The 113558-nt window shown below is 69.1% G+C and carries 97 protein-coding genes and 1 tRNA gene (2 of these 98 cut by a window edge); 45 read left to right on the top strand and 53 right to left on the bottom strand.

Annotated features, from left to right (window positions below; genetic code table 11):
- From RAH40_RS03270 to RAH40_RS03225, 10 genes are all read right to left on the bottom strand, one after another.
- Positions 1–946 carry the 5' portion of a GGDEF domain-containing protein gene (locus RAH40_RS03270; protein ID WP_306600647.1) on the bottom strand. It extends 920 nt beyond the left edge of the window, so 946 of the gene's 1866 nt are visible here — the first part of the coding sequence; the start codon lies at positions 944–946; its stop codon lies off the left edge, out of view.
- A gap of 76 nt (positions 947–1022) precedes the next feature.
- Positions 1023–1433, bottom strand: coding sequence for a hypothetical protein (locus tag RAH40_RS03265; RefSeq protein WP_306600646.1), 411 nt, complete (start codon positions 1431–1433; stop codon positions 1023–1025).
- Positions 1434–1507: 74 nt separating this feature from the next.
- Positions 1508–2512 (bottom strand): inorganic phosphate transporter, encoded by a 1005-nt coding sequence (locus RAH40_RS03260; protein WP_306600645.1) that lies wholly within the window; start codon positions 2510–2512, stop codon positions 1508–1510.
- A 7-nt stretch (positions 2513–2519) separates the two neighbouring features.
- Positions 2520–3170, bottom strand: coding sequence for a DUF47 domain-containing protein (locus RAH40_RS03255; RefSeq protein ID WP_306600644.1), 651 nt, complete (start codon positions 3168–3170; stop codon positions 2520–2522).
- A 288-nt stretch (positions 3171–3458) separates the two neighbouring features.
- Positions 3459–4169 carry a response regulator transcription factor gene (locus tag RAH40_RS03250; RefSeq protein WP_306600643.1) on the bottom strand — a complete coding sequence of 237 codons (711 nt, stop codon included), beginning with the start codon at positions 4167–4169 and terminating at the stop codon, positions 3459–3461.
- 11 nt (positions 4170–4180) lie between these two features.
- Positions 4181–4855, bottom strand: coding sequence for a phosphate signaling complex protein PhoU (gene phoU / locus RAH40_RS03245; RefSeq protein ID WP_306600642.1), 675 nt, complete (start codon positions 4853–4855; stop codon positions 4181–4183).
- A complete protein-coding gene (gene pstB, locus RAH40_RS03240) occupies positions 4855–5757 on the bottom strand; it encodes a phosphate ABC transporter ATP-binding protein PstB (protein ID WP_306600641.1) in 903 nt (300 codons plus the stop codon). The genes phoU and pstB overlap by 1 nt, the downstream gene beginning before the upstream one ends.
- On the bottom strand, positions 5757–7304 hold the full coding sequence (gene pstA, locus RAH40_RS03235; RefSeq protein ID WP_306600640.1) for a phosphate ABC transporter permease PstA: 1548 nt from the start codon (positions 7302–7304) through the stop codon (positions 5757–5759). The genes pstB and pstA overlap by 1 nt, the downstream gene beginning before the upstream one ends.
- Entirely contained in the window at positions 7304–9463 is a 2160-nt protein-coding gene (locus RAH40_RS03230; RefSeq protein WP_306600639.1) for an ABC transporter permease subunit, read from the bottom strand. The genes pstA and RAH40_RS03230 overlap by 1 nt, the downstream gene beginning before the upstream one ends.
- A 19-nt stretch (positions 9464–9482) precedes the next feature.
- A complete protein-coding gene (locus RAH40_RS03225; RefSeq protein ID WP_306600638.1) occupies positions 9483–10475 on the bottom strand; it encodes a PstS family phosphate ABC transporter substrate-binding protein in 993 nt (330 codons plus the stop codon).
- Between the two features lie 383 nt (positions 10476–10858).
- On the opposite strand from RAH40_RS03225, the gene RAH40_RS03220 reads away from it, so the two are divergent.
- From RAH40_RS03220 to RAH40_RS03210, 3 genes are all read left to right on the top strand, one after another.
- Positions 10859–13027 (top strand): Rne/Rng family ribonuclease, encoded by a 2169-nt coding sequence (locus RAH40_RS03220; protein ID WP_306600637.1) that lies wholly within the window; start codon positions 10859–10861, stop codon positions 13025–13027.
- Between the two features lie 87 nt (positions 13028–13114).
- Positions 13115–13786, top strand: a complete 672-nt coding sequence (locus tag RAH40_RS03215) for a ZIP family metal transporter (RefSeq protein WP_306600636.1) — start codon at positions 13115–13117, stop codon at positions 13784–13786.
- The gene (locus tag RAH40_RS03210; protein WP_306600635.1) at positions 13776–16091 is read left to right on the top strand and encodes an LPS-assembly protein LptD; all 2316 of its coding nucleotides are present in this window, start codon (positions 13776–13778) and stop codon (positions 16089–16091) included. The genes RAH40_RS03215 and RAH40_RS03210 overlap by 11 nt, the downstream gene beginning before the upstream one ends.
- A 148-nt stretch (positions 16092–16239) precedes the next feature.
- Here the strand turns inward: RAH40_RS03210 and RAH40_RS03205 are convergent, their stop codons facing one another.
- The 5 genes from RAH40_RS03205 to mnmA all read right to left on the bottom strand — a co-directional run bounded on the left by RAH40_RS03205 (position 16240) and on the right by mnmA (position 22774).
- Entirely contained in the window at positions 16240–16695 is a 456-nt protein-coding gene (locus tag RAH40_RS03205) for a cache domain-containing protein (RefSeq protein ID WP_306600634.1), read from the bottom strand.
- A gap of 66 nt (positions 16696–16761) precedes the next feature.
- Positions 16762–18105 carry a diguanylate cyclase gene (locus tag RAH40_RS03200; protein WP_306600633.1) on the bottom strand — a complete coding sequence of 448 codons (1344 nt, stop codon included), beginning with the start codon at positions 18103–18105 and terminating at the stop codon, positions 16762–16764.
- Between the two features lie 22 nt (positions 18106–18127).
- Positions 18128–19102, bottom strand: coding sequence for a thioredoxin-disulfide reductase (gene trxB, locus RAH40_RS03195; protein ID WP_373432561.1), 975 nt, complete (start codon positions 19100–19102; stop codon positions 18128–18130).
- 31 nt (positions 19103–19133) lie between these two features.
- The gene (locus tag RAH40_RS03190) at positions 19134–21620 is read right to left on the bottom strand and encodes a two-component regulator propeller domain-containing protein (protein WP_306600631.1); all 2487 of its coding nucleotides are present in this window, start codon (positions 21618–21620) and stop codon (positions 19134–19136) included.
- A gap of 62 nt (positions 21621–21682) precedes the next feature.
- Positions 21683–22774 (bottom strand): tRNA 2-thiouridine(34) synthase MnmA, encoded by a 1092-nt coding sequence (gene mnmA / locus RAH40_RS03185; protein WP_373432560.1) that lies wholly within the window; start codon positions 22772–22774, stop codon positions 21683–21685.
- 199 nt (positions 22775–22973) lie between these two features.
- Here mnmA and RAH40_RS03180 point away from each other — a divergent pair, with 199 nt between their 5' ends.
- Together RAH40_RS03180 and RAH40_RS03175 are read left to right on the top strand one after the other, a co-directional pair.
- A complete protein-coding gene (locus tag RAH40_RS03180; RefSeq protein WP_306600629.1) occupies positions 22974–25187 on the top strand; it encodes an LptF/LptG family permease in 2214 nt (737 codons plus the stop codon).
- A 42-nt stretch (positions 25188–25229) separates the two neighbouring features.
- Positions 25230–27167: an LTA synthase family protein gene (locus RAH40_RS03175; RefSeq protein ID WP_306600628.1), complete on the top strand. Its 1938-nt coding sequence runs from the start codon at positions 25230–25232 to the stop codon at positions 27165–27167.
- Positions 27168–27277: 110 nt separating this feature from the next.
- Here the strand turns inward: RAH40_RS03175 and tnpA are convergent, their stop codons facing one another.
- Positions 27278–27709 (bottom strand): IS200/IS605 family transposase, encoded by a 432-nt coding sequence (gene tnpA / locus RAH40_RS03170; RefSeq protein WP_306600627.1) that lies wholly within the window; start codon positions 27707–27709, stop codon positions 27278–27280.
- Positions 27710–28070: 361 nt separating this feature from the next.
- Positions 28071–29285, bottom strand: coding sequence for an ornithine--oxo-acid transaminase (gene rocD, locus RAH40_RS03165; RefSeq protein ID WP_306600626.1), 1215 nt, complete (start codon positions 29283–29285; stop codon positions 28071–28073).
- Between the two features lie 162 nt (positions 29286–29447).
- Between rocD and RAH40_RS03160 the strand changes: the two genes are divergently transcribed.
- Genes RAH40_RS03160 through RAH40_RS03150 form a run of 3 tightly spaced genes read left to right on the top strand, consistent with a single transcriptional unit; the run spans position 29448 to position 36944 of the window.
- The gene (locus RAH40_RS03160; protein ID WP_306600625.1) at positions 29448–31568 is read left to right on the top strand and encodes a protein kinase; all 2121 of its coding nucleotides are present in this window, start codon (positions 29448–29450) and stop codon (positions 31566–31568) included.
- Between the two features lie 7 nt (positions 31569–31575).
- Entirely contained in the window at positions 31576–34230 is a 2655-nt protein-coding gene (locus tag RAH40_RS03155; protein ID WP_306600624.1) for a serine/threonine-protein kinase, read from the top strand.
- Positions 34230–36944, top strand: a complete 2715-nt coding sequence (locus RAH40_RS03150; protein WP_306600623.1) for a serine/threonine-protein kinase — start codon at positions 34230–34232, stop codon at positions 36942–36944. Before RAH40_RS03155 ends, RAH40_RS03150 begins: the two co-directional genes overlap by 1 nt.
- 77 nt (positions 36945–37021) lie before the next feature.
- Here RAH40_RS03150 and RAH40_RS03145 read toward each other — a convergent pair whose 3' ends face one another.
- Entirely contained in the window at positions 37022–37315 is a 294-nt protein-coding gene (locus tag RAH40_RS03145; RefSeq protein ID WP_306600622.1) for an Ada metal-binding domain-containing protein, read from the bottom strand.
- Between the two features lie 78 nt (positions 37316–37393).
- On the opposite strand from RAH40_RS03145, the gene RAH40_RS03140 reads away from it, so the two are divergent.
- Positions 37394–38533: an aldo/keto reductase gene (locus RAH40_RS03140; protein WP_306600621.1), complete on the top strand. Its 1140-nt coding sequence runs from the start codon at positions 37394–37396 to the stop codon at positions 38531–38533.
- Between the two features lie 9 nt (positions 38534–38542).
- Here the strand turns inward: RAH40_RS03140 and RAH40_RS03135 are convergent, their stop codons facing one another.
- The 4 genes from RAH40_RS03135 to RAH40_RS03120 form a co-directional block, all read right to left on the bottom strand.
- Entirely contained in the window at positions 38543–38926 is a 384-nt protein-coding gene (locus tag RAH40_RS03135; protein ID WP_306600620.1) for a YciI family protein, read from the bottom strand.
- 86 nt (positions 38927–39012) lie between these two features.
- Positions 39013–40257: an RNA polymerase sigma factor gene (locus RAH40_RS03130; RefSeq protein WP_306600619.1), complete on the bottom strand. Its 1245-nt coding sequence runs from the start codon at positions 40255–40257 to the stop codon at positions 39013–39015.
- A 42-nt stretch (positions 40258–40299) separates the two neighbouring features.
- Positions 40300–40971: a hemerythrin domain-containing protein gene (locus RAH40_RS03125; protein ID WP_306600617.1), complete on the bottom strand. Its 672-nt coding sequence runs from the start codon at positions 40969–40971 to the stop codon at positions 40300–40302.
- A gap of 98 nt (positions 40972–41069) precedes the next feature.
- Positions 41070–41660 carry a methyltransferase domain-containing protein gene (locus tag RAH40_RS03120; protein ID WP_306600616.1) on the bottom strand — a complete coding sequence of 197 codons (591 nt, stop codon included), beginning with the start codon at positions 41658–41660 and terminating at the stop codon, positions 41070–41072.
- Positions 41661–41722: 62 nt separating this feature from the next.
- On the opposite strand from RAH40_RS03120, the gene RAH40_RS03115 reads away from it, so the two are divergent.
- The 5 genes from RAH40_RS03115 to RAH40_RS03095 all read left to right on the top strand — a co-directional run bounded on the left by RAH40_RS03115 (position 41723) and on the right by RAH40_RS03095 (position 46810).
- Positions 41723–43891: a hybrid sensor histidine kinase/response regulator gene (locus tag RAH40_RS03115; protein WP_306600615.1), complete on the top strand. Its 2169-nt coding sequence runs from the start codon at positions 41723–41725 to the stop codon at positions 43889–43891.
- Positions 43892–43994: 103 nt separating this feature from the next.
- Positions 43995–44756: an SPOR domain-containing protein gene (locus RAH40_RS03110; protein WP_306600614.1), complete on the top strand. Its 762-nt coding sequence runs from the start codon at positions 43995–43997 to the stop codon at positions 44754–44756.
- A 196-nt stretch (positions 44757–44952) separates the two neighbouring features.
- On the top strand, positions 44953–45426 hold the full coding sequence (locus tag RAH40_RS03105; RefSeq protein ID WP_306600613.1) for a VOC family protein: 474 nt from the start codon (positions 44953–44955) through the stop codon (positions 45424–45426).
- Positions 45427–45432: 6 nt separating this feature from the next.
- Complete coding sequence (locus RAH40_RS03100) at positions 45433–45702, top strand: MoaD/ThiS family protein (RefSeq protein ID WP_306600612.1); 270 nt, start codon at positions 45433–45435, stop codon at positions 45700–45702.
- 1 nt (position 45703) lies between these two features.
- A complete protein-coding gene (locus RAH40_RS03095; RefSeq protein WP_306600611.1) occupies positions 45704–46810 on the top strand; it encodes a sialidase family protein in 1107 nt (368 codons plus the stop codon).
- Positions 46811–46850: 40 nt separating this feature from the next.
- Here the strand turns inward: RAH40_RS03095 and RAH40_RS03090 are convergent, their stop codons facing one another.
- The 3 genes from RAH40_RS03090 to RAH40_RS03080 all read right to left on the bottom strand — a co-directional run bounded on the left by RAH40_RS03090 (position 46851) and on the right by RAH40_RS03080 (position 51040).
- Entirely contained in the window at positions 46851–47747 is an 897-nt protein-coding gene (locus RAH40_RS03090) for a 4Fe-4S binding protein (protein WP_306600610.1), read from the bottom strand.
- Entirely contained in the window at positions 47744–49966 is a 2223-nt protein-coding gene (locus tag RAH40_RS03085; RefSeq protein WP_306600609.1) for an LptF/LptG family permease, read from the bottom strand. The genes RAH40_RS03090 and RAH40_RS03085 overlap by 4 nt, the downstream gene beginning before the upstream one ends.
- Before the next feature lie 72 nt (positions 49967–50038).
- Positions 50039–51040 (bottom strand): SIS domain-containing protein, encoded by a 1002-nt coding sequence (locus tag RAH40_RS03080; protein ID WP_306600608.1) that lies wholly within the window; start codon positions 51038–51040, stop codon positions 50039–50041.
- A gap of 108 nt (positions 51041–51148) precedes the next feature.
- Here RAH40_RS03080 and RAH40_RS03075 point away from each other — a divergent pair, with 108 nt between their 5' ends.
- From RAH40_RS03075 to RAH40_RS03060, 4 genes are all read left to right on the top strand, one after another.
- On the top strand, positions 51149–51508 hold the full coding sequence (locus tag RAH40_RS03075; protein ID WP_306600607.1) for a SpoVG family protein: 360 nt from the start codon (positions 51149–51151) through the stop codon (positions 51506–51508).
- Positions 51509–51548: 40 nt separating this feature from the next.
- A tRNA-Gln gene (locus RAH40_RS03070) sits at positions 51549–51623 on the top strand.
- A 1026-nt stretch (positions 51624–52649) separates the two neighbouring features.
- Positions 52650–55127, top strand: a complete 2478-nt coding sequence (locus tag RAH40_RS03065) for a putative Ig domain-containing protein (protein ID WP_306600606.1) — start codon at positions 52650–52652, stop codon at positions 55125–55127.
- A gap of 53 nt (positions 55128–55180) precedes the next feature.
- Complete coding sequence (locus RAH40_RS03060; protein WP_306600605.1) at positions 55181–56257, top strand: hypothetical protein; 1077 nt, start codon at positions 55181–55183, stop codon at positions 56255–56257.
- A gap of 41 nt (positions 56258–56298) precedes the next feature.
- On the opposite strand, the gene RAH40_RS03055 is transcribed toward RAH40_RS03060, so the two are convergent.
- Complete coding sequence (locus tag RAH40_RS03055) at positions 56299–57159, bottom strand: aminotransferase class IV (RefSeq protein ID WP_306600604.1); 861 nt, start codon at positions 57157–57159, stop codon at positions 56299–56301.
- Between the two features lie 224 nt (positions 57160–57383).
- Here RAH40_RS03055 and RAH40_RS03050 point away from each other — a divergent pair, with 224 nt between their 5' ends.
- Positions 57384–58196 (top strand): substrate-binding domain-containing protein, encoded by an 813-nt coding sequence (locus RAH40_RS03050; RefSeq protein WP_306600603.1) that lies wholly within the window; start codon positions 57384–57386, stop codon positions 58194–58196.
- Entirely contained in the window at positions 58193–60154 is a 1962-nt protein-coding gene (locus tag RAH40_RS03045) for an ATP-binding protein (RefSeq protein ID WP_306600602.1), read from the top strand. Before RAH40_RS03050 ends, RAH40_RS03045 begins: the two co-directional genes overlap by 4 nt.
- Here RAH40_RS03045 and RAH40_RS03040 read toward each other — a convergent pair.
- Positions 60147–60500 (bottom strand): PilZ domain-containing protein, encoded by a 354-nt coding sequence (locus RAH40_RS03040; RefSeq protein WP_306600601.1) that lies wholly within the window; start codon positions 60498–60500, stop codon positions 60147–60149. The two genes, RAH40_RS03045 and RAH40_RS03040, sit on opposite strands and share 8 nt — an antisense overlap.
- 138 nt (positions 60501–60638) lie before the next feature.
- Positions 60639–61406 carry an FKBP-type peptidyl-prolyl cis-trans isomerase gene (locus RAH40_RS03035; protein ID WP_306600600.1) on the bottom strand — a complete coding sequence of 256 codons (768 nt, stop codon included), beginning with the start codon at positions 61404–61406 and terminating at the stop codon, positions 60639–60641.
- 119 nt (positions 61407–61525) lie between these two features.
- Here RAH40_RS03035 and RAH40_RS03030 point away from each other — a divergent pair, with 119 nt between their 5' ends.
- From RAH40_RS03030 to RAH40_RS03020, 3 genes are read left to right on the top strand one after another with little or no spacing between them, the layout of a single operon-like run.
- Positions 61526–62434, top strand: coding sequence for an FAD:protein FMN transferase (locus tag RAH40_RS03030; RefSeq protein ID WP_306600599.1), 909 nt, complete (start codon positions 61526–61528; stop codon positions 62432–62434).
- Positions 62435–62438: 4 nt separating this feature from the next.
- Positions 62439–62879 (top strand): FMN-binding protein, encoded by a 441-nt coding sequence (locus tag RAH40_RS03025; protein ID WP_306600598.1) that lies wholly within the window; start codon positions 62439–62441, stop codon positions 62877–62879.
- On the top strand, positions 62876–63385 hold the full coding sequence (locus RAH40_RS03020; RefSeq protein WP_306600597.1) for a hypothetical protein: 510 nt from the start codon (positions 62876–62878) through the stop codon (positions 63383–63385). The genes RAH40_RS03025 and RAH40_RS03020 overlap by 4 nt, the downstream gene beginning before the upstream one ends.
- 53 nt (positions 63386–63438) lie before the next feature.
- Here the strand turns inward: RAH40_RS03020 and udk are convergent, their stop codons facing one another.
- Genes udk through RAH40_RS03000 form a run of 4 tightly spaced genes read right to left on the bottom strand, consistent with a single transcriptional unit; the run spans position 63439 to position 66897 of the window.
- Entirely contained in the window at positions 63439–64077 is a 639-nt protein-coding gene (udk, locus tag RAH40_RS03015) for a uridine kinase (RefSeq protein WP_306600596.1), read from the bottom strand.
- A gap of 5 nt (positions 64078–64082) precedes the next feature.
- Entirely contained in the window at positions 64083–65630 is a 1548-nt protein-coding gene (locus RAH40_RS03010) for a kelch repeat-containing protein (protein WP_306600595.1), read from the bottom strand.
- Between the two features lie 2 nt (positions 65631–65632).
- Complete coding sequence (locus RAH40_RS03005; protein ID WP_306600594.1) at positions 65633–66718, bottom strand: CofH family radical SAM protein; 1086 nt, start codon at positions 66716–66718, stop codon at positions 65633–65635.
- Between the two features lie 11 nt (positions 66719–66729).
- Complete coding sequence (locus tag RAH40_RS03000) at positions 66730–66897, bottom strand: hypothetical protein (protein WP_306600593.1); 168 nt, start codon at positions 66895–66897, stop codon at positions 66730–66732.
- A 127-nt stretch (positions 66898–67024) separates the two neighbouring features.
- Here RAH40_RS03000 and RAH40_RS02995 point away from each other — a divergent pair, with 127 nt between their 5' ends.
- The 6 genes from RAH40_RS02995 (at position 67025) to tatC (ending at position 72471) form a co-directional block, all read left to right on the top strand.
- The gene (locus RAH40_RS02995) at positions 67025–67885 is read left to right on the top strand and encodes an AraC family transcriptional regulator (protein ID WP_306600592.1); all 861 of its coding nucleotides are present in this window, start codon (positions 67025–67027) and stop codon (positions 67883–67885) included.
- A gap of 247 nt (positions 67886–68132) precedes the next feature.
- Entirely contained in the window at positions 68133–69389 is a 1257-nt protein-coding gene (locus RAH40_RS02990) for a porin (RefSeq protein WP_306600591.1), read from the top strand.
- Positions 69390–69429: 40 nt separating this feature from the next.
- Positions 69430–71013 (top strand): flavocytochrome c, encoded by a 1584-nt coding sequence (locus RAH40_RS02985; RefSeq protein ID WP_306600590.1) that lies wholly within the window; start codon positions 69430–69432, stop codon positions 71011–71013.
- Positions 71014–71015: 2 nt separating this feature from the next.
- The gene (locus RAH40_RS02980) at positions 71016–71492 is read left to right on the top strand and encodes a cytochrome c3 family protein (RefSeq protein ID WP_306600589.1); all 477 of its coding nucleotides are present in this window, start codon (positions 71016–71018) and stop codon (positions 71490–71492) included.
- Between the two features lie 28 nt (positions 71493–71520).
- Positions 71521–71688 (top strand): twin-arginine translocase TatA/TatE family subunit, encoded by a 168-nt coding sequence (locus RAH40_RS02975; protein ID WP_306600588.1) that lies wholly within the window; start codon positions 71521–71523, stop codon positions 71686–71688.
- A gap of 3 nt (positions 71689–71691) precedes the next feature.
- A complete protein-coding gene (gene tatC / locus RAH40_RS02970) occupies positions 71692–72471 on the top strand; it encodes a twin-arginine translocase subunit TatC (RefSeq protein WP_306600587.1) in 780 nt (259 codons plus the stop codon).
- 52 nt (positions 72472–72523) lie between these two features.
- On the opposite strand, the gene RAH40_RS02965 is transcribed toward tatC, so the two are convergent.
- A complete protein-coding gene (locus RAH40_RS02965; protein WP_306600586.1) occupies positions 72524–73234 on the bottom strand; it encodes a hypothetical protein in 711 nt (236 codons plus the stop codon).
- A 111-nt stretch (positions 73235–73345) separates the two neighbouring features.
- Between RAH40_RS02965 and RAH40_RS02960 the strand changes: the two genes are divergently transcribed.
- From RAH40_RS02960 to RAH40_RS02945, 4 genes are all read left to right on the top strand, one after another.
- Positions 73346–73696, top strand: a complete 351-nt coding sequence (locus RAH40_RS02960) for a hypothetical protein (RefSeq protein ID WP_306600585.1) — start codon at positions 73346–73348, stop codon at positions 73694–73696.
- 75 nt (positions 73697–73771) lie between these two features.
- Positions 73772–76903, top strand: coding sequence for a serine/threonine-protein kinase (locus RAH40_RS02955; protein ID WP_306600584.1), 3132 nt, complete (start codon positions 73772–73774; stop codon positions 76901–76903).
- A gap of 488 nt (positions 76904–77391) precedes the next feature.
- Complete coding sequence (locus RAH40_RS02950; protein ID WP_306600583.1) at positions 77392–77688, top strand: YciI-like protein; 297 nt, start codon at positions 77392–77394, stop codon at positions 77686–77688.
- A 2-nt stretch (positions 77689–77690) separates the two neighbouring features.
- Positions 77691–78617: a PLP-dependent cysteine synthase family protein gene (locus tag RAH40_RS02945; protein WP_306600582.1), complete on the top strand. Its 927-nt coding sequence runs from the start codon at positions 77691–77693 to the stop codon at positions 78615–78617.
- Here the strand turns inward: RAH40_RS02945 and RAH40_RS02940 are convergent.
- The 7 genes from RAH40_RS02940 to RAH40_RS02910 form a co-directional block, all read right to left on the bottom strand.
- Entirely contained in the window at positions 78589–79515 is a 927-nt protein-coding gene (locus RAH40_RS02940; protein ID WP_306600581.1) for a diiron oxygenase, read from the bottom strand. The two genes, RAH40_RS02945 and RAH40_RS02940, sit on opposite strands and share 29 nt — an antisense overlap.
- A 238-nt stretch (positions 79516–79753) precedes the next feature.
- Complete coding sequence (hpf, locus tag RAH40_RS02935) at positions 79754–80086, bottom strand: ribosome hibernation-promoting factor, HPF/YfiA family (RefSeq protein WP_306600580.1); 333 nt, start codon at positions 80084–80086, stop codon at positions 79754–79756.
- 82 nt (positions 80087–80168) lie between these two features.
- Positions 80169–81731, bottom strand: a complete 1563-nt coding sequence (gene rpoN / locus RAH40_RS02930) for an RNA polymerase factor sigma-54 (RefSeq protein WP_306600579.1) — start codon at positions 81729–81731, stop codon at positions 80169–80171.
- On the bottom strand, positions 81731–82465 hold the full coding sequence (lptB, locus tag RAH40_RS02925; protein WP_306600578.1) for an LPS export ABC transporter ATP-binding protein: 735 nt from the start codon (positions 82463–82465) through the stop codon (positions 81731–81733). The genes rpoN and lptB overlap by 1 nt, the downstream gene beginning before the upstream one ends.
- A complete protein-coding gene (locus RAH40_RS02920; RefSeq protein ID WP_306600577.1) occupies positions 82462–84180 on the bottom strand; it encodes a hypothetical protein in 1719 nt (572 codons plus the stop codon). Before RAH40_RS02920 ends, lptB begins: the two co-directional genes overlap by 4 nt.
- Positions 84177–85835 (bottom strand): DHH family phosphoesterase, encoded by a 1659-nt coding sequence (locus RAH40_RS02915; protein ID WP_306600576.1) that lies wholly within the window; start codon positions 85833–85835, stop codon positions 84177–84179. Before RAH40_RS02915 ends, RAH40_RS02920 begins: the two co-directional genes overlap by 4 nt.
- Positions 85832–86782 (bottom strand): acetyl-CoA carboxylase carboxyltransferase subunit alpha, encoded by a 951-nt coding sequence (locus RAH40_RS02910; protein ID WP_306600575.1) that lies wholly within the window; start codon positions 86780–86782, stop codon positions 85832–85834. The genes RAH40_RS02915 and RAH40_RS02910 overlap by 4 nt, the downstream gene beginning before the upstream one ends.
- A 114-nt stretch (positions 86783–86896) precedes the next feature.
- Here RAH40_RS02910 and RAH40_RS02905 point away from each other — a divergent pair, with 114 nt between their 5' ends.
- From RAH40_RS02905 to RAH40_RS02885, 5 genes are all read left to right on the top strand, one after another.
- On the top strand, positions 86897–87451 hold the full coding sequence (locus tag RAH40_RS02905; RefSeq protein ID WP_306600574.1) for a hypothetical protein: 555 nt from the start codon (positions 86897–86899) through the stop codon (positions 87449–87451).
- A gap of 319 nt (positions 87452–87770) precedes the next feature.
- Positions 87771–88670 (top strand): hypothetical protein, encoded by a 900-nt coding sequence (locus tag RAH40_RS02900; RefSeq protein ID WP_306600573.1) that lies wholly within the window; start codon positions 87771–87773, stop codon positions 88668–88670.
- Positions 88671–88717: 47 nt separating this feature from the next.
- The gene (locus RAH40_RS02895) at positions 88718–89410 is read left to right on the top strand and encodes a nitroreductase (protein ID WP_306600572.1); all 693 of its coding nucleotides are present in this window, start codon (positions 88718–88720) and stop codon (positions 89408–89410) included.
- Positions 89355–89849 (top strand): DUF3788 family protein, encoded by a 495-nt coding sequence (locus RAH40_RS02890; protein WP_306600571.1) that lies wholly within the window; start codon positions 89355–89357, stop codon positions 89847–89849. Before RAH40_RS02895 ends, RAH40_RS02890 begins: the two co-directional genes overlap by 56 nt.
- A 48-nt stretch (positions 89850–89897) precedes the next feature.
- On the top strand, positions 89898–90980 hold the full coding sequence (locus RAH40_RS02885) for a hypothetical protein (RefSeq protein ID WP_306600570.1): 1083 nt from the start codon (positions 89898–89900) through the stop codon (positions 90978–90980).
- A gap of 269 nt (positions 90981–91249) precedes the next feature.
- On the opposite strand, the gene RAH40_RS02880 is transcribed toward RAH40_RS02885, so the two are convergent.
- The 7 genes from RAH40_RS02880 to RAH40_RS02850 form a co-directional block, all read right to left on the bottom strand.
- Positions 91250–91828, bottom strand: coding sequence for a molybdenum cofactor guanylyltransferase (locus RAH40_RS02880; RefSeq protein ID WP_306600569.1), 579 nt, complete (start codon positions 91826–91828; stop codon positions 91250–91252).
- Complete coding sequence (locus tag RAH40_RS02875) at positions 91825–92124, bottom strand: carboxymuconolactone decarboxylase family protein (RefSeq protein ID WP_306600568.1); 300 nt, start codon at positions 92122–92124, stop codon at positions 91825–91827. Before RAH40_RS02875 ends, RAH40_RS02880 begins: the two co-directional genes overlap by 4 nt.
- A 32-nt stretch (positions 92125–92156) precedes the next feature.
- On the bottom strand, positions 92157–94154 hold the full coding sequence (locus RAH40_RS02870; protein ID WP_306600567.1) for a M13 family metallopeptidase: 1998 nt from the start codon (positions 94152–94154) through the stop codon (positions 92157–92159).
- A 111-nt stretch (positions 94155–94265) separates the two neighbouring features.
- Positions 94266–95180 carry a GTPase Era gene (gene era, locus RAH40_RS02865; protein WP_306600566.1) on the bottom strand — a complete coding sequence of 305 codons (915 nt, stop codon included), beginning with the start codon at positions 95178–95180 and terminating at the stop codon, positions 94266–94268.
- The gene (gene lpxA, locus RAH40_RS02860) at positions 95173–95958 is read right to left on the bottom strand and encodes an acyl-ACP--UDP-N-acetylglucosamine O-acyltransferase (protein WP_306600564.1); all 786 of its coding nucleotides are present in this window, start codon (positions 95956–95958) and stop codon (positions 95173–95175) included. The genes era and lpxA overlap by 8 nt, the downstream gene beginning before the upstream one ends.
- A complete protein-coding gene (fabZ, locus tag RAH40_RS02855) occupies positions 95955–96434 on the bottom strand; it encodes a 3-hydroxyacyl-ACP dehydratase FabZ (RefSeq protein ID WP_306600563.1) in 480 nt (159 codons plus the stop codon). The genes lpxA and fabZ overlap by 4 nt, the downstream gene beginning before the upstream one ends.
- A gap of 58 nt (positions 96435–96492) precedes the next feature.
- Positions 96493–98166 carry an HD domain-containing phosphohydrolase gene (locus tag RAH40_RS02850; protein ID WP_306600562.1) on the bottom strand — a complete coding sequence of 558 codons (1674 nt, stop codon included), beginning with the start codon at positions 98164–98166 and terminating at the stop codon, positions 96493–96495.
- Positions 98167–98257: 91 nt separating this feature from the next.
- On the opposite strand from RAH40_RS02850, the gene RAH40_RS02845 reads away from it, so the two are divergent.
- Positions 98258–99433 (top strand): class I SAM-dependent RNA methyltransferase, encoded by a 1176-nt coding sequence (locus RAH40_RS02845; protein WP_306600561.1) that lies wholly within the window; start codon positions 98258–98260, stop codon positions 99431–99433.
- Positions 99434–99609: 176 nt separating this feature from the next.
- Here RAH40_RS02845 and RAH40_RS02840 read toward each other — a convergent pair whose 3' ends face one another.
- Complete coding sequence (locus RAH40_RS02840) at positions 99610–100092, bottom strand: methylated-DNA--[protein]-cysteine S-methyltransferase (RefSeq protein WP_306600560.1); 483 nt, start codon at positions 100090–100092, stop codon at positions 99610–99612.
- Positions 100089–101339 (bottom strand): DNA-3-methyladenine glycosylase 2, encoded by a 1251-nt coding sequence (locus tag RAH40_RS02835; protein ID WP_306600559.1) that lies wholly within the window; start codon positions 101337–101339, stop codon positions 100089–100091. The genes RAH40_RS02840 and RAH40_RS02835 overlap by 4 nt, the downstream gene beginning before the upstream one ends.
- Before the next feature lie 26 nt (positions 101340–101365).
- Here RAH40_RS02835 and RAH40_RS02830 point away from each other — a divergent pair, with 26 nt between their 5' ends.
- On the top strand, positions 101366–102178 hold the full coding sequence (locus RAH40_RS02830; RefSeq protein WP_306600558.1) for a menaquinone biosynthetic enzyme MqnA/MqnD family protein: 813 nt from the start codon (positions 101366–101368) through the stop codon (positions 102176–102178).
- Between the two features lie 26 nt (positions 102179–102204).
- On the opposite strand, the gene RAH40_RS02825 is transcribed toward RAH40_RS02830, so the two are convergent.
- Positions 102205–102624 carry a hypothetical protein gene (locus RAH40_RS02825; RefSeq protein ID WP_306600557.1) on the bottom strand — a complete coding sequence of 140 codons (420 nt, stop codon included), beginning with the start codon at positions 102622–102624 and terminating at the stop codon, positions 102205–102207.
- A 117-nt stretch (positions 102625–102741) separates the two neighbouring features.
- On the opposite strand from RAH40_RS02825, the gene pepQ reads away from it, so the two are divergent.
- Positions 102742–104049: a Xaa-Pro dipeptidase gene (pepQ, locus tag RAH40_RS02820; RefSeq protein ID WP_306600556.1), complete on the top strand. Its 1308-nt coding sequence runs from the start codon at positions 102742–102744 to the stop codon at positions 104047–104049.
- A 192-nt stretch (positions 104050–104241) separates the two neighbouring features.
- Positions 104242–104421, top strand: coding sequence for a hypothetical protein (locus RAH40_RS02815; RefSeq protein ID WP_306600555.1), 180 nt, complete (start codon positions 104242–104244; stop codon positions 104419–104421).
- A 99-nt stretch (positions 104422–104520) separates the two neighbouring features.
- On the opposite strand, the gene RAH40_RS02810 is transcribed toward RAH40_RS02815, so the two are convergent.
- Together RAH40_RS02810 and RAH40_RS02805 are read right to left on the bottom strand one after the other, a co-directional pair.
- Entirely contained in the window at positions 104521–105666 is a 1146-nt protein-coding gene (locus tag RAH40_RS02810; RefSeq protein ID WP_306600554.1) for a hypothetical protein, read from the bottom strand.
- 136 nt (positions 105667–105802) lie between these two features.
- Positions 105803–106801, bottom strand: coding sequence for a C1 family peptidase (locus RAH40_RS02805; RefSeq protein ID WP_306600553.1), 999 nt, complete (start codon positions 106799–106801; stop codon positions 105803–105805).
- A 311-nt stretch (positions 106802–107112) separates the two neighbouring features.
- Here RAH40_RS02805 and RAH40_RS02800 point away from each other — a divergent pair, with 311 nt between their 5' ends.
- Entirely contained in the window at positions 107113–109263 is a 2151-nt protein-coding gene (locus RAH40_RS02800) for a DPP IV N-terminal domain-containing protein (protein WP_306600552.1), read from the top strand.
- Positions 109264–109554: 291 nt separating this feature from the next.
- On the opposite strand, the gene RAH40_RS02795 is transcribed toward RAH40_RS02800, so the two are convergent.
- Complete coding sequence (locus tag RAH40_RS02795; RefSeq protein WP_306600551.1) at positions 109555–109950, bottom strand: YchJ family protein; 396 nt, start codon at positions 109948–109950, stop codon at positions 109555–109557.
- Between the two features lie 216 nt (positions 109951–110166).
- Between RAH40_RS02795 and RAH40_RS02790 the strand changes: the two genes are divergently transcribed.
- Together RAH40_RS02790 and RAH40_RS02785 are read left to right on the top strand one after the other, a co-directional pair.
- Complete coding sequence (locus tag RAH40_RS02790) at positions 110167–112716, top strand: sodium-translocating pyrophosphatase (protein ID WP_306600550.1); 2550 nt, start codon at positions 110167–110169, stop codon at positions 112714–112716.
- Positions 112717–113057: 341 nt separating this feature from the next.
- Positions 113058–113558: the 5' portion of a succinate dehydrogenase cytochrome b subunit gene (locus RAH40_RS02785; protein ID WP_306600549.1), read on the top strand. The gene runs 198 nt beyond the window's last position; 501 of the gene's 699 nt are visible here — the first part of the coding sequence; it begins with the start codon at positions 113058–113060; its stop codon lies off the right edge, out of view.

Below are 113558 nucleotides of genomic sequence, written 5' to 3'. Positions count from 1 at the left end.
TGGGGGTGTCCGGGGCCAGGGCGGGCACCTCGACCATGAGCCGGGCCGCCGTGGAGCGCCCGTCCCGGATCCAGCCGGAGCCGTCGGGGTCCCGGCGCCGGAACAGGCCCGGGGCCGCGGCGGCCTGGGGCAGGGGCGCGGGGCGGCCCAGGAGGTAGCCCTGGCCGAAGTGCAGGCCCAGGTCCCGCACCACGGCGAGGTCCGCCTCCAGCTCGATGCCCTCGCCCACGACCTTGGCGCCCGTCTTGGAGGCGATGTCGCACAGGGACTTCAGGAACTGGAGCTTGACCGGGTCCCGGCTCACGCCCTGGATGAAGTGCATGTCGACCTTCACGAACTCCGGGCGCAGCTCCGACCACAGGCGCAGGCTGGAGAAGCCCTCCCCCAGGTCGTCCAGGGCGATGGCGAAGCCCAGCTTCCGGAACAGGGCGATGGCCTTCACCAGGATGCCGAGGTCGTGGATGGGCAGGGCCTCGGTGAGCTCGATGACGATCCGGCCCGGGGGCACCCCCAGCTCCTCCAGCCCCTGGATGGGCAGGAGGGAGCTCTGGGCCGCCGTGGCCAGGCTCCCGGGGCTCATGTTCAGGAACAGCTTCTGGGCGGCCCCGCTGGCCGCATAGGCCCGCACCAGGGTCCTGCAGCAGGCGCACTCCAGGTCGTAGAGCTGGTTCGTGAGGCCGGCCACCTTGAACAGGCTGGCCGGAGCGTGGAGGAGTGTGTCCGAGGGACCCCGGATCAGCCCCTCGAAGGCCAGCACCGCCCCGGTCTCCAGGTCCACGATGGGCTGGAAGTGGGGCTTGAGGCGGTCTTCCGCGAGGATGGCCCTGAGCTGGTCGCCCAGACCGATCATCCCGTCCGCGGTGCCGGCCGGATGGCTGCGGGCGCCCGCATGGAGGGCCAGTCGGGCCCTGCTGGTGGCCAGGGAGAGGGAGGCGAGGGGGACCATGCCTCCAGTTTCACGCCCCGCCGTCCCGGGCGTGGGGCGGCGGTGGAACTTGGGTGTTAATACGGCGGGCATGGGGCTACCGGACCCGGGAGATCTTCAGGAGGGCGTCCGACAGGGTGACGCCGGAGGCCTGGACGTTCTTGAGGCTGACGAGGATGACGGGCCTGCCCTTCTCGAGGACGATGGCGATCCCCGCCCCATCCTTGAGCATGGCGGCGTCGCCGGCCACCACCAGCTTGCCGTCGGCCAGGTAGTCCTTGAGCTGCTCGCCGTTGGCCGCCCAGGCCACCGGGGCCTTGGCGTCCGGAGACACGCCCCCCTTCTTGAGCTGCATGGACAGGTCCATGTCGCGGCAGGCGATGCGCCCGGGCGCCCCGGCGCTGGTCGTGACGACCTTGAGAAAGGGCATGAGCTCGGCGGGGGCCACCTGGGGCGGTGCGGCCAGGGCCACGGTGACGAAGAGCAGGGCGGCGGGAAAAAGGGTCATGGCTCCATCCTTGGAACCAGTGTTCCCGACCCGTGTCTCCGCTTTAGATTGGAACCGTTAATTCCCTGTGATTTCTACCTTACGAACAGGGGGTGGATCAGCCGGAGGGTCCCGTAGGCGATGCCGAAGCTGCAGGGGATCGTCAGCACCCAGGCCACGAAGATGTTCCCGGCCACGCCCCAGCGCACCACATTGGCGTTCATGGTGGCCCCGACGCCCATGATGGCCCCGGTGATGGAGTGGGTGGTGGAGACGGGGATCCCGAAGTGGGCGGTGGTGAACAGCACCATGGCCGCGGCGGTCTCGGCGGCGAACCCGTGGATGGGCCGCAGCTTGACGATGCGGCTGCCCATGGTCTTGATGATGCGAAGGCCGCCGCTGGCGGTGCCCGCGGCCATCATGCCCGCGCACCCCAGCTTGACCCACATGGGCACGGCCACCTGGTGCCCGGGGAGGACGGTCATCTTCCCGTAGATGATGAGGGCGAGGCAGATGACGCCCATGGCCTTCTGGGCGTCGTTCTGGCCATGGGTGAAGGCCATGGCGCTGGCCGAGACCAGCTGCAGCTTCCGGAAGGCGTTGTTGATCTTCCTGCCCGAGGTGTGCCTGCAGATCCATTGGATGAGCAGGATCAGGATGGCCCCCATGAGGAAGCCCAGCATCGGGGACACGAAGATGAAGAGGGTGATCTCCTCCAGCTTGGTCATGTGGAGCGCCCGGAAGCCCGCGTGGGCCACCACGGCCCCGGCCAGGCCGCCCATGAGGGTGTGGCTGGTGCTGGAGGGGATGCCGAAGTACCAGGTGCCGAGGTCCCACAGGATCGCGGCCGTGAGGGCCGCGATGAGCACTTCGGGCACCACGAACTGGGAGTCCGCGATCCCCTTGGCGATGGTGGTGGCCACGTGGGTGCCCAGCAGGGCCCCGCCGAAATTGAGGCAGGCCGCCATGACGATGGCGTTGCGGGCGGACATGACCCCCGTGGAGACCACGGTGGCGATGGCGTTGGCGGTGTCGTGGAAGCCGTTGATGTAGTCGATGGCCCAGGCCATCACGACGATGAGGATGAGCGTCGGGATCATGGCGCGCTCAGGCGTTGCGCATGACGGTTGAGCTCACGACCTTCGAGACGAGCTCGATGCGGTCGGTGGCGTCCTCCAGGAGGCTGAGGATCTCCTTCCACTTGATGAGCTCGATGGGATCCTTGGGGTTCTCGAAGATTTCGGCCAGGGCGGCGTGGTAGACGGCGTCGGCCTGGTTCTCCAGCTCGTTGCAGTACTGGATGCGCTTGTTGATGTCCTTGCCGTTGGACATGTTCCGGAGGTGGCCGATGAGGGGCTTGATCTCCTCGGCGCCGGCGACGATGAGCCGCCCCAGCTCCACGGCCGTGGGCATCACGGCGGTGATCTTGTAGAGCACCAGCCGCTCGCAGACCCCGTCCAGGCAGTCCACGACGTCGTCGAGGCAGTGGGCCAGGTGGAGGATGTCCTCGCGTTCGATGGGGGTCATGAAGGTTCGGTTCAGGCGGTCCACGATCTCGTGGGTGATCTCGTCGCCCACGTGCTCGAGGTCCTTCATCTTGCGGCGCATCCCGGCCCACTCGCCGGGGGTCTGGCGGGACTTGAACTCGGCCTCGAAATGCTTGGCGGAATCCACGAGGTTGGAGGCGGAGGCTTCGAGCAGGTCGAAAAACACCATTTCGTGGGGTTTCAACCAGCTGATGAGTGAGTTCAAGGACATCGGGACTCCTGAAAGACCAATGTCTCCATTGTGCCTTGGGAAGCCCCGGTACCCTAGCCGGAATGGCCGGCAGTGGGGCGCATTGCCGGTTTTTCCACACGGCAGGCCAGATTCCTGATCTGTTTCCCCCAGCGCCTCAGCGAAACCTCCGCGCCTCTGCGTTTGATTCCCTTCTGTGCGATTCCGGACGATCGGGGCTCACCCAAGCAGTCAGTGATTCATGGAAAAGAACTAAACGCTGGGGCGCAGAGGGTTCACAGAGGCGCTGGGGAAAAATGCGGCAGGAGATCAGGCGTCCACGCTTCCCAGCCGGTAGCCCACGCCGACCACCGTCTCGATGAGGCCCGCGGCCTCCCCCAGCTTCGACCGCACCCGCCGCACGTGCGCGTCGATCGTCCGGCTCTCACCCAAGTATTCCAAACTCCATACTTGCTGCAAAATCTTTTCCCGGCTCAGGACCCGCCGAGGGTTCTGGAGGAAATACGCCAGCAGCTCGAACTCCCGGCGGGTCAGTTCCATGGCCTCCCCGTTCACCCGGGCGATGTGCATGTCCAGGTCCACGCTGATCGGGCCGAAGGTCATCTGCTGGACCTTGCTGGGGGCGTCGATGAAGGCGGCCCGGCGGAGGATGGCCCGGATGCGGGCGACCAGCTCCCGGCTGGAGAAGGGCTTGGAGATGTAGTCGTCGGCCCCCAGCTCCAGGCCGAGCACCCGGTCGATCTCCTCGTTGCGGGCGGTGACCAGCACCACCGGCAGGGCGCGGTAGCTGGCGTCGGCGCGGATGGCCCGCAGGACGTCCAGGCCGTCCACGTCGGGCAGGGTCAGGTCCAGCAGGGCCACGTCCAGGCGGGAGGCCTGGCCGGAGGAGGACTGGGCGATGAACCGGAGGGCCTCGCGGCCGGTGCCGAAGGCGCTCAGGGAGAAGCCCTCCCGCTTGAGATGCTGTTCCAGCCCCAGCCGGATGTCGGCATCGTCTTCGAGGAGGAGGAGGTGGGGCATCGGGACTCCGGTCAGCCTTCGGGGGGGGTCTGCAGGTAGGGGTGCTTCACGCTGACGCCGCCGATGATGAAGAGGACCTCCTCGGCGATGTTGGTGGCCTGGTCGGCGATGCGTTCCCAGTTCTTGATGACGATGATGAGGTGGCTGGCCCGCTCGATGGTCAGGGGATCGGCCAGCATGAGGCGCAGCAGCTCCCGGTTGATCTGCACGTAGAGCGCGTCCACGGAATCGTCCGAGGCGATGACGGCCCTGGCCAGCTCCGCGTCGCCGTTCACGAAGGCGTCCACGGCCCGGCGGACCATGGAGAGGGTCTCCTCCCCGAGCCGGCGCAGCGAGTCGCCCAGGTCCAGGGGGAGCAGGGGGTTCAGGATGAGGGCCCGCCTGGCGATGTTGGTGCAGTGGTCGCCGATGCGCTCCAGCTCCGGCACGATCTTGAGCGTGGAGGCGATGAGCCGCAGGTCCGAGGCGAAGGGCGCCCTCAGGGCCAGCAGGTCGATGCAGGCCTGGTCCAGGCGCAGCTCCAGCTCGTCGACGCCCTTGTCCAGGTCGTTGACCCGGCGGGCGTCGCCGTCGTTGCGCTCCATGAGCGAATTATGGGTCAGGAGGATCATCTCCTCCACCTGCCCGGCCATGGCCAGGAGGCTGAACTTGAGATCCCTGAGCTCGTTGTCGAAGTGGCGCGCCATTAACCGAATCTCCCGCTGATGTAATCCTCGGTCATCCGCACCCTCGGATTGGTGAACAGCATTTCCGTAAGCCCGGTCTCGATGAGCTTACCCATCCAGAAGAACGCCGTAAAGTCGCTTACGCGGGCGGCCTGCTGCATGTTGTGGGTCACGATGACGATGGTGTAGTCCCGCTTGAGCTCGAAGATCAGTTCCTCGATGCGGCTGGTGGCCAGGGGATCGAGCGCCGAGCAGGGTTCGTCCATGAGGAGCACCTCGGGCTGGACGGCCATGGCCCGGGCGATGCACAGGCGCTGCTGCTGGCCGCCGGAAAGCCCCAGGCCGCTCTCCTTGAGCCGGTCCTTCACTTCGTCCCAGAGCCCGGAGGCGATGAGGCTGCGCTCCACCGCCTCGTCCAGGACGGTCCGGTCCTTGACCCCCTGGATGCGCAGCCCGTAGGCCACGTTTTCGTAGATGCTCTTGGGGAAGGGGTTGGACTTCTGGAACACCATGCCCATGCGCTTTCGCAGGCTGATGACGTCCACGCCCGGGGCGTAGATGTCGTCCTCGCCCACCTTGACGCTGCCCTGGATGCGCACGTTGCCGATGAGGTCGTTCATGCGGTTGATGCACCGCAGGAGGGTGCTCTTGCCGCAGCCCGAAGGCCCGATGAGGCTCATGACCGAGTGCTCGCGCACCTCCAGGTCGATGTTGAACAGGGCCTGCTTGGGGCCGTAGAAGAGGCTCACGTCCTCGATGTGAAGCAGGGCCTTGGCGTCCAGGACCGCTGAGTCCGTGAGGGGGACGTCGGTCTTGCGGGCCGTGACCGGGGGAGCCGGCGGCTGGGTTTCCGGGCGGGCGGGCACGGGCTCCGGCACGGCTGGGTGGGAATCGAATTCCGTCATGGCTTCTCCGGCGGGCATCAGAAGGCTCCTCCGCCCATTCTCGCCCGCAGTCGGCTGCGCAGGCGAAGGGCGAACAGGTTGAGTACCACCACCACCAGGAGCAGCAGCAGTGCGGTCATGAACACCATGGGCTTGGCGGCCTCGCTGTTGGGGCTCTGGAAGCCCACATCGTAGATGTGGAAGCCCAGGTGCATGAACTTGCGGTCCAGGTGCAGGAAGGGGAAGGTGCCGTCCAGGGGCATGGAGGGGGCCAGCTTCACCACGCCCGTGAGCATGAGCGGCGCCACTTCGCCGGCGCCCCGCGCCATGGCCAGGATCAGGCCCGTGAGGATCCCCGGCATGGCCCCCGGGATGACCACGTTCCAGAGGGTCTGCCAGCGGGTCGCCCCCAGGGCGAGGCTCGCCTCCCGCTGGCTGCGGGGAACGGCCGCCAGGGCCTCCTCGGTGGCCACGATCACCACCGGCACCGTCAGGAGGGCCAGGGTGAGGGCGGCCCAGAGGATGCCGCCGGTGCCGAAGGTGGGCGTGGGCAGCTTCTCGGCGAAGAACAGCCGGTCGATGCCGCCGCCCACGAAGTAGACGAAGAACCCCAGCCCGAACACGCCGAAGACGATGGAGGGCACGCCGGCCAGGTTGTTCACGGCGATGCGCAGGGTCCGCAGGACCCAGCCCTGCGATGCGTACTCCCGCATGTAGAGGGCCGCCATCACGCCCAGGGGGACCACGAGGATGGACATGAGGAGCACCATCATCACGGTGCCGAAGATGGCCGGGAAGATGCCCCCCTCGGTGTTGGACTCCCGGGGATCGTCGGCCACGAACTCCCAGAGGCGGGACAGGTAGGCGCCGGTCTTGCCCAGCACGCCCAGGGCGTTGGAGGGCACGACCCGCACCACGGAGGCCAGGGGGAGGGTCTTGGTCTGGCCGTCCACGGCCTCCAGGGTCACGGTGACGGCGGCGGCCTGGGCGCGCAGGAGGTCGAGGCGGGCCTCGGCGGCGTCGTACTGGGCCTGGAGGGCCTGCATGCGGGCCTCCAGGCCCGGCTTGCGCTTCATCTCCAGGCGCAGGTCCTCCATCCGGCGGTTGAGGCCGCCGATCTCGGACTTGTCCAGGCTCCGGATGTGCCGGCTCAGGGCCAGGGCCGCGGGCCGGAGGCGGTCGAGGTTCTGCATGGGGTCGCCGGGCAGGGCCTGCCCGTCCTTCTCGAGGCTCCTGACCCGGCCGTAGAAGGGGCCGTATTCCAGCCGCTCCACCACCACGGCGTCGGCGGGGGCCGTCAAGGGGCCCAGCTCGGCGCGGGGCACCCAGCGGTAGTCCTGGCCGAACAGGTCCCGGTTGCCCACGTGGAACTGGACCTTGTCGGGCTCCTGGCCGGTGATCTCGCCCAGGATCGGGCCCTGGGCGGTCGCCGCCGCCACGATGGGCCCGGGCCAGAAGAACCCCAGGCCCTTGGCCCCGATGTAGCCCACCAGCCCGAAGATCATCAGCAGGGAGAAGGCCAGGGTGGCCCCGGAGAACCAGATCAGGGCGCTGCCCCGGCGCCACCATTCGCGAAGGTTCGTCATCAGAATGACTCGTAGCGCTTGCGCAGATGCTGGCGGACCAGCTCGGCGGCGGTGTTGAGGAGGAAGGTCAGGCAGAACAGGAGGGCGGCGGTGAAGAAGAGGAGCCGGTAGAGGCTGCCGTGCACCGGGGCCTCGGGCGTCTCAACCGCGATGTTGGCCGCCAGGGTGCGCATGCCGTTGAAGGGGCTCCACTCCATCACCGGGGTGTTGCCCGTGGCCATGAGCACGATCATGGTCTCGCCGATGGCCCGGCCCAGGCCCACCATGACCGCGGAGAAGATCCCGGGGCTGGCGGTGGGCAGGACCACGCGCCACGCGGTCTGCCAGGGGCTGGCGCCGCAGGCGAGGCTTGCCGAGGTGAGGGACTTGGGCACGGCGCTGAGCGCGTCCTCGCTGATGGTGAAGATGATGGGGATCACGGCGAACCCCATGGCGAAGCCCACCACGAGGCTGTTGCGCACGTCGTAGGTGACGCCGTGGGCCGCCAGCAGCCAGTTGCGGTAGTCGCCCCCCATGAAGATCCGCTCGAAGCGCGGCCCCAGCCAGGTGGCCAGGGCGAGGCCCGTCAGCAGGAGGGGGATGACCCAGAGCACTTCCCACCCCGTGCCCCAGCCCAGGCGGATGCGCCGGGGCAGGCGGCTCCAGGCCGGGAAGACGGCCAGGGCCAGCAGCAGCGTGACCCCCGGCAGGATCAGGACCATGACCGCCGAGCGCTCGAAGAGGGGCGCCAGCACCAGCCCGGCCAGGAAGCCCAGCACCACGGAGGGCAGGGCGGCCATGATCTCGATGAGGGGCTTGATGGTGTCCCTGAGCCTGGGCGAGGCGAACTGGCTGGTGTAGAGGGCCCCCAGGATGGCCAGGGGCAGGGCGAAGATCATGGCGTAGAGCGTGCCCTTGAGGGTGCCGAAGAGCAGCGGCATCAGGCTGAGCTTGGGTTCGGAGTCGTCGGACCCGCCGCTGCTCTGCCAGACGTACTCGGCCTTCGGGTAGCTCTCGTAGTGCACCTTGCCCCAGAGGGTGCGCATGCTGATCTCCGGGTGCGGGGCGTCCAGGGTCCAGGAGCGCAGGCCCCCGGCGGCGTCCGCGGCGAGGATCAGGTCGCCCCGGGCCGTGAGGGCGCCGGACCGGATTTCGCCGCCCCGGGCCTCGAAGAGCCTGTTCTCCGTGGTGAGGTGGTCCACGGCCACCATGCCCGCGGACCACGCCAGGAACCGCTTGTCCCGCTGCCCCGCCATGAACCCCTTCACGGCCCCCGCCATGGGCTTGAACCGGTGGAATTCCTGAAGGGTGGTGGAACCGTCCCGGTTGAGCACCTGGAACGCGGCCAGGGAGCCCTTCTCCCCGCCCACCAGCAGGGCGGCCCGCCCCAGGTCGAAGCCCAGGGCCGTGACCGGCTCCCCGAGGGAGCCCGAGGCCGCCAGGGCCGTCTCGTCCCCGACGCTGAAAGCGAGAACCCCGCCCTGCGGGGTTCCGGCGAAGAGCATGGCGCCGTCGGCGCTCCACTTCGCGCAGGTCGCCGGGCCCTCCAGGGGCACCGGCTTCCAGGCGGCCGGCGCGGCCGCGTCCCCGGAAACCTCGGCCCACACGAGCCGGCCCTGGCCGTCCCGGGCCGCGATGCGCCAGGTGGCCGCAGGCGCGATTCCCGAGGCCGGCATCTCGCGGGTGTGCAGCAGGGCCGTGATTCCGCGGGCGGGCTGGAGCCCCTTCCACTCCACGGCCGGGCTCCAGCTGGCGGGGTCCCTGTCCTCGGCTGGCTTGACCCAGCCGAGCGCGCCGAAGGCGATGCGGCCGTCGGAACCCAGGGCGGCCAGGGCCCCCTGGGCGTTGATGGGGGTGTGGGAAAGCCAGGGCAGGGCGGGGCCCCCGGAGGGGACCGGCACTTCCCGTCCCTTGGCGAAGGCGCGGATCCCGGCGGCGGGATCCGCGGTCAGGATCCCCTCGCCGCTTTCGTCCGCGAACAGGGACGCGGACGCGGGCAGGCGCCCCGGGGCATGTTCCTGGACCCGGGGCGCGCGGAAGATGGGGTAGGCCTCCTTGCCGATGAAGACGAGGATGCCCAGCACGGCGGCGATGATGGTCATCCCCCCCAGGGTGATGACCCAGTCCATGACCCGGTCCAGGCGCTTGGCCCTGTTCAGGATGGAGGAAGCGCTGCGCATGCTGGGCTGTTCCCTTCGGCTACTTGAGGTTCTTGAGCTGCTCGTCGACCATCTTCTTGGGGAGGGGGTAGTAGCCGTCCTTGATGACCACGCCCTGGCCTTCCTTGCTGAGGATGAAGGTGATGAACTGCTTGACCAGCGGATCCAGGCCCTTCCTGGGATCCATGTTCACATAGATGTAGAGGGCGCGGGCCAGGGGGTAGTTGCCGTTGAGCGCGTTCTCGTAGGTGGCCTCGAAGGCCTTGCCGCCGTTCTTGGCGGGGTTGGAAAGGGGCACGGCGCGCACCTCGGAGGTCTTGTAGCCGATGCCCGAGTAGCCGATGGCGAACTTGTCGGTGCCCACGCTCTGCACCACGGAGCTGGAGCCGGGCTGCTCCTTGACGGTGTCCTTGTAGTCGCCGTTGCCCAGCACGTGCTCCTTGAAGAAGCCGTAGGTGCCCGAGGCGCTGTTGCGGCCGTAGATGGAGATGGGCTTGGAGGCCCACTCGCCCTTCAGTCCGAGCTTGGACCAGGCGGAGATGTCCTCCACGCCGGACTTGCGGGTCTTGGAGAAGATGCCGTCCAGCTCCTTGACGGACAGGGACTTGATCTTGTTGTCCTTGTGGACGAAGACCCCGAGGGTGTCCAGGGCCACGGAGATGCGGGTGGGCTTGTAGCCGAACTTCTTTTCGAACTGGTCGATCTCGCCGGCCTTCATCTCACGGCTCATGGGGCCGATCTGGGAGGTGCCGGAGATGAGGGCCGGAGGGGCGGTGCCCGAGCCCTTGCCTTCCACCTGGATCTTCACGCCGGGGTAGCTGCCCTTGAAGGCCTCGACCCAGTAGGTCATGCAGTTGTTCAGGCTGTCGCTGCCGACCGAGTTGAGGGTGCCGGTCACGCCCGCGACCTTCTTGTAGGCCTGCAGCTTGGGGTCCACCTTCACGACCGCCTGGGCGGAAAGGGTCCCCCCCATCGCGAGGACGACGGCCAGACTCAGGATGTTCTTCATGGGATGCTCCTTGGGCAACGTCATTCAGCATCCTCCGCGGGTTCAACCATGTTGAGACACGCATGTTACTTCCGTGTAACCGGCCACAATTTTTAACTTCGGCCTCCAAAGCGAATATTTTGGGGAATTTACCTGATGTCCTCTTGCCCTTGGGCCCCGGCGATGGGACAATGCCCCTAGCCAAAGCGGGCCGGAGCCAGCGCGTCACTTTGGTAAATCCCTATCCGGGACGGTCTTAAGGAATCGAGACCCCCCAATCCCATCCCAATCGAACCATTCTCAGAACCCCATCCACAACCCAATCGTGAAGACCTCCTGCCCCTGAACGGCCGAGGGTCTATTCCAAGGAGATCGTTTTGCCCAGAAAAACAATGCTTATCAATGCCACGGACTCGGAGGAGATCCGTGTGGCCACCCTCGTGGACGGCGTGCTGTCGGACTTCGACATCGAGTTCGTCCACAACGAGAAGATCAAGGGAAACATCTACAAGGCCAAGGTCGTGCGCGTGGACCAGAGCCTCCAGGCCGCCTTCATCCACTACGGCGGCCAGAAGAACGGCTTCCTGCCCATCGGCGAGCTGCCCAAGGACCTGGTGAGCCCCGACGGCCGCCGGGGCCGCATCCAGGACCTGCTGAACCGGGACCAGGAGATCATGGTCCAGGCCGTGCGCGAGGAACTGGGCTCCAAGGGCGCCATGATGACCGCCCAGATCTCCCTGCCGGGCCGCTACCTGGTCCTCACCCCGGGCAACCCCACCAACGGCATCAGCCGCAAGATCGAGAGCCGGGAGGAGCGCGAGCACTTCAAGAAGCTCATCGACGAGCTGGAGATCCCCCGCAGCTTCGGCGTCATCGTGCGCACCGCCAGCCTCGGGGTCACCAAGGAGGACTTCCAGCGCGACCTGGACTACCTCCTGGACACCTACAAGGAGGTCCAGAACCGCTACAAGCACCGCCAGGGCGCCGGGCTCGTGTGGCAGGAGGACGACGTCGTCACCCGCACCCTGCGCGACGCGTTCACCAAGGACATCGAGGAAGTGCACATCGACGACCTGGAGACCTTCCACGCCGCCCAGGGCTTCTTCAAGCGCACCATGCCCCAGCACCTGGGGGTCCTGAAGCACTACATCGGCAAGAAGCCCCTCTTCAGCAAGTTCTCCACGGAAGAGCAGATCGACCGCGTCTATGGGCGCAAGGTGCCCCTGCCTTCCGGCGGCGCGCTGGCCATCGACCAGACCGAGGCCCTCGTGGCCATCGACGTGAACTCCGGCAAGACCACCGGCGACAACGTCGAGGACATGGCCTTCAAGACCAACATGGAGGCCGCCGAGGAGGCCGCCCGCCAGCTCCGCCTGCGCGACCTCGCCGGCCTGGTGGTGATCGACTTCATCGACATGAAGCGCGAGGGCAACAACCGGGCCGTCATGGAACGCCTGGTCGAATGCCTGGAAGAGGACAAGGCCCGCATGGAAGTGGGCAAGATCAACCGCTTCGGCGTGCTGGTCATGACCCGCCAGCGCCTGCGCCCCTCCCTGCAGCACGTCACCCACGAGGCCTGCCCCACCTGCCAGGGCACCGGCAAGGTCAAGAGCATCGAGGCCCTGGTGCTGTCCGTGGTGCGCCGCATCAAGGCGATCCTCAGCCGGGACGCCATCGCCGAGATCCGCGTCAAGCTCATGCCTTCCATCGCGCTGGCCGTGCTGAACCAGAAGCGCAAGGACCTCTCCGCGCTGGAGGACATGCACGACTCCAAGATCATCATCGTGGCCGACCCCGAGATCCCCTTCGGGGAGATGGCCGCGGAGATCGAGCGCGCCGAAGAGGAGCCCGCCGAGAAGGTGGCCGCCCGCAACGAGCGCCCCCGCGACCTGGACGAGGAGACCGTCGTCCTGGGCGGCGACAGCCCCATTTCCTTCGACAAGGCGCTGGGTGGCGACGACGCCCCCAAGAAGCCCGCCCGCGCCCCCCGCAACGAGCCCCGCCGCGAGCCCGAGGCCGCGCCCGCCCCGGTGGCCGCCGCCACCCACGCGGAGATCAAGTACGACCGCCGCGACGCGCAGCGGGCCGCCCTGGAGGAGCGCGAGCGCCTGCGCGCCCTCTTCGAGGCCGCCAAGCCCCTGGACGAGGAGGATGGTGCCCCCGCCGCCGAACCCGTGGAGGAGGAGAAGGCCCCCGCCGGCCGCCGCCGCTCCCGCGGAGGCCGCAAGCCCGCCGCCGCCGCGCCCGAGGCCGCCGTGGAAGCCCCGCAGACCGCCGTGGCCGTCGAGGAGCCCGTGGCCGTGCCCGAACCCGAGCCCGCCCCCCTGCTCCTGACCGCCGACCTGCTGGCCGACCTCCTCACCCCGGCCCCCCGGATGAAGTTCAAGTCCAAGCCGGAACCCGAGCCCGAGGCTCCCGCTCCCGCCAAGAAGGGCCGTCCCGCCAAGGCCAAGGCCCCCAAGGCCGAGCCCAAGGCCGAGGAACCCGCCGTCGCCATCAAGGCGGACACCAAGCCCGCCAAGCGCGCTCCCAAGCCCAAGCCCGCCCCCGAGCCCGAGGCCCCCGTCGCTCCCAAGCCCCGTGCCCGCAAGAAATGATCGTGAGGTAACGCCCTGACGCCCTTCGACCATCTCTACTGGCTGGCCCCGATCGCCGCCCTGGCCACCCTCCTCGGAGGGTGGCTGGTGGTGCGTTTCCTCCAGGGCCGGGCCAGCCTCATGCGCCACATGTCCGGCGTGGCGGCCGGCTACCTCATGTCCGTCACCCTGGTGCGGGTCATGCCCGAGGCCGTCGAGCAGGGCGGCGAAGCCATGGCCCTGTGGGCCGTGGCGGGCTTCTTCCTGATCCACCTGCTCGAGCACGGCATCAGTCCCCACTTCCACTACGGCGAGGAATCCCATACGCACTCCGGCTCGGCCATGACGGGCGTCATCGCCCTGGTGGGCCTGAGCCTGCACAGCTTCATGGACGGCATGTCCATCACCGCCGCCATGCGCACCCACAGCGGCCTGGGCCTGATGGTGTTCACGGGCGTGCTCCTCCACCGCATCCCCGAAGGGGCCACGATCTCCTCCATCTTCCTGGTGAGGGGCTTCGGCAACCGGAAGTCCATCATCGCCGCGGGCATCCTGGCCATGGCGGCCCTGGTGGGTTCCATGAGCCAGGAGTTCCTGCACATCAAGCTGGGACCGGTGCTGGGTCTGACCGGGGGCCTCGGCCTCTACGTGGCCTGCTCGGACCTTCTGCCCGAAGCCCAGAAGGAGAAGGGCTGGAAGAGCACCGCGAGCCTCCTGGTGGGGATCCTCATCTTTCTGGTAGTGCTGGGTCTGGCGCCGCATCACCACCATGGCGCGTGAGCGGCGGATCCGCATAGGCCTTGTGGCGGCCCTGGGGCTGGGTCCCCTGGCCGCCCAACTGCCGCCCCTTCCGCCCCTGGGGCCCGACTGGCAGGCCCCCACCCCCGGCGAGCTCCTCCCCCTGCGTCCCCAGGAGTCCGTGGAATCCAGGGAAGGGGCCGTGCCCCTGCGCTACTGGGGCAAGGACGTGAAGGAGACCCCCGGCGGCTGGGAGATGGACGACGGCGCCGTGGCCAGCCCCGACCTGCTCCTGCTGGCCGACCACATCAAGTACAGCACCCTCACCGGGGAGATCGAGGCCGAGGGGCGCATCCGCCTGGAAGGGCCCGGGCTGCGCCTGCGCTGCGCCCGGCTCCGCATGGACTGGAAGCACCAGGTGGGCGAGGCCTGGGCCCTGGACATGGAGCTCCCCCCCAGCTGGTACCTGAAGTCGGACAAGGTGGCCTTCACCACCCTCAAGCACTGGGACTTCGAGAAGGTCGAACTCAGCCCCTGCCCCCAGGAGAAGCCCGGCTGGAAGGCCCTGGTGTCCCGGCTCACCGTGGACCTGGACAAGTACGCCACCATCCGCAACCTCTGGATCTGGGTGGGCAACGTCCCGACCTTCTACTACCTGCCCTGGGCCATCTACCCCGCCAAGGCCGAGCGCACCTCGGGCCTGCTGCCCATCTCCCTCTCCTTCTCGGGCCCCATGGGCGCCTCGACCCAGGTGCCCTACTACCAGGTGCTGGGTGACTCGGCGGACGTGACGGTGTCCCCGGAGTACTTCACCCGGCAGGGCACCCTGTGGGGTGGCGAGGCCCGCTGGAACCCCGAACCCACCCACCAGGGCTCCTTTGCCGGGCAGTTCATCAAGCAGAAGACCGACGACATCCACCGGTACCGGTTCTCCCTGAAGGAGATCTGGCAACGGGAAGATGGCTGGCAGCTCGCAGCCGACGTCAACCGGGCCTCCGACGCCCTCCTGGAGACCGACTACGGCCAGGGCATGGCCCGCCTGGGCGGCACTCCCTTCGACAGCGCCCTGTACCTGGGCCGGAACTTCCCCTGGGCCAGCTTCTCCTTCAACGCCTCCGAGCAGCTGACCTACTTCACGTCCGACTCCTCCTCGCCCCTCTATAACCCCAACTTCCCCAATTCCCTCCGCCGCCAGGTGCTGCCCAGCGTCCAGGGCTCCCTGTACCCCGTGCCCCTGGGTTCCTTCTACCTGGACGCCGGCGTGCGGCTGGGACGCATGACCTACAAGCTGGACATCCTCCCCACCGGCACCGGCGCCGTCCCCAACGACACCTACGCCTGGCGCAGGGACGACGGCTTCCTGCGCCTCCAGGGCCGGGTGGGGCAGTGGGGGCCCCTGCGGGCGGACCTCGAGACCCTTGGGCGCTACTCCCGCTACTCGCAGTCCCTGGGGCGGTCCCTGTTCGACACCGCCAACGTCGCCAACGGGAACCTGGCCATCACCACCAGCCCCTTCCAGGTGGACGCCCCCTCCGTGGACCGGGTCCTGGGCTCCGCCCGGCTTCAGCTCTCCGGCCCTCCCATCGGACGATCCTTCACGGACGTGCGCCTGTTCGGGTACAAGGGCGAGATCAAGCACGTCATGAATCCCTATTTCGCCTTCCTCACCACCAGCAAGGCGTCGGCCGAGGGCCGCATCCCCCACTTCGACGACGTGGACTCCCAGCCCGGGGTGGGCAACAGCGCGGCCGGGGAGCGGAGCCTGGAACTGGGCGTGAAGCAGCACTTCCTGGGCCGCCCCGGCATCAACGTGCCGTTCCTGGACCTGGTGCGCTGGCGCATCTCCTCCAGGTTCCACATGGCCCCGATCCTCCTCAACGACGGCCGGGTGAAGAAGGGCTGGGCCACCCTGGACAACGAGCTGGACGTGGAGCCCGACGAGACCCTGCGCATCAGCTTCCGCCGCAGCAGCGACGTGTCCGACAGCGACGCGGACCAGTCCCTTTCGGCGGACTACAAGGCCGGCGACGGGACGCGTTTCAACCTGGCCTACTACTCCACCGGGATCAACCGCCTCCTGGTCCGCCAGAAGGGCATCCAACTGGGCGGCCTGAAGCGCCTGTGGAACGACGACGTGCGCCTGGAGTTCCAGGCCAACTACGACTTCAAGCGCCGCGCCTTCGCCGGCAGCCAGGTGGCCCTGGCCTACGTGACGCCCTGCGTGGCCTACTCGCTCCGCTTCTCCCACATCGGCATCACCGTGCCGGGTTCGCTGACGAAGGAGGACCGGCTGGACGTGGTGGTCACGCTGCGCAGCCTGGGGGATCTGGGCAAGTACACGTTCTAGAGGATCCCGCTCCCGCTCCTTCCTCGGCCACCTCGGCGATGCATCCTGTTTCAAGCCCCTGCGGCGCAGAGGATCTTCGCGCCGAAGTCGTCATGAAAAGAAAGGTATCGCCGAGGCGGCCGAGGGGCCGAGGTTCGCCGGGGAAAGATCAGGGTTTATAGATTCCGCAGCACACCATCACATCCTCGTACACCTCGAAGTAGGTGCTCTTCTGCTCGATCTTCCCGCTGACGGGGTTGGCGAACTTGTAGTCCACCCAGCCCGAGTTCTTCGTCTTTGCCAGTTCCACCAGGTCCCTCATGTAGAACTTCCCGTCCACGTCCTTCACCACCAGCCGGTTGGTGCCGACGATTTCAGCCTTGAAGCCGTTGGCCCGGGCGATCCCCTTCCTGTCGATGATCAGCAGGTACAGATCGCTTCCCGATCCCACATGGAATACGCCGTTGGACTGGTTCGTCTGCTGGATCAGCTTGTCCATGCCGTTCTTCTGGGCGTAGACGATGGCTCGCCTGACGACGTTCTCCGCCTGGGCGGCCGTGTGGCCTTGGGCGTTGGCGATCAGGCAGGGCAGGCCGGCCAGGACCATCAAGGTTCGGTTCCGCATGGGGCCTCCTCGTTTGGGGAACCCAACATAGACCCGATGAGGCGGAAGTGCACCTGATATTCCTGCCTACTGATTGCTCATGACTTCGACCCGGTTTCGGCCCTTGTGTTTGGCCAGATACAGCGCTTCGTCCACCCGAAGGAAAAGGCGACCGGAATCCTCGCCGTCCGGCGCGCCCACGCCGAAGCTCATGGTCGGGAACACCGTCTGGCCGGATTCCACCTTCAGGGGCGCGGCCTCGATGCGCTCGCGGATCTTTTCCGCCACCTCGGTGCCGGCGCGCAGGCTCGTCTCCATGAGCAGGATGGCGAACTCCTCGCCCCCGATGCGGAAGGCCAGGTCGCTGCGGCGCAGGCTGGAGCGGATGCGCTGGCCCACGGCCTTGAGGACCGCGTCCCCCACCAGGTGCCCGAAGCGGTCGTTGGTGAGCTTGAAGTAGTCCAGGTCCCCCAGGATGAGGACGAAGGGCCGGCGGTTGCGCTCCCACTGGCTCACGGCGTGCTCCAGGTGCTGGCTGAAGGCGCGCCGGTTCAGGAGCTCGGTGAGGGGATCGGTGAGGACCTCGCTGCGCAGGGTGCAGGCCTCCCGCTCCAGGGCGCCGCGGCGCTCGGCCATGTCCTGGAGCTGGTGCTGGTATTCCAGCTTGAGGCGCTTGAGGTGGGTCCATTCCAGCGCGCAACGGCAGCCGTGGAGCAGGAGGGGCACGGACAGGGGCAGGGGGACCCAGTCGCGCGCCCCGGCGTCGAGCAGCCTGCACTGGGTGGCTTCGGGCACCTTGCCGCCCACCAGGATGACGCTGGGGGCCTGCGCGGCGCCGTCCAGGGTCCGGAGGACCTCCAGGGCCTGCTCCCCCGAGGCATCCACCCCCAGGAACAGGATGGGGGGCCGGAGCGCGGCGAGGGCGGGCTCGAGGTCCTGGCGCGCGCAGGTGCGCAGGTCGAGGCCGATGGCGGCCACCGCTTCCCGCATCCTGCCGGCGGTTTCCGGGCGGATCCCCATGGCCAGGGCGGGGACGGGGTCGCCCCCGTCGCGGGCGGCGGTCCCGTCCAGGAGCGGGCCGAGGGTCTTCTGGAGCCGGTGCACGCCGCTGTCCACTTCCACGAAGCCGTCGCCGTCCACCGCCGCCAGCGCATCGCGTTCGGCCTGGGTGGGCAGGTGGTCCACCACCAGCAGGACCGGCAGGTGCCGGAACAGCATCCGGGACTCCCCCCGCAGGAGGCTGCAGAGCCGGTACCCGTCCATGGGATCCGCCTCGGCATCCACCAGGACCAGACGGGCCCGGTTCCAGGCCTCCAGGGCCAGGGCCTCCAGCGGATCCTCGACCCGCTCCACCGAATGCCCGGTCCCGCCGAAGGCCGTACGCAGCGCTTCGACCAGTCCGTGGTGTCGTGTGATGGCTAGGAGGTCCATGGGGTTGGGTGTTCGATGCCTTTCACTCGGCCAGGCCGTTCTCCGACAGCCAGCGCTCCGCGTCGATGGCGGCCATGCAGCCCGAGCCCGCGGCCGTGACGGCCTGGCGGTACTGGTGGTCCTGGACGTCGCCGCAGGCGAAGACGCCCGCGACGGAGGTGCGGGTGGAACCGGCCTCCACGTCCAGGTAGCCCGCCTCGTTCATGGGCAGCTGCCCGGCGAAGAGGCTGGTGTTGGGCTGGTGCCCGATGGCCACGAAGAGGCCCTCCACGGGCAGGTCCTCCAGGGCCCCGGTCACGGTGTCCTTGAGCTTGAGGACGGCGATCTTGGGGATCAGCTCGCCGGTGGGCAGGGCCTGGTCCTTCGTGACGATGTCCTCCACGACCGCGTTCCACTTGAAGGCGATCTTCTCGTTGCGCATGGCCCGCTCCTGCATGGCCTTGGAGGCCCGCAGCTTGTCCCGGCGGTGGATGAGCGTGACCTTGGAGGCGAACTTCGTGAGGAAGGTGGCCTCCTCGAGGGCGGTGTCGCCGCCGCCCACCACGGCGATCTCCTTGCCGCGGAAGAAGAAGCCGTCGCAGGTGGCGCACGCGGAAACCCCGCCGCCGGTGCGGCTGAGCTCCTCGTCCTTGCGGATGCCCATCCACTTGGCGGAGGCGCCCGTGGCGATGACCAGGGCGTCGCAGGTGTACGCCCCCTGGTCCGTGGTGAGCTTTTTCGGGCTCGCGGAAAGGTCGGCCTTGAGCACCGTCTCGGCCTTGATCACCGTGCCGAACCGCTCGGCCTGCCCGCGCATCTCGTCCATGAGCGCCGGGCCCATGACGCCTTCGCGAAAGCCCGGGTAGTTCTCCACCTCCGTGGTGATCGTGAGCTGGCCGCCGGGCTGGGCCCCCTCGAAGACCAGGGGGGCCAGGTTGGCCCGGGACGCATAGATGGCCGCCGTGTAGCCGGCGGGGCCCGTACCGATGATGATGATCTTGTGATGGGACACGCGCAGCTCCGCAAAGGGTCGTGAAGGTACCAGTCTATCAGGCCCTGTCGCGCTTCTGGAGGAAGTCCGGAAACAGCTCGGAGGCGCATTCGGGGCAGATGCCGTGCGAGAAGCCGACCTCCGCGTGGCTGGAAAGATACTGCTCCAGCTGGTTCCAGTAGCCCCGGTCGTCGCGGATCTTCTTGCAGTGGGCGCAGATGGGGAGGAGGCCGGACAGCTGCTTGACATTGCCCAGGGCCTCGCTCAGCTCGACGTTGCGCTGCCTCAGTTCCCGGGTGCGCATGGCCACCAGGTCCTCCAGAGCTGCGCTGCGGCGGCGCAGGGCGGCGCCACGCACGCGGCCCACGCCCGCCAGGGCCAGCGTCCCCGTGAGCAGAGCCAGGCCATAGGCCCAGCCCGTCCTCCACCAGGGCGGCGTCACCCGGAAATCCACGCCCGCCGGGGGGCCGAAGGGCCCCTGGGCCAGGGCGGCCCTCACCTCGAACCGGTAGCGCCCCCCGCGCAGGGCGGGAAAGTGCACCCGCCGCCCCTCCAGGTCCCGCCAGGCGTCCTCCAGCCCCAGGAGCCGCGCCTGGAACCGCACGTCCAGCTCGTTGAGGTACCAGGGCGCGGCAACCTGGAAATCCACCGTCGCCTTGTCGTAGGGCAGGGGATCCACCTGGCCGAAAGGGGGCTCCAGGACGCGGTTGCCGTAGGCCAGCTGCATCACGAAGGCCCGGGGCGCCTCCATGGGGGCCGAGGCCCCGGTGCTGTCGAAGCGCATGAGGCCGCCCGACGTGCCCACCCACACGACGCCCTTTTCCACCAGGAGCGCGCTGATCGAACAGTCCTCATTGACCATCCCGTCCCGTCGGCCCACGTGCAGGGCCGGTTCCACCCGGTCCAGGCCCTTGTCGGTGGACACCCAGATCCGCCCGCGCTCGTCCCGGCGCACCCCGTAGACCATGTTGCTGGGCAGGCCCCAACCCTTCGTGCGCCGCTCCAGCACCTGGATGGCGCCGTCCGCGGGACGCACGCGGGCGATTCCCATGGGCTCCTCGTAGTGGATCCATGCGGTGCCGTCGGGAAGCAGGGCCATGCCCCGCACCCGGGAGCCGGCGTTGCCGGCATGGAAGGTCCAGGCGCCGCCGTTCGGCCTTTGCAGCAGCCCCCCGTCGCAGCCGGCCCAGAGCCCGCCCCGGTCGTCCTCATGGATCTCGTAGACCCCCAGCTGATCGCTCCCCGTGAAGGCCCGGGGCACGTCCTCCACGAGCCTGCCGGCCCTGGCGTCGTAGCGGAGCAGGCCCTGGCGCACCCCGCCGACCCACACGATGCCGCGGCTGTCCTCGAAGACGCTGTTGGCGCCGATGCCCAGGTCGCCCAGGGGCGCCACTTCGGCACGGGTCCGCCCGGACCGCAGCCAGAGCGTGGGTCCCCGGGTGTTGACCATCCAGAGCGTGCCGGCGCGGTCGATCGCCATGCCTTTGATGCGCGTGCCCTCCGTGCCGGGGATCGCGGCCGGGCCGGAGGCCTCCATGCGCACCGCCCCGTTGTCGGTGGCGGCGATCATGCGCCCCTGGCTGTCCCGCACGAGGAACCACACCACTTCGCCCGAATCCCCCCGCGTGAGGGGATGGTTCAGGACCCGCCCCCGGCCCAGCATGTGGGCCAGGCCCGGCCCCATCACCCAGAGGGCCCCCTCCCGGTCCCGGAACAGGCCCCTGACCCAGCGGAAGGGCAGGCCCCGCGCGGTGTCCAGGAGCTCGCCGTCGAGCTGCTGGGCCCCGTTCTGGGTGGGGATCCACACCGAGCCGTCCCGGTCGAGGAAGGGTTGCCCGTTGGGGGAGATGCTCGCCTTCAGGCGGCTGGACTCGTCATGGAACCGCGGGTCCTCCGGCCCTTTCATCATCAGCGACGCGCCGCCGCCGGCCCAGACCCGCCCCTTGCCGTCCTCGGCCACCAGCAGGGGCCCCTTGGGCGGCAGCCCTTGGGCGGGGCCCCAGTTCGCCATGGAGCCGTCCTCCCCGAACACCTGGATGCCGTGCTGGCCCGCCACGTAGACCGCTCCCGAGCGCGGGCCCGCCATCAGCCCATAGACGTTGTCCGGCGTCGCCCAGGGCACGGTCTCGAAGGCCAGCCCCTCCTTCTGCCGGATCAGGCCCTTGAAGGTGTAGGCCCAGAGGCGCCCCCGGCGGTCCAGGGCCAGTTCCGCGACGGAGTGGGCGTAGGGCTGGCCATCGAGGGTGATCTTCTCGAAGCGCCCGTTCCTGAAGCGCACCAGTCCACGGAGGGTGCCCACCCAGATGCCGCCGCCGGGGCACGCCAGGAGCTTGCCCACCGAGGCCGAGGGCAGCCCGTCCTCGGCGCTCCACTGGCGGCTCTGACCGCCGTCGTAGCGGAGCAGCCCGTTCTCCGAGCCCATCCACAGGAACCCGTCCTGGTCCTGGGCCATGCACACGACGGCACCCGAGGACAGGCCCTGGTCCGTCCCCAGCATGACGAAGGGACGCCGCCCGGGCTCCATGGGACCAGCGGATGCCGTCACGGCGCCGGCCCAAGCCAGAAGAACGACCCCTGCCCGAAGAATGCCCGCCATGAAGGGCATTATCACATGGCTTGCGGCTCGATCCAGCCTCCACCCGCCACTTCGTCCGCCACATAGAAGACCGCCGCCTGCCCCGGGGCGATGGCGCGCTGGGGCTCAAGGAACCGGACCCGGGCCCGCCCGCCCCCCAGGGGATGGACCACCGCCTCGGCCTCTTTTCCCCGTGACCGGATTCGCACCCGGCAGGCCAGGGATCCGGCCGGGGCCTCGCCGCACCAGGACACCTCCCTGACCGTGAACCCGGTCTCCAGGAGCCGGTCCTCCTCCCCCACCCACACCGTGTCGGTGGCGGGATCCACCCGGACCACGAACAGCGGCGCGGCGAAGGCGACCCCGATCCCCTTGCGCTGGCCCACCGTGAACCGCCAGGTGCCTCCGTGGGTGCCCAGGACCCGCCCGTCCAGGTGCCGGATGGGGCCGTCCCCCGAACGTGCCGGAGCCAGCCCCTCCTCCTCGATGTAGCGGTCGTAGCGCTCGGGAATGAAACAGATCTCCTGGCTCTCGGCCTTTTCCGCCAGGTGGAGGTCCAGGTCCCGGGCCAGCTGGCGCACCTCGACCTTGGCGAAGCCCGCCAGGGGGAACAGGGTGCGCGCCAGGGTGGCCTGGTCGTGGGTGAACAGGAAGTAGCTCTGGTCCTTGAGCGGGTCCGAGGCCTTCAGGAGGTGGTAGCCCCAGCCGTCCCGGGTGATCCGCGCGTAGTGCCCCGTGGCCACGAAGGCGCAGTCCAGGTCCGAGGCCGCGTCCAGCAGCGCACGGAACTTGAGGTGCTGATTGCACCGGATGCAAGGGCTGGGGGTTTCACCCGCCAGATAGCCCTGCACGAAAGGGTCGATGACGGTCGCCTTGAAGGGCCCTTCCAGGTCCAGCACGTAGTGGGGAAACCCCGTCTGGAAGGCCACCCGCCTGGCGTCCTGAAAATCATCGAGGGTGCAGCACTTGCCCTCCGTCTCGGGCCGGGTGCCGCCCCGGGTCTTGTCGAAGAGCTGCATGGACACGCCCACCACGTCGAAGCCCGCCCGGTGGAGCAGGGCCGCCATCACGGAACTGTCGATGCCGCCCGACATGGCAGCCAGCACCCGGTCGCCCTCCTTCAGGCCCGGATGGGCCCGGATGCAGGCAAGAGCATGGTCCAGCAGAAGGGAAGACTCGCCACCCACGGGGAAGACCCCCTTTCGAACCCCATTGTAGTTGAATTCCAGGGTCAGGTTTCCGCCCGCCGCGGACGGGAACCCCTTCCCTCGGCGGCGGCCGTCGCGGAGAATAGGGGAATCCTTTAGGATTTGGAAACTTCAAGTGCCGTCCACCCTCACCCGCTATCTCCTCCGCCGCTGGCTCGCCCCCTTCCTGGGGGCGCTTCTTTTTTATGGCCTGTTGCTCATTTCCTGGGAGACGGTCGCGCTCTCCAGGGAGATCTTCGCCCAGGGCGCCGCCCTGCGATGGATGGTCCCCCTCCTGCTCCTGTCCCTGCCCGAGACCTTGGGCATGGTGCTCCCCATGGCGGCGGTGCTGGGCGGGCTCCTGGGCACCCAGCAGCTGATGGAGGGTTCCGAGCTGGTGGCGGCCCAGGGGCTCGGGGCGGGGCGCCGCACCTGGCTCGTGCCGTGGGCCATCCTGGGCGCCGGCCTCCTGACGCTGGCCTCCCTGAACGCCCACCTCCTGGTGCCCGGGGCCGCCGGGCTGCAGCGGACCCTCCGCCACCGGATGGCCGAGGAGGCCCTCGCGAAATTCCTGCGGCCGGGCAGCCCCCCGTGGCATCCTCCCGGGTCCCCGGACTCCGCCTTCTGGTTGTCCGGGACCGGCCAGTTCCACCTCATGGAGGCCACGGCCGCCGGCGTCCGGCACCTGACCGCCTCCCGGGTGGCCTACACCCTGGGGAACACGCCCGCCGGCCAGGTGGAGGTCCAGTTGCACCTGGAGGACCTGCGGGGTGCCAGCTATCCCGGTTCCGGCGGCGGCCCGGTCCACCTGAAGGAAGCGCATCACCTCCAGCGGCTCGTGGTGCCCTCCGGTCCACGCATCCTGGCCCCCCTGGCCATGCGCTACGCGCCGTCCGGGGCCCTGGTGCGGGTCTGGCGGGACCCCCGGGCGCCCACCTCCCAGCGCCGGGAATCGGCCGTCGAGCTCACCAGGCGCCTGACCCTTCCCCTGGCGGGGATCGCCCTGCTGCTTCTGGGCATCGGCCTGGGCTTCGGCCATGCGCGCTTCTACCGCGGAGGCGCCCTCGTCAAGAGCCTGGGCGTGATCCTGGTCTACTACTTCCTGATGAAATCCCTGGAGAACCTGGTGCTGGACGGCAAGCTTCCCGCCCTGGGCCCCACGCTCCTCCTGCCCTTCCTCTTCCTGGGGGCCGGCTGGTTCTTCCTCAACCGGCGGCTGTCCCCCCACCGGACCCGCCGGGGTCCCGGCGTCCTCCTCGACCGGCTGGGGAAACGCCTGCGCCTGGCCCCGCTCCAGGCCCGGCTGGCCAAGGCCCGGACGGCCCTGGCCCAGTGGGTCCACCGCCAGGGCAACCGCCGGGGCGTCCTCCGCCACTGGGCCACCCTGGCCTGGTGGCGCAGCTGGGGCATGACCATGGGCAGCCTCCTGGTGCTGGACCTGCTGGTGGAGTTCTCCAGCCTCGCGGGCGATCTCACCCGGAACCACATCCGCCTGGCGGACTTCCTCCTCTACTGGGTGTGGGACCTGCCCCCCTTCCTCGAGGTGGCGCTCCCCGTGTCCTTTCTGCTGGGCACCCTGCTGGTGCTGTCGGAGGGCGGCCTCACCCGCGAATGGCTGGCCATCCGGGCCGGCGGCGTAAGCCTGGTCCAGTGGCTCTGGGCAAGCCGCTACGCCTGGGGTGCCGTGGCCCTGGCCACCTTCCTGCTGCAGGCCGGCCTGGCTCCCCCGGCGCGCACCCGGGCACGGAGCCTGTACCACCAGATCCTCCGGCGCCCGCCGCCCCAGGGCGACACCTCCCCCTGGATGTACCTGGGATCCACGGGCGTCCTGTGGCACCTCTCCCCGGAAGCCCGGTGGGGCTTCCCCCTGAAGCCCCCCTTCGAAGCGCCCGTCCTGCTCCGCTGGAAGCCCGGGCAGGAGCGGGTGGACGCCCTCCCCTGGGGCGGGATGGCCCTGGTGCCCGGCCCCCCCGCCCTCACCCTGTTCCCGGACCGGGCGCTGCTGAAGGCTCCCTCCGCCTCCGAAGCGGCCACCCGGGACCTGGTCGAGTGGCAGCGGTGGGCGCCCGATCCCGAGCGGGCCTACCTCCTGTGGAACCGCCTTCTGGGTTGGGTTTCGGGCCCCCTGCTGGTTATGGCCATGCTCTCCTACGCCCTTCCGGGACCCCGCCAGGGGCGCGGCCAAGCCATCGGTGCCGGCCTGGTGGGCGGGTTGCTGTTCCTGGGGCTCCAGACCCTCTTCGGCGGCGCCGCCCGGGCCTCCGAACTTCCTGCGGCCTGGGGCTTCCTGGCGCCCTGCCTCCTTCTCGCGGGGTTCGGGCTGATGCGGCTCTCCCGGCTCCGGACCTGAACACCCTCCACCCCAACAGACTGGCCTTTTCTGGACATCATGATGCACTCCGCCCCCTCCGCACCGCCCACCCTCCTCCAGACCGCGGGCTCCCGCCTCCGCCCCGCGCTGCTCCTGGCCGGGCTCTACCTGGGCCTGGGCCTGGCGTCCCGGCTGGCCCTGTGGGCCTGCTTCGGCCGCGAGGCCGGCGTGGGGCTGTCCGCCCTGCTTTGGATCCTGCCCGCCGGAGGCGCGGCCGACGCGGTGCAGACGCTCTACTTCCTGCTCCCCCTGGTCCTGTACCTCGGGCTGAAGCCCGGCCCCGCCTCCGGGCGGAACGGGCTGCCGCACCTGGCGACCTTCCTGTGCGTCCTGGGCTGGCTCGTGCTCGCGGGGTGCGAGTACTTCTTCTTCGAGGAATTCAACGCCCGCTTCAACCTGGTGTCGGTGAACTACCTCATGTACCCCACGGAGGTGGCCGGGGACATCTGGACGGAATACCCGGTGGTCAAGCTCATCCTGGCCTCCGCCCTGATCGGGGGGTTGGCGGCCTGGTGGTTCCGCGCCGCCTGGGCTTCGGCCCTGGCCGCGCCCGTGGACTTCCGGGCCCGGAGCCGGGTCCTGGCGGTCTACGCCCTCCTCCTGGCCGCCGCCATCCTCTGGGTACCCGCAAACCTCCTGGGCAGGTCCCACAACCGCGTCGCCAATGAACTGGCGGCCAACGGACCCTCCAGCTTCTTCCGGGCCCTGCGCACCAGCGAGATCGACTACCACGCCTACTACGCCACCCGGCCCCCGGCCGAGAACCTCGCGCAGCTCAAGGCGCAGCTGGCCCCCGGAGGCGGCACCTTCACCCGCCTCGCCGAGGGCCGCCTGGACCGCCAGTTCCCGGCCCGCCCCGGAGGCCTGGGCAGGCTGAACGTCGTCCTCATCTCCAGCGAGTCCTTCGGGGCGGAGTTCAGCCGCCTCTACGGCTCGGAACGGGACTGGACGCCCCAGTTCGACCAGTTCGCCAAGAAGGGCCTCTGGTTCCGCCACGTGTACGCCACGGGCACCCGCACCGTCCGGGGCCTGGAAGCCATCACCAACTCCCTGCCGCCCGTGCCCACGGAGGCCATCCTCCGGCGGCCAGGCCACGGGTCCATGGCCACCCTGGGCTCCGTGCTGCGGGGCCTCGGCTACCGGTCGACCTTCATGTATGGAGGCTACGGCTACTTCGACAACATGAACGACTTCTTCTCCAGCAACGGCTACGAGGTGCTGGACCGCACCAACCTGAAGACCACGCCCCGCTTCGAGAACATCTGGGGCGTATCCGACGAGGACCTCTTCGACATGGCCCTGGCCCATGCGGACACGTTGGCGACCGCGAAGGCCCCCTTCTTCCTCCACATCATGAACACCTCGAACCACAAGCCCTTCACCTTCCGGCCCGGGCTCGAAGCCATCGGCGTGAAGGCCAGCAAGGGCGGCCGGGAATCCGGGGTGCGGTACGCGGACTACGCCCAGGGCCAGTTCCTGCGGCAAGCGGAGCGCCATGCCTGGTTCCGGGACACCCTGTTCATCGTCATCGCCGACCACGGGGCGCGGGTGTACGGCCGCCAGGAGATCCCCCTGCGCACCTACGAGATCCCCCTGATGCTCTACTCCCCCGCCCACCTGGCCCCGGGGCGCTCGGACGGGCTCATGTCCCAGATGGATCTTGCGCCGACCCTCATGGGCCTCCTGGGCCTTCCCTACACGGCCCCATGGTTCGGGCAGGACGTCCTCCATACTCCGGAGGCGGGCCGGGTGATGCTCTTCAACCACAACGATCAGGTGGCCCTGATGAAGGACGGGGTGGTGACGACCCTGGGGCTGCACGGAGGGAAGGTTTCGAAAAGCTACGATCCCGCCTCGGACGCCTACCGGCCCCTGCCGGCGGGGGTCAACCTGGATGCGCTGGCGATCGCGTACTACCAGACGGCGTACGAACTCTTCACCGCACGCAAGCTGGACTAAGACATCCCCCGGCAGAGCCGGGGGGTTTAAAACGTGAGCCGCTCAAAGCGGCTGGTCGGGGTCGCTAACGCGGCCCCGAATCATAGGATGGGCACCTTGGAGGTGCCTGGTCAGCGAAACAGGGACAGTTGCTCAAATCGCTCGTCCTCCTTTTCCTGTTTTCGGATGTATTCGCGCACGACCGTCTCATCTCGGCCCACTGTCGATACGAAGTAGCCGCGCGCCCAGAAGTTCTGGCCTACAAAGTTGCGCTTCCTCTCCCCATACACGCGGGCGAGGTGAATCGCGCTCTTACCCTTGATGAACCCGATCACCTGCGCCACGGCATACTTTGGCGGAATCGAAATCAGAATATGGACGTGATCGGCCATGAGGTGCCCCTCCTCGATCCGGCATTCCTTCTGCGCGGCCAGTTGCCGGAACACCTCACCCAGATGTGGTCGTAACTTCTCGTAGAGCGTCTTTCTTCGACATTTTGGGATAAACACCACGTGGTACTTACACTCCCACCGGGAGTGGCTTAGACTTTCCGACGAGTCCATCTTGGACCTCCTTTCGTGTGCTTGGCGGCTCACAATCGGAGATTCCAAGATGGACTCCCTGAAATGTCAAACTTCTACTGCCACCCCGGCAGAGCCGGGGGGTCTCCTGGTTTTGCTAGGCCATTCAGACAAACCCAAGGCTCGGGCCAGGCCTTATCCTGCCTTTTCGCGTCAATCCATTTCTTCCCTGTTTCAGCAGGGCCAGCCAGGAATGAACAGGCGCGCAAGCTACCGGCTTTCGCCGACCCATTCCTGTGCTCGCCCTGCTGAAACAGGAATCGGATTAATGGGATGGATGGGGATCTTCTTGCCTTGAACTCCCCTTCATCCTTTGTCCAGGAAGCCTCGTGCTGGCCGACACCTAGCCCAGCACCGCCTCCAGCTGGTCCACGGCCCAGTCGATCTGGTCCTTCGTGATCACCAGGGGCGGCGCCAGGCGGATGGTGTCCACGTGGGTGTCCTTGCAGAGCATGCCGCGGTCCTTGAGCAGGTAGCAGTATTTGCGGGCCCCGCCGGCCTCGGGCTTGAGCTGCACGCCGGCCCAGAGGCCGATGACGCGCACCTCGGCGAGCTTGTCCGTGCGCATCGTCTCCAGGCGATGGCGCAGGTGGGCGCCCAGTTCCGCGGCGTTCTCCACCAGCCTCTCGTCCACCAGGACGTCCAGGGCGGCGCTGGCCACGGCGCAGGCCAGGGGGTTGCCGCCGTAGGTGGAGCCGTGGATGCCGGGGGTGAAGACCTCCATCACCTCCCCGGTGGCCAGGAAGGCGCTCACGGGATAGAAGCCGCCGCTGAGCGCCTTGCCGATGGTCACGCCGTCGGGGCGGATGCCCTCGTGCTCGAACGCGAAGAGCTTGCCCGTGCGCCCCAGTCCGGACTGGATCTCGTCCAGCACCAGCAGGCAGCGGTTCCGGTCGGCCAGCTCGCGCAGGCCCCGCAGGAAGCCCGCCGGGGGGATGATGACGCCGCCCTCGCCCTGGATGGGCTCCATGAAGATGGCGCAGGTGTTGGGCGTGATGGCCTCGCGCACGGCCTGGAGGTCGCCGTAGGGGACGATGCGGAACCCGGGGGTGAAGGGCCCGAAGCGGCTGGTGGAATCGGGGTCGGTGGAAAAGCCGACGATGGTGGTGGTGCGGCCGTGGAAGTTGCCGTCGGCCACGATGATCTCCGCCTTGGGATACTCGATGCCCTTGCGGTCGTAGCCCCACTTGCGCATGGCCTTGAGCGCGGTCTCCACCGCCTCGGCGCCGCTGTTCATGAGGAGGGCCTTGTCGAAGCCCGTGAGCCGGCACAGCTTCTCCAGCAGGGGCGGGAACTGGTCGTTGCGGAAGGCGCGGCTGGTCAGGGAGAGGCGGCGCACCTGGCGGATCATGGCCTCGGCGATGCGGGGGTGGTTGTGGCCCTGGTTCACGGCGCTGTACGCGGCCAGGAAATCCATGTAGTCCTTGCCGTCCACGTCGGTGAGGAAGACCCCGCGGCCCTGGGTGCAGACCACGTCCAGGGGATGGTAGTTGTGGGCGCCGAAGCGGTTCTCCTGGTCGATGAAGGCAGCCGCTGCTGGGGTGACATCCAGGGTCATGGAAACCTCCTCCGGAAAAGGACTGCGGACACTATCGCACACCGGCGCAAAAAACCGGCATGCAGGAACGGGACGCCGGGTCCATGTTGGCGTTTTCATCAACCATGAGAACCATTCTCAACGACCGGGAAGTGAATTATCCTGTCCGCGAGACAGCCCGACATGAATCTTCCGCAAGGCACCCAACTCGGTCCCTATGAGGTTCTCAACCCGCTCGGGAGGGGCGGGCAGGTCTATCGTGCCCGGGACGCGCGCCAGGGCCGTCTGGTGGTGGTCCGGATCCTGCCTGAGCACCTGGCCGGGGACCCCCGCGCCCGGGTCCGGTTCGAGCAGGAGGCCCAGGCCATCGCGGCGCTCGGCCACCCGAACCTCCCGGGTTTCCAGGAACGCGATACCCGGGGGGACCCGCCTTACGGGGTGATGGAGCTGCTGGACGGGGAAGCCCTCCAGGCCCGCCTGGAGCAGGGGGCGCTGGCCCCGCGCCTGGCCGTGGAACTGGCCATCCAGCTGGCCCAGGGCCTCGCCGCCGCCCACGAGCGGGGCGTCATCCACCGCGGCCTCGCCCCGGCCAGGCTTTGGCTCGGAAGGGACGGCCGGCTCAGGATCCTGGACTTCGGACTGGCCCGCCGGACGCCGCCGGACGAGGCTCCAGCCCTCCTCGAGCCGGACGCGGACCTCGCCTACCTGAGCCCGGAGCAGGCGCGGGGCGGCAAGGTGGACGCCCGCACCGACATCTTCAGCTTCGGCGCGGTGTTCTACGAGATGCTCACGGGCCGCAAGGCCTTCGCGCGGGCCTCCGCCGCCGCGACCCTGGCCGCGGTCCTCCAGGAGGAACCCGGGGAACCGGAGCGCCCCATCCCGCCCGCCCTGCGCCGGATCCTCGACCACTGCCTGGAGAAGGAGCCCGCCCGGCGGTTCCGTGACGCCCAGGACCTGGCCTTCGCCCTGGGAAACCTCTCCCTGGGCCCTTCCACCCTCGCCGCGCCGCTTGCCCCGGGGAACCGGCGCAGGACCGTCCTCTGGGCCGCCGCCGGGCTCCTGCTGGCGCTGGGGGCCCTCGGCCTGGGCCTGGGGAACCGGCGCCCCAGGGCGCCGGTCTTCCACCGCCTCACCTTCGCGGCGGGCACGGTGGAGACGGCGCGGTTCGGGGCCGACGGTCGGACCGTGTACTTCAGCATGCGCGTGGCCGGAGGACCGCCAGAGATCTTCGTGCTGGACCCCCGCAGCACCGAGCCCAAGGCCCTGGGCCTTTCCGATGCCCTGCTCCTGGACGTCTCGCCGGCGGATGAGCTGGCCCTGATCCAGGAACCCCGGTTCGCCGGCGGAACCCGGCAGCGGGGCACCCTCATCCGGGTTCCCGGGGGCGGCGGGGCGCCCCGGGTGGTGCGGGAGAACGTGGCCGAGGCCCGGTGGGACGGGGCAGGGCTCGCCACCGTGGCCCCGGCCGGCGCCCAGGACCGTCTCGAATTCCCCGAGGGCCGGGTGGCGGAGACCTGGGATGGAGCCACCCGGACCCTCGGCGCGATCGCCTTGTCCCGGGACCGCAACCTGCTGGCCTGCCTGGACTCGGATGCCAGCCGGGCCACCACCGAGGTCGCGGTGCACGATCGGCAGGGCGGCCGCAAGGTCCTCTTCACCAAGGTCCGGGAGACGGACGGCAGCAGCCTGACCGGCCTGGCCTGGGGACCGGGCGGGGACCTGTGGGTTTCCGACCGGGAAGCGGACCAGACGGTGCTCTGGGCCCTGTCACCCGGGGGCGGACGGCGGGTGCTCATGCGCAGCCAGGGCAACCTCCAACTGCTGGACGTCGCCTCGGACGGCAGGGCCCTCCTGGCCCAGCAGACCGTGCGCCAGGGCGTCCTGGCGCTGCGGCCCGGCGACGACCGGGCGCGGGACCTCCCCCTCCGGGCCCGGACCCGGCTGCGGGGGATCGGCCCCGACGGGAGCCCGCTGCTCCTGGACGGGGACCCGGGGCGGGGCCCGGACCTGGGCATGGGGCAGGGCGCCCTCCCCGGCCTGCGCTCCGGGGAGGGGGTGGTGGGCTGGAGCGAGGATGGCGGTTCGGCCTTCGTGCGTTCGAATCCGACCCGCCTGCCCGTGACCGTCACGCGCCTGAAGCCGGCCACCGCGCAGCGGAAGGTCCTCGCCTCCCTCTCCCCCCAGGATCCGGCCGGGTTCCTGGAATGCCGGGAGGTCTTCGTGGCGGAGGGCGGCCGGGCCCTTGCGCTCGCCTACCGGAAGGAGCTCAGCGACCTCTACCGGGTGGAGGGCCTTGCCCCGTGAGGGACCCATGGATCTGACCCGCGGCGCCCGCCTGGGCCCCTACGAAATCATCAGCCCCCTGGGCGCCGGGGGCATGGGCGAGGTCTTCAAGGCCCGGGACACCCGCCTGGACCGCTACGTGGCCATCAAGGTCCTGCCGGAGCACCTGGCCGGCGACGCCCGGGCCCTGGCGCGGTTCGAGCGCGAGGCCAAGGCCGTGGCGGCGCTCAACCATCCCAACATCCTGGGCATCTACGACTTCGCCAACGAGGGGGAGCTCCGCTTCGTGGTGATGGAACTCCTGGAAGGGGAATCCCTCCACGCGCGCCTGGCCAAGGGTCCGCTTTCCGCGCGCCTGGCCACGGACCTGGCCATCCAGCTGGCCCAGGGCCTCGCCGCAGCCCACGAGAAGGGCGTCATCCACCGGGACCTCACCCCCGCCAACCTCTGGGTCACCCGGGACGGCCGCCTGAAGATCCTGGACTTCGGCCTGGCCCGCCAGACCCGCCGGGACGAGGGCCCCTCCATCACCCACCAGGGCGCGGTCCTGGGAACACCGGGCTACATGAGCCCCGAGCAGGTGCGGGGCGAGGAGGTGGATGCCCGCACGGACATCTTCAGCTTCGGCGCGGTGTTCTTCGAGATGCTCACGGGACGGCGGGCCTTCGTGCGATCCACCTCCGCCGACACCCTGGCCGCCATCCTCCAGGAGGAGCCCGAACCCGGGGACCGCCCCCTCTCGCCCGCCCTGCGCCGCATCCTGGACCACTGCCTGGAGAAGGTGCCCGCCCGCCGGTTCCACGACGCCCAGAACCTCGCCTTCGCCCTGGAGAACCTGTCCGTGGCCTCCACGGAACCCATGGAGGCCGCCCGCCGCCCCTTTCCCTGGCGCCCGGCCGCCCTGGCCCTGGGCCTCCTCCTGGCCGGCGCCGGCGGCCTCTGGGGCCTGCGCGGCAGGTCCCAGCCCCCCCCCTCCTTCCAGCGCCTCACCTTCGAAGCGGGCACCCTCGAAGCGGCCCGTTTCGGTTCGGACGGGAAGACCGTCTACTTCTCCATGCGGGTCGGGGGCGCGCCGCCCGAGCTCTACGTGTGCGACCCGCGCAGCACCGAACCCAAGGCCCTGGGCATTCCCGACGCCATGCTCCTGGGGGTCTCGCCCACGGACGAACTGGCCGTCCTGAAGCACCCCCGCCAGCTCCTGGAGGGCATGTTCCTCGGCACCCTGACCCAGGTTCCGGGGGGCGGCGGCGCGCAGCGCGCCCTGCGGGAGGGGATCGTGGAGGCCGTTTGGGACGGGGCGGGCCTGGCCACCCTGTCCACGGTCGAGGGCCTGCTGCAGTTCCAGCTGGAATTCCCCGTGGGGAGGCCCCTGGCCACCTTCAACGATCCCCCCCGGTCCATCCGCCACCTCGCCCTTTCCCGGGACGGCAACCTGCTGGCTTGCGTGGACGGGGACTTCGCCCGGTCCGTTTCGGACATCTGCGTGTTCGACCGGAAGGGCGCGCGCCGGGTCCTCTACACGAAGGCCGAGGACAACCAGGGCATCACCATCACCGGCCTGGCCTGGGGCCCCGGCCGCGAGCTCTGGGGTTCCGAGCTCCAGGGGGACCAGACGCTGCTCTGGGCGCTCCCCCTGGGGGGAACCCGGCGCATCCTGTGGCGCAGCCAGGGCAACCTCCAGCTCCTGGACGTCTCCCCGGAAGGCCGCGCCCTCCTGGCCGTCCAGACCGTTCGCCGGGGGGCCTTCGCCCTGAAGCCGGGCGCGGCCGGCGCCCCGCGGGAGCTCTCCCTCCAGGGGCGCACCCAGGTGCGGGGCATCAGCGCCGACGGCCGGCAGGTGCTCCTGTCGGAGTCCCCCATCATGGACGGCGGCACGGTGGATGACCGGACCTACCTCCGCTCCCCGGAAGGGGGCCCGCCCCTGGCCCTGGGCATCGGCTTCGGGGACTCCCTCTCCCGGGACGGGCGCTGGGTGAACATGGTCCTGGGGCCGCAGCCGGCCCGGAAGCTGGATCCGGCCTGGGCCCGGGCCCTGGAGGAGGCGGGCCTCGCCCGCGGGGACCTGGAGGACCCCCGGGCGCGTTCGCGCTACCTCCTCTTCGTGCCCACGGGGCTCGGCCGACCTTTCGCCATTCCCATCCCCAGGGCCTACGACCCCATCGGCGGCAGCGCCTACCTCCTGCCGGACGGCCAACGGGCGGTGGCCCACCTCCAGCACGGCGAACGGGCCGGGTGGGTCCTCCTGGACCGGCGGGGCGCGCCGCCGGTCCCCCTGGCGCCCGAGGGCAACTGGGCCAATTTCGCCACCCTGTATCCCCTTTCCTCCGACGGTACCCGGTTCATCCTTTCCCAGGACGGGAACGCCTGGTTCATCGCGAATCTGGCGGGAGGCCCCCTCGTGCCCATCCGGGGCGTGCTCCCCGGCGAGCGGGTGGCGGCCTGGAGCGCGGAGGGTAACGCCGTCTTCGTGCGCACCGGCTTCGCCCAGACGCCCGTGAACGTCAGCCGCCTGGACCTGGCCACCGCCGCCCGCAGGCCGGTGCTGAGCTTCAACATTCCGGATCCCGCGGGCTACATGGGCTGTCCGGAAGTCGTCCTGTCGCCCGATGCCCGTTCCTTCGCCCTGTCGTACCGCAAGGCGCTCACCGAGCTCTACCTGGTCGACGGCCTGGCCTCGCCCTGATGTTCCTCGCCCCCGGCACCCGCCTCGGCCCCTACGAGATCCTCACCCCCCTGGGTTCGGGGGGCATGGGGGAGGTCTACAAGGCCCGGGATCCCCGCCTGGGCCGCTTCGTGGCCATCAAGCTCCTCCTGGACCCGCGGGAGCGCAGCCCCGAGGCCCTGGCGCGCTTCGAGCGGGAGGCCCGGGCCGCCGCCGCGCTCAACCACCCGAACATCCTGCGCATCTACGAGTTCGACACCCGGGGCGAGTTCGCCTATCTCGTCACGGAGCTCCTGGAAGGCGAATCCCTGCTCCATCGCCTGGAAGCCGGCCCCGTCCCCCTGCGCCGGGCGGTGGAGCTGGGGGCGCAGATGGCCCGCGGGCTCGCCGCGGCCCACGAGAAGGGCCTGGTGCACCGGGACCTCAAGCCGAGCAACCTGTGGATCACCACCGAAGGCGTCCTCAAGATCCTGGACTTCGGCCTGGCCCGGCAGGTGCCCCGCCGGAGCGCGAGCCCGCTCCAGGGCCTGTTCTCCTCCATGTCCCGCTCCGGCACCCCGCCCCCGCCCATCACGCGGGAAGGCACGGTCCTGGGCACCCTCGGCTACATGAGCCCCGAGCAGGTGCGGGGAGAGAAGGTGGACCCCCGCAGCGACATCTTCAGCCTGGGGGCCGTGCTGTTCGAGGTGTTCACCGGCCGCCGGGCCTTCGCCCGGACCACCCCCGCCGAGACCCTGGCGGCGATCCTGAGGGAGCGGACCACCGAGGTCTCCCCGGGCCTGGAGCAACTGCCCCCGGCGCTCCGGCGGATCCTGGCCCACTGCCTGGAAAAGGCGCCCTCCCGGCGCTTCCGCAGCGCCGAGGACATCGCCTTCGCCCTGGAGGACGCCTCCTTCGCCGCGGAGGAGCCGCTCTTCCCGGGCCCGGAGGCCCGGCATCGGCTTCGCCGCCTGGCCGGGCCCGGGGCAGGGGCCCTCCTGGGCCTGGGCCTCATCGCCTGGGCCCTCGGCGGACGGCCCGCCCCTGCGCCCGTGTTCAGGCAGCTCGATCTGCCGCCCGGCGCCATCGAAGCGGCCCGGTTCGGGGCCGATGGGCGCACGATCTTCTACTCCCAGCGGATGGCCGGTGGCCGGCCGGAGATCTTCGCGCTGGATCCGGGGAGCGCCGCGCCTCGTCCCCTGGGACTCCAGGACGCCCTCCTGGCCGGCGTCTCGCCACGGGACGAGCTGGCCTGCATCCAGGGCCCCCTGTCCACGAGGGGCCCGGCCTTCACGGGCACCCTGGTCGTGCGCTCCGCAGCCGGCGGCATCCCCCGGGACGTGCGCCACGAGGTCGCCGAAGCCGCGTGGGACGGCCGGGAGCTGGCGACCCTCGGCCTGACCCCCGGCGGCACCCTCCGCCTGGACTTCCCCGAAGGCCGGTCCCTCGTCGCGTGCGACAGCAACGCCCGGACCCTGGCCCACCTCGCCCTGGACCGGGACGGCGGACACCTGGCCCTGGTGGATGGGGACCCCGCGCGGGGCCGGGCCGAGGTGGCCGTCTTCGACCGGGAGGGCCGCCGCAGGACCCTGCTGGCCAAGGGCGGGGACGGCGCGGGGGGCGGCATCACCGGCCTGGCCTGGGGGGACGGGGTGCTCTGGGGATCCGAACGGGACGGGGACCAGACGGAGGTGTGGACCCTCGGCCTCCAGGGCCGCAAGCGCACCGTGTGGCGCGGGCCGGGGGAGCTGCGCCTCCTGGACGTGGGTCCCGGCGGACGGCTTCTCCTGGCCCAGGAGCACGCGCGGCGCTCCGTGCATGCCCTGGACCTGGACGGCGGCCCCCCCCGGGACCTGTCCATCCAGGGGAACACCCAGGTCCAGGGGTTCGGCGGCCGGAACCTGCTCCTGCTGGAATCCCCGGGGCTGGGCGGCGGCACCCGCCAGGACCGGCTCTACCTGCGGGGCGCCGGCGGAGGCCCGGCCCTGGCCCTGGGCCCCGGCCGGGCCTCCGCCCTGTCCGCGGACGGCGGCTGGGTGCAGGTGGACACCCGCGCCCTGGGGCCCGGCACCCTCGACCCCGCCTGGACCGAGGCCTACACGTCGGCGGGCCTTCCCGCCAAGGACCAGGGGGATCCCGAGGCCCGCGCGACGTGCCTCCTGTTCGTGCCCACCGGCCTAGGCCGTCCCTTCGCCATCCCGGTCCCCGAGGGTTTCGCCTCCACCGGCCAGGGCGCCCTGCTGCTCCCGGACGGCCGGCGGATCCTGGCCCATCTGGCCTGGGGGGACCCTTCGGGCTGGGTCCTGTTGGACCGCGGCGGGGGCCCGCCCACCATCCTGACCCCCGCGGGCCTGGGCGGCGCCTTCCCCGGCGGACCCCAGGTCTCCCCGGACGGCACCCGCTTCCTGGTATCAGGCAACGGCCTGGACTGGTTCATCCTGCCCCTGGCGGGGGGCGAACCCCGGCCCATCCCGGGCCTTGCGCGGGGCGAGCGGCCCGTGGCCTGGGCCGCCGACGGCCGGTCCCTGATCGCCCGCGGAGGCGACCCGGCTCCGGGGGTGCCCGTCTTCCGCCTGGACCTGACGCGCGGGCGGCGCACCCCCCTGGCGACCTTCACCCCGCCCGGCCCCGCGGGCCATCTCCAGTGCCGGGCCCTCCTGGCCGAACCCGGGGGCAGGACCTTGGCCATCGGCTGCGAGAGCCGGCTCACCGACCTCTACGTGGTGGAGAACCTCAGGGCGCCAGGATGGCGCTGACCCCCTTCCGGCGGATCCGGTGGAACCCGCGAGCCTGCTTTCCATCTGGAAGGCAGGCGCCGAGGAAGAGAAGGGAACTACGGCTTGCAGACCTTGCAGGCCTTGTAGCCCGCCTTTTCCGCGTCGGCCTTGGTGGCCAGCATGACCTTGTTGTCGGCCTTGATCTTCGCGCCCACGGCGCAGTCGGCCTTGTGATAGACCTTGGAGGCCTTGTTCGCCACGAAGCCGGTGGCGGCGGGCTTGGCTTCGGCCTTGGGCGCGGGCTTGGCTTCGACCTTGGGGGCCGGGGCAGGGGCGGGCTTCTTGGCGGCGGGGGCCTGGGCGAAGGCCGAGGCGGTCACAAGCAGGAGGGCGGCTGCGAAGAGCTTCATGGGTGATCTCCTGAAAGGTGGGGTGAGGCGCTCATGATGCCCCCCTTTGGCGGTAAAATCCATGCAAAGGATTAGCCCATGAAATACCGCACATTCCCGCGCATCCCAGGGGCGGAGGTCTCCGTTCTGGGGTTCGGCTGCATGCGGCTGCCCGTGGTGGGCGGCGACATGAAGCACATCGACGAGGAGGCCGCCCGGGCCCTGGTGCGCCGGGCCATCGACGGCGGGGTGAACTACGTGGACACCGCCTACGGCTATCACGGCGGCCAGAGCGAACCCTTCGTGGGCCGCGCCCTGAGGGACGGCTACCGGGAGCGGGTGCACCTGGCCACCAAGCTGCCCATCTGGCTCGTCGGCGGGGAAGGGGACGTGGAGCGCCTCCTGGACGAGCAGCTCCGGAAACTGGACACCGGGACGATCGACTTCTACCTGGTGCACGCCCTCAACGCCGAGCGCTGGGAGACCGTGGTCCGCCACCACGTCCTGCGCGCCCTGGAGCGGGCCCAGAAGGACGGCCGCATCCGCCACCTGGGCTTTTCCATGCACGACTCCCTGGATGTCTTCAAGACCATCATCGACGGCCACGCCTGGGACTTCTGCCAGATCCAGTACAACTTCCTCGACGAGGGCTACCAGGCCGGCACCCGCGGCCTGCGCTACGCGGCCGAGCGGGGCATCGGGACCATCGCCATGGAGCCCCTGCGCGGCGGCACCCTGGCCGTAGCGCAGCCCGCGGACGTACTGGCGGTCTGGGCCCGGTCCCCGGAGCCCCGGACCCCCGCCGAGTGGGCCCTGCGGTGGGTGTGGAACCACCCCGAGGTGGTCACGCTCCTGTCCGGCATGAACACGATGGAGCAGGTGGAGGAGAACCTCGCCGTCAGCGACTCGGCCGCCGCGGGCGCCATGGGCCCCGGGGAGCTGGAGCTGGTGGAGGCCGTCCGCAGGATCTACGCCGCCCGGGTGAAGGTTCCCTGCACCACCTGCGGGTACTGCGCCCCGTGCCCCAGCGGCGTGGCCATCCCCGACGTCTTCTCCAGCTGGAACACCGGAGGCATGTTCGGCAACTGGGCCACCGCCAAGGGCGTCTACGACATGTTCATCGCCGGCGCCGGCCATGGCGGGGACCGGTGCGAGGCCTGCGGTGCGTGCGAACCCAAGTGCCCTCAGCAGATCCCCATCAAGGAAAAGCTCCGGGAGGCCCACGCGGCGCTGTCCTAGGCCGGACGCCTACGTCGCGACGGAGCGGCGCCGTTCGCTTTCCTCGATCATGGGCTTCAGGTCCTGCGCAGGCCGGATCTCCCAGCGGCCCATCCGGATGCCGGGGTGGTTCGAAATGAGCTGGATGGCGTGATTCAGGTCCTTGGCTTCCAGAATCAGAAGGCCGCCCAGCAATTCCTTGGTCTCCGCATAGGGGCCGTCCGAAACGGACACCTTGCCGTTCTGGAAGCTGAGGGTGGTGGCGCCCTGGAGGCCTTCCCCGCTCACCCAGCTGCCGTTCTTCCTCAGCACCTCGTCATACGCGAAGCACTGGTCGATCATGGCATTTTGTTCGCTGGGCGATTTCCTCTCCCAGCTGTCCACGTCCAGGTAGCCGAAGCAGATGTATTTCATGGCGGTTCTCCCTGAAGGTCGTGCCTTCACCTTCTAGTCGATCGGGGATGGCCCGGATCGACAGGGCGCGTGCCGAATTCCGGAAATCAGCCCAATTCGCTCAGCCGGCGCTCCAGGAACCGCCGCTCGGGGTCCTGGCGGGCCAGGGCGAGGGCGGTGCGGTAGGAGGCCCGGGCTTCCTCCGCCAGCCCCAGCTGCCGGCAGAGATCCGCGCGGGCGGAATGGGCCAGATGGTAGGCGGCCAGATCGCCTCCCTCCAGGATGGCGTCGACGAGCGCCAGGCCCGCTGAAGGACCGTCCCGCATGGCCACGGCGACCGCGCGGTTGAGGCTGATGACGGGCGAAGGAGCGATCCTGGCCAGGAGGTCGTAGTACCCGACGATCCGGCGCCAGTCCGTGGCGGCGGTGCTGGGCGCCTGGGCGTGGGCCGCGGCGATGGCGGCCTGCAAGGTGTAGGGGCCGATCCGGCGGGAGGCCATGGCCTGGGCCACCAGCGCCGAGCCTTCCGCGATGAGGGCCCGATTCCATCGCCCCCGGTCCTGGTCGGCCAGGAGGACCAGGTCCCCGCAGGGGGACGTCCGCGCAGCACGTCGCGATTCCTGCAAAAGCATGAGCGCGAGAAGTCCCAGGACCTCCGGTTCCGGTTGAAGTCCTTTCAGGAGCCGTCCGAGGCGGATGGCTTCCCCGGAGAGGTCTGCGCGCATCAGCGATTCGCCGGAGGACGCCGAATAGCCTTCGTTGTAGACGAGATAGATCACCTGGAGGACGGTATCGAGGCGATCCGGCAGTTCGGCGGGCGACGGAACTTCATAGGGAATGCGCGCGTCGCGGATTTTCGCTTTGGCACGCACGATGCGCTGGGCGATGGTGGAGGGGGAGGCAAGGAACGCCCGGGCGATCTCCTCGGTGGTCAGACCACAGACCTCCCGAAGCGTGAGCGCTGAACGGGCTTCGGCGCCCAGGGCGGGATGGCAGCAGGTGAAGATGAGTCGAAGCCGGTCGTCCGGGATGGGCTCTTCCGCGTCTCCCGGCTCGTCAGGCGTGGCCGGGAGCTGGGCCTCGGTCAGCGTGTCCAGCGGGAATTCGAATTTCGCGCGCCGGCGGAGGGCATCGATGGCCTTGAAGCGGCCCGTGGAGATGATCCACGCCCGGGGCCTGGCCGGCACGCCTTCCGCCGGCCATTGCTCCAGCGCCGCCCGGAACGCCTCGTGCATGGCTTCTTCCGCGAGATCGAAATCGCCGAGCAGGCGGATCAAGGTGGCCAGGGCGTGCCGGGATTCGGTGCGGTAGAGGGCGTCGATGGTTTCGGGAAGGGTCTTTTCGGACGACATCGCGCGATTATCCCAGAAGGGCAGGCGACCTGGCTAGGGACCCTAGCCCGCCAGTTCCAGGTCCCGCTTCAGCTTCTCCCACCCTTTCCCCGGCAGGGTCGGACGCACCAGGTCCAGCACCTTCCTGAACATCGGCTCCGGGGCCCCGGCCCGGATACCCGCCAGCTTTGCGGCACGCTGACGGGGGCTGAGGGCCGGGATCATCCACGCCAGCGCCATGCTCAGCTCCTCAGGCTTCAGGGACGCCACCAGGGCCCGCTCGATGCCGATCAGCTCGGCGTCCGTGTAGTTGGCCCAGAGCACGGCGTTGTTCTCGATCTCCTCCCGGTCCATGTGCTCCAGGTTCTCCGCCACGAAGACCGCCAGGCCACGGTAGAGCCGGGCCACCGCCTGCTCGCCGCCGGTGGCCACCGCGTCGAGGTCCAGCCACAGGTTCCGCAGGGACCGCTCGTGCCCCTCGTGGTCCTCGGCGAAGGCCTGGGTGGAACCGGGCGCGCGAGCCTCCATGGCGGTGTGGATGAAATCGTTCTCATGCTCCAGGTGCGTCCGGCACAGGCGGAGCAGGTCGCCGACCTGGCCGGTGACGGCGGCCGTCTCGGCCGGGTCCTCGGGATCCAGGCTCCCCACCTTGGCGAGGGTGTCGCCCATGAAAGCCCGTAGGGCCTTGTGGATATCCGCGTAGCCGTCAAACCGGCCGTTCGGGTTGTTGCTCATGATTGCCTCCTATGGGTCAGGTATGTCCCACAGCAAGGCTACGGCGTGATGCGACTTGGAAAAACAGAAGAATAGGTTAAGGTCTTCTTAAAAATTTCTTACCCCCTGAACCTGGCCGCGACAAGGAACTCCCGGCCCTGCCGCCGGGGATGGCTCCGGGTCGCATGGTCCAGGTGGAGCACCTCGAACCGGGGTTCCACCAGCCTGCGGACCTCGTCCAGGGTCATGGCGTAGGGCGGACCCGGCGGCGTCGTGACCGCGTGGAAACAACCGGCCAGCCATAGCCCGCCCGGCCGCAACCGGCGGGCGCAGGCATCCAGGTAGGCCCCGCGCCGGTCCGGTTCCATGGCCGCGAAGCAGGTGTAGTCGAAGATGCCGTCGTACACGTCGACGGACGGTGCGAACCAGTCCTCCTGGACCCACCGGACGAGATCCCCGTAGCGTTCCCGCGCGCCCTGGACCGCCGCCAGGGCGAAATCCACCCCGGTCACCCGGAACCCGCGGCGGGCCAGCTCGGCGGCGTCATGACCGAAGCCGCAGCCCGGCACCACCCAGGCGGGGCCGGACTCCCGGCACGCCGGCAGGTCCAGCAGCTCGGCCAGGACGGGCGTTGCGCGGCCCATGTCCCAGCCGGGCCTGGGGGTATCCCGGTAGATGTCCTCCCAGAAAGTGCGGTCCTGTGCGCTCATCCCTCCATTGAACCAGCCTGGCGCGGAAAAGGGCTATCCTGTGTCATCAGAAGAGAACTCCCGTGACCCAGACCCCAGCCAGCACCACCCGGGAAGGCCGGAGCCGCTTCGGCACCGCGCAGCTGGCCCTGGGCCTGGGGGCCCTGCTCATCCTGCTGGTGGTGGCCGCCACCTCCACCTCCATCTATCTGCTCAGGCGGCGGGAAGTGGACCTCTGGCGCACCCAGATGGCGAGCCATTCCCTCGTCCTGGCCGAGCACGTCTTCCAGAACATGGCCACCGCCCACCTGGCCCTGGACGGCCTCACGGAACAGGTTGACGCCGCCGGCATCCGGGACCCGCAGGACCTGCGCCGGCGCATGGGGACCCCGAAGGTCTACGCGATGCTCCGGGACCGCACCGCCGGGATGCCCCAGGTGGACGTTGCCACCATCGTGGCCTCCAACGGCGACGTCATCAACTTCTCCCGCAGCTACCCGCCGCCTCCCATCAACCTGGGGGACCGGGACTACTTCCGCGCCCGCCTGGAGAACCCGGCCCTGGGCGAGTACATCAGCGTCCCGGTGCACAACAAGGGCAACGGGAAGTGGGTCTTCTACATCAGCCGGAGGCTCGCGAACGCCCGGGGCGACTTCCTGGGCCTGGTGCTGGTGGGCTTCTCAGTGGACGTGCTGACGGACTTCTACCAGCGCTTCGGTTCGGGCCTGGGAAGCGGGGCCTCCATCACCCTCTACCGGGACGACTTCACCATGCTCACGCGCTGGCCGAGGGTGGACGCGGAGATCGGGAAGCGCAACCTCACCGGCACGACGTACCACATCATCCACACCCAGGGCCTGCAGGCCGGAACGGCCTACACCGTGGACTACCGCATGGCCGACCACAAGCCCGTGGCCCGCCTGGGCGCGGCGCGGGTGGTGGCACCCTATCCCCTCATCGTGAACCTCACCCTCACCGAGGATTTCTTCCTGGCCAACTGGCGGCACCTCGCCCGGCTCATCGCCGCCGTGGCCGCGGCCAGCCTCCTGGCGATCCTGGCGGCCCTCCGCGTGCTGGTGCGCAACATCCGCCGGCGCGAAGCCGATCTGGCCGAGACCCTGGAACTCAAGCGGCAGGCCGAGGCCGCCAACGCCGCCAAGTCGAGCTTCCTCGCCACCATGAGCCACGAGATCCGCACCCCCATGAACGGCGTGCTGGGCATGTCGGAGCTGCTGCTCCACACGCGCCTGGACCCCGAACAGAGCGAGTACGTGCAGACCGTCCTGGCCTCCGGCCGCCAACTGCTGGGCATCATCGACGAGGTGCTCGACTTTTCCAAGATCGAAGCCTCCCGGATGGAACTGGAGAGCGTGCCCTTCGAACCGGCGGCCCTGGTGTCGGACCTGGCGGCCCTTTATTCCGAGAACTGCCGGACCCGGGGTCTGGTCCTGCGCACCGAGGTGGACCCCGGCGCGCCCGCCTGGGTCCAGGGGGATCCCGTGCGCCTTCGGCAGGTGGTCTCCAACTTCATGAGCAACGCCATCAAGTTCACGGAGGCCGGCACCGTCACCTTGGCCGTGGCCGCCGGCCCGGACCAGCGCCTGCGCTTTTCCGTGCGGGACACCGGCATCGGAATCCTCCCCGGGGACCGGGACCGGCTCTTCACGCCCTTCACCCAGGCGGACGGGACCATCACGCGCCGCTACGGCGGCACCGGCCTGGGCCTGGCCATCAGCAAGGGCCTGGTGGACCTCATGGGCGGGCGCATCGGCGTGGTGAGCCACCCCGGGGAGGGCTCGGAGTTCTTCATGGATGCGGTCTTCCCCGTGGCCAGCCCCGTCCCCGCCGTCCCCTTGACCGCCGCCGAGGCCGTGGGCACGGAGGCCCGCCCCATCCACGTCCTGCTGGCCGAGGACAACCCCGTGAACCAGAAGCTGGCGGGGACCCTGCTCGCCAAACTGGGCTGCACCTTCGAACTGGCCGCCAACGGCCAGGAAGCCCTCGACGCCGTGGACCGAACCCCATTCGACCTGGTGCTCATGGACTGCCAGATGCCCGTGATGGACGGCTACGAGGCCGCCCGGCGGATCCGCGCGCAGGAAGGGGGGGGCAGGCGCCTGCCCATCATCGCCCTCACCGCCAACGCCACCCGGGAGGACGTCGAGCGCTGCACCCGCTCGGGCATGGACGACTTCCTCAGCAAGCCCTACTCCACGCGGAGCCTGCGGGAGCTGATCGCGAAGTGGTCCTAGCCGCCACGGGGACCGGTCCGGCGCCGCCGGTGCATGAAAAGGATTGAATTCCGGCACGGGTTGGGCTGATTATTACCCCGCTTCCTGGAGCCCCAGTCCGCCAATGAATCCTCGTGTCCTGTTCCTGCTGTGCACTGCCGGAGGCTCCATCCTGGCCGAAGAACCGGCCCGGATCCAGGTCTTCATGGCCATGCCGGCGGTCGTGCGGCGGGGCAGCCCCGTGACCCTCACGTGGTCCGCCACCGGCACGGACCGGGTGAAACTGGAACCCCTGGGCGTGCAGCTCCCCTCCAAGGGCACCCTCAACCACGCCCTCATCGGCCGCACGACCTTCTGGCTCAGCGCCGTCAACGCCTGGGGCGGCCAGACCCTTCCCGTGGTGGTGGACGTCCTCCCCGACGAACCGCCGTCCCCCCCGCCCGCCATCGCCCCGCCCACTCCGCCGCCCGTGCAACCGCCCGTTCAGCCGCCCGCAAAATCGGCCGCCAGCTCGCCCGTGCCGGCACCCGTTCCCAAGGTCGCCAAGCCGTCTGCCATGCCCGCTCCCCCGGCCGAGGCCGGGGCGATCTGGATCCAGTTCGCCGCCCTGTCCGCCCCCGCCAGCATCGCCCGCCTCCAGGGCGACCTGCGGCGCGCCGCGGGCATCGAGACGGTCCTCTCCGACGTGGCCGACCCCCAGGTCCCCGGCCTCACCCTCAAGCGGGTCCGCCTCGGTCCCTTCGCCACCCCCCGCGCCGCCAAGGCCCGGCTCCAGGAGCTGAAGCCCCGCCTCGCCGGGCTGGCCCTGAAGCCCTACGTGGACCGGGGCGAGGACCCGGCCCCCAAGGCCCACCCGCGCCGCAGGCGTTCCGGGAACCCACCCTGAAGCCAGGCCGAACCGGCCCTGTGCCCAGGGGCAGGTTTGGTATCCTCAACGCTTGCAAATCATAACCAGTGAAGCGTGCGGAACCGCCCGGACTGCGGGACCGGGGACCTTCCCCTGGCGCTGTTCCAGCCCTGACCGGGACGCTTGAATCGGGATGCGGCTCTGACTACCCTTGAGGGCCCTGCGAGGAGTCCCCATGGAGAAGATCACCCCGTGCCTCTGGTTCGACGGCCAGGCCGAAGAGGCCGCCCGCTTCTACGTGTCCATCTTCGAGGACGGGCGCATCCTGGCGGTCACGCACTACGGCGAGAACGCCCCCAGCCCCGCCGGCACGGTCATGACCGTCCACTTCACGGTCAACGGCCAGACCTTCATGGGCCTGAACGGGGGGCCCGCCTTCACGTTCTCCCCGGCCGTCTCCTTCATGGTGAACTGCGACACCCAGGAGGAGATCGATCGCTACTGGGCCCGGCTCTCGGAGGGGGGCAAGGAGGTGGAGTGCGGCTGGGTCACGGACCGCTTCGGCCTCTCCTGGCAGATCGTCCCCAGGTCCCTGGGCGCCATGATGGCCAGCGGGGACGCCGCCGCCGTGCAGCGCATGGTCCAGGCGGTATGGAAGATGAAGAAGCTGGACCTGGCCGTCCTGGAGAAGGCCTTCCGGGGCGAATAGTCCGCCATGCCGCGCGTCGTCTTCACCGCCAACCTCCAGCGCCATGTGCCGTGCCCGCCCTGCGCGGTGGGCGGCGCCACGGTCCGGGAGGCCCTGGACAACGCCTTCGCCCGGGAGCCCCGGTTGCGGGGCTACGTGGTGGACGAGCACGGGGAGCTGCGCCACCACATGGTGGTGTTCGTCAATGGGATCGCCTGCGCCGACCGGCGCGGGCTCTCGGACCCGGTGACCGACGGGGACGAGGTGGTGGTGATGCAGGCCCTCTCAGGAGGCTGAAATGACCGGAGCGCTCCTCGTATCCACCCGCAAGGGCCTCTTCCAGGTGCGCCGGCAGGGGCCGGGCCGCTGGGGCGTGGAGGACCTCGCCTTCCGCGGGGACAACGTCACCCTCGCCCTTGCGGACGCCCGCGACGGCCACTGGTATGCCGCCCTGGACCACGGCCACTTCGGCGTGAAGTTGCACCGCTCCCCCGACCGCGGCGCCACCTGGGAGGAGGTGGCCGCGCCCGCCTACCCCGCGCCCCCGGAGGGGCAGGGCGAGGAGGTGGACACCCTGGGCCGCGCGATCCCCTGGAAGCTCATCCGGATCTGGTCCCTGGCGGCGGGAAGCGAGGCCGGCGAATTGTGGGCCGGCACCCTGCCGGGGGGCCTTTTCCGCTCCGCGGACCGCGGCGCCACCTGGTCCCTGGTGCGCCCCCTCTGGGACCACCCCGACCGGCGCGCCTGGATGGGCGGCGGCACCGACTACCCCGGCATCCATTCCATCTGCGTGGACCCCCGGGACGGGGAAACCGTCACGGTGGCGGTCTCCTGCGGCGGCGCCTGGCGCACCCGGGACCGGGGCCGCACCTGGACCTGCTGCTCCCACGGCATGCGCGCCGACTACATGCCGGCGGACCGGGCCCTGGATCCGGTGGCCCAGGACCCCCACCGGGTGGTCCAGTCCCCGTCCCACCCCGACGTCTTCTGGTGCCAGCACCACAACGGCGTCTTCCGGTCCGTGGACGACAGCTCGTCCTGGCACGAGATCACGGGCGTCCCGCCCTCGGTGTTCGGCTTCGCGGTGGCCGTGCACCCCGCAGACCCCGAAACCGCCTGGTTCGTGCCCTCCGACAAGGACGAGCGCCGCATCCCGCTGGAGGGCAGGGTGGTGGTGGCCCGCACCCGGGACGGCGGCCGAACGTTCGAGACCCTGCGCCGGGGCCTGCCCCAGGAGCACGCCTATGACCTCGTGTTCCGCCACGCCCTGGATGTGGACGCCACCGGTTCCCGCCTGGCCTTCGGCAGCACCACCGGTTCCCTGTGGGTGTCGGAGAACGGCGGGGACGACTGGCTCACCGTCTCAGAGCACCTGCCGCCCGTGCATGCCGTGACCTTCGTCTGACGTCGCGGGGCCTTCCTTTTAGCAGACACCCTCTGAGGGCCTACCAGGAATCCCCGGACTCCTCGACCCTGGGCGTCTCCCGGGGGGCCGCGGGCCGCTCGAAGGTCAGCAGGGAAGGGCGCCCCTTGTGCCCCTGCACCGTCTCGCACACGTCCACGCAGTCCCCGCAGTTGAAGCAGCCGGCGGAAAAGCCGAGCTGCAGCTCCCTGTCCCGGGGGTCCACCTCCACGAAGCAGGCCTTCAGGCAGGCTTGGCAGGATCCGCAGGCGCCGAGGTCCTCGGGTCGGTAGCGCGGTCGGAGCACCTTGGCCGGGTCCGCGGCGGAGGCGGCCATGGCCTGCCCCATGCCGTAGATGCAGACCATGCGGCAGAAGTGGAAACGAACCAGGAAACCCGCGAGCCAACTCGAGACCAGCACGAGGGCCATCCAGGCCCACAGCACCACCTGGCCGTGGTTGCGCAGGTCCAGGGGCGAACCCAGCTCCCGGAGGATACGGGCTGGGGGATACAGATAGGCCGCCAGACTCGCCCCCAGCAGCAGCGGGGCGATGGCCAGGGTCAGCAGGGCCCCTGCCCTCAGCCCCAGGCGGTGCAGGGGGGACCGCCTCATCCAGGCGGCCACCAGCCGGTTCGAGCCCCAGCCCGCCGCCGTGCGGAGCCCCTCGAAGAATTCCACCAGGCTCCCGTAGGGGCAGGCCCAGCCGCAGAACACACGTCCCTTGAGGAAGGACAGCAGCGCCAGGGCCCACACCCCCACCAGGAAAGGAATGATCATCCCCAGCACATAGGGCCATTCCAGCGGGTAGGAGGTTCCCAGGTACACCACCCGCACCCCGGGCGCGTCGATGCGGAAGAAGCCCGTCCAGGGCACGAGGGTTCCCGCGACGAGGACCAGGATCTGCACCCCCCGCCGGGCGTGGTGCCGGCGGGCGCTCATGTGCGGAGGCGGTTCAGACGCAGGAGTCCGAACCCGAACAGCAGCAGCATGGGGCACAGAACCCCCCAGGCAGAAGGCAGGTCGCCCGCCTTGGCCGCGCCGCTGAAGAGCGCCTGCAGCCCCATGAAGACCAGCCCCGCCACGAGGCTGAACCCCAGGGCGGAACCCCGGCCCCCCCGGGGGGAAGGGAAGGCGTAGGGAAGCATGGCGAAGAGGAGGCAGGGTCCCGCAAGCCAGTTCAGGATTCGGCTCCAAATCAGTGTGGCTCTTTCAGGATCCGGCGCCCAGCGCTGCCACTGGAAGAGGTCCAGGGTCGCGGCGCTGTCCGCCGAGGCCGAGTCCCGCAGGGCCCGGCTGGGGAAGAGCCGGGAAGCCGCAGGCCCCTCTTCGAAGGCCATGCCGCCCCAGGGAAGGCCCTCGGCCTGGACGTCCCCCATCCTCCACTTGAGGAGGATGGGGGCCTCGCCGGGAGCCTTGAGGGGGAAGCCCCAGCGGGCCGAGCCGTCCAGGAACCAGACCACGCCGGTGGACCCCAGGTACAGCCAGGGCTTCGTCGCGGCCGCGCGGGCCGGGCGGCCCAGGATCTGCCGGTAGATGGGGTCGGCCTGGCGGTAGGCGAAGGGCGCCAGGAAGGCCTGGAGGATGAACGTGAGCACCAGGACGCTCCCCCATGCCTTGAACCCGGCCCGGCACCACTGGGCCAGGCTGGCCCCGCCGGCCCGCAGGGCCACCCACTCCCGGGACACCGCGGCGTCCGAAAGGGCGAGGACGCCGCCCAGGAGGAAGGCCAGCGGCAGCACCACCGACAGGAAGGGCGGCAGGTTCCACAGCCAGTATTTGAGGAAGACAAGCATGGAAACGTGGTTGTGGGCCATGTCCCCGGCGAGGGTCGCGTATTCGATGAGCAGGCTCAGGGCCAGGAAGGTCCCCATGACGCCCCCCCAGTTCTTCCACCACAGGCCGTCGGTCCAGCTGGCCAGGATATCCCGCCGGGACCTGCGCTTTCGAATCGCCGCCAGGAATGAAACCAACGTTTTCAAGTATTTGGAAACGAAACCCAAACAGATCTCCGACGCCTTTTGCCGAAGTTCGTCCAGGTGGATGACCGTCTTGACGGGAAGCAGCCGAAGGAGCCGGTTGGAATGGTGCGGCTGGAGTTTCCGCCGCAGGAGCACAAACCCCGCCGCCAGGAAGACCCAGGGCAGGGCGAGCAGCGCCATCCGGGGGAAGAGGAGTTGGGATTTGGCGTATATAATCTGACTTTCAAAGTACTTAAGCAGGAGATAATAGAGCAGGATCACCCCGAGGCTCTTGACGATGGCTCCGCCGCGCTGAAACCGTGGATGTCCGAGGCCCAGGGCGATGCCCAGGAGGAGCAGGGCACAGGAGGCGACGGGGAGGGTGAGCCGGCGGGTGAGCTCCACGGAGGCCTCGACGCCGGGATGACCCAGGAGCTCCCGGGTCGATTTGAACCGGGCATTGGTGGCCTGGAGCAGCTTGGGCACCTCGGGCACCTTGATGGCGTACAGGTGCTCCTTTTCCTGGATATGCACGATGCTGCCATCCGTCCGGTGATAAACGCACCCGTTAAGGTCAACCATTTTTAGATTAATGCTTGTCTTCTCATGTCCCTTATCGCCGGGCCCCCAGAGGAGGGAGCGGGCCACCAGGTGCTGGACGCCCTCCCGGTTGACCTCCATGAGGTGCACCTGGCCGTCCGGGGCCATCCACACGGCGTCGCCGGGGGCGGTGCTGGGAAACCAGGGGGGAGAACCGGGGCGGAGGAACCGGGTCCGGGCCTCCTCGACCATGCTGGCCTGGGCGATCTGCTGGGTGGTGTTGGCCCAGGGCACCACCACATGAGCATTGAAGGTGGCCACCGCCAGAAGGATGCCCGCCAGGACGAGCCAGGGTTTGACGATGGCCCGCATGCCGACGCCCAGGCCCTGGGCGGCCACCGTCTCCGAACCGTCGGAGAGGTGCTGCATGCCCATGAGACCGCCCAGCACCGCCGCCATGGGCAGCACCATGCCGAGGTTGTCCGGGACGCTGAGGAGGAGCAGGGGCACCACCCACCGGAAGGGCGCCCCCATGGAGAAGATCTCCTTGGACAGTCCCACCACCTCGTAGGCCATGAGAAGTCCGCCATAGAAAACCAGGGCCGCCAGGAAGGGCCAGGTCCAGTTTTTCAGGAGGTATCTGCCGATGGTCGACCGCACAATCTAACTTTCGATAATGTATATTATGTAACCTAAGACCCAGACCGGCGAAGCTGAGAGGCGTTCTCAGCGCTAGATGACTTTGGCGCCCAGGAGATCGTGGATGTGGAGGATGCCGGCCGCCTGGTCCCCATCCTTCACGACGAGGAAGGTGATCTTGCGGGACTCCAGGATCCTGGCGGCTTCCTGGGCCAGGGTCTTCGATTCCACGGAGACCGGGTTGGCGGTCATGATCGCCTGGGCCGAGAGACCCAGGGGGTTGAGGTTCTCGCGCTGGGCCTTTTCCAGGGCGCGGCGGATATCGCCGTCGCTGATGATCCCCAGGAGGGTTTCCCCGTCCATGACGGTGGTCATGCCCAGCTTGCCCCCGGTCATGGCGGCCAGGGCGTCCACCAGGGTGGCGTCCTTGGGGACCCTCGGGAAATCGCGGTGCATCAGCTCGCTGGTCTTCAACAGCCGGGCCCCGAGGTTTCCGGCGGGGTGCAGCTGGGCGAAGCGCTCGAGGGTGAACCCGGTGCGGGTCATGAAGTAGGCGGCGAGGAGGTCGCCCCACAGGAGCTGGAGGGTCGTCGAGGCCATGGGTGCGAAGTTGAGGGGGCAGCCTTCGCCGTCGGGCAGCTCGTAGGTGAAGCACCAGGCCGAGGCGGTCGCCAGGCGGCTTCCGCCGTTGGAGGTGATGGAGGCGATGCCCACGCCCAGGCGGAGGAGGCTCGGAAGGAGCTTGAGGACCTCCTCGGTCTCGCCGCTGTTGCTCAGGATGAGCACGGTGTCCTGGGCGGTGATCATGCCCAGGTCCCCGTGGAGGGCGTCCGTGGGATGGATGCAGAAACTGGGGCAGCCGGTGGAGGCGAGGGTCGCCGAGATCTTCTGGGCGATGAGGCCCGACTTCCCGACCCCGGTGAGCACCACCCTGCCCCGGCGCCCCACGAGGTGGTCCGTGAAGGCCTCCAGCAGCGCCGGATCCCAGTGGGCCTCGAGGGCCTCCATGGCCCTGCGGGTGGCGGTGATGACCTGGAGCGCCGCCAGGGACGGGGCCTGGGCCTCGGCCTGGAATGAACCGGAACGTTGCGTCACCCTGCCCTCCTTGCTTCCTTGTGCACCGCCCCATGGTAGCAGGGCCCGACCAGGAGGCCCACGGTGCCCGCAAACCCAGGTAGACTGGAGGTCTGAGGACGACACGCCATGCTGAACATTACCGAAGTGCGGATCACCAAAGTGGACGGGGACGACAAGCTGCGCGCCTTCGCGGGGATGGTCCTGGACGAGTGCTTCCTCGTGGGCGACCTGCGGGTCATGGAGAACGAGGAGGGCTACTACGTCACCATGCCCAGCAAGCGCAAGCGGGACGGCTCCTTCAAGGACATCGCCTACCCCCTGAACCCCGACACGAAGGAATTCATCGAGCAGAAGGTCCTCGTGGCCTACGAGGCCGCCACCGGGAACCGCGCCATCTCCCGCATCGAACAGGGTGAAGCCACCACCGTGCGCGCCGACCTGCTGGGCGTGGAGGAGTTCGGGTTCACGCCCAAAGCCAACCCCTGACTGGACCCGGGACCCGGGGACACGCTAGAATCCAGTCACTTGGGGAGTCGCCAAGTGGTAAGGCAGCAGGTTTTGATCCTGCCTATCGAGGGTTCGAATCCTTCCTCCCCAACCAAAACGGGCCCCGGAAGGGGCCTGATTTGGTTGGGGAGGAAGGATTCGAATCGGCAATGGTGCGCAGGTAGGGCAAGGCGGACGCGCCCCGCGCGGCCGCCGGTCTCCCGAAGGGAGATGCCCGTGCGCAGCCAGTGCCGCGGCCCGGAGGGGAATCCTTCCTCCCCAACCAAAACGGGCCCCGGAAGGGGCCTGATTTGGTTGGGGAGGAAGGATTCGAATCGGCAATGGTGCGCAGGTAGGGCAAGGCGGACGCGCCCCGCGCGGCCGCCGGTCTCCCGAAGGGAGATGCCCGTGCGCAGCCAGTGCCGCGGCCCGGAGGGGAATCCTTCCTCCCCAACCAAAACGGGCCCCGGAAGGGGCCTGATTTGGTTGGGGAGGAAGGATTCGAATCGGCAATGGTGCGCAGGTAGGGCAAGGCGGACGCGCCCCGCGCGGCCGCCGGTCTCCCGAAGGGAGATGCCCGTGCGCAGCCAGTGCCGCGGCCCGGAGGGGAATCTCCATGCGCAGCCACGCCCGGCCTTGTGTTCTCGCGAGGGTTCTTCCATCGCCGACCCTAACGGGATAGCCCATTCGGAGGGAATTCACGACCTTTCACTAGAAATTCGGGGAAAAGACAGGGCAAAGCGCAGATGTGCGGTCCGGGCCAGGACAATCGCCTTTGGGCCCTTGCCGAAGAAGGCCCAATCAGGCCATAATTTAGGCCCAAATAGGCAACGATTCCACTGGTGGCTTCCAGTTTCCATTCAACAAATCCACCGATCCGAATTCCATGTTTGTTAAGCAATAAGCCGAAAAGATCGGCCAGGTTGCAAAAGGTATCAAGTAAAAAACATTGGCCAATTGAGCCGGTGAAATTTCTGGCTGGAGGCCACCCTTGAAGCACGCTTCCGTTTTGCGCTGCATTGCGAATATTGCTGGCTTGACCCTTTGCTTCTTGATGCCGGCTTGCCTGGGCCGTGACGACTCATTTCGTGAAGCAGGGGTCCACCCCCCCACGGGATTGATATATACCCTCAACACGGCCGTGTACGCAAAGGGTGTCGCCATCGCCAGCAACAGCCCTTCCAGCGGGGGCGGCGCGGTGGTGTCCTACTCGGTGTCCCCGGCCCTGCCCGCGGGCTTGGTCCTGAGCACCGGCACCGGCGTCATCAGCGGCACGCCCACGGCGGTTTCGGCTCTCGCCAGCTATACGGTGACGGCAGCCAATACCGGAGGCAGCACCACCAAGGATCTGACGATCACCGTCAATGATGCTGCGCCCAGCGGCCTGGCCTACACCCTCGGCGCTGCGGTCTACGCCAAGGGATCCGCCATCGCCCCCAACAGCCCCACCAGCGGGGGCGGCGCGGTGGTGTCCTATTCGGTGTCCCCTGCCCTGCCCGCGGGGCTGAGCCTGAACACCGCCACGGGCCAGATCACGGGCACCCCCGCGGCGGTGGCGGCCCTGGCGACCTACACGGTGACGGCCACCAATACGGGCGGAAGCACCACCAAGGATCTGACGATCACCGTCAATGATGCTGCGCCCAGCGGCCTGGCCTACACCCTCAGCGCTGCGGTCTATGCCAAGGGATCCGCCATCCCCCCCAACAGCCCCACCAGCGGGGGCGGCGCGGTGGTTTCCTATTCGGTGTCTCCGGCACTGCCGGCGGGGTTGATTCTGAACACCGGCACCGGCCAGATCACGGGCACGCCCACGGCGGTGGCAGCCCTGGCGACCTACACGGTGACGGCGACCAATACGGGCGGCAGCACCACCCAGGACCTGACGATCACCGTCCATGAGGCGACCGTCATCATCGCCGGCAACGCGGGCGCTGCGGGTGTGCTCATGACCTGTTCCGGCGGCACGGCGACGGCGGATGGATCGGGCAACTACACCTTCAGCGTGGCCTACGGGTGGTCCGGGACGGTCACGCCGGCCCTGGCGGGCTACACCTTCTCGGCCCCCAGGACCTACACCGACATCGTGGCGGATCAGGCCGGCCAGGACTACACGGCGACGGCCATCACCTTCACGATCTCGGGCGCCCTGGGCGCCAGCGGTGCCGGGGCTTCCCTGGCCTACACCGACGGCTCGGCCAAGACGGCCACGGCCGATGCTTCAGGCCATTACGCCTTCACGGTGTCCTATGACTGGTCAGGCACGGTCACCCCGAGCCTTGCGGGCTTCGTCTTCACGGTCGACAGCCGGACCTACGCCCATGTCCTGGCCGACCAGACGGCCCAGGACTACACCCTGACCGCGGTGAGGGTGCCGCCCAGCTATGCGGGGTGCTTCATGGGCCTGGGTTCCGGCGATAGCGGCGGAGGGTCCATGCCCGGCTACTGGGTTGATGGGACCTGGTTCGATCTCCCGCTCCTGGAGCCCGGCCAGGATGCATGGGTCACCGCTCTCGCCGTGTCCGGGCGGGACCGGGACGTCCTTGCGGTCGGCTTCTGCACGCGCGATGCCGGGGGGAGCGTCCCAGGGTATTGGAAGAACGGGACCTGGGTTGGCCTCCCGGTGCTGAATGGAGGCGGGGACGCCCAGGCCACCGCCATCCTCGTGTCCGGGGGCGACGTCTACGTCGCAGGCCTCATTAACGGTACCTCGGGTGTGGTTGTTCCGGGCTATTGGAAAAACGAGGCCTGGATCGGCCTCACGCCCCTGGCCAGTGACCGGAACTCCCTGGTGGTCGCCCTGGCAACCTCCGGGAGCGAGGTCCTTGCCGCGGGCTACAGCAGCGACGTCAACAACGTAGGGGTTCCCGGCTACTGGCGGAACGGGGTCTGGAGACCCCTGTCCCAGTTGGATATCACCAGGGAATCGTCCGCCACCGCCGTGGTCGTGGACGGGGATGACGTCTATGCCGGCGGCTTCAGCACGGATTCCTCTGGGGTGCAGATTCCGGGCTACTGGAAGAACGGGATCTGGACGGGTCTCGATCGGCCAGACAGCAACACGGACTGGATGGTCATCAGCCTGGCCGTTTCTGGCAGTGATGTCTATGCAATGGGCTTCAGCCTGGCCAATACGATGGGTGCATCCATCGCCGGGTATTGGAAGAACGGAGCCTGGGTCGTCCTTCCCCCGTTGTCGGTCGATGGATCCTCGGTGAGTACGGTCCTCGTCGCGTCCGGGAAGGACGTCTTCGTGACGGGGGCCAGCACGACCGCGGACGTGACGGTCACAGGCTATTGGAAGAATGGGACCTGGTTCAGCCTCCCCTCCCCCGACCCTGCCAGTCCCGGGATTCCCCTTTCCTTCGTGGCCCCTTCCTACATCATTTCAGGCAACGCGGGAGTGGCGCGGGCGGTGCTGACCTACACGGACGGGACGACCAGGACCGCCGTGGCCGACGGGGACGGGAACTACTGCTTCAGCGTGTCCCCCGACTGGTCGGGGACGGTGACGCCCTCCAAGCCGGGATCCGTCTTCACGCCGGCCAGCAAGGTCTACACCCATGTCCAGGCCGACCAGACGGCCAAGAACTTCTCAGCGGTCACGAACCCCGGCTGATCAACTCCAGGACCCCCCCCTGATCCCAACGACGATTCCTGGAGACTGCTCCCATGATTTCCCGCCTTTTCCTTTCCCTCACCGTCATGCCGGCCCTGGTGGCCGGAACCTACGATCCCAGGCCTGATCTTGAGGCCGGGCGCTACCTCAAGACGCTCAGGGGCGCCGAGACCCGGATTCAGGCTGAGCCGGGGAACGCTCTGGCCTGGGCAGCGAAATCCCAAGCACTTACGGCAATGCAGCGCTTCGGGGAGGGCCTCGCGGCGGCCGAGAAGGCGCTGGTCCTCGCCCCCCGGCTCGCGGATGCGATGATGGCCCGAGGGCTGGCCAAGGCGGGGCTGGCCCTCCAGCAGCGAAACCCGGGAAGCCTCAATCGCGCCTTGGGGGCGATGAAGGATTTGGAAGCCGCTGCCAAGGCGGACCCTCGCCTGGCGACGGCCTGGATGACCCTTGGGCTTGCCTATCAGCAAATCCCTAGAATCATGGGTGGTTCCACTCAGAAGGCACTGGCTTGCGCCGGGAGCCTGCGCAGCCTCGCCCCCGCCCGTGGGGAGCTGCTTCAAGGCGTCGTGCTGGCCATGGGCAACCGCTGGGTGGAGGCCGAGCCGTGCTTCGACCGCGCCCTGGCGCAGGATCCAGCCGATCCCGAAATCGTCTACGGTTATCTGGATGCCCTCGGCAGCCGGAACGTCCGCAGGTACCTGGGCGAGACCGAGCAGAAGCATCGCCTGGCCAAGGAGGCCCGGCGGCTGCTGCCTCTGGTGAAGACCCGCGCCAGGGCGATCGAAGCCATTGCGGATGCCCTTCTCGACGCCGGACAGCCTGAAGAAGCCTGGAGCATTTCCAAGGCAGCCATCGACCAGACGGACGCCCCGAGCCTGGTGCGCCTTCAATTGGGCAAACTGGCCGCTCGCAGCGGGCTGCACCAGGAGGAGGGCCTGGCCTATCTGGAGCAGGCCCTGAGGGAGCCCATGGAGGGCGGTTCGGCGGGCCATGCCGGAGCCGGCTGGCGGAAGGGGCAGATCCTGAAGGCGCTGGGAAAGCACGAGGAGGCCCGAATGGCCGCTGAATCCGCCCTGAAGCTGGACCCGAAACACCCCGGAGCCACCCGGTTGCTGACCGTGGATTGACGTCCCGCAGGCGGGGTCCGGGTGCCGCGGCAAGCCGCGGGCTATTCGAGGTGGTCCCGTTTGAAAGCCGCGTAGAGCTTCTGCAGCCGATCGGTGATCGGCCCCTTGGAGCCGCCGGACAGGACGGTGTCGTCCACCTGGATCACCGGCATCACTTCCGAGACCGTGCTTGAGATGAAATTCTCATCCGCACGTGCGAAGTCCTGGAGGTGGAGGCGCTGCTCCCGCACCTCCATGCCGTCCTTGCGGGCCAGTTCCATGACGAAGTGGCGCGTGGTGCCGGGCAGGATGTTGTCGAGTTCGGGGGTGAGCAGGACGCCGTCCTTGATGCAGAAGATGGACGAGCTGGGGCCTTCCGTGAGATAGGGGCCCCCGGCGTCCTCGCGGAAGAACAGGGCCTCGAAGGCCCCCTTCTCCTTGGCGTGCTGCTTGCCCAGGACGTTGGAGAGGAGGTTGATGGTCTTGAGGTGGCAGTAGCCGCCGCGGGTGTCGGGGAAGGTGACGGTCCTGACGCCCACGCTCCAGCAGTTCTCGGGCATCTTCCGCAGGGGGATGAGGACGATGAAGAACGTGGGGCGCACGCCTTCGGGGAACGTGTGGTAGCGGGGGGCCTCGCCCCGGGTGATCTCCAGGTAGAGCTCGCCGTCCAGGACGCCGTTGCGCCGGGACAATTCCCGGCAGGCCTCCAGCAGCTCGGCGTCGGAGTAGGGGAATTCCATGCGGAGGGCGGCGGCGCTGTCGCGCATGCGGGCGATGTGCTTGGCGAAAAGCAGGAACCTGCCGTTGACGCAGCGGATCACTTCGAACAACCCGTCGGCGAAGCACAGACCGCGGTCCTGGATGCTCAGGAGCTTGTCGGTCTCCTCGTGGAACCCCCCGTTGAAAAAGATCTGCCGGCCCATGCGACGCTCCCTTTCCTGCGATGATAAATTTGTTACTCGGCGAAGATGCCGTGAAAAATATTTATCAAATGATACCCCCTCATGCCCGGGAGAGCACATCATGGTTGAAGGAAACCCATGATCGAGCCCGAACGGACGTTTTGCGACGGGTCGGCATGTTGCTATGGCCTGGGCGCCTTCCTGACGGCGAGTTGAACATGGATCTAGCGCGTGGAATCACCAGAATGCTTCTGGTTCCAGCCCTCTGGCTGGCCCTGGCCGCGACCCTGACCGCGGATGCCGGGGGCGTGCTCCGCATCGGAGGGGCGGGCGCGGGACTGGGGACCTTGCGGATCCTGGCCGGGGAATTCGAAACAGCCCATCCGGGGACCCAGGTGAAGATCGTCCCCAACCTGGGGACCTCCGGGGGGATCAAGGCCCTTCTGGCCGGCGCGGTCGATCTGGCCATCAGCGCCCGGCCTCTGCTGCCCGCCGAAATCCAGGCCGGAGCCCGGCTCCACCCCTATGGCCGGACTCCATTCGTCTTCATCGCCAACCGGGACGTTCCGGAAACGGACCTCACCACCGCCGGGCTGGCCCGGATCCTGAAGGGCAGCCGTACGGCCTGGGCCGATGGCGGGCGCATCCGGGTGATCCTCCGGCCGGTGACGGATGTGGACACGGCGATTCTCATCGCCCTCTCGCCGGACCTGGGTCCGGCCTTGAAGGAGGCCCACGACCGGCCGGGCATGTTCGTAGCGGCCACCGATCAGGAGGCCCTGGCCTCGGTGGGCCGGATCCCGGGCGCCCTGGGCACCACGTGCCTGGCCCAGCTCTCCACCGAGCCGCATGCCGTGAAGGTGCTCAGCCACAACGGCGTGGTGCCCGGCCTCCAGGCCCTGGCGGAAGGCCGCTATCCCTTGGCCAAACGCATGGCCCTGGTGTCCGCGCCCCGGTCCCCTGCCCTGGTCCAGGCGTTCCTGCGGTTCATCCGCTCCGGCCGGGGCCGCGCCCTGCTTTCGGCCACGGGCCATCTGCCGGAAGAAGGTGCGCCTTGATCGGCCCGGACGGCAGGATCCTGACCCGGGCCGTTCTGTTCACGACGATCTTCTCGCTGGTCGCGGGGTTCGTCCTGCCCGCCGTGTTCGTGGCCCGGTCCATCGGCAGCCTCAGGGGCATCATGGAGACCGAGGCGGAGCTGAACGCCGACCTGGTCAGCCGGATCATCACCGCGAATCCGGACCTGTGGCGCTACGAGACGGCCCGCCTGGAGGAGTTGCTGGCGCGCAGGGGGCGGTCCCGGACCCCGGAGGCCCGGCGCCTGTTCGACAGTCAAGGGACCCTGATCTGCGAAAGCGCTGAACGGCTCCGGTTCCCCACCGTCCGGATCGCCTTCCCCATCCTGGACGCAGGGGCGGCCGTGGGGCGTATCGAGATCGAGCGTTCCTTCCTGCCCGCGCTGGCGGCGTCGGTGCTCCTTTCGCTGGCGGGACTGGCGGGGGGCCTCTGGCTGCGCCGTTTCCTGCCCTTCCAGGCTGCGGCCCAGGGCCATGCCTTCCTGCGGGAGGTCATGGAGGCCTGCAGCAACGCCATCGTGGTGCTGGACCGCCAGGGGCGGATCAGCCACTTCAACGGGCGGTTCAGGACGCTGGCGGGACGGCCCCGGGCGGACCTTGCGGGGCGGACCATGGCCGGCCTCTTCGAAGGCGAGCACCGGTCCCAGGTGGAAGCCCAGCTCCTGGACCTGGCCACCGGCAGGACCGCCAAGGCGGAATTCGAGACCCTGCTCCGCACCCCGGAGGGCGCCTCCCGGAACCTCCTGTTCGACGCGATGCCCCTTTCCGGTGAAGGCATCGTCCTTTCCCTCCTGGATATCACCGAGCGCCGGGCCGCCGAGGCCGGGCTTCGGGAAAGGGAACTCCAGGTTCAGCGTGCCCAGAAGATGCAGAGTCTCGGCAGCCTGGCGGGAGGGGTGGCCCATGACATGAACAATGTCCTCGGGGCCATCCTCGGCCTGGCCTCGGCCCATCTGGAAGTGCAGCCGGCCGGAAGCCCCGTACGGCAGGCCTTCGCCGTCATCGCCCAGGCCGCGGAACGCGGCGGGAAGGTGGTGAAGAGCCTCCTGGGCTTCGCCCGAAGCAAACCAGCGGAGGAGCGCAGGCTGGACATCAACACCCTGCTCCGGGCCCAGGCGAGTCTCCTGGAGCTCACCACCCAATCCACGGTTGAGCTGGAAATGGTCCTGGCAGAGGACCTCCCGCCCATGCTCGGGGACGCCGCCGCCCTCACCACCGCCGTGATGAACCTCTGCTCGAATTCCATGGAAGCCATGGACGGACCCGGCCGGATCACCCTCCGCACCCTGAGGGGCGAGGACGGCTGGATCGAGGTCCGGGTCGAGGACAACGGCCGGGGCATGGCCCGCGAGGTCCTGGAACGCGCCCTGGATCCCTTCTTCACCACCAAGGAGGTGGGCAAGGGCACGGGGCTCGGACTCGCGATGGTCTTCAGCACCGTGCGGGCCCACCGGGGCGAGATGGACCTCCAGAGCGAACCGGGCCACGGCACCTGCGTCCGGATGCGGTTCCCGCCCCTCGCCGAGGGGGCGGAACCGGCCCGGAACCGGCCCGCGGGCGCGGGCCTGAAGGTCCTGCTGGTGGACGACGACGAACTGATCCAGACGTCCCTGGCCCAGGTGCTTGGCATGGGAGGCCACGCGGTGCAGGGGGCGGTCAGCGGCGAGGAGGCCCTGGCGCGGGTCCAGGCCGGTTGCAGGCCCGACGTCGTCATCCTGGACCTGAACATGCCCGGACTGGGGGGGGCCGGATCCCTCCCCCGCCTACGGGCCCTTCTGCCGGACGTGCCGGTCCTCCTGGCCACGGGGCGGGCCGACCAGACCGCCCTGGATCTGGCCTCCGCCTACCCCGCGGTCCTTCTCGTTCCCAAGCCCTTTTCCGCAAGCGACCTGGAGGCGGCCTTCGCGCGGATGGCGCCCTGGAGGGAAATCCCTACTTAGGCACGGTGGCGATCACGTACTCCGAGATCTCCCGCTCGCAGTCCGCGGGCGTCTCCACGAACTCCACGCCGGCGGTGATCCACTGGTCCTTGGGCCCCGCGGCGTCCCTGTGCCAGGCCACCTTGCCCTTCAGGGAGTATTTCTTGGCGTCGGAGTGGAAGAGGATCATGTTCTCCAGGATCGGCTTGCCCTTGAGGTACTGGGCCGAGCCGATGGGCAGCTTGACGCAGCACCCGTGGGTGCCGATGTTCGACACCTGGATCTTGTTGAATTCCTTGCCGCCCAGGTGGAACTGGGTGGTGTAGTCCGAGACGAGGGACGTGCGGGAATACTTTCGCTTTTCCATGGAATCCTCCTGGAGGCGCGGTTTCGACAGGCCCTCCCCGCTTGTCGGAGGGGAGCGTCAACGGTGGAACAGGAGGTTAGATGACCCCGGCCACCCCCTGTGACCGCGGGCCGGTAAAAAACCTAAGTCGTGGCGCTGTTAGAGGATATCCACCAGCTCCACGTCGAAAACCAGCATCCCGGCGGGCATCCCCTTCTCGCCCCGGTAGGCCAGCTTCTCGGGGACCCACAGGCGGGCCTTGGCGCCGGGGGAAAGCAGCGGGATGGCTTCGGTCCAGCCGCGGATGACCTGGTCCAGGGCGAAGGCGGCGGGCTGGCCCGTCTTCCAGGAACTGTCGAACATGCGTCCGTCGGTGGTCCACCCGGTGTAGTGCACCTGGACGCGGCTCTTGTAGGTGGGGTGGGGCCCCTTCCCCTCCTTGAGGATGCGGATGGCCAGGCCCGAGGACAGGACGCGGGCGCCCTCGCCCGGACCGGCAACGTCGGCCGGGGCCTTGAAGGGGGAAGGCGCGGTTTCCACCAGTTCCATTTCCAGGACGAGGGTTCCGGTTGGGCGGCCCAGGGCCGGGGGAATCCAGAAGCGCCGCTGCTCCCCCGACCGCATGAGCTGGAGCCCTTCGGCCATGCCCTTCATGAGCCGCGGCAAGGGCCGCGTGAAGGGGCCGTCATGGCGGGCGGTGGAATCCACCACCTTGCCGTCCGGGCCCCAGAGGGTGTATTCGACCGTCACCAGGTCCTCGGGGCCGGGCCTGGGCCCGGTGCCGGGGCGGAGCACCACCGAGGCCAGGCCCGTGGCGGTCAGGGCGGCCTGGGCGGGAGCGATCAGGTCCGCGGGGACGGGCGGCACCGGGTAGCGGTCGGCGGCGGAAAGCAGGGCGCAGGGGAGGAGGAGGGCATGGAGTCGCATGGAAGCCATGCTCTCCTGGATGGGGGTCGGGAGGCAAGGTGCCCACCCGCGCGAAGGAAGGGCGATTCCCGGTCCGCCAGGAGCTTGACAAGCCTTCCATTTTGTTGAGAATGAGTCTCATGTCTTTCCTCCCCCTCCTCCTTCCCCTGGCCGTCCTGGGCGCGCCCGCCGCGACCCTGGACCGGGAGGTCCTCTGCATGGGAACCCGCCTGGGCATCCACCTGGAAGGCCCCGGGGTCACCGAGGCCTCGGGCCGCATCCTCCGGGAGCTGGACCGGATCGAGCGCGCCTGCTCCACCTGGGACCCCGGCACGCCCTGGAGCCGGCTCAACGCCGCCAAGGGCGCGCCGGTGAACCTGGACGCCGAGTGGCTGGACCTGCTGGGCGCGGCCAAGGCCTGGAGCCGGCGGACCGGGGGCGCCTTCGATCCGGTGCTGGGGCGGCTCCTGGCGGCCTGGGGCATCCGGTCGGGGGGGCGGGTCCCTTCGGCGGCGGAGCTGGACCGGGCCCGCCGGGCTTCGGGCAGCGCGCTCCTGGTGCTGGAGCCCGGCAGCGCCCGGCTCCTGGATCCGGAGGCGGCCCTGGAGGAGGGCGGCTTCCTGAAAGGCTACGCGCTGGACGCGGCCCGGCGCGTTGCGGCCGGAACCTCGGGCTGGCTGGACTTCGGGGGCCAGATCCTCGCCTGGGGCGCGCCCCGGGAGGTGGGGGTGGCCGACGCGGACGACCGCGGGGCCACCCGGTTCACCCTGGTGCTTCCGGACGGCATGTCCCTTTCCTCCAGCGGCTGCGCGGAACGGGGCCGGCACATCCTGGACCCCGCCACGGGCGGGCCCTGCCCCGACTGGGGCGCGGTGGCCGTGGCGGCGGCCTCCGGGCTGGACGCGGACGTGCTCTCCACGGCCCTCTACGTCATGGGGCCGGACCGCGGGTTCCTCTGGGCCGCGGACCACGGGGCGGCCGCGGCCTTCCTCCTCCACGGCGGCGAGGTGCGCGAAACGGCGGCCTTCGCGGCCCTGAAGGCGAGGTGACCGCATGCGCCGGCTCCTGTTCCTCTGCGCCCTGCCCCTCGCGGCCGCCCTACCTTCCCAGCAGGAGGCCCTGGCCCTGGCCTTTCCCGGCGCGACCGTGACCCGCAGGGACCACCCCGCGGCCTTCGAGGCCCGCAGCGGCGGGAAGCTCGTGGGGGTGGCCTTCTTCGACACGCACCGGGTGCGCGCCCAGATGGAGACGGCCATGGTGGCCATCGGCGCGGACGGACGGATCCTCCGGGTGGAGGTGGTGGCCTTTTCCGAACCGGCCGAATACATGGCCCGGGGCGCATGGCTCAGGCAGTTCGACGGGAAGCGCGAGGAGGTGGTCCTGGGAAGGACCATCAAGCCCCTGGCCGGATCCACCCTCACGGCCGCCGCGCTCACGGATGCGGCGAAACGCGCCCTGGCGCAGTTCCAGGCGCTCTACGGAGCGGCGAGATGAGGCCCCTGGAAAGGTGGAGCCTGCATCTGTCCGCCGCGGGCATGGCGCTCACGGGCCTGCTGTACGGCTGGCTCAAGTACTTCCACCAGCGCGCGGGGGATTTCGGCCCCGAACCCTACCGGCTGCAGGGCTGGAGCCAGCACGCCCACGTGGTCCTGGGGCCCCTGCTGGTCTTCACGCTGGGAGTGATGGTGCGGGGGCACGTGGTGCCCGCACTTCGGTCGGGCACCCGCAGGGGACGCCGGTCCGGGCTCTGGGTGGCGGGCATCCTGGCCCCCATGGTGATGGCGGGCTATGGCATGCAGGTCTGCGTGGATCCGGCGTGGCGCGCGGCCCTGGCCTGGGTCCACGGTCCGTCGTCGCTGTTGTTCCTCGCCGCCTACGGCTTCCATCTCCTGGGACGGGCCCGGCGGGAGCGCTTCGACCGGAGGGCGGGGCGAAGGGGCCGGCCGGATTACCTGGGTAAGGACCGGGCGGCCTACCTTCCGGCGGGCTCCGGCCGATAAGGAAGCCGGATACGCAAGCGGCTGGCGATTCCGGATCTTCTGGACCCGTGGGCCTAGCCCTGGGCGCCCAGGCGTCCCAGCACGTGGTGGAGCAGCATGTCCAGGGCCGTGGTGTTCTCGACGCCCACGGGGACGATCAGGTCGGCCCAGCGCTTGCTGGGCTCCACGAATTCCAGGTGCATGGGGCGCACGGAGTTCAGGTACTGGTCGATGACGCTCTCGATGGAGCGGCCGCGCTCGGCGGTGTCGCGCTGGATGCGGCGCAGGATCCGGATGTCGGCGTCGGTGTCCACGAAGATCTTCACGTCCATCTGGTCGCGCAGCTCGGGCAGCGCGAAGAGCAGCAGGCCTTCGAGTACCACCACCTGGCCGGGGGAGAGGGGTTCCTCCCAGCCCACCCGGTCGGAGGTCTTGAAATCATAGATGGGTTTGCGGATGGGCTGCCCCTGGGCCAGGGCCTTGAGGTGGGAGGCCATGAGCTCCAGGTCGAAGGCGTGGGGATGGTCCCAGTTGATGGGGCCGCCGTGGAAGCGGGCCTTCACGACTTCCAGGGGGGCGTAGTAGGCGTCCATGTCCAGGAGGAGGGCGTCGACGCCCTCCTCGCCCATGCGCCGCAGGAGCGCGTTGGCGATGGACGTCTTGCCGCTGCCGGAGCCGCCGACGATGCCGAAGAGCAGGGTCTTGTTTTCCATTCCGTTCACTCCTTGCCCATCCCCCACACCAGGACGGAACCGTCGTTGAGCTTCAGCCCCGCCGGCCGGGCGCGCCGGATCCTCATGGATCCGGCGGGGACGAGGGTCTTCTTCCTGAGGTCGAGGATCTCCACGGAGCCCGAGGGCGCGTCGGGGGAACCGCCGCCGACCACCAGGGCCCGGGTCTTGTCCAGGGGCACCACGGCCGCGCCCGGGCGATCCTTCACGTCGGGACCGGCGGGCGCGGGCCGCAGGGTCGCCAGGAGCGCCTGCAGGTCCTCCCGCCAACCGAGGGGCGTCATGCCGCCGGTGCGCGGATCCACCTGGTCCACCACCTCGCCGATGGCCAGGACCCGGCCGTCGGGCAGGAGGCCCAGTTGGGTCGTGCCCTCCCGCAGGGTTCCGACCACCGCCCCCTGACGGGTGCGGGCATCCCAGCGGTCCAGGGGATCGCCGAAGGCGGGAGCGCCCATCACCAGGACGCCGCCGTCCTTGAGGGGCACCAGCACGGGACCCAGGTAGCCGTTGGCCAGGCGGGGGCCGGGAACGGCCGCGGGCAGGGCCAGGGGATCCGCGCAGGCGAGGATGCGCAGGCTTCGCTCCGCCAGGTAGAAGCCGCCGTTCCAGGCGGGGCTGGGATTGCCCTGGAGGTCCAGGGCGGGGCCGCGGGTGACCGTCTCCTTGACGGGATCCAGGATGTCCATGTCCGCCACGGGAACATCGGGGTCCAGGCCCACCCCGGCCCACAGGCAGACCCGGCCATCGGCCAGCACTTCGGCCTGGTGCCGGGCCCGGGGCTGGGGGGCCTGGGACCAGGAGGAGAGCGTGGACCAGCGGGGATTGAAGACCTCCACGGGGAGGCTGGGGCCGGAGGCGGCACGCCGGCCACGGACCTTCTGCTCGGAAGGCCAGCCTCCGGTGATGGCCACCCGGCCGTCCTTCAGGCGCACCAGCCGGAAGAAGTTCCGGGGACGGGCCAGGGTGCCCTTGGAGGAGGGGCTTTTCCGGCCGTCCCAGGTGAACAGGGATCCGGAGGCGCCGTCCACCAGGAGCACCCGGTCGTCCAGTTCCACGGCATCCGCGGAAAGGGCGAAGGCGGCCTCGGGCAGGGCCTTGAAGGCCGCGGCGCCCGGTTCCAGGACCTCGGCCGGGGCCGGAGCCTCGGTGCCGCCCAGCACCAGGACCCGGCCGTCCTTCAGGGCCAGGGCGCGGTGGCCCTGCCGGGCCCGGGTCAGGGGAGGGCCCGGGGTGAAGCGGTTGGTGGCGGGATCGAACCACTCGGTGGTGGGGCCCTTGAGGGTGCCGCCGGTGATGAGCACGCGGCCGTCGGGCATGGGGGTGGCCTGGAAGTCCGTGCGGGATTCCAGGAAGGAGCCCACGGAGCGGCCCCGGCCCGTGGCGGGGTCCACGCGCTCGGCAGAACTGCCGGCCGCCGGTACGGTGGGGTCGCCCTTCACGGCGGGGGCGGCGGCCCTGGGAGCCTTGGGGGGCCGGGGCTTCACGGCTCCCGGTGCCAGGACCAGCGCCAGGCTGAGTGCGGTTCCGAGGACCATGGTCAGGCCACGGGATGGTAGATGTTGTCCCGCTGCCAGGGTTCGAAGCCCGCCCCGCGGATCATGCGTTCCATCTCCTCCCGGTTCACCGAATAGCAGGTGCCGGCGGCGCTCACCACGTTCTCCTCCAGCATGAGGCTGCCCATGTCGTCGCAGCCGTAGTGGAGGGCCATCTGCCCGGTCTTGCGGCCCATGGTGACCCAGGAGCTCTGCATGTGGGGGATGTTGTCCATGTAGATGCGGGCTATGGCGATGGTGCGCAGGTACTCGGAGTCGGTGGGCCGGGGCACCTTGCCTTCCCAGAGGGTGTGCCCGCTCTGGAAGGGCCAGGCCGCGAAGGCCGTGTGGCCTCCGCCGTTGGCCCTGGCCAGGGCCCGGTCCTGCTGCTCGCGCAGCACCCGGAAGTGCTCCACCCGCTCGGCCAGGGTCTCGGTGATGCCGAACATCATGGTGCCGGTGGTCTTCATGCCCACGGCGTGGGCGGCCTCCATGACCTCCAGCCACTTCTCCGGTCCGCCCTTGAGGGGGGCGATGCGCTTGCGCACGCGCTCCACCAGGACCTCGGCCCCGCCGCCCGGGATGCTCCCCAGGCCCGCGTCGCGCAGGTCCAGGATCGTCTTTTCCAGGGACTGGCCGCTCAGCTTGGCCATCATCTGGATCTCCACCGGGCTGAACCCGTGGACCCAGATGCCCAGGGACCGCAGGTACGAGCACAGCTCCAGGTAGTAGCTCCAGGGCAGATCGGGATTCACCCCGCCCTGCAGCAGGAAGCCCGTGCCGCCCACCGCCTTGGTCTCCTCGGCCTTCTGGCGCAGCTGCTCGCGGGTGAGGAGGTAGCCGGCGCGGCTGCCGGGCTTGTGGTAGAAGGCGCAGAAGGTGCAGTAGACGTTGCAGATGTCGGTGTAGTTGACGTTGCGGTCCACCACGTAGCTGACCCGGGCGGGGTCGTTCAGGCGCCTGCGCACGGCGGAGGCCGCCGCGGAGAGGTCCGGGAGGCTGGCGTCCTCGAAGAGGCGCAGGGCCTCATCCGCGTTGATGCGCCGGCCCGCCATCACCGCCTGGAGGATGGACGAGGTGCTCGCTGCCATGGACTCCATGGCTATACCTTGTATCCCATCACGGCCAGGCACCGGCGGCAGATGCACTCCTGGCCCTCCACGGCGTGATTGAAGGCCTCCAGGGGATACTCGATCCTGCACTTCTGGCAGACCTGCTTGGGGACTTCCTGCTTTTCCGCTGCGGGCGTGGCGGGCACTGCTTCGGCCATGCGTTCCTCCATCGCGTCCAGGATACCATCCCCGCGGAATCCAGCCACGCCGGGGCCTCCGGGCATTCGATCTTTTAATCACGAATGGCTGGAATCCTGTTATTCTGCATGCATTCCCAGGGATTCCATGCCCCGCAGCGCCCTGTCCATCTTCCCCATCACCGAGGTCCGCAACCTGCGCTTCCAGTGCAGCGAGCCGGCCCTGCACGCGCACCCCTTCCACCAGATCTTCGTGCTCACCCGGGGCGGGGGCACCCAGACCATGCACGGCGAGACCGTGGCGTTCAAGGCCCCCTGGGTGCTCGTGATCCCCCGGGGCCAGGCGCACCTGTACCTCCCTTCGGCGGACTCCGAGGGCTGGTCCATCGGGTTCACGGACGAATACCTCCCCCCCGGAAGCACCCTCCTTGCGTCCAATGCCTTCCCGGCCGGGGGCGTGGCGGTGGCGGTCCCCGGCATCGCCGAGCGCCTCTGCGGGCTGGCCCGCATCCTCCACGAAGGCGAGGGGGAGGCCAGCGGCAGCTGCCCCACGGTGCAGTTCCACGTGCTGGCCGCCTTCCTGCAGCTGCTGCACCACGCCTGCCAGCTGCAGCAGCCCGCCGACCGGAGCCTGCCCCTGGCGGACCACCTCCTGTTCCAGCGTTTCACCCGGCTTCTGGACGAGGCCTACCGGTCCCGGTGGGAGGTGGGGCGCTTCGCCCGGGAGCTGCGCTGCTCCCAGCGCAAGCTGGTCACCATCTGCCAGCGCACCCTGGGCAAGTCCCCCCACGCCGCCCTGGAGGAACGCCGGATGATCGAGGCCCGGCGGATGCTCACCCAGGGCGCGGAGTCCGTGCAGCAGATCGCCCTGGACCTGGGCTTCGAAGACCCGTCCTACTTCGCCAAGGCCTTCCGCCGGGTGGTGGGCCAGACGCCCACGGACTACCGCAACCAGCGCCTGGGCCTGAACCCGGAATGGGCCAGGAATTACCAGCCCGCGACCCATTAATACCAGGACCTCGCCGGGCCCAGCCCGGGAAGGGTCCGCCCCTTCGGTGAAACCCACTGCCGGCGCGGTTCCAAGGGCCCGGTAAACCAGCCGGGATTCCACCGGAACCTGAGTGATTGTTCCCTGGGTCGCCCAGACCCCCAGCCCTAGGATTAATAAAAGACCTGCTGGTCAATTGACACGGGTCAAGCCTGAAACCTCTACCCCACCTGGGCGGCCAGCGGCCTGCCCATTCAAAGGAGTTACAATGATTTCAAGGCGTACGCTCTCACTTGCCACCGGTCTCCTCGCGGTTGCCGCCGCCGGCCAGGCCCAGGACAAGCCCAACGTCACCATCTACGGCACCCTCATCGCCTTCGCGGACAACGTGCAGGCCTCGGATGCCAGCACCCGCGCCGCGGACGGCAACTCCCTGGTGACCGTCTCGCCCACCGCCACCAACGTCCCCTCCAAGCTGCGCATCACCTGCAGCACGTCCAACCTGGGCTTCAAGGGCGACTTCAAGATCAAGGGCGACGACCTCAAGCTCATCTGGCAGGTGGAGAGCTCCGTGAGCGTGGACGGGGACCAGCCCAGCGTCCTGGCCGGCCGCAACAGCGCCATCGGCCTCTCCGGCGCTTCCTGGGGCACCGTCCTCGTGGGCAACTGGGACACCCCCTACAAGTTCCCCACCCTTTTCACCGGCACCCAGCGCGGGCTCTTCCCCTTCGACAACAGCCTGACCGGCAACCCCGGCTTCAACGTGCCCGGCACCGTCACCAACTCAGGCCGCGCCGGCACCAAGAACGACGCCTCCTTCAACCGCCGCCAGGGCAACAGCCTCCAGTACTGGACCCCCGACATGTCGGGCTTCAGCGCCCGGGTGGCCTACTCGGTCAACGAGACCAAGCCCACCTCCGACGCCCCCACCCAGGTGCAGTACTCCCCCACCGTCATCTCCGCCCTGCTGAGCTACCGCACCGGCGGCCTCACGGTGCACTACGGCTACGAGCGCCACAACGACTACTTCGGCCTCAGCCAGCTCACCGCCGGCGCCACCGCCCCCAGCCTCACCAACGCCTCGTCCAAGGACGAGGGCCAGGAACTGGCGGTGTTCTACGCCATCCCCTCCACCGGCACCCGCATCACCGGCATCGTGGAGCAGCTGACCTACCGGAACGACGAGACCGTGGCCGGCAAGGTCAGCGAATACAAGCGCACCGCCTGGGGCGTGTCCGCCCAGCAGAGCTTCGGCCAGCACAAGATCTGGGGCCTCTACGGCACCGCCGACAAGGGCAGCGCCAAGCTCGTGGGCGGCGCCGGCGCGAACGTCGAGGGCCTGGGCGCCACCCAGGTGACCCTGGGCTACAACTACGCCATCACCCGGACCGCGGACGTCTTCGCCACCTACTACACCGTCGTCAACAAGGCCGCCGCGACGTACGGCGCCTTCCCCGTCCTCGCCGGCATCAACCCCGGCGCGGACACCCGGGCCTTCGGCGTGGGCGTGCTCTACACCTTCTAACCGCAGAATCCGGGCCCGCGGGCCCGCAAGGAGGAACATCATGAGTGACGAGAAGAACGGACTTTCGAGGCGGGGCTTCCTGGGCGCCGGCGGCGCCATCATGGGCGGCCTGGCCCTGACCCAGCTGCCCCTGGAGGGCGCGGCCCCCAAGGGTGGAACGGTCGTGGATTCCACCATGCCCCGCAAGTGGGACGAGACCTTCGACGTGGTGATCGTGGGCAGCGGCTTCGCAGGCCTGGCCGCGGCGTACGAGGCCAGGAAGGCCGGGGCCTCCGTGGTGGTGCTGGAGAAGATGCCCACCCCGGGCGGCAACTCCATCATCAACGGCGGCATCGTGTCGGCCGCCGGCAGCCCGCTGCAGGCGAAGATGGGCATCAAGGACTCCCCCGAGCTCATGGCCAAGGACATGATGGTGGCGGGCCTCGGGCTCAACCACCCCGGCCTGGTCAAGCTCATCTCCGAGAAGTCCACGGAGACGGTGCTGTGGACCATCAGCGAGCTGGGCGTGAAGTACCTGGACAACGAGCTCGTGCAGGAGGGTGGCCACACCGTCAAGCGCAGCTACAAGACCTACAACTCCAGCGGCTCGGCCATCGTGCTGCCCCAGCTGGCCAAGCTCAAGGCCCTGGGCGTGGAGCCCCGCCTGGAGACCTTCGTCACGAAGATCTACCGGGACAAGGACGGCCGGGTCAAGGGCCTGCAGGTCCGCGAAGGCTACGAGTTCCCCAAGGCCGACAGCGGCAAGCTCAGGACCATCCGCGCCCGCAAGGGCGTCGTGCTGGCCCACGGCGGCTTCGGGCAGGACGTGGCCTACCGCATGATCCAGGACCCCAAGCTCACCGCCAAGGTCGAGAGCACCAACCAGCCCGGAGCCACCGCCGAGCTGTGGCGCGAGGCCTCCCGCATCGGCTGCAACATCATCCAGGGCGACTGGATCCAGGTGGGCCCCTGGGCCAGCCCCGACGAGAAGGGCTTCGGCCTGGCTCCCCACTTCGCCCAGGAGGCCGCCTCGATGTACGGCATCTGGGTGGACGCCACCACCGGCAAGCGCTTCATCGACGAGCTGGCCAACCGCAAGATCCGCGCCGACGCCATCATGATGCTCATGAACCAGGGCCACAAATGCATCGCCTTCGCCGACGCCAAGGCCGTCTCCCGGCTCACCCCCGGCGTCATGGACAAGCTGCAGAAGTCCGGCGTGGTCAAGGCCTTCAACAGCCTTGAAGCCGTGGCGGACGCCTACGGCATGCCCCGGGCCGCCTTCCTGGAGACCGTCGCCAAGTACAACACCAACATCCGCAACAGCGATCCCAAGGATCCCAAGGACGACATCAAGGTCAGCACGAAGCTCCCCCAGGGCACCCTGCCCCTGGAGACCGCGCCCTTCTATGTCTCCCGCCTGCTCCCCAAGGTCCACCACTGCATGGGCGGCATCTACACCAACACCGAAGCCCAGGCCATGGACGTCTCCACGGACAAGGCCATCGAAGGCCTCTACGCGGCCGGCGAAGCCACGGGCGGCGTCCACGGCGCGGTGCGCCTGGGCAGCTGCGCGGTCATCGACTGCCTCGTGATGGGCCGGGCCGCCGGTTCCAACGCCGCCAAGGCGAAGGCCTGGGGCTAGCCATGAAGCTCGTCTCCATCCTCCTTTCGCTGGGGATGCTCCTGCCCCTGGCTGCCGCCCCCAAGCGGCAGCCGGGGGTGGCGGCCACCCAGTGCGCCACCTGCCACGGCAAGGAGAAGGTGCTGCCCGCCGGCCACGCCGAGATCCGCAAGGCCAAGGCGGGCTCCTGCGGCGAATGCCACTCCGGCGAGACGGCCCTTCGGGCCAGGCTCCCCCTGTCGCACCGCCACGCCCTCGCGGGCGTCACCTGCGCGGACTGCCACGGCAAAGGCAGGCCCGAGGCCAAGGCCAAGCCCGAAGCCTGCGTGCGCTGCCACGAAATGGACGCCCTCATCGCCAGGACCGCCCAGGCCAAGGACCACAACCCCCACGCCGACCAGCACGGCTACGCGGCGAACTGCAACCTCTGCCACCACCAGCACAAGCCGTCCAAGAACCACTGTCTGACCTGCCATTCCTACAACTGGCCCGTGCCCTGAGCACGAGCGACCTTTTCCGGAGCACACCATGGGCAACCTGGGCATCACTGAAATCCTTCTGATCGGCGTCTGCCTGCTGATCTTCTTCGGGCCGTCCAAGCTGCCCGAGCTGGGCAAGTCCCTGGGCAGGGGCATCCAGGAATTCAAGAAGGCCAGCAAGGAGCTGACCAGCTCCGTCACCGACGAAAAGGCCTAGGCCATGGACTCCGCCGCCGTGACGACCGCCGACGAACGCATGTCCTTCCGGGAGCATCTGCAGGAACTGCGGGTGCGCCTGGTGCGCTCGGCCCTCACGGTGGCGGGGGCCTTCGCCCTGACCTACGCCTTCCGCCTCCGCCTGTGGACCTGGGCCCAGTGGCCCTTCCTGCAGGCCATGGGGCGCCAGCTGAAACAGGACCCGGCGAGGCTGCAGCCCTGGGCCTTCACCGACCTCACCGAACCCTTCTTCAGCCTCATGCGCCTGAGCGTCTGGGTCGCCGCCTTCCTGGCCGCGCCCGTGATCTTCCTGCAGGTGTGGGGCTTCATCAAGCCCGCCCTGGGCCCGCGGGAAAAGCGCCTGTTCATCCCCTTCATCCTGGCCACCAGCGGCATGTTCCTGCTGGGGCTGGCCTTCGCGTACACCCAGGCCTTCCGGTTCCTGGGGGACATCCTCTTCCAGGAGGCCGCCGGGGCGGGGCTTCGGGCCAACCTCCACATCGACAGCTATCTGGATCTCTTCCTCTCCACGCTGGTCGTCACCGGGCTGATGTTCGAGCTGCCGGTGCTCACCTTCTTCCTGGCCCGCTTCCGCATCGTCACGGCGAAGATGATGCTGAAGTACTGGCGCCACGCCACGCTGGCGATCGTGGTGGCGTCGGCCTTCTTCACGCCCGGCGACGTGGTGCTGACGACGCTCTTCTTCAGCTTCGTGCTCCTGGGCCTCTACTTCGTGTCCGTGCTGGTGGCCTGGGCGGCTGAACCGCGGCGGGCGCGCGGCTGAGGGTGTTCGCAAGGGCGCTGGAAAGGGGCGTCGGCATTTCCCGAACGCACCATCAGGAAGGCGCGCCGTCCGTCCCGCCGGGTCCCCACTGTTTCCAGACGATGTAGCCCCCCCAGGCCAGCGCGGCGAGCATGAGGCCGGCTCCGGCGAGCCAGAACAGCCGCGCGATGCGGACATCGTGGAGCAGCAGCCCGGTGCGGGAGAGGAGCTGGAACCAGTCGTGGCCCTCCCAATCCGTCTGCCCGGTCTCCCCGCTGGTGAGCAGCAGCTGGCGCACCCGGGCATCGGCGATGTAGGGCGCGCAGTCCAGGAGGCTCTGGCCCAGCCACCACGCCCCCGAACACGCTCCGAACGGGTTGTCCTGCTTCAGGAAGACCCCCGCCACCAGGAGGGGCACCAGCAGCTGCCCCAGGGTCCCCCCCAGGATCTGGAGGAAGGTGCCCAGGGGGCTGAAGACCACGTGGCCGGCCTCGTGGAAGGGCAGGTCGATCCAGTGGAGGAAGGACCCCATCAGCCAGGGCCCCTGCATGGGAAGGAGCAGGATCCGGAGGGTGACGATCCCCAGGAGCACCAGGAAGGCCCCCCGCACCGCCACCAGGCCCCGGTCCTCGCTGGGCCCGATGTGGAACATCCGCTCCTCCAGCCAGGAGGGTTCCCGTTCCTCGGGCCTGGGCCGGGGGCGGTAGCGGCTGAAGACGACGCCGCAGTGGACGCATTCCTCGAGCCCTTCGTCCTGGGGCTTCTGGCAGCGGGGGCAGAACATGGCCGGGAGCCCTCCTTCAGGAAATCAACAAAAAAGGCTTTCGGAATATGGGATCCATTGGTGTTTTTGTTGTACGATTTATATTATCCCATCAACCCCTGGAGGGTTGCCATGTCCGCGAACATCTGCCCCATCTGTTCCGGGGAGATCATGACATACAGGCGGTTCATGAAGGAGGCCGAGCCTTCCGGGGTCTCCGTTTGCCAGTGCTGCGGAGCCCGCCTGCGGCGCAGCCGGGGCGCGTCGCCCCTGCTGGTGTTCCTGGGGCTGGGCGCGACGGCGCTCTCGGCCCTGGCGGTGAACCTGGCGGTGCGGGAGGCGATTTCCATCGAGGCTTCGACGGCGATCGTGGCGGCGCTGGCCGGAGGCTACGTCCTGGTGGTCACCTTCCTCGGGAGGCGGCTGGCGGGATGGGTCGTGGACCGCCTGCACGTCGGGAGCATGGCCCTTGGCCGGAAATGAGTCGCGCATTCTATTGGGTTGGTCCTGGGCCCAAGGGATTGTAAGGTTTTCGAAGGAACCCCCTCCCGAGGTCCGATGACCCAAGCTCTGACCGTCAGCCAGCAGGCCAGAATCCTGAAATGGGCCATGGAGCGGGGCCTGCTGACGCAGGAGGAGATCGGGCTGTCCACCCACGCGGATGCGGCCACCCTCTCCGAATCGGACCTGTCCGACCGCTTCAACGCCCTCCATGCCGCCGGCCGCCTCAAGGGCGTGCTGGACACGGCCATCGCCTGGGACCAGGAGGTGACGGCCGTCACCTCGGGCACGCCGGACTGGCTCCGGGCCATGGGCGAGGTGGCCGCCGCCATGGATCCCGAGGACCTGGCCGGTTTCGCCCTGCCCCGCGACGGGCGCTACCTGCCCCTGGCCTTCCTGGGGGACGGCGGCATGGGCTGCGTGTACAAGGCCTTCGACCAGCAGCTCAAGCGGGTGGTGGCCCTGAAGTTCCTCAAGCGCCTGGAGCGCGCGCCCATGGAGCGCTTCATCCAGGAGGGCCGGTCCCAGGCCCGCATCGAGCACCCCAACATCTGCAACGTCTACTCGGTCGATGAGTTCGAGGGGCAGCCCTACCTCTCCATGCGGTTCATCGCCGGCCCCACCCTCAGGGCGGCCCTGCCCCGCCTGAGCCTGGAGCAGAAGGTGCGCATCCTGGTGCAGGTGGCCCAGGCGCTCCACAGCTGCCACCGGGAGGGCATCGTCCACCGGGACATCAAGCCGACCAACATCATGCTCGAGGCCCGGGAGGACGGCTCCTGGTGGCCGTACCTGATGGACTTCGGCCTGGCCCGGGACCTGGGCGACGAGGGCCTGACCGTGCCCGGGATGCTCATCGGCACCCCCATCTACTGCAGCCCCGAGCAGGTGCAGGGGCGCATGGGGGAGGTGGACCGGCGCTCCGACGTCTATTCCCTGGGGGCCACCCTCTACGAGTGCCTGGTGGGCGCGCCCCCCTTCCCTTCCGGCGGCGCCCTGGTGGATCTCATCCGGCGCATCGCGGAGGAGGAACCCGTTCCGCCCCGCGACCGGGTCCCCGGCATCCCCAAGGACCTCCAGACCGTCGTCCTGAAGGCCCTGGAGAAGGATCCCGGCAGCCGGTACGAATCCGCGCGGGCCCTTGCGGAGGACCTGCAGCGGTACCTGGACGGGGATCCGATCCTGGCCCACCGCACCAGCCTGGCCTACCGCATCAACCGGCGCATCCGCAAGAACCGCGCCCTGGCCCTGGTCCTGGCCGTCTCCTCCCTGGCGGTGGTGGGCTTCGCGGCCTTCGGCGTCACCATGGCCGTGCGGGGCCGGGTCCAGAGCCAGAGCATCCAGCGCTACGGCCGCGAGGCCGAATACATGGAAGGCATCCTCCTCAAGGCCTACACCCTGCCCCTCCACGACGTGCGCATGGAGCGCGCCTATGTGCAGCAGCAGGTGGACCGGATCCTCGCCTCCATGGGAACCCTGGGACCCTGGTCCCGGCCCGCGGCGCGCCAGGCGCTGGGGCGCGGCTACCTGGCCCTGGACCGCCTGGAGGAGGCGCGCCGAGAACTGGAGCCCTCCCCGGGCGCGACCCCCCAGGACCCGGACAACGCCCTGGCCCTGGGCCTCACCCTCACCCGCCTCTACCAGGCCGAGCTGGAAGGCCTGCGCGGCAAGGCCCTGGAAGACCGGAAGAAGGAAACCGAGCAGGACCTGCGGCGCCCCGCCCTGGCCTGCCTGCGCCGCGCCCAGGGCGCCCACCAGGACGGCCCCGCCTACGTGGAGGGCATGCTGGCCCTGGTGGAGGAGCGCTACGAGGACGCCATCGCCAAGGCAAAGGAATACCAGCGCCTGGCCCCCTGGGCCTACGAGGCCTGGCTCCTGGAGGCCGACGCCCACCGGGCCCTGGCGGCCCAGGCCTACGGCACCGGGGACTTCAACGGCACCGAGCAGCGCCTGGCCCTGGCCGGCGAGGCCCTGCTCCAGGCCCGCAACGTGGCCCGCAGCGCGCCCCTGGCCTACCTGGGGGAGGTGCAGCGCCGCATCCTCCTGTTCCAGGTGAGGATGGACCGGGGCCGGGGCACCGAGGCCGACCGGGACTGGGCCCTGGAGGCCGCCGACCTGTGCCTGAAGGCCAACCCCGGGGACTGGAAGGCGCTGGGCTACCGCGCCGCCATCAACCGGCGCTGGGGCGTCGCCCTCATGAACCGGGACCAGGACCCCACGGCCAGCCTCGACGCCGCGGTGGCCGACGCGGAGAAGGGTCTGGCCTTCCGCCCCACCGACAATCCCCTGTGGAACAACCTGGGCACCTGCCTGCGCAACCGCGCCGACTGGGAACAGCGCCGGGGCCTGGACCCCACCCGCACCCTGGCCCGGGCCGTGGAGGCCCTGGGCAAGGCCCTGGACCGGCCCCAGTACAAGGACTGGCTGCTGGACAGCATCGGCAACTGCCACGCCCTCCTGGCCCGCTACCAGCTGGAGCACGGGCAGGATCCCACCGCCTCCGTCCTCATGGCCGTGGACCTGCTGGGCCAGGCCGCGGCCCTCAAGCCCTGGGTGGGCCACAACTCGTCCCAGGGCTATGCCCTGACGGACCTGGCCGCCTACCTCAAGATGAAGGGCCAGGATCCCATGCCCCGCTACGAGGAGGCCCGCAGGGCCTTCGAGGCCGGCCTGAGCCTCAACGCCAATTCCTACCTTTCCCGGCTGGGCATCGCCAACCTCCTGCTGGACCGCGCCGAGACCCGCCTGGAACGGGGCGTCTCCCCCGGCGACGACCTGGTCCGGGCCGCCGCCCACCTGGAAGCCGCCCTGAAGGTGAACCCCCGCGTGAGTCCCGAGGCCTACCCCGCCAGGGCCCGCTGCCGCGCCCTGGAGGCCCTGGCCGCAAAGTCCGCCGCCCCGCTGGCCGCGGCCCGCGCCGACCTGGCCAGGGCCGCCGCCGTCTCGGCCGACCGACCCGAAGTGGCCCAGGCCATGGCCCAGGCCTGGCTCCTGGTGCACCGGGCCGACCCCCAGGGCGGTGCCGCGGCCCGGGGCCTCGAGGCGCTGCGCCCGGCCCTCAAGGGGCATCCCTGGTCAGCGCAGGCCCTGTTCACCCAGGGCAGGCTCCTGGCCGCCCTGGGCCGGCGCGCCGAGGCGGAACGGGCCAGGGCCAGGGCGGTGGCCCTGAATTCCAACCTGGCGGGAGCCTGAAGGGCGTTCCGCGCCACCACAGCCAGGAGGTGATCCGCTCGAACAGGCCCCTGGGCTCCTCCCCGGTGACGGCGGGGACACCGGGCGTGGAGAGCGCGAGGTTCATCTCCCAGGCCGTCTCGTCCGCCGCGCGGTCCGCACGGCCCGGCGCGTCGAGGTGCGGCCGCATCGCCAGCCTCAGGTCGTTCTCGCTGAAGACCACCTCGTCACCCGTGCGCACCTCCAGGTGGTCGCAGTTCCGGCGAGTCCGGCCGCGGACGCGCCCCTCAAGCGCCGAGCCGGTTGATGGAATACATCGTCAGGGCAGCGAAACTCCAGACGGAAAGGATGATTGCGATCTCGAGACCAGTCATTGGGTCCTCCTTGAGCATGAATTGCGTATTAATGGCCCTTGGTTCCTTTGTTGAATTCCCAGGCCCGGGGGCGAAGAATCCAGGATGTTTCCGTACGGCCCCCAAAGGCCGATAAAGTCTAGGCAGGAGGCCCAGGTGCACTATCTACTGATCTACGACTACATCCCCGAAATCATGGAGCGGCGCGGCGCGTTCCGCGCCGAGCACCTGACCCTGGCGCGGCAGTACCAGGACCGGAACGAGCTCCTGCTGGGCGGCGTGCTCACCGAACCCGTGGACACCGGCCTGCTGCTGTTCCAGGGCGACGGCCCGGAAGCGGCCGAAGCCTTCGCCAAGGCCGACCCTTATGTGAAAAACGGTCTGGTGACCAAGTGGCAGGTGCGCCAGTGGCTGACCGTCGTGGGGCGCGACGCGGCCAGTCCGGTCCAGTAGCCATGGGGATCCTGGAGGCCATCGGCAACACCTCCCTGGTCCGCCTCGGGAAGCTGGGGCCCGCCGTGTCCGTGAAACTCGAGTGGGAAAACCCCACGGGCAGCGTCAAGGACCGCATGGCGCTGGCCGTTATCGGCCGGGCGGAGGCCGACGGGCGCCTGAAGCCCGGCGGCACCGTGGTGGAATACACCGGCGGTAGCACGGGCACCTCCCTGGCGCTGGTGTGCTCGGCCAAGGGCTACCGGCTGCGCATCGTCACCTCGGACGCCTTCAGCCGCCAGAAGCTGGACCACATGGAGGCCCTGGGCGCGGAGCTGACCCTCGTCCCCAGCGAGGGCGGACTCACCACCCGCAAGCTCATCCAGGACATGATCGAGGTGGCCCGGGAGCTGAGCCGTGAACCCGGCACCTACTGGACCGACCAGCTGCGGAACCGGGACAGCATCGCCGGCTACCATGCCCTGGGCGAGGAGATCTGGGAACAGTCGGGAGGCCGGGTGGACGCCTTCGTGCACAGCGTGGGCACGGCCGCCTCGCTGCTCGGGGCCGCGGCGGCGCTCCGGGCGCACAACCCGGCCATCCGCATCGTCGCCGTGGAACCGGCGGAATCGCCGGTGCTCCAGGGCGGCCAGCCCGGGCCCCACAAGATCGAGGGCGTGGGCATCGGCGCCATCCCGCCCCTGTGGGATCCGGCCCAGGTGGACGAGATCATCGGGGTGCCCACCGCCGAGGCCAAGGCCATGGCGCGCCGGCTCGCCCGGGAGGAGGGTCTCTTCGCCGGAACCTCCTCGGGCGCCAATGTCCTGGCCGCCCTGCAGGTGGCCCAGCGGCTCGGCCCGGACGCGCGGGTGGTGACCCTCATGGTCGACTCCGGCCTGAAGTACCTGGGCACGGACGTGTTCAGGGCGCGGGAAACGCCAGAAGGATAGGCCCCAGGGCCGCCTGGACGCGCTCCCGCTGGGCGGGAGTCGTGATCAGCTGGAACAGCTCCTGGAAGTTGGGATGGGCGACGCCGGTCTCCAGGAAGGCGTGGCGCTTGGCGCGCAGGAGGCCGCCGTGGATCTCCAGGCGCTCGGTTTCGTAAAACTCCCGGCCCAGGTACATGCCGAGGTTGTCCAGGTCCAGGAGGGCCTGGGTCTGCAGGAGGCTGTCCACCGCGGCCAGGAGCCAGATGAAATCGTCCATCGTGGCGTCCCGGGCCGGGTCGTCCAGGTTCCGGAAGACGCGCAGCGCCTCCAGGTGGTCCAGCCGGGCGTGCTGGGACTCCTCCAGCCAGTGGGCCCGGAAGATCTCCCGGGTGAGGGGGTCCAGCTCGTCGGCGTTCTTCATGGTGCTGGTGTAGTGCTCCTGGGTGAGCCACTCGATGGCCGAGGTGAGGAGCAGCACCGCCCCCTTCCTCCGGCCCAGGACGGCCTTGGCCACCTCGGCCTCCCCCTCCAGGAGGCGCAGGGGAAAGCCCAGCTGCTCGTCCACCCGGTGCCGGATCTCCTTGAACAGGTGCATGTGCTTGATCTCCTCCGAGGCGAAGTTGGTGAGGGCCTCGAAGGCGGCGGGGTGGGCGGTGCCGCATTCCTGGGCCAGGTTCACCATCTCGGGGGCGATGAAGGCCTCCACGAAACCGAACAAGTGGGCATACGATCCCATCTCCACGTGGGTCATGCGCAGCTTCTCGTCGGCATCGAGGCAGGTGAGCCCGGAGGCGCCCGACAAGGGCGCCGGCAGCCAGGGGCGGTCCGGGTCGAAGTCCACGAAGCCCAACACCTCCTTGATCTTCCAACCCACCCGGTAGGACCGGGTCAGACAATCCGCGTAGGTGTAGGTGGCCATGGATTCACCTCCTCATGCGCATCCTTCCGGCAAGCCTCGGGAATATGAGTCTCAATCCTGAAGAAGTCAACCCGGCCGTACGCCCGTGAGGCATTTCAACGTGGCGGCCGCGCGGGTGGAGCCAACGGGTTGTTCGCCCAGGCCGTCAAGCGCGACCCGGGTCCCAACTTCACCTTCGCCGGCGGAACGAAAAAGCCCAGGCGCGAGCCTGGGCTTTTCCCTGCGCCAAAGGGGGGGTTCAGGCCTCGGCCTCGGTCGCCAGCACTTCGGGGAGCTTGCCCTTGTAGCCCGCCTGGCGCTTCCCGGCATGTCGGTGGGCCTGCACTTCAAGCTTGTCCAAGGCTTGGGAGAGGCTCTGATACATGTCGGTGCTCTCGGCGGAAGCGATGAAATCCCCATCGCTCGTCTTCAGGGTGATCTCAGCCGTGTGGCGGTGCTTCTCCACGCTGAAAATGACGTGAACGTCGATGATGTCGTCCAGGTACGCTTGCATCTTGTCCAGACCCTCCTGCGCGGACTGGCGCAGGCTGTCGGACACTTCAACGTGGCGGCCGGTGTAGATGACCTTCATCGTGGACTCCTTTGAAGGGGGGACCTTGCGGGTCCGGTGAAAAACGACACTACGTCCTGAGTGCGCCGACCGGGGGTTTCGTTCAACGTCGTCTGCGCCGGGATGCGGGGGGGATCTTGCATTCCTCGCGGTACTTGTTGACGGTCCTCCGGGCGACCTTGATGCCGTCCCGCTCCAGGAGCTTGGCGATGGTCTCGTCCGACAAGGGCTTGGCAGGGTCCTCGGCCTGCACCAATGCCTTGATCTTGTGCTTGACCACCGTCGCGGAGACGTCGTCGCCGCTGTTGGAGCCGAGGCTGGCACTGAAAAAGTAGTTGAGGTCGAACAGGCCCTGAGGCGTGTGGATGGTCTTGGCCTTCACCACGCGCGAAATAGTGGATTCATGGAATCCGGTGGACTCGGCCACGTCCCGGAGGACCATGGGGCGCAGGCGCTCGATGCCGTGCTCCAGGAATTCCCTCTGCAGGTCCACGATGGACGCGGAAACCCGCAGGACGGTGCGGTTGCGGTCCTCCACGCCCCGGATGAAGTCCCGGGCGGAACGGTACTTGTCCCGGATGAAATCCTTGTCGTCCTTGGCCTCGGCGCTGGCCAGGAAGTGGCGGTACTCGCCGCTCACCCGCAGGCGGGGGACGGTCTCGTCGTTGAGGTACACCTTCCAGTTGCCGTCCTCGCCCTTGAGCACCACCACGTCGGGCTTCACGACCCGCTCGCTCTCCGGATCGAAGGCCCGGCCCGGCGTGGGGTGGAGGTGGCGCAGGATGGCCAGGGCCTCGCCCAGGTCCTCCTCGGTGCAGCCCATGGCCTTGCGCAGCTTGACGTTGTCCCGCTGGCTGAGGAGGTCGGCCTGCTCCAGGATGATGCGCACGGCCAGGTCGTCGGGTTCGGCCCCGGCGTGGCGCAGCTGCACCAGGAGGCTCTCCTTCACGTTGAAGCAGCCGACGCCGGAGGGATCGAACTCCTGGAGGATCTCCAGCAATTCGCGGAGCAGCTCCTCGTCGATGCCCAGTTCCCGGGCCAGTTCCTTCGGAGTGGTCTCGGCGGGCTGGTCGGGGTCCAGGCGGAGGAAGCCCTTGGGATCCACGTGATCGATGAGCGCTTCCAGATGGAAGGCCCTCGGATCATCCGGGTCCAACGTCTGGTAGAGCTGGCCGATGAGGTGCTCCTGCAGCGTTTCGGTGCTGCTGAGGCGGTCCTCCCAGCTGGTGCGCTCGTCGTCCGGCAGGCTGCTGGTGCGGGGTACGTCCAGGTCCCAGGAGTTCTCGGCGCCCATCTCGGTTTCCTGCACCTGGGAGATGCCGGCCTCGGTGAAGGCCTCCAGGTCCGCTTCGGGGTTCATCTCCCCGGGGGTTTCGGGCAGGGGGCCCAGGTCCACGGAATCGCTGCCTTCGGGGACTTCCCCGCCGGCCTCGGCTTCGGTCACCTCGGAGTCGTGGCCCTCTTCCAGGGCTTCCAGGGTGGGGGTCTCGTCCCCGTCCTCCAGCAGTTCCAGGAGGGGGTTCTCGCCGAGCTCCCGCTCGATGGTTTGGCTCAGTTCGAGGAGGTTCATCTGCCACAGCTTGAGTTTCAGCTGCATGGCGGGCGTGAGCGCCAGAGTCTGGCTCTGGGCTAGGCGCTGGGAGAGGTTATGTCCGAGGTTCGCCATCAATCCAGCCTGAAACGGTCGCCGAGGTAGACCCGGCGGATGTCGGGATCGTCGGCGATCTCCTGGGGCAAGCCGTGCTTCATGATCATTCCATCTGCAAGGATGTACGCGCGGTCGGCGATCTGCAAGGTCTCCCGAACATTGTGGTCCGTGATCAGCACGCCGATTCCCCTTGCCTTCAGATCGGCAATGAGGCCCTGGATCTCCAGTACGGATTTCGGGTCCACGCCCGCGAAGGGTTCGTCCAGCAGCATGATGCGAGGGTCCGTGACCAGGGCCCGGGCCATTTCGCACCGCCTCCGCTCGCCGCCGGACAGGGACATGCCCAGGGTCTCCCGCACCTTCTGCAGGTGGAAATCGGCCAGGAGCTTCTCGCACCGGGCCAGCTGCTCGTCCTTGCCCACGGGTTGCAACTCGGCCAGGGCCAGCAGGTTCTCCCAGACCGTCAAGCCCCTGAAGACGCTGGACTCCTGGGGGAGGTAGCCGATTCCCTGGCGGGCCCGCCGGTGCATCGGCATGTTGGTGATGTCCTGCCCCTGCCAGAAGATGCTGCCCCGGTCGGGGGCCTCCACGCCGACGACCATATAGAAGGTGGTGGTCTTGCCGGCGCCGTTGGGGCCCAGGAGGCCCACCACTTCGCCCGGCGAGACGTTCAGGGAGACGTCACGCACGACCGTGCGGTCGCCATAGCGTTTGTAGACGTTGCGGGCCTCGAGGCGGATGTCCTGGGTCAAGGGCGGACCTCCGTGAGGGCCTGCACATTCCCATGCCAGGTGGCCACCTGCCTGCCCGGATCCAGGTCCAGGGTGTCCCCCCTGCCCTCCCCCATCCGGCCCCTTAATACAACTGATCCATTCGCAGTCATTTGCTTCACGACATTCCCTGGCCCAAGAGTTACCGAGATGTGCTCCGCTTGCAAGCGCCAGCCTTGGCCCTGGCATTCCACCCGGCTGTCCAGCGTCAGGAGGTCGCCTGCGGCCTGGCCCCGGTCCGCCCGCAGATTGATGTCCCCTTCCTGGGCCGCCAGGGCGCCTGCGATGCCCTGGGGGAAGACCACCCGGTCCTTCGTCTTGATGACCTTGAGGCCGCTGAGGCGCTGCCTGAGTCGGGTCCAGGTGACGGGCCGGCCGGTGAGGGTCATGACGCTGCCCTCCCAGACCAGGGCGTCGCTGCGCACCTGCGCCCCGTCGAAGAACCGGGCCTGGATGGGCCCTTTGAACTGCCATTTCAGGAGGTTGCCGGTGCCCTCCCCGGCCGAGAAGGTGCCCAGCTCGCCCCGCCCCAGGGCCGGGGCCTGGATCCTCCAGGTGCGCTGGCGGTGGCGTCCCTCGATGCGCGGGCTGCTGAGGGAGCGCTCGCCCCAGGTGAGAACGGCCTGGGGTTCCGCCCAGGTCTGGCCCACCTGGAGATCGGGCGGCAGATCGGGTCCGGGGGCGGTGCGCTGCAGGACCCGGGGGGCCCTCAGGGTGGCCTTGAGGCCCTCCAGGGGCTGCTCCCACTTCACGTCCCCCTCCAGGCGCAGGCCGGCGGGGGTCCACCGGGCACCCAGGGAGGTGAGGGTTTCGGGGCCGCCGTCGGTGGCCCGGGTGGCCTTGAAATCACGGAATTCCATGCGGTCGAAGGGGCGGCCCTTGACCGGGCGCGGCGCCAGGGCATGGCCGGCACTGCCCGACCAACCGTCCTCCCGCTGGAAGGCGATGGGCGCGTCGAAGAGGACATCGGCCGGCTGGATGCGCACGAGGGCCGCCTGGACGGCGCCGCCCTCCAGCGCCGCGTCGACCCCCTCCAGACGGCCGTCCTGGAACCCCAAGGAGGCCTGCATGCGCTGGGCGGTGAGGTTCCGGAGGGCGCCGGGATCGGCGGCCACCCAGTGCACGGGGCCCTTGTCCACGAGGAACCGGCCGTCCAGGCCACGGTGCCAGCCCGGCGGAAGGGTCCAGCGCCCGCGGCCGTTGCCCTGCAGGTCGTCCCACACCAGGGTGCTCAGGCCCGTCCACACGCCGTGGTCCCAGCCCAGGGCGGGTCCGGTCTCCTTCATGACGCCCCGGCCTGCGGGGACCTTGAGGGCGGTGTCCTGGGCGTCCACGGTCATGGGCCCCATGAGGGTCCAGATGCCCTTGATGCGCTGGGCGGCCGGGGACACCATGCCCCAGACCGTCAGGGGCTCCTCCAGGCGTCCCTTGACCTTGTCCAGGGTGATCTCGTCCTGGGTGCCCTGGATCGTCTCGTAGGACAGGGCGAACCGGCCCTCCCCCAGCTGCTCGACGAACGTGCCGAAGCGCCCCCGGGTGCCCGAGCCCAGGTCGAACGGGTCCCCGTTCTCGGGCTTGAGGGGTCGCGGCCCCCGGCCCATGTAGACGCCGGTGATGCCCAGGATGCCCAGCACCAGCGCGCCCCCGGCCACCCGCCACAGGGGGCTCCGGGTGTTGAGGAGGGCCCAGGCGCTCATGGGGCCTCCCGGGGATCCACCGAGCCGTCCACCCGCCAGGAGCGCCCCCAGCGGGGGTGGTCCTGGGGGGCCACGGCCAGGCAGAGCCGGCCTTCGAGGCTGCGGGGCTCCTCGGCGAAGAGCGTGAACTCCTCGGCCTCGCCCGCCATCCGGAACTTCCGGTAGCCGGCGCCGAAGGTCCTGGGCTGCCCGAGCAGCTGGCCTTCGACGAGCAGCAGGGGTTCCGGGAAGCCCTGGCCGAAGGGCTCGAGGCGCTCCAGTTCGGCGCGGGAGGGGGCCAGCCGGGTGCCGGCGCCGTCCACCACCACGGCGGCGCCGGGGGCGCCCACCGCCTGTTCCCGGGCGCCCAGCTCCAGGGTCCGCTTGACCATCCGCAGGTTGCTCATGGGAAAGGTCATGCCGGCGGCGTAGCGGTGCCCGCCGCCGGTGGTGAGGTACGGCCGGGCCAGCTCCAGGAGGGCGCGCAGGTCGTAGGCCTCCGGGGCCCGCACGGAGCAGTGGGCCACGCCGTCGATGACGGTGCACACCGCGGAGGGGCGCTGGGCTGCGCGCATGCGGTGGCCGGCCACGATGCCGATGACGCCCTTGTGGGCGGTGGGCTCAACCACCAGGTCGAAGGCCTCCTCCCCAGGCGGCGGGAGCTGCTCGCCCAGGGCGCGCTGGATCTCCCGGCGCTCCAGGTTGAGGGCCTCCACCCGCTCCATGAGGCCGGCGGCGGTGGCCGCGTCCCGGGCCAGGAGGAGGCGCACCGCGTCCTCGGCCCCGCCCATGCGGCCCACGGCGTTGAGGCGGGGGCCGATCTGGAAGCCGATGTCCTTGCCCCGCACCGCGCCGTCGACCTTGGAGGCCCGCAGGAGGGCCGAGAGCCCCGGCCCGTTGGCTCCGGCCATGGCCAGGAGCCCGCGCTTGACCAGGAGGGCGTTCTCGCCCCGCAGCGGCACCATGTCGGCCACCGTGCCCAGGGCCACCAGCTTCAGGAGCCCGTCCAGGAACGGCCCGTCCTCCGCGCGCGGCGTGGGCGCTGCGTCCAGCAGGGCCTGGGCCAGCTTGAAGGCCACCCCCACGCCGGCCAGGGAGGGATTGGCATAGTCCTCCAGGCCCGGGTGCACCACCGGGCAGGGCGGCAGCACGGGGCCCAGGGCGTGGTGGTCGGTGATGATCCAGTCGGCGCCCAGCTCCTTCGTGGCCTCCACCTCCGCCACGCTGCGCACGCCGCAGTCCACGGAGATGAGCAGGGTGGGCCTGCGCTCGGCGACGACCTCCCGGATGCACTCCAGGTTGAGGCCGTAGCCGTCGTTGAACCGGTTGGGGATGAAGAAGCTGGCCCTGGCCCCCAGCTTCTCCAGGACCCGCATGAGCAGGGCCGTGGCCGTGACGCCGTCCACGTCGTAGTCGCCGTAGACGCAGATGGTCTCGCCCGCCTCGCAGGCCGCGCGGACGCGCGCCACCGCCGCGGCCACGCCCGGCAGCAGGAAGGGGTCGGTGGACCGGGCCCAGGAGGGGTCCAGGCGCCAGCCCAGCTCCTCGCCCTCGGCGTCCCGCAGCCACGCCAGGCGCGCCCCTTCGGGGCTGAGGTCCCAGGCCCGGGCAAGGGCCGTCCAGGGGCTGGTGCCCGGCACGGGGGCCCGGCGCATGCGCCAGGGCAGCGGGTTCATCGGACTACGCTGCCCATGCGGGCGAACTTTTCGTAGCGCTGGTCGATGAGCTCCTGCGGCCCCAGGGGGCGCAGGGCCTCCAGGGCCTTGAGCACCGCGTCCTTGAGCAGGGAGGACGCCTGGTCCCAGTCCCCGTGGGCGCCGCCCAGCGGCTCGGGGATGATGCCGTCGATGAGCCCCTGGGCCAGCAGATGCGGGGCCGTGATCTTCAGGGCCTCCGCGGCCGCCGGGGCCTGGGAGGCGTCCTTCCAGAGGATGGAGGCGCAGCCCTCGGGGGTGATGACGGAGTAGACCGCGTATTCCTGCATGAGGACGGTGTTGGCCACGCCCAGGGCCAGCGCGCCGCCCGAGCCCCCCTCCCCGATGACGACGGCCACCACCGGCACCTTGAGCCGGGCCATCTCCTTCAGGTTCCGGGCGATGGCCTCGGCCTGGCCCCGCTCCTCGGCGTCCAGGCCCGGGTAGGCGCCCTGGGTGTCGATGAGGGTGAGGACGGGCCGGTTGAACTTCTCGGCCAGCTTCATGAGGCGCAGGGCCTTGCGGTACCCCTCGGGCTTGGGCATCCCGAAGTTGCGGATGATCTTCTGCTTGGTGTCCCGGCCCTTCTGCTGGCCCAGGACCATCACCGGGAAGCCCCCGATCCAGCCCATGCCGCCCACGATGGCCGCGTCGTCCCCGAAGTTCCGGTCCCCGTGGATCTCCTCGAACCGGTCGCAGATGCGCTCGATGTAGTCCAGCGTGTAGGGCCGGCGGGGGTGCCGGGCCAGCTGGGTGCGCTGCCAGTCGGTGATGGAGGCGAAGACCTCCGCCTTGAGCTTGTCCACTTTCTTGCGGAGGCGGTCCCGCTCCTTGGTCTTGGCCGGGTCCATCTCCAGGGCCCGGATCTGGGCCTCGAGGTCGAGAATGGGCCGTTCCAGATCGGCAAGGTCAGTGGTTTGTCCGCTCAAAAGCACCTCGGAAGGATGGAAAGTCCAGTTTAGAGGCCCCGGCCCCCAAAGGCCAGCGCCGCCTTCCTTGCGGCGGAGGGCCGGGGCGCCCATCCTTGGGGCTGGAGGTGCGACATGCGAGCCTGGGTCATGGGTTTTCTGGTTTCCGGACTGGCGCTGGCACAGACCCCCGCCATCGACGTGCTCGGGAAGGTCCTCCCGGTGGTGCCGGGCCCGATGCCTTCCGAGCGCCTGCGCGACCTGGCCGTGGGCCCCGGCAATTCCGGCATCGAGGTCAAGATCCGCCGTTCCGCCAGGCGCACCGGCTTCCTTCCGGCCGTGGAGGTGCCCAAGGGGGAGGCCATCGCCGTCACCCACGAGGTTTCCGGCCCCGCGGGCTGGCAGGCCTACCGGGTGGAAACGGCCCCCGGCGAGAAGGTCCACGCCAGGCTCCGTTCGGACCACGAGGCCTGGTACGTGGTGAAGTGCGTGAACAGGAACGGGCAGCTGGAGCAGGGCATGCTCCAGAACCTGATCCGCACGGGGAATCCGGAGGCGACCTACCAGAACCCGGGCAAGCAGGCGGCGACGGTGTTCTTCGTGGTGGATACCACGGAGATCCTCGCGGGGAGGGAGCCTTACGTGGTGACATTCACCCGGGAGAAGGCGCCTGAGGTGGCGGCGAAGTAGATGGACTAGGTTGGCAGGCGGCTTGTCCCCTTGCCCACGACCCACCATGCAATGACTATTTGTTTTCATTACTTAAGGAAAGACTAAACGCTGGGGCGATGAGAAAGACGTCTGCTCTCAGCGCCCCAGCGAATCCTCTGCGTTTGGTCCTTTTCTGACACATTCCGAATTCCACGTTCGATGCGAAGTGGGTCGGCGCAAATGATCGGAAGGACAGCCAACCCAGTCCAACCAGGTACCGGAACGTAATCCCTCAAGGATTGAGTGCAGGACCCCAATACCGCAAAAGGTGAATATCATTTCACCCTATCCTGTACGGATGCATCTGACATTGACGGCATGCCTACTATTCCAGCCGATCCCTGGGGGAAAGGCGTCGAAGCCGCAGGCGGCCGTCCAGGAAGTCCAGGGAAGCACCATCGAGATCCCGGCCATCCCGCCTTCGGTCCAGGAGGCCAGGACTGGGTATTCCGCCTCCCGGGCCCGCATCCTCAAGGAGCTCCAGGACCTGGAAGCCGAGATCGGGGCCTGTTATCAGGCAGATGAGAAGAACGGCAGCTTCAATGCCTTGTCCCGGAATCTGGTCATCGCTGGCAGCCACAGGCAGGAATCCAGCGAGGCAATCACTTACATCAAGGACTTCAAGTTCCTTCAGCTGGAATCCGCCGTGCAAGGCCAATGGAATACATGGCAGTCCTATCTCCTGACAAAAGCCTGGTTCATGGACGGCACAGGCGCCGGTCGGGCCATCAAGTTCGAAGCGGAAATGTACCCTGTGAACTACGTGGACTATGAGCTGGCGGCCAGCAATGAGAAGGTCAGGATCTATACGACCGGGTCCAGCCTGGTCCTCCTCGATGAACTCACCCGCACCCGCAGTCCCTTTTCCGGCGTCCTCGCCATCAAGGCGCTCGACTACCGGTCCCGGGCCGCCGACGCCGAGCGCGTCCTCGGCATGGCCGGGCAGCAGCTCCGCGCCCTGGAGGCGCTCTGGAACCCGCTCCGGATCCACCTGGAAAACGCCGCCTCCTCCTTCCTGCGATTCGAATACGAGAACCAGGGCGTCCGGGATCAGGGCATCCAGGCCCTGTTGAAGAAGGCGAAGATCCAGATGCTGGAGCGGTGCCGGTACAGCCTGTGGTTCTGCCTCCTTGTCTGGGCCCATTTCGCCTCCCAGCCGCTGCCCGCCCTGTACCCCAGATTCCCGGGTATCTACTGAATATGGGATCCGCTACTATCTGTTCATCCAATCCAGGGGGTGCAGCGATGACCGGAACGACCCGATCCGCCGTGGAGGATGTCATAACCGGCCGCTATTCCTGCCGCGCCTTCCTGCCCGATCCCGTACCCCGGGAGGAGATCGCCGCGATCCTCTCCCTCGCGTCCCATGCGCCCTCCGGAACCAACATCCAGCCCTGGAAGGCCTGGGTGCTGACGGGCGCCGCCTTGAAGCGGGTCAGCGAACGGCTGGTCGCGCTCTGCAACGATCCCGAGGCATCGGCGGCCCACTCGGATCCCTACCCGTACTACCCGAAGAGCTGGATCTCGCCCTACGTCGAGCGCCGGCGCAAGGTCGGCTTCGCGCTGTACGGCCTGCTGGGGATCCAGAAGGGCGACGCAAGGCGCATGCAGGAACAGCATGCCCGGAACTTCAAGTTCTTCGATGCGCCGGTGGGGCTCATCTTCACGGTGGACACCGTCCTGGAGCAGGGAAGCTGGCTGGACTACGGGATGTTCCTGCAGACCCTCATGCTGGCCGCCAAGGCCCGGGGCCTGGACACGTGTCCGCAGGCCGCGTTCATCCAGTTCCACCGCGTCCTGCGGGAGGAGCTCGGCATTCCCGACAGCCAGGCGATCGTCTGCGGCATGTCGCTCGGGCACGCCGACCCGCAAGCTCCCGAAAATGCGCTGCGCACCGAGCGCGCGCCCCTGGAGGACTGGGTCCAGTTCAGGGACTGACGCCCGCGCTGCCCCCCTCCCCTTCGCGAGGTCTCCCCTGCCATCGATACTCCCAGCACCCGATGAAGGCGAACTGCGTGCGGCCTTGGGCCCCGCCTTCCCCCTCTGGGACGGCATCCTCGCGGCCGCCGAGGCGGTGCGGTCCCCCCTCGAACGGACCTGGAAGCCGTCCAAGACGCCCTTCGGGCGCATGTGCCTGCTTCAGCACCGGGGGCGGACCCTGCTCTACCTCACGCCGGATGAAGGCAGGGTGTGGGTGGCGGTCGTGCTGGGCGGCCGGGCCTATCAGGCGGCGATGGCCGGGCCCCTGCCCGCGGGCATCAAGCAGCTCCTCGCGGAGGCCAGGCCCTATGCGGAAGGCCGGGGGATCCGCTTCGCCGTGGTGGAAGCCGGGGAGCTACCGGCCGTTGCGGAATTGGTGCAGCTGAAGATCCTGTAGGAGCGGGAAGGGCTGGAACCTCCATCCGTAATCAATCATAAATACTGGATGCGACACCTCCCCGCCTCCCTACGCCGGCCCCTGCAGCTTCTGTCCCTCCTTACAACCTCCTTTCTGGCCCTGCCCCTGGCCGCCAACCCCCTCCCTCCGCCCCAGGAGCGCAAGGAGGAGAAGGAGGCCCCCAAGCCCTTGCCCCCTTCCCCGGACGCGCGCGTGGTGCCCTTCGACGCGGCGAAGGTCCGCCATTGGCCCGGGCTGCCCAACCAGGGCGCGGCGTGTTTCATCAACGCCTCCTTCAAGCTGCTCGCCAGCGTCCCGGCCCTGGATCCCGTCCTGGCCGACACGCCCGGGGACGACCTCCCCACGGCCAACCTCCGCCGCCAGTTGCGCCAGGTGATCAACTTCATCCGGTCCGCCGATGCCCCCGGGCAGCCTCCGGCGAAGGACGTCGTCGCCGGCTTCTTCGACGCTCTGGCCAGGCACGAACGCACGACCACCACCTTCAAACGGGCGCAGGCCTACGGCGGTCAGCCGTCCGACTTCATCGACCTGTTGCTGTCGGTCCTCGGGAAACCGGACGCCTTCGCCATCGCCACGACTGTCCGGACCACCTCGACGGACCCGGCGGCAACCGCTACCTATGACGATTCCTTCCCCCTCAGGTTGAACCTGTCCGCAGGCCCGGGCGGCCGGGACCTGGCGCCCGTGCACACGCTGGCCGATTTCCTCGTCCGGGTCCTCACGGTGCCCGACTGCTGGAGCGTTGGCGCCCACACGACCCATGTCCACACCTATCCCACCCTTGTGCCGGAAACGGCCTTCCTGAGCGTCAACCGGGTCCCCGCGCCGGGCAAGCCCGTGGCCTTCTCTGCCACCGTGCAGATCCCCACGTTCACGGTGGACAAGGCCCAGGGCACCGCCACCCCCCGGGGCAGCATCACCCTCCACCCCACGGCACTGGGCATGGACTCGGAAAATCATGCCTGGGCGGTCGTGCGCGGGAACGACGGCTGGTACGTCCAGGACGAGGAACTGCCCCCCCGCCCCGCCACGCCCGCGGAGCTGGACGACCATGAGGACCCGGCCGAGGAGAGGTCCCGCCGGGTCGGGTTCGTGGTCTATCACAAGTGAGGGGGCCCCAAGCTGGCGGCGCAAGGAGTTGAACGGCCTGAAACGCAATCGACCATCCACCTGGATCGTTCCGCGGATGTGTTGGCTGCTTTGGAGCCCTTCAAGACGGGACCCGCCGACTTTGCAGACTGCCTCGCGCTCCATCAGGCGAGGTCGTCAGGGGCAAGGAAACTGCTCACGTTTGATAGAAAATCGGCAAAGGCGGCAGGGGCGGACAAGCTGGTTTGAGACTTCTGCCGGGCCTTTGCATGCAGTGCGGCCGCGGTCCATCACACGTGAGGAGGTCCCTGGCCGAGCCAGTCTTCCAGGGCCCCCGGGGTGTCCACGTCGGCCCAGCAGGGGTGGGGCCAGGGCACGGTCACCGTGGGGAGGGCGCGGGCCAGGTCCCTCAGGCTGGCGGCCTGCAGGGTGGCCAGAGTCCCCAGCAGGCGGGTTGGGAGGAAGCTCCCCAGGTACTGGGCATGGTCGTCCACGTGGGCCATAACCCAGCGTTCGGCCCGAGGGTCGGCCTCCAGGACCCGGCCATGCCAGGCGGCCAGGGCCTCGGGGGTCCAGCGCACCTGGTCGCAGGCCACCACCCACCAGCGCTCGGGGGTCCCCGCCGCCCGGCCGGCCCAGTGCGCCAGGGCGGCGGCGGGGCCCTGGCCGGGGTCGGCCATGGGGATCAGGTCCGGCCGGTCCGGGAGGGGTTCGCCCAGCACCTGGACCGGTCCGCCGGGAAAGACCGCCTCGAATACGCCCGCCAGGTACCCGCCCCAGGTGCCGCCCCGAGGATGGGGCTGGGCGTGCTTGGGGCCGCCGAACCGGCGGCCCTTGCCTCCGGTGAGGAGGAGCAGTCCGGCCTTCACTCGGCCTTGTCCAGGACGTCCTGGACCCAGGTGTAGACGGCCACGGAGGAGGGCATGCCCAGGGTGGAGGCGCCCAGGGCCACCACCTGCTCCAGCTCCTCCCGGGTGATGCCGGCCTTGAGGGCCTTGCGCACGGCGGAGTGCACGGCCCCTTCCCGGAAGGCGCCCATGGCCACGGCCAGCTTCACCAGGCGCTGGATGCGGGCGTCCAGGGGGCCCTGGGCCTCTTCCCGGTGGATCGTGTTCCAGGCTTCCCCAAGCGCGGGAAACCGCTTGATGAAATCTATGTATTTCATTGTGGAGTCAAGCGTTCTCTTCATGGCTGCCCCTACCAGAGGGTGAACTGGGCGTCCGTGGCCTTGCGGTCGGCGGGGGCGCCGGGGAAGGCGGACCGGAATTCCGGCAGGGCCGCCACGGATCCGGTCACCCGCAGCCGGGCGGGACAGTGCACGTCGGACTGCAGGATGTAGCGCTCCAGCTCGGGCCGCATGTTGGTGCGCCAGCTCTGGGCGAAGCCCACGAAGAACCGCTGCTCGGGCGTGAGGCCGTCCACCACGGCCCGGGGCTTGCCGGCGGTGGCCAGCTTCCAGGCTTCCAGGGCGATCTTGAGGCCGCCGATGTCGGCCAGGTTCTCGCCCAGGGTCTGGCGGCCCTGCACGTGGACGCCCGGGAAGGGCTCGTAGGCGTCGTATTGCCGCACGACGGCTTCGGTCTGGGCCTCGTACGCCTTGCGGTCCTCGGGGGTCCACCAGTTGCGCATGTTGCCTTCGGCGTCGAACTGGCTGCCCTGGTCGTCGAAGCCGTGGAGGAGCTCGTGGCCGATGGTGGAGGACAGCTCGCCGTAGTTGCTGGCGTCATCGGCCCGCTCGTCGAAGAAGGGGGGCTGGAGGATGCCCGCGGGCAGGACGATCTCGTTGAGGGACGGGTTGTAGTAGGCGTTGTTGGTCTGGGGGCTCATGTCCCACTCGCCCGGATCCACGGGCCGGCCCAGTTTGGCCAGGGCGCGCCGGGCCTCGAAGGCCTTGGCGGCCAGGACGTTCAGGACGTAGGGCTGGGGCCTGAGGCCCATGGAGCCGTAGTCCCGCCAGGTGTCGGGGTAGCCCACCTTGGCGTGCAGCGAATCCAGTTTCTTCAGGGCCTGCACCTTGGTGGCCGCGCCCATCCAGGTGGCGCGCTGGATGGAGGCCCGCAGGGCCTCCAGGTGGAACTTCACCATCTCCTGGACCTTGGCCTTGGCCTGGGGGGAGAAGGCCCGCTGGACGTACAGCTGGCCCAGGTCCTCGCCGATGCCCGCGTCCACCACCCCCAGGACGCGTTCCCAGCGGGGGCGCATCTCCTGCGAACCGGTGAGCTTCCGGCCGTAGAAGGCGAAGTCCTCGGCCTCCAGGGCGGAGCCGAGGTAGGGGGCGAGGGTGCTGAGGAGCCGGTAGGTGAGGTAGGCCTTCCAGTCGGCCACGGGGACCGTGCGAACCAGGCGGCCCAGGCCCCGGACGTATTCGGGCTGGCCCACGTCCAGGAAGCGCTGGGAGGCGGGCAGCTCGACGGCCTGGAACCAGGCGGCCCAGGGGAAGCCGGGGGCCGCGGCGGCCAGGGCCTCCCGGTCCAGCTTGTGGTAGTTGGCCTCGGGGTCGCGCAGGTCCACCAGCTTGCGGCTCACCTTGGCCAGGCGGGTCTCCAGGGCCAGGACCCGCGCGGCGGAGCCGGGCCGCGCGCCGGCGAGCTCGAACATGCGGTCGATGTGCTTCACATAGGCGGCCCGCTGGTCCCGGGTGGTGGCGTCCTGGCGGAAGTAGAACTCCCGCTCGGGGAGGCCCAGGCCGCCCTGGGCCACGACGGGCAGGTGCGTGCGGCTGGACTTGGGGTCCTGCTCCACGCCGAACGCGAAGCCCGCGGTGACCCCCATGCGGCTCATGCGGCCCATGATGCCGGCCAGGTCCGCGGGGGTGCGGGCGGCGCGGATGGCCTTCAGCATCGGGGCCAGGGGTTCCACGCCGGCCTTGTCGACGGCCGCCTGGTCCATGCCGCTCAGGTAGAAGTCCCGGATGCGCTGGGCGGGCGTGCCCCCGGGCGCGGCCTCCCGGGCGCAGGACTCGAGGATCTCCTTGAGGATGGCCCGGTTGCGGTTGTCGATTTCCAGGTTCACGCCGCAGTAGGAGCGCTCGGGAGGAATGGGCTGCTGGTCGAAGGCGCCGTTGGCATACCGGTAGAAGTCGGAAGCCGGAGCGGCGGCGCGGTCCATGAGGCGGGTATCGATGCCCGGGGTGGCCGCGGAGAGGGAGCCGGCAAGAAGGACGATCCCGATCGTGGCTTGGGCGGATGGACGCATGGATTCTCCTGGACCGGACGAATGGATTCGCCTCCATTCTACCGGCCCGGCCTCCCGGAACCGCCGGGCCGGGCGGGATGTGATGAAAACCCGGAAGGCTCGGAGGGGTTGTTACAGATTCAGCTTGTCCAGCTGGTCCGGCCGGTCCCGCCAGCCTTCGGCGACCTTGATGTGCAGGGCCAGGCGCACGGGGCGCTGGAGGAGCTTCTTCAGCTCCCGCTGGGCGCTCTGGCGGATGTCCTTGATCATCTCGCCGCCCGAGCCCAGGAGGATCTTGCGGTGGCCGGCGCGCTCCACGAGGATCTGGGCCTCGATGTAGGTGCCGCCCTCGGGGCCGTCCTCGGGATAGTCGGCCTCGCCCGCCTCCACCCAGGCCTGGATGGCCACGGCGACGCCGTGGGGGACCTCCTCGCGGGTCTTGCGCAGGATCTTCTCGCGGATGAATTCCGTGGCCATGGCGCGCTCGGTCTGGTCCGTGAAGGTCTCGTCGCCGTAGGTCCACTCGTGGTCCAGGGCGTCCCGCTCCAGGATGGCCCAGAGGGGGTCCAGGTTCTGGGCCAGCTTGGCGCCCACGGGGATGATCTCCCTGAATTCCAGGAGGTCCTTGTACTCGGCGATCTTCTCCAGGAGCGTGCCCTTGGAGACCAGGTCCAGCTTGTTGAGGACGAGGTACACGGGCTGGCGCGCCCCCTGGAGGCGCTTGGCCAGCTCCCGCTCGCCGGGGCCCAGGAAGCCGCTGGCGTCCACCACCCACAGCAGCAGGTCGGCCTCGTCCAGGGCCATGTCCACGTAGTGGAGCATGCGTTGGTTGAGGGCGTGGCGGGCCAGGTGCACCCCGGGGGTGTCCAGGAAGGCCAGCTGGGCGCTGCCGCGGTTGACGATGCCGGTGATGCGGCCCCGGGTGGTCTGGGGCATCTGGCTCACGGCGGCCAGCTTCTCGCCGACGAGCGTATTGAGCAGGGTGGACTTGCCGGAGTTGGGCAGGCCCACGAGGGCCACGGTGGCCGAACGGGGCTTCTCAACCACGGTGGATGCCCCGCTTGCTCTCGCGGATGAAGCGGGTGAGGATGCCGACCTCGGGAATGCCGGAGAGTTCCTGTTCCACCTTGGCCAGGGCCTCCTCGCGGAGCAGGCCGGAGTGGAAGAGGATCCGGTGGGCCTTGACCAGCCCCTCCACGGAGGCGTCGGGAAAGCCCTTGCGGCGAAGGCCGATGGTGTTGACGCCGTAGCTCTTGGTGTCGCGGGCGCCGGCGGTCTTCATGTAGGGGAGCACGTCCATGGTGGCCACGGTGAACCCGCCCATGAAGGCGTGGGGACCCACCCGGCAGAACTGGTGGACGGCGGAGAAGGCGCCGATGTTGCTGAAGTCGCCCACTTCCACGTGGCCGGCCAGGGTGGCGCAGTTGGCGAAGATGCAGTTCGAACCCACGTGGCAGTCGTGGGCGACGTGGGAACCGGTCATCATGAAGTTGCCGTCGCCCACGGTGGTGAGCCCGCCGCCGCCCTCGGTGCCGCGGTGCAGGGTGCAGCCCTCGCGGAACACGTTGCGGTCGCCGATCTTCAGCCGGGTGGGGGCGCCCTTGAACTTCAGGTCCTGGGGACCCATGCCGACGGTGCAGTGGGGGTAGATGTCGTTGTCCTCGCCGATCTCCGTGAAGGGGCCGATGACGACATGGCTGCGCAGGACGGTGCGGGCGCCGATGCGCGAGCCGCCCTCCACGACGCAGAACGGCCCTATGACGACGCCCTCCCCAAGGACGGCTTCAGGGCTGACGACGGAGAGGGGATGGATCTGTGCGCTCATTTGGCCTCACTTTTCGGGGCATCTACCAGCATGGACATGAACTCGGCCTCGGCCACCTTCTGGCCGTCGACGAAGGCCTCCCCGCGGAGCTTGGCCACCTTGCCGCGGTTGGTCAGGACCTTGACCTCCATGACGAGCTGGTCGCCGGGGACCACGGGCTTGCGGAACTTGACGTTGTCGATGGCCATGAAATATATGAGTTTATCATGACGATCCGCGAGGGTCTGGAGCACCAGGCAGCCGCCGGTCTGGGCCATGGCCTCCACGATGAGGACCCCCGGGAAGACCGGATTCTTGGGGAAGTGGCCCAGGAAGATCTGCTCGCCGATGGTGACGTTCTTGACGCCGCGGATCCACTCGCCGGGCTCGTAGTCCAGGATCCGGTCCACCAGTAAGATGGGGTACCGGTGGGGAAGCAGGTCTTGGATGGCGAGAACGTCGAAGGTTCTGGGCGTGCGCTCGGGGCTTTCGGACATGAGGACTCCAAGCCTCCATTTTGGCATAGCCTGCCTGGGACCCGAACCCAAAGTTGGCTCAGGCCCGGCCGGGCACGGTCCTTTCATAGACCTTCGCCTCGATGAACAGGTCCAGCAGATCGCCGTCCACGTGGCCCTCCGCGGCGTCCTGCCGCAGGATGTCCAGGCTGCGCGCCAGGGGCACCGCGGACTTGTAGGGGCGGTCCTGGGCGGTGAGCGCGTCGAAGATGTCGGTGATGGCCATGGCCTTGCTCTGCAGGGGGATCTCGGGGCCCGTGAGGCGGCGGGGGTAGCCCTTGCCGTTGAGGCGCTCGTGGTGCGCGTAGGCGATGGCGGGGACCATGGCGAGGTCGGGCGTCCAGGGGATCTTCTGGAGGAACTCGTAGGTGTGGGTGACGTGGCTCTCGATCTCCAGGCGCTCGGCCTCCGAGAGGCTGCCCCGGCGGATGTTCAGGCAGTCCAGGTCCGAGGGCTCCAGGACGGAGGCGGTGGCGCCGTCCCAGCTGGTGAAGTGGAGGGTCCCCAGCCGGCCCAGGCCATCGTGGGCGTCCTGGGTCATGAGCGTGGGCTCGTTGCTCCGGATGAGGAGGGCGATCAGCGCGTCGGCCTCGGCCTGGTGGCGGGCCTGGAGCCCGGTCCAGTGCTCGGGCTCGAAGGGCCGGCCCGATTCCCAGTCGGCGCGCAGGAGGGCCAGCATCTCCTCCTGCTGGCGCTGGCGCAGGCGCTGGAGGAGGATCTCCAGGCGGTTGGGCCCCAGCTTCTTGGACTTCACCAGCACCTGCTCGCGCACGCCCACCTTGCCGAAATCGTGGAGGAGGCTGGCGTAGCGGATCTCCCGCAGCTGGGAGTCGCTGAAGAACACCCCCCCGAAGGGGCCGTCGTGGGTGAGGTTGACGGCCTGGGCCAGGCCTTCGGTGAGGGTGGCCACGCGCCCGGAATGGCCCCGGGTGACCGGATCCCGCTGCTCGATGGCCTTCACCGAGGCGTCCACGAACTTCTCGAAGAGGATCTCGATGTCCTTGCGCAGGTTGGCGTTCTTGATGGCCACCCCCGCCTGGCCCGCCAGGCTCTGGGCCAGGTGCACGTCCCCGGGGTGGAAGGGGACGGTGCCCTCCTCGGACTGGCGGTTGATGAACTGGAGCACCCCCAGGATCTCGCCCCGGGTGTCCTTGATGGGCACCACCAGCATGGAAGTGGAGCGGTAACCGGCCTGCTTGTCGTAGCTGTCGTTGAAGCGGTAGGGAGCCTCGGGGGGGACCCGGTACACGTCGTCCAGGTTCAGGGTCTCGCCGGTCAGCGCCGCGAAGCCGGCCATGGACTGGCCGGTGATGGGCATCTGGAAGCGGGTGTAGGGCAGGTTCACCTTCGCGTTCTGGGTGTGGGCGAAGAGCAGCTCGTGCTCCTGGACCACCAGGTAGATGGACCCCGCCTCGGCCTGGAGGAGGTTGCGGCCATGGGTGAGGATCTGGTCCAGGAGGCGGTCCAGGTCCTGCTCGGAGGCCAGGGCCTTGCCCACCTCGTGGAGCCGCTCCATGTTCCTTCGGTCCAGGAGGCGCTCGAAACCCACCTTGACCAGGGCCAGGGCGGCCTCGTCCCCGGGCCAGACGGCGCAGTGGGCCAGGAGCCCTTCCCCTTCCATCCCCAGGACCACGTCCGCGGGTCCGCCCCCGGTCCATTCCAGGACTTTTCGAACCTCGCGGCCCAGGGACGCCTCGAGGCTGCTACGGTGCATGGGGGGGATGGCGACCGTGAGACGCAATGTGCAACCACCAGTGAAGGCAAAAGGTCAGTCTGAAGTCTACCGGAAGCCGGCCTCCCCGGCCGTGAAATCCCTCCTCACCGTCGAGCGCCTGGCCTGGGGCGGCAAGGGCGTGGCCCGGGCGGAGGACGGCCGGGTCATCCTGCTGTCGGCGCCCCTGGCCCTGTTCCCCGGGGAGCAGGTGGAGGCCGACGTGCGCTGGAAGCCCCGCCACGGCGAGGGCGAGGTCACCCGCTGGGTGCGCCGGGATCCCCGGAGGGCCCAGGCCGGGTGCCCCGTGGCGGCCACGTGCGGCGGCTGCGAACTGTGGGAGGCCGGACGCGAGACCGCGAACCTGAAGAAGGCCATGGTGGCCGACCTCCTGGGCCGGGCGCTGCCCGAGGCCCCGGACTGGCGCTGGCTGGAGGCGCCGGCCGAGGCGCGCCGGCACCGCATCCAGCTGCACTGGACGGGCCGCGACCTGGGCTACCACCGGCGCAACAGCCATTCCCTGGTGCCGGTATCGGCCTGCCCCGCGGCCTCCCCTGCCCTGTCCCAGGCCATTCCCCGCTTCCTGGACGCCATGGAGGGCCGCATGCTGCCCACCCGGCCCCAGCGCTGGGAGCTGGCCACCGGCACGCCCGCGGGCGAGGTGTACGCCACCGATGAGCAGGGCCGCACCTGGCACCTGGAGCCGGACGGCTGGAAGCCCTTCCAGGGCGGCATCGTCCACCGTTTCGGGGAGGTCCGGCTGGCCCACCGCCCCGGGGGCTTCTTCCAGGTGTGCCCGCCCTGGGCCTGGCAGGCCTTCGGCGAGATCCTGGACGGCTGGGAGCTGCCCTCGGGCACGCTCTTCGACCTCTACGGGGGCGTGGGGTTCTTCACGGCGCTGAGGGGCGCCAGGGCCGCCCGCAGCGTGCTGGTGGAGTTCGACGCCCCGGCGGTGGCCTGGGCCGCGCGCAACCTGCCGGAGGCCGAGTGCATCGAGGCCGACGCGGCGGAATGGGTGAGCGAGGGGCTGGGTGCGCCCGGGGACCTCATCCTGCTGGATCCCCCCCGGACGGGCCTGACGCCCGAGCTGTGCGCGAAGCTGCAGACCGCCGGCGCCGGGGACCTGGTGCTGGTGGGCTGCGACGGGGCCGCCTTCTGCCGGGACGTCAAGCGCCTGGAGCCCGCCTGGAAACTCGAGGGGCTGGCCGTGGCCGACCTGTTCCCCCTGACCAGCCACGTGGAGTGCGTGGGGTGGTTCCGCCGGGCCTGAGCCCGGATTCAGGGGAGCGTGCCCAGCGCCACCAGGGCGGCCTTCGCAAGGATCTTCGTCAGCACGGCGGACCTCAACGGGATTCCCGGCGCCTCCCTCCTGCCCTTTCGGCCGGAGGTTCGCACCTGAACGCCATCAATGTTTTCCATTCCGTTTGGGTTTCACGGAATCCTTCGTCAGGGCAACTCATGGTCCAGCAGGGCCCGCTTCCGATGCAGGCCGCCCGCGTAGCCCGTGAGGCCGCCGCCGGCGCCGACGAGCCGGTGGCAGGGAATGATGATGGAGATGGGGTTGGCGCCGTTGGCCGCGCCCACGGCGCGGGCGAGGAGCGGGTCCCCGAGGCTCCGGGCCAGTTCCCCGTAGGTGGCGGTCCGCCCGTGGGGGATGCGCCGCAGCTCCTCCCACACCCGCAGCTGGAAAGGCGTGCCCCGGGGGGCCAGGGGAAGGTCGAAGGTGGTGCGGACCCGGCGGAAGTAGGCGTCCAGCTGGCGTTCCGCCGGGGCGAAGGCGGCGGGATCATCGGTCAGGCCCCCTTCCCGGGCCAGCCTCCGGAGCAGGCGCAGGCGCGGCTCGTGGTCCGCGAAGCCCAGGTAGACCAGGGCGCCCCCGGCATCGGCGGCCATGGCCAGGGGGCCCAGGGGGCTGGCCCAGATCCTCACGCGGGCACGCCCTTCAGGCTCGCCCAGAGGTGGAAGGTGGCCAGGCTGCGGTGGGGGGCGAAGGGGGCCATGAGCCGCGCGGTCTCCTTGACGTCGGGGCGGTGGTCCAGGCCGTAGTGGCGCTGGAGGGCGGCCGTCAGGCCCGCGTCGCCCAGGGGCACGCAGTCCCCGAAGCCGCAGCCGCGCATCATGACGTAGTGGGTGGTCCAGGGCCCGATGCCGCGGCGCGCCGAGAGCCTGGCCTCGGCGGTGGTGGCGGCCCCCGCGGGCAGGGCCTCCACGGGGAGTTCGCCCGCGGCCACGGCCCGGGCGGCCTCCACCACGTACTCGGCCTTGCTGCGCGAGAACTGCAGGGGCGCCAGGTCCGCGGGGTCCAGGGCCGCCACGGCCCCGGGCGTGGGGTGGGCCTTCAGGCCCCCGGACACCGCGCCGCCGCACAGGTCCGTGAGGCGCCGGCGCAGGGAATAGGCGAAGGCGAGGTTCACCTGCTGGCCCAGGATGGCCCACACCAGGGACTCCCACACGTCCGCGGTGAGCGGGATGCGCAGGCCGCGCCGGGCCTCCACCAGGGCCTGGAACGAAGGATCCGCGCACGCGTAGCCCTCGAAGGGGGCGGGGTCGGTGCCCAGCCCGAGCATGCGCACCACGCGGTGGTGGACCTTGCCCATGAAGATGGGATCGGCCTTCTCCGCCGGGCGCACCCGCACCTTCACCGCCTTCCCGCGGAACTCCAGCTCGAGGAGCGTGTCGGTGTCCTCCACGCGCAGGGCCTTGAAGAAGGTGGCGCCCTCGACGCGCTCCGAAAGGCTGAGCGGATCGCGCCCGTGGTAGGCGAGCACGTCCTCCTGCCGGTACCCCGCGGGCAGGTCCACGGTGAACGAGGCCCCTTCGCGGCCCAGGGACTGGTACTTCCCGGGCGTCATCCCCGTCAGCCGGTGGAAGCTGGCCTGGAAGGCCGCGGGGCTCAGGAAGCCGCAGCTCTCCCCCGCCTGGACCGTGGGGCCGAAGTGGTTGAGCAGGCGCCTGCAGGCGTAGCCCACGCGCGCCTGGTCCAGGAAGACCTCCGGCGGCCGGTGGGCGTGCAGCCGGAAGAGCTCCTCCAGACGGCCCAGGTCCACCCCCGCCGCCGCGGCCATGGCGGCGACCGTCCGGTACTCGCCGGGGTTCAGGCGCACTTTCGCGATGAGCTTTTCCAGGAGCGAGCGCTCCGGATTTTCCTGACCGATTTTTCCCGTGGGCTGGCTCATCACCCAAGTCTAGATAAAATGAAAGAATGGCAAGCACAAATCCTTTCCGGATCTCGATCATCGACTACCTGAACGCCGCGCCCTTGAATTACGGATTCAAGCATGGCCTTGGGTACGAGCACTTCCACCTCAAGTTCCACGTGCCTTCCCTGTGCGCGAACCAGCTGAAATCGGGCGAAGTGGATGCGGGTCTCATCAGCTCAATTGAATACCTCCGCATCCCCAAATTGAAGATCGTACCGGGCCTCTGCATCGCCTCCCCCAAACGCGTCCGCTCGGTGGTGATCCTCTCCAAGGTGCCGCCCGAGGAGATCCGCACCCTGGCCCTGGACACCTCCAGCCGCACCTCCGTCGTCCTGGCCCAGATCCTTCTCCGGGAGCGGTTCGGCGTGGACGTGCGGGCTGTGGACATGGCGCCCGACCAGGGCGCGATGCTCGCGGAGTGCGACGCGGCCCTGCTCATCGGGGACGTGGCCATGCGCACGCGGCGCGAGGGCCTCATCGTCCTGGACCTGGCCGAGGAGTGGCACGCCTGGACGGGCCTGCCCTTCGTGTTCGCGTTGTGGCAGGTGCGGGAGGACGCCGCCCGCCTGGACATCCCCGGGGGCGTGGGCCCCTTCTTCCACCGGAGCCTCGAGATGGGGCGCGAGAACCTCGCGGCCATCGTGGACGAGGCCTGGCGCACCATCGGCTGGACCAAGCCGGAGCTGCGGGAATACCTCACGGAGAACATCTCCTACAGCCTGGGGGAGGCGGAGCGGGAGAGCCTGGCGATGTTCTTCGAGAAGGCGGTGTCCAACGGCTTCGCGCCGGAGAACCGGGCCTTGTCGTTCCTCTAGGGGCCTCCTATTACGTAGACAGGCGCCTAGCTCTTGCTCATCAGCAGGTTGAGCAGGTCGGAGGGGGTGGTGGAGGCCACGGGGGTGACGGCCGTGCTGCCGGTCGTCGCGCCGGTCTGGGCGGCCGCCGTGATGTCGGCGTCCTGATGGGGATGATGATGGTGGGCCTTCCTGGCGGCATCGAGATCCGTCTGCAGGGACTGGAAGGCCAACTGGGCGGCCGACAGGTTCCCGCTGGCCAGGGCCTGGCCGAGGGCGTTCATGTCGGAGGCGGCGGGGGTCGTGGAGGCGGTCGATTGTGCCGAGGCGGTGCCGTCCAGGATCGACTGGAACAGCTCGGCGAAGGCATTGTTTGCCGTTCCCGTCTCCTGGGTGCTCCCGTCCGCCTGGGACGGCAGGACCTTGCCGAGATAAGTCGAATTATTGATAGAGTTGATATTGGACATGTTTTGCCCCCCGCGTTTCCGGGATGCAATCGCCGTTCCACCCCCCCCGGTCCGGGGTCGCAAACGGGGCCTTTTGGCCCATAATCGCCGTAGGCCCACCGCCATCATGGAGTAAGCATGCCCATCAAAGGACTTTTCCTCGATCACCTCGCCACCCGCACGGCCTACGCGGAAAAGGCGCTGGCGGCCACGGGCTTCGACGCCCTGGTGATCTCCAGCGGGCAGCCTTTCACCTATTTCTCCGACGACCAGGACGCCCCCTTCAACACCGTCCCCCATTTCCGCCACTACTGCCCGCTCACGGGGCCCCACCACGTGCTGATCCTCAAGCCCGGGACCAAGCCCATGCTGGTGCGCTACGCCCCCGAGGACTTCTGGTACGAGCAGCTGCCCCTGGGCTCCCCCTTCTGGGCCGAGGGCTTCGACCTGGTGGAGGTCCCCAGCCTCGATGCGGTGTGGGAGCAGGTGGGCCACCCCGCCCGCGCCGCCTACATCGGCAACGAGACCGACCGGGCCGCCCTTGCGGGCCTGGACGTGAACCCCGCCTCCGTCACCGCCTACCTGGACTGGGGCCGCAGCTACAAGACCCCCTATGAGATCCACTGCATCGAGGAGGCCACCGTCACCGCCGCCAAGGGTCACGCGGCCGGCCGCAAGGCCTTCCTGGCCGGCGCCTCGGAGCTGGAGATCCACTACGCGTTCATGGAAGCGGTGGGCTGCCTGGAGTTCGAGCTGGCCTTCGCCTCCATCGTGGCCCAGAACGAGAAGGGCGCCACCCTCCACTACGAGAACAAGCGCAGCTTCCGCGGAGGCAACACCCTGCTGCTGGACTGCGGCGCGCGCCACCTGGGCTACGCCTCCGACATCACGCGCACCACCCCGGCCCCCTCCTGCGATCCCCGGTTCAAGGCCCTGGTGGACGGCATGGAAAAGAACATGCTCGAGATCTGCGCGGCCGTGCGGCCCAACATGCCCTTCGGCGAGCTGCACCACTTCTCCCACCTCAAGCTGGCCGGGCTCCTCAAGGAGCAGGGCCTGGTGGACGCCGGGGCCGACGAGGCCGTGGCGCTGGGCCTCACCCGCCCCTTCTATCCCCACGGTCTGGGCCACCACCTGGGAATCCAGGTGCACGACGTGGCCGGCAAGCTCGCGGGCCCCGACGGCAGCATCGCCCCGCCCCCCGCGGCCCACCCCACCCTGCGCACCACCCGCATGATCGAGACCGGCCACGTCATCACCATCGAGCCCGGCCTCTACTTCATCCCCATGCTCCTGCGCCCCTTCCGGGAGAACGAGCACAAGGCCCGCTTCAACTGGAAGCTCATCGACGAACTGGCCCCCAACGGCGGCATCCGCATCGAGGACGACATGCTGGTCACGGAGACGGGCGGCCGGAACCTGACCCGCCCGCACCTGCCTAACTGATCAATCTGATCGGAAGGAATCCAATTTGATCAGCCCGGGTGCGCCCTTCCCGGGCTGTTCATATTTATGTAATCGGAAGAACAGACTTACCCTCCGGCACGGATGATGCCAAGCAGGAGTGTGCAACGGATCCCCGAGGTTCCTCCCGGTCCGGTTGTTCCCACTTACGAAGCTGCCCCCGGGGAGTCGCCCATGAGAAACCGCCTTATCGTCCTTTTCACCAGCCTGACCCTTCTGGTCATCCTGGCCGGCTGCATCCTGCCGGGCCCCGAGCCCCGGGGCGGCCGGCACCGGCGCGAACCCGAACGGGAGCACGAACGGGAGCGCGAGCACGAACGGGAACACGACAGGGGTCACGAGGAACGCCACTAGCCACCCCCTGCCATCCGCCGCCGATGAAGGTACCGCACGCGCGGTCCTTCATCGGCGGTCCTGCGTCGCAACGGAAACCGGGCAGAGGGTGGAGTCCGGTCAGTCGGTGACCGCGAAGACCACCTTCTCGTTGCGGAAGCGGTCCTTGGCCAGGAAGGTGACGGTGGCCGAGCTCTTGTCCTCGGGCTGGGCCACGGTGTAGTGCTTGTCCTTGAGGAGCGAGCCGGGGACGACGGAGATCCGGCCGATCTTCTTCAGGCCCACCTCGGCGGCGGTGATGGTGAGCGTGGCCTGTTCCCGGAGGTCCAGCCCCTTGGTGAAGATCCCGTCGGCCCAGTTGGTGCCGGCGCGGTCCTTGGAGAACACGGGGACGACGATGATGCCGCGGGTTTCCAGGTCCTTGCGCTCGCCCACCAGGTAGTGGAGGGAGTTCAGCTGGGACTTCTGGGCCATGCTGGTGGCGGTCATGGCCTGGAGGTCGGCGATCATGGTGGTCTTCTCCGCCTGGAGCCCTTCCATGTCGGCGAGGATCTTCGCCTTCTGGGCATTCAGGTCGGCCAGTTCCTCGGTGATGCGCGAAACCTGCGTCTTGGCGTCGTCACGCTCGTTCTCGAGCTTGGCCTTGGCTTCCGCCTGGAGCTCGGTGGGGGTGACGTTGGACTTGCCCTGGGAGACCCAGCTGCCGTAGACGCCGTTGCTGTAGAAGTGGTAGACCTCGAAGCCCGGGGCCATCCGGTCCATGACCAGGACGCGGCTCACGAGCTTGCGGGCCTGCTCCTCCCCGACGCCCTTTTTCCGCAGGAACCGCATGGCCATGCCGTAGTGGCTGTCGTTCTCCCGGGCCACGTCGGGCCTGGGGAGGACGGCGCGCAGCGCGGCCATCTTGCCGTTCATCTCCTTGATCTCGGTGTCCTTGTCCAGGACCTCCTGGAGCAGGGCCTGGTACGAGCTGTTCTTCTCGGCCTTGAGGCGGGCCTCCAGGGCGGCCTTCTGGGGCTCGGTGAGCTGGAGGGTGTCGGGGCTGGGCTTCATGTCGTTGACGCCGGCCTCCTTGAGCTTCTGGGCCTGGCCGGCTCCGGCGGTCCTGGCGGTCTGGGAGAGCTTGTCCAGTTCTCCCGCCTTCTGCGCGAGTTCGCGCATCTCGGGGGTTTCGGCCTCCTTCTTGGACTCGCAGGCGGGTGCGAGCGCGAGGGCCGCGGCGGCGAAGGCGCCCAGGAAGTACCGGGTGAGGAAGTGGCTTTGCATGGGGAACTCCGGGGAAAGGGGTTGGCGGGCACGTGCCCGCGAATCCAGCAAACCCTATGCCATGCAACAACTGTTTTAGATTTAGCATTAACGGTCCCAGGGCTGCCCCGGGGACCGTTCCTTCGATCGTTTTGAACTAGTTGAGGACCCAGGCGGGGGAGGTCCCGACCGAGTTCACGCCGTACTTGATCCACATGAAACCGTTGATCCCCCACTGGCTGCTCCAGGAGTTCTTGAGGAGCCAGGCGCCCTTGGCGTCGTCCCAGCCCACGAGCAGGACCGCGTGGTTGGGCTGGGCGCGGTTGTCGGTGCCGCTGAACACGCCTCGCCGGTAGGCCTGGAAGGCCGAGTCCGCGTAGACCCCGACGCTCACGGAGCCCCACTTGGAGATGGCGGCCTTGATGGCGGTCACCGACGGGATGGAGTAGCCGTTGCCCACGTACCCCCACTGGCTCACCGGGGTGTACGAGGTCTGGAGGCTGAAGCTGCAGGCGACCCGGTTGGACACGTAGGGGAAGGCGGTGGCGGGCACGGCGCCCTTGTAGTAGCCGAAGCCCCGGTTGGCGTTGGTGGGCATGAGCATGTCGTAGGAATACCACCCGCCCTGGCAGCCGTAGCCGTCGGGGTTGCAGCTGAGCACCTGCTGCTCGGAAAGGCTGGTGACGACGCCGCTGGGGGTGATGGAGCCGTCGGCGTTGACCCTTCCCTGGGGGGCGCCGTGCTTCTTCAGGGCGGCGCCCTCGAGGTTGCCGGTGGTGGCGAAGGCCCAGCAGGAGCCGCACTGGCCCTGGTCCTTCACGGGGCTGAACCAGCCCGTGAACGTGGCGGGGTAGACCGTCGCCGTCAGCTCCTCCACCTCGTTGTTGAGGTGGCCGCCCTGGGCGTGGGAGGCGAAGTCGTACTGGCGGAGCTCGGGCCGGAGGCCGCAGAGCTGGTCGAGGCTGTACTGCATCGCCGGATTCACCCCCACTTCGAAGTCCTTGCCCTGCCGCCGGAGCTCCTGGCGGAGCAGGTCGACACGGGTGGTGAGCTGGGGGTCGAACTGCTGCGCGCCGCGCTCCTGGGCCACCAGGAAGGACGGGGCGGCCAGGGCCAGGGCCAGGGCGAAGGTGGAAACGAGGGGAGACTTGTTCATCTCGGACTCCGAAAGGGTGGGTGGGCGCGCCGACGGCCTGCCGGCGCGGAACCCGGTTGCTGGAAAGGGGACGAATTCGACCCGGAGAAGGACGGGCGGGAGGAAAAGGCCCGGCACCGTTTGTTCCGTGCGACCACCGGGCTTTTTTCCAGCCCAGCCTCGCAACCCAAGGTTCGGTTCAGGGACCTCCATGCGCAATACCTGCAAGTGTTTACGTGACCATGGTCATGATGTTGAGACACGCTCTCATTCTTGACCCATGCACATTCAAGGGAGGTTACGGCTACGCTTAACCATCAACCGGAGTGTCCATGTGGAAAGTCTCGTTCGCCCTTGCCACCGTCCTGGCCCACGCCGCCCAGGACGGGGCCAAGCTCTCCATCGATAGCCTTTACCATCCCGCGCACAAGGTCTCCTATGTGGAGGCCCTGGGCTCGCGCTATGTGTGGCGTCCCGACGGGACCCTCCTGGAGGAACGCACCGAAAAGGGCTCCCTGGCCGCCATCAACCGCATCCAGCCCGGGACCTTCGCCGGATCGAGGCTCCTGGACCGCGCGCAGCTGGCGGCGGCCCTGGCCGCGGCCGGAGCCGACGCCGAGGACCAGAAGGAGGCCGCGGGCGGCGGGCTCACCTGGAACGCGAACCGGGATGCCTTCGTGGTGAAGGGGGCGCGGGACCTCTACCTCCTGGAACTGGCCTCGGGCAGGGCCCGGCGCCTGGGCGCGGGGGACACCCCCTCCTTCAGCCCCGACGGAGCCTGGGTCGCCTTCCTGGACGGGTCCGACATCCGCGCCGTGGAACTGGCCACCGGCAAGGAGGCCGCCATCACTTCCGGCGGCGACGCCACCCACCTCAACGGACGCCTGGACTGGGTCTACCAGGAGGAGGTCTTCAACCAGCGGGGCAACTTCAAGGGCTACTGGTGGTCCCCGGATTCCAGGCACATCGCCTATCTGAGCCTGGACGAGAGCCACGTGCCGGTCTTCACCGTCATGGACGACCGCACCCAGCCCCAGAAGCGCGTGGACACCCGCTACCCCAAGGCCGGCGACCCCCTTCCCACGGTGCGGGTGGGCCTGGCCACCCTGGACGGCCAGACCACCTGGATGCAGGATCCCTTCCCCGGCCAGGAAACCCTGGTCCCCCAGGTGGGCTTCGATCCTTCGGGCCGCCTCCTGGTGCACTTCACCGACCGCATCCAGTCCTGGCTGGAGTGCCGCGTCTTCGAGGGCACCGCCAGCAGGCCGCTGGTGGTGGAGCGGAGCCGGGCCTGGGTCGAGCATCTCCCCCTGCCCCACTTCCTGAAGGACGGGCGCTTCCTTTGGCGGTCGGGCCGCAGCGGCTTCCAGCACCTCTACCTGTACGACCCCCAGGGGCGCCTGCTCTCCACCGTCACCCAGGGCGCCTGGGACGTGCACCGGATCCTGGGGGCCGACGCCTCCAACGTCTACTTCGAGGCCACCCTGCGCAACGCGGTGGGCCTGGACGTGTACCGGGCCGGCCTGGGGGGCGTGAACGACCGCATGCGCCTGCTCACCCAGGCCCCGGGCTCCCATTCCGTGTCCTTCAACGCCACCTTCACCGCCGCCGTTGACCGCTGGAGCGACGTGGAAACCCCGCCCCAGGACCTCTTCCTGGACGCGGAAGGCGCCGTCCTCCACAAGGTTGAGAGCCGGACTTCGAACGCCTTCAAGGCGCTCCCCAAGGCCCGGGTGGTCTTCCAGCAGGTGAAGACCCGGGACGGGTTCCCCATGGAGACCATGCTTGTCCTGCCCCCCGGCTTCGACCCCTCGAAGAAGTACCCCGTCTTCCACTACGTGTACGGGGGCCCCAACGCCCCCCTGGTGAAGAACGCCTACAGCCGCACATCGCTCTGGTACCAGTTCCTGGCCCAGCAGGGCATCGTCACCTGGATCTGCGACAACCGCAGCGCCTCCGGCAAGGGCAACGCCGCCTTCGGCGCGTGGCGCAACCTGGGCGCCCTGGAGCTCCAGGACCAGCTGGACGGCCTGGCCTGGCTCAAGGCCCAGGGCTGGGCCGACATGGATCGCGTCGCCCTGCACGGCTACAGCTACGGGGGCTTCCTGGCCGCCTACGCCCTGACCCACAGCAAGGCCTGGAAGTTGGGCATCATCGGCGCCCCCGTCACGGACTGGCGGCTCTACGACTGCGTCTACACCGAGCGCTACATGGGCCTGCCCAGGGACAACGCGGCCGGCTACGACGCCTCCAGCGCGATCCGCGCGGCCGGCGACCTGGGCGGCAAGGTCATGCTCCTCCACGGAACGATGGACAGCAACGTCCATCTGCAGAACTCAGTGCAGTTCCTGGACGCCCTCGGCAAGGCGGGCTTCACCGCGCCCCTGGTGCTGATGCCCGGCTCCGACCACAGCCCGAGGGCGGCCCAGAACCAGTGGGAGATGTACGCCGGGATGTGGGAGTTCCTGAAGGCCAATCTCTGACCGGGGACTGCCGGCAAACCCCGAGAACCCCTGAGCAGGAATGAGGGAGCAAGTCGTAAGAGGACCTATCCCCTTTTATCCCGCGCATCTGCGTTCATCCCTGTTCCGCAGGGCCAACGCAGGCATGGGTCCTGGCCCCGTTTACTGTCAAAGTCGACCCATCCCAGCATCCGCCCTGCGGAACAGCGATGAACGCAGATGCGCGGGATGAAGGCGATGGCGATCGCCAATCCCTGGCCATCCGAGGGTGTTCCTCGCCGCCTGGTCAAGCTTTACCGACCGTATTGCCCCCTAGTTCGTGTCGCCGTCCACGTAGGCCCACTTCCCGGCCTCCCTCACGAACCGGCTCCGCTCCCGGTGCAGCATCCGCTTGCCGTTGATCAGGAGCTTGGCGTGGAAGACGACCACCCCGGTCTCGTCGTCCTTTCCGCCCCGCTCGGTCTCGAGGATGCGCAGGGAGATGCACTTGACGGCCCGGCAGTAGCGCTCCAGCTCGTCCTGGTCGATCTTGGCGCGCTCCTCCTCGCTGGTGGTGGCCACCAGGTAGTCGGCCCGGACCATGGCGTAGGCGGAGAAACGGCTTCGCATGAGCTTCTCGGCCGTCTCGGGGAAGGCCTTGCCCAGGAGGTAGGGCTCGCAGCAGCGGTCATAGGTCCGCTTGGATTCGCAGGGGCAGAGTCGGGACATGGGGGACCTCTTGTAATAACTATGTCCTACCAGGGTAATGCATAAAGCCGAAAGCCGCGCCCCGTCTCGCCGGATGTCACTCCCTGATTGACTTTGGGGGGGGTGGTGATAGGCTTGGGCCGAATACCCTTCCCACGTTTCTGCCACGGAATCCCTTCCTTTAGCTCCCCGGCCTCCGGGCTGGGCTCTGTTTCACTTTTTTTCATAGGAGTATCCATGCTTCGAGCCTGGATGGACAAACTCAAGCTCACACCGCTGACGCGCCGGATCTACCTGGGCGTCATGATGTGCTTCTTCGCCCTGGCCTATGCCTGGGGCCAGGTCGCGGCCCCCGCCGCCGTGGCCGCCGAGACGGAGGGCGCCAAGTTCGAGTATTTCGCCCTCTTCAACAAGGTCAGCAACGAGTTCACCAGCGCCGAGCGCATCGGCCTGATGTTCGTCCTGGGCATCGCCGTCATCGGCCTGCTCTACGCGCTCCTGCTCATGAGGCAGGTCAACGCCGCCGACGAGGGCACCCCCAAGATGCAGGAGGTGGCCGCCGCCGTGCGCGAGGGCTCCAACGCCTACCTCGCCGCCCAGTTCAAGAAGATCGGGCCCCTCATCGTCGTCATCACCGTGGTCCTGTGGTTCACGGTCGCCGACAAGCACTTCGCCTTCGGCCGCGCCGGCGCCTTCCTCATGGGCTCCCTGTTCAGCTGGGCCGTGGGCTTCGTGGGCATGCGCCTGGCCACCACCGGCAACCTGCGCGTCGCCGCCGCCGCACGCCACAGCTACGGCGAGGCCATGCAGCTCGGCTACCGCACCGGCACCGTCACCGGCATGCTCACGGACGGCCTCGGCCTCCTGGGCGGCACGATGATCTTCATCATCTACGGCGTGCACGCCTACGAGGCCCTGCTGGGCTTCGGCTTCGGCGGCACGCTGCTCGCGCTGTTCATGCGCGTGGGCGGCGGCATCTACACCAAGGCCGCCGACGTGGGCGCCGACCTGGTCGGCAAGATCGAGAAGGACATCCCCGAGGACGATCCGCGCAACGCCGCCACCATCGCCGACAACGTGGGCGACAACGTGGGCGACTGCGCCGGCATGGCCGCCGACATCTTCGAGAGCTACGAAGTGACCATCGTGGCCGCCATGATCCTGGGCATGGCCTCCTTCGGCCACAAGGGCGTCATCTTCCCCCTGCTGGTGCGCGGCATCGGCGTGCTGGGCTCGATCATCTCCACCTACACCGTCAAGGCCGGCAGCGAGGACACCTCCGACACCGCCCTGAAGAGCGTGCACCGCGGCTTCTGGATCGGCTCGCTGATCTCCGTGGCCGGCTTCTTCATCCTCGGCTACTTCTACCTGCACTTCACCCCCCAGTACCTGAGCAACAACGCCCTGGCCGCGGCCGGCTTCCCCGGCAACGACCCCAAGAACCTCGCCGTGTGGTTCAACTTCGGCGTGCCCGACCTGGACATGCGCCCGGCCATCACCTGCCTCATCGGCGTGTTCCTGGCCGTGGCCCTGAACAAGGTGACCAGCTACTACACGCACACCACCCACGCCCCGGTGAAGAGCCTGGCCCGCGCCTGCACCACCGGCCACGCCACCAACATCATCGAAGGCTTCGCGCTGGGCTATGAGTCCACCGTCGCCATGATGGTCGTCATCGTCGTCGCCATCTTCCTCTCCGTGCTCACCTACCACGGCGCCCCGCCGATGTTCGTGGCCTACGGCGTGGCCATGACCGGCATCGGCATGCTGACCCTCACGGGCAACACCATCTCCATGGACGTCTTCGGCCCCGTCGCCGACAACGCCAACGGCATCGGCGAGATGGGCTACGAGAAGGAACAGATGGAGAAGGAGAAGCCCGGCTCCTACAAGCGCGCCCGGCAGATCCTCGCCGACCTCGACGCCGTGGGCAACACCACGAAGGCCGAAACCAAGGGCATCGCCATCGGCTCCGCCGTCATCGCGGCCGTGTCCCTCTTCTCCAGCTTCATCGCGGTCATAGCGGTGGGCTCGGAAGCCAACATCAGCAAGATGACCCTCGGCCAGTACCACGACCAGGCCGGGTTCCTCTCCGTGGCCGAGCCCAAGGTCTTCATCGGGCTGCTCATCGGCGGCTGCGTTCCCTTCCTGTTCAGCAGCCAGCTCATCCGCGCCGTCGGCCGGGCCGCCTACCACATCGTCATCGAGTGCCGCGCGCAGTTCCGCGACGCCGAGATCTGGGCCGGCACCAAGAAGCCCGACTACGGCCGCGTGGTCGACATCTGCACCAACACCGCCCAGAAGGAACTGGTGGGTCCCGGCCTCCTGGCCATCACCGCCCCCCTGCTCGTCGGCCTTCTCCTGGGCCCCTACGCCCTGGGCGGCTTCCTGGCGGGCATGATCCTGGTCGGCCAGCTGCTGGCGGTCTTCATGGCCAATGCCGGCGGCGCCTGGGACAACGCGAAGAAGATGATCGAGGACGGCCTCTACGGCGGCAAGGGCAGTGAGGCCCACAAGGCCTCCGTCACGGGCGACACCGTGGGCGATCCCCTCAAGGACACCGCTGGCCCGGCCATCAACCCCCTGATCAAGGTCATGAACATGGTCAGCCTGCTCACCCTGGGCGTGCTGATGAAGTACACGCTCTTCCCCGTGGCCGGGCAGCTCGACGGCAACAAGATCGGCGGCATCATCGGCGCCGCGATCTGCATCGCCGCCATCGTCTGGTCGATCATCAAGAGCAAGCAGGAAACCCCCGGCCTCATCGCCGAGGAGGACATGAAGTAGGTCTTTTCAACTCCGTGAAAACGCCGCCTCCGGGCGGCGTTTTCCATTGAGGCGCGGTGGCGTGCCTGGGGACGGACAAGACGCCCTCCGCCGGCGGGAACCGATCGGCGGGAACCGGGGTCGCGAAGAGGCCCCTTTATTCGATTATTTTCTATCGAATCATCCTTGAAAAACAAGGCGATCGGCGCAATAAAGAGCATTGGCTCCGTAATCGGTTTGAGAATCGAAAATCCTGGAGCATACTAAGCGCCTCCACGTGATCATGTTTGCCAGTCTCGCTGAAATCACCCCAACAATCGCCGGATGCGCCGCATCCGTTATTGCGGAAGGAAGGAGTACCCATGTCCGTTGCTGAACCCAGCCTGGCCGGTGCCGCCAAGACCAGTCCAGGCTTCCTGGACTCATCCGTGGGGAAGAAGGTGGTGATGGCCGTTACCGGCATCATGCTCTTCGGCTTCGTCACGGTGCACATGCTGGGGAACCTGCAGGCCTACATGGGCGAGGCGCCCATGAACCACTATGCGGAGTTCCTCCACACCATGATCCACGGCATGGGCATCTGGGTCTTCCGGGGCGTGATGCTCGTGGCCGTGGTCCTCCACGGCTGGGCCGCGCTGAGCCTCACCCTCTCCAACATGGCCGCGCGCCCCGTGGGCTACCGCGCCACCCAGGTCCAGGCCGCCACCTTCGCGTCGCGCACCATGCGCTGGACCGGCGTGATCCTCGGGATCTTCATCATCTACCACCTGCTGCACCTCACCACCGGCACGGTGCATCCCAGCTTCGACCCCGCCAATCCCTACAAGAACTTCGTCACCGGCTTCCAGGCTCCGCTGGCCTCC

The organism is Geothrix sp. 21YS21S-2, assembly GCF_030846775.1.
Classification (GTDB): domain Bacteria; phylum Acidobacteriota; class Holophagae; order Holophagales; family Holophagaceae; genus Mesoterricola.
Note: the sequence above shows the minus strand (reverse complement) of the source record. Positions and strands in the feature narration are given on the sequence as shown.

Excerpts from the sequence above, each read along its gene's own strand:
- RAH40_RS02815 (WP_306600555.1), top strand. The coding sequence starts at position 104,242 with ATGAGAAACCGCCTTATCGTCCTTTTCACCAGCCTGACCCTTCTGGTC.
- RAH40_RS03050 (WP_306600603.1), top strand. The coding sequence starts at position 57,384 with ATGCTTCTGGTTCCAGCCCTCTGGCTGGCCCTGGCCGCGACCCTGACC.
- pepQ (WP_306600556.1), top strand. The coding sequence starts at position 102,742 with ATGCCCATCAAAGGACTTTTCCTCGATCACCTCGCCACCCGCACGGCC.
- RAH40_RS03200 (WP_306600633.1), bottom strand. The coding sequence starts at position 18,105 with ATGGACCTCCTAGCCATCACACGACACCACGGACTGGTCGAAGCGCTG.
- RAH40_RS03130 (WP_306600619.1), bottom strand. The coding sequence starts at position 40,257 with ATGTCGTCCGAAAAGACCCTTCCCGAAACCATCGACGCCCTCTACCGC.
- RAH40_RS02875 (WP_306600568.1), bottom strand. The coding sequence starts at position 92,124 with ATGAAATACATAGATTTCATCAAGCGGTTTCCCGCGCTTGGGGAAGCC.
- tnpA (WP_306600627.1), bottom strand. The coding sequence starts at position 27,709 with ATGGACTCGTCGGAAAGTCTAAGCCACTCCCGGTGGGAGTGTAAGTAC.
- hpf (WP_306600580.1), bottom strand. The coding sequence starts at position 80,086 with ATGAAGGTCATCTACACCGGCCGCCACGTTGAAGTGTCCGACAGCCTG.
- RAH40_RS03055 (WP_306600604.1), bottom strand. The coding sequence starts at position 57,159 with ATGGGCCGGCAGATCTTTTTCAACGGGGGGTTCCACGAGGAGACCGAC.
- RAH40_RS02915 (WP_306600576.1), bottom strand. The coding sequence starts at position 85,835 with ATGAACCCGCTGCCCTGGCGCATGCGCCGGGCCCCCGTGCCGGGCACC.
- RAH40_RS03175 (WP_306600628.1), top strand. The coding sequence starts at position 25,230 with ATGCACTCCGCCCCCTCCGCACCGCCCACCCTCCTCCAGACCGCGGGC.
- RAH40_RS02940 (WP_306600581.1), bottom strand. The coding sequence starts at position 79,515 with ATGGCCACCTACACCTACGCGGATTGTCTGACCCGGTCCTACCGGGTG.
- RAH40_RS03250 (WP_306600643.1), bottom strand. The coding sequence starts at position 4,169 with ATGCCCCACCTCCTCCTCCTCGAAGACGATGCCGACATCCGGCTGGGG.
- rocD (WP_306600626.1), bottom strand. The coding sequence starts at position 29,285 with ATGACCCTGGATGTCACCCCAGCAGCGGCTGCCTTCATCGACCAGGAG.
- rpoN (WP_306600579.1), bottom strand. The coding sequence starts at position 81,731 with ATGGCGAACCTCGGACATAACCTCTCCCAGCGCCTAGCCCAGAGCCAG.
- RAH40_RS03010 (WP_306600595.1), bottom strand. The coding sequence starts at position 65,630 with ATGGTCCTCGGAACCGCACTCAGCCTGGCGCTGGTCCTGGCACCGGGA.
- RAH40_RS03075 (WP_306600607.1), top strand. The coding sequence starts at position 51,149 with ATGCTGAACATTACCGAAGTGCGGATCACCAAAGTGGACGGGGACGAC.
- RAH40_RS02900 (WP_306600573.1), top strand. The coding sequence starts at position 87,771 with ATGCATCTGACATTGACGGCATGCCTACTATTCCAGCCGATCCCTGGG.
- RAH40_RS03255 (WP_306600644.1), bottom strand. The coding sequence starts at position 3,170 with ATGTCCTTGAACTCACTCATCAGCTGGTTGAAACCCCACGAAATGGTG.
- fabZ (WP_306600563.1), bottom strand. The coding sequence starts at position 96,434 with ATGTCCGAAAGCCCCGAGCGCACGCCCAGAACCTTCGACGTTCTCGCC.
- RAH40_RS03210 (WP_306600635.1), top strand. The coding sequence starts at position 13,776 with ATGGCGCGTGAGCGGCGGATCCGCATAGGCCTTGTGGCGGCCCTGGGG.
- RAH40_RS03005 (WP_306600594.1), bottom strand. The coding sequence starts at position 66,718 with ATGGCAGCGAGCACCTCGTCCATCCTCCAGGCGGTGATGGCGGGCCGG.
- tatC (WP_306600587.1), top strand. The coding sequence starts at position 71,692 with ATGGACTCCGCCGCCGTGACGACCGCCGACGAACGCATGTCCTTCCGG.
- RAH40_RS02965 (WP_306600586.1), bottom strand. The coding sequence starts at position 73,234 with ATGTTCTGCCCCCGCTGCCAGAAGCCCCAGGACGAAGGGCTCGAGGAA.
- RAH40_RS03030 (WP_306600599.1), top strand. The coding sequence starts at position 61,526 with ATGTCTTTCCTCCCCCTCCTCCTTCCCCTGGCCGTCCTGGGCGCGCCC.
- RAH40_RS03155 (WP_306600624.1), top strand. The coding sequence starts at position 31,576 with ATGGATCTGACCCGCGGCGCCCGCCTGGGCCCCTACGAAATCATCAGC.
- RAH40_RS03260 (WP_306600645.1), bottom strand. The coding sequence starts at position 2,512 with ATGATCCCGACGCTCATCCTCATCGTCGTGATGGCCTGGGCCATCGAC.
- RAH40_RS02850 (WP_306600562.1), bottom strand. The coding sequence starts at position 98,166 with ATGCACCGTAGCAGCCTCGAGGCGTCCCTGGGCCGCGAGGTTCGAAAA.
- RAH40_RS02800 (WP_306600552.1), top strand. The coding sequence starts at position 107,113 with ATGTGGAAAGTCTCGTTCGCCCTTGCCACCGTCCTGGCCCACGCCGCC.
- RAH40_RS02825 (WP_306600557.1), bottom strand. The coding sequence starts at position 102,624 with ATGTCCAATATCAACTCTATCAATAATTCGACTTATCTCGGCAAGGTC.
- RAH40_RS02870 (WP_306600567.1), bottom strand. The coding sequence starts at position 94,154 with ATGCGTCCATCCGCCCAAGCCACGATCGGGATCGTCCTTCTTGCCGGC.
- lpxA (WP_306600564.1), bottom strand. The coding sequence starts at position 95,958 with ATGAGCGCACAGATCCATCCCCTCTCCGTCGTCAGCCCTGAAGCCGTC.
- RAH40_RS03125 (WP_306600617.1), bottom strand. The coding sequence starts at position 40,971 with ATGAGCAACAACCCGAACGGCCGGTTTGACGGCTACGCGGATATCCAC.
- RAH40_RS02790 (WP_306600550.1), top strand. The coding sequence starts at position 110,167 with ATGCTTCGAGCCTGGATGGACAAACTCAAGCTCACACCGCTGACGCGC.
- RAH40_RS03135 (WP_306600620.1), bottom strand. The coding sequence starts at position 38,926 with ATGAAATACATCTGCTTCGGCTACCTGGACGTGGACAGCTGGGAGAGG.
- RAH40_RS03040 (WP_306600601.1), bottom strand. The coding sequence starts at position 60,500 with ATGGAAAAGCGAAAGTATTCCCGCACGTCCCTCGTCTCGGACTACACC.
- RAH40_RS02960 (WP_306600585.1), top strand. The coding sequence starts at position 73,346 with ATGTCCGCGAACATCTGCCCCATCTGTTCCGGGGAGATCATGACATAC.
- RAH40_RS02835 (WP_306600559.1), bottom strand. The coding sequence starts at position 101,339 with ATGAGCCAGCCCACGGGAAAAATCGGTCAGGAAAATCCGGAGCGCTCG.
- RAH40_RS02905 (WP_306600574.1), top strand. The coding sequence starts at position 86,897 with ATGCGAGCCTGGGTCATGGGTTTTCTGGTTTCCGGACTGGCGCTGGCA.
- pstB (WP_306600641.1), bottom strand. The coding sequence starts at position 5,757 with ATGCCCGCCGGAGAAGCCATGACGGAATTCGATTCCCACCCAGCCGTG.
- RAH40_RS02980 (WP_306600589.1), top strand. The coding sequence starts at position 71,016 with ATGAAGCTCGTCTCCATCCTCCTTTCGCTGGGGATGCTCCTGCCCCTG.
- RAH40_RS03020 (WP_306600597.1), top strand. The coding sequence starts at position 62,876 with ATGAGGCCCCTGGAAAGGTGGAGCCTGCATCTGTCCGCCGCGGGCATG.
- RAH40_RS02830 (WP_306600558.1), top strand. The coding sequence starts at position 101,366 with ATGGCAAGCACAAATCCTTTCCGGATCTCGATCATCGACTACCTGAAC.
- RAH40_RS03025 (WP_306600598.1), top strand. The coding sequence starts at position 62,439 with ATGCGCCGGCTCCTGTTCCTCTGCGCCCTGCCCCTCGCGGCCGCCCTA.
- pstA (WP_306600640.1), bottom strand. The coding sequence starts at position 7,304 with ATGACGAACCTTCGCGAATGGTGGCGCCGGGGCAGCGCCCTGATCTGG.
- RAH40_RS03225 (WP_306600638.1), bottom strand. The coding sequence starts at position 10,475 with ATGACGTTGCCCAAGGAGCATCCCATGAAGAACATCCTGAGTCTGGCC.
- RAH40_RS03105 (WP_306600613.1), top strand. The coding sequence starts at position 44,953 with ATGGAGAAGATCACCCCGTGCCTCTGGTTCGACGGCCAGGCCGAAGAG.
- RAH40_RS03035 (WP_306600600.1), bottom strand. The coding sequence starts at position 61,406 with ATGCGACTCCATGCCCTCCTCCTCCCCTGCGCCCTGCTTTCCGCCGCC.
- RAH40_RS03205 (WP_306600634.1), bottom strand. The coding sequence starts at position 16,695 with ATGCGGAACCGAACCTTGATGGTCCTGGCCGGCCTGCCCTGCCTGATC.
- RAH40_RS02995 (WP_306600592.1), top strand. The coding sequence starts at position 67,025 with ATGCCCCGCAGCGCCCTGTCCATCTTCCCCATCACCGAGGTCCGCAAC.
- RAH40_RS02890 (WP_306600571.1), top strand. The coding sequence starts at position 89,355 with ATGCGCTGCGCACCGAGCGCGCGCCCCTGGAGGACTGGGTCCAGTTCA.
- RAH40_RS03100 (WP_306600612.1), top strand. The coding sequence starts at position 45,433 with ATGCCGCGCGTCGTCTTCACCGCCAACCTCCAGCGCCATGTGCCGTGC.
- RAH40_RS03265 (WP_306600646.1), bottom strand. The coding sequence starts at position 1,433 with ATGACCCTTTTTCCCGCCGCCCTGCTCTTCGTCACCGTGGCCCTGGCC.
- RAH40_RS03140 (WP_306600621.1), top strand. The coding sequence starts at position 37,394 with ATGAAATACCGCACATTCCCGCGCATCCCAGGGGCGGAGGTCTCCGTT.
- RAH40_RS02955 (WP_306600584.1), top strand. The coding sequence starts at position 73,772 with ATGACCCAAGCTCTGACCGTCAGCCAGCAGGCCAGAATCCTGAAATGG.
- RAH40_RS02985 (WP_306600590.1), top strand. The coding sequence starts at position 69,430 with ATGAGTGACGAGAAGAACGGACTTTCGAGGCGGGGCTTCCTGGGCGCC.
- RAH40_RS02805 (WP_306600553.1), bottom strand. The coding sequence starts at position 106,801 with ATGAACAAGTCTCCCCTCGTTTCCACCTTCGCCCTGGCCCTGGCCCTG.
- RAH40_RS03090 (WP_306600610.1), bottom strand. The coding sequence starts at position 47,747 with ATGAGCGCCCGCCGGCACCACGCCCGGCGGGGGGTGCAGATCCTGGTC.
- RAH40_RS02920 (WP_306600577.1), bottom strand. The coding sequence starts at position 84,180 with ATGAGCGCCTGGGCCCTCCTCAACACCCGGAGCCCCCTGTGGCGGGTG.
- RAH40_RS03095 (WP_306600611.1), top strand. The coding sequence starts at position 45,704 with ATGACCGGAGCGCTCCTCGTATCCACCCGCAAGGGCCTCTTCCAGGTG.
- RAH40_RS03230 (WP_306600639.1), bottom strand. The coding sequence starts at position 9,463 with ATGCGCAGCGCTTCCTCCATCCTGAACAGGGCCAAGCGCCTGGACCGG.
- RAH40_RS03150 (WP_306600623.1), top strand. The coding sequence starts at position 34,230 with ATGTTCCTCGCCCCCGGCACCCGCCTCGGCCCCTACGAGATCCTCACC.
- RAH40_RS03000 (WP_306600593.1), bottom strand. The coding sequence starts at position 66,897 with ATGGCCGAAGCAGTGCCCGCCACGCCCGCAGCGGAAAAGCAGGAAGTC.
- RAH40_RS03060 (WP_306600605.1), top strand. The coding sequence starts at position 55,181 with ATGATTTCCCGCCTTTTCCTTTCCCTCACCGTCATGCCGGCCCTGGTG.
- RAH40_RS03145 (WP_306600622.1), bottom strand. The coding sequence starts at position 37,315 with ATGAAGCTCTTCGCAGCCGCCCTCCTGCTTGTGACCGCCTCGGCCTTC.
- RAH40_RS03120 (WP_306600616.1), bottom strand. The coding sequence starts at position 41,660 with ATGAGCGCACAGGACCGCACTTTCTGGGAGGACATCTACCGGGATACC.
- RAH40_RS02990 (WP_306600591.1), top strand. The coding sequence starts at position 68,133 with ATGATTTCAAGGCGTACGCTCTCACTTGCCACCGGTCTCCTCGCGGTT.
- RAH40_RS02945 (WP_306600582.1), top strand. The coding sequence starts at position 77,691 with ATGGGGATCCTGGAGGCCATCGGCAACACCTCCCTGGTCCGCCTCGGG.
- RAH40_RS02810 (WP_306600554.1), bottom strand. The coding sequence starts at position 105,666 with ATGCAAAGCCACTTCCTCACCCGGTACTTCCTGGGCGCCTTCGCCGCC.
- phoU (WP_306600642.1), bottom strand. The coding sequence starts at position 4,855 with ATGGCGCGCCACTTCGACAACGAGCTCAGGGATCTCAAGTTCAGCCTC.
- RAH40_RS03160 (WP_306600625.1), top strand. The coding sequence starts at position 29,448 with ATGAATCTTCCGCAAGGCACCCAACTCGGTCCCTATGAGGTTCTCAAC.
- RAH40_RS02885 (WP_306600570.1), top strand. The coding sequence starts at position 89,898 with ATGCGACACCTCCCCGCCTCCCTACGCCGGCCCCTGCAGCTTCTGTCC.
- RAH40_RS02895 (WP_306600572.1), top strand. The coding sequence starts at position 88,718 with ATGACCGGAACGACCCGATCCGCCGTGGAGGATGTCATAACCGGCCGC.
- RAH40_RS03110 (WP_306600614.1), top strand. The coding sequence starts at position 43,995 with ATGAATCCTCGTGTCCTGTTCCTGCTGTGCACTGCCGGAGGCTCCATC.
- udk (WP_306600596.1), bottom strand. The coding sequence starts at position 64,077 with ATGGAAAACAAGACCCTGCTCTTCGGCATCGTCGGCGGCTCCGGCAGC.
- RAH40_RS02975 (WP_306600588.1), top strand. The coding sequence starts at position 71,521 with ATGGGCAACCTGGGCATCACTGAAATCCTTCTGATCGGCGTCTGCCTG.
- RAH40_RS02795 (WP_306600551.1), bottom strand. The coding sequence starts at position 109,950 with ATGTCCCGACTCTGCCCCTGCGAATCCAAGCGGACCTATGACCGCTGC.